Origin of the sequence: Nocardia sp. NBC_01499 (genome assembly GCF_045040275.1) — a bacterium.
In the GTDB taxonomy this organism is placed as follows: domain Bacteria; phylum Actinomycetota; class Actinomycetes; order Mycobacteriales; family Mycobacteriaceae; genus Nocardia.
This window is the reverse complement of sequence record NZ_CP109426.1, coordinates 2530718-2644120: the sequence shown is the minus strand read 5'-3', so window position 1 is coordinate 2644120 and position 113403 is coordinate 2530718. Positions and strand designations below refer to the sequence as shown.

Here is a 113403-nt window from a genome sequence, read left to right as displayed (position 1 = left end):
CTCGAAGCCGGGCGGTACCCGCGGTGCGTAAGGGCGTCGCGCGGAACGGTTACGGTTACCACGTGTTCTCGATTGCCGCCCTGGTCCCGTCGCCGCCGATCCTGGTGCCCGAGCTCTGCGGCGGTGCGACGGGCGCGATTCCGGGCCATCAGGGTGACCCGCGAGCGGAGCTCCGCGCGGCCGTCCTCGCGGCTGCGGAAGTGCTTGCGGCAGTGACAGACCACTGGACAGTTATCGGTACCGGTGCCGCCGACCAGGTGTTCGGTCCGGAGACGGTCGGTACGTTCCGCGGCTTCGGCGCGGACGTGCGGATCGCGCTTTCCGCGGCCGCGTCGGCCGAGCCGGATCCTCAGCATCCGCTGCCGGTGTTGATCGCCGGATGGTTGCGGGGGCGGGTGGCTCCGGCGGCGAGTGCCGAGGTTCGGCTCGTCGCTGCCGACACCCCGGTGGAGCGCTGTCTCGAACTCGGCGCGAAACTCCGTGCGGAATTGGACAATTCGGGCAAACGGCACGGTGTGCTCGTCGTCGCCGATGGTTGCGCGACGCTGTCGCTGAAGGCGCCCGGCTACCTCGATGAGCGGGCCGCCGCCGTGCAGGACGACCTCGATCGCGCGTTGACCGCGGGGGACCGGGCCGGGTTGCGCGCGCTGGATCCCGCACTGTGCGCGGAACTGGTGATGTCGGGCCGGGCCGCCTACCAGGTGCTGGCCGGGCTGTTCGACACTGATCCGATGGCCGAGACGCTGTATCACGACGCGCCGCTCGGTGTCGGCTATCACGTCGGCCTGTGGCGACCGGCGGGGGAATCGGCATGAGTGACATCACCCCGATCGCGGTCGTCGGTCCTACGGCCACCGGCAAATCGAACCTCGGCCTCGATCTAGCCGAACGGCTCGGCGGCGAGATCGTCAACATCGACGCGATGCAGCTCTACCGAGGCATGGATGTCGGCACCGCGAAACTCACTGTCGCCGAACGGCGTGACATTCCGCATCACCAACTCGATGTGCTCGACGTGACCGAAACCGCGACCGTCGCCGCCTATCAGGCCGCGGCGAGCGCGGACGTGGTCGCGATCATGGCGCGCGGGCGCGTTCCGGTGATCGTCGGCGGCTCGATGATGTATGTCCAAGCGCTGCTGGACAAGTGGGAGTTCCCGGCCACCGACCCGGCCGTGCGCGCCCGCTGGGAGGCCGTGCTCGCCGAGGGCGGAGTTGACGCGGTGCACGCCGCGCTGCGGGCAGCCGATCCCGCCGCGGCGGCCACCATCCTGCCCACCGACGGCCGCCGCATGGTGCGCGCGCTCGAGGTGGTCGAACTCACCGGCCGTCCGTTCGCCGCCTCGGCACCCGAGATCGGCACGCCGCGCTGGGGCACGGTGATCATCGGCGTCGACCGCGACACCGCCGAACTGGACGAGCGAATCGAACGCCGCACCGAGCTGATGTTCGCCGCCGGACTCGTCGAGGAGGTCCGCGCGCTGATCGACCAAGGCCTGCGCGACGGCGTCACCGCCCGGCGCGCCATCGGGTACGCACAAGTCCTGTCCTACCTTGACAACGAATACGACTTGAAGCACGCGCAAGAACGCACCCTGATCGGCACCCGGCGCTATGTTCGGCGACAGCGCTCGTGGTTCCGGCGCGACCAACGGGTGCACTGGGTGGACGGCGCCGCCCCCGATCTGGTGGCGACCGCGCTCGCCCTGCTCGACGAGAAAGAACGGACTCCGCAGTGACCCGACGTGTGAGCACCCGCAATGCCTCGGTCCAGGTGTGGCAGGCGTACCTGAACAACCGGACCAAACGTCACCGCGACGGGCGCTTCCTGGTGCAGGGCGTGCGCCCGATCACCCAGGCCGTCGCCAACGACTGGCCGCTGGAGACGCTGCTCTACCGCCTCGGCACCCCCGACCTGTCCAGCTGGGCGAGGGAGCTACTGGACACCAGCGACGTTCCGCAGGTCGGGCTGGTTCCGGAGTTGATGGCCGAGCTCGGCGAAAAGGTCGGCGGCATACCGGAATTGGTGGCCGTCGCGGTGTCGCGGCAGCAGGAACTCGACACCTTCGAACCTGGGGAGCCGGGGGAGGACGCGCCAGTGGTCGTGGTGTTCGACCGGCCGAACTCGCCGGGCAATCTCGGCACGCTGATTCGGTCGGCCGACGCGTTCGGTGCCAGCGGCGTGATCGTCACCGGACACGGTGCCGACCAGTACGACCCGCAGGCCGTTCGCGCGTCGACCGGCTCGTTGTTCGCGATGCCCGTGCTGCGTGCGGCCGGTGCCGCGCAGGTTCTCGAATTCCGGGACAGGCAGGTGCGGCGCGGCATCCCGACTCGGATCGTCGGCACCGACGAGGACGGTCCGCGCGCGGCCTACGACCACGACTTCACCGAGGCCACCATCCTCGTCGTCGGCAACGAGACCAGCGGGATGAGCGCCGCCTGGCAGGAGGCCTGCGACGACATGGTGCACATCCCGATGGGCGGCACCGCCAGCTCGCTCGGCGCGCCCTCGGCCGCCGCCGTCGCGCTCTACGAAATTTCCCGGCAGCGCCGGACGTTTGCCAAATGACGAGTAGTTAGGGAGAACACGCACGTGTCGGATATCGAGTTCACCAAGGGGCACGGCACCCAGAACGACTTCGTGGTGCTGCCGGACCTCGAGGTTCGCCTGGAACTGACCGCTGAGCGGATCAGCGCGCTGTGCGACCGCCAACGCGGCCTCGGGGCCGACGGTGTGTTGCGCGTGGCGCGCGCCGGTGCGCTGCTCGGTGCGGGTGTGCTCACCGAACTTCCCTCGGGTGTGCGCGATTCCGATTGGTTCATGGACTACCGCAACGCCGATGGCTCGATTGCCGAGATGTGCGGCAACGGGGTTCGCGTGTATGCCCACTACCTGGTGGCTTCCGGTCTGGAGACGGCGCGTGAGTTCGTCGTCGGCAGTCGGGCAGGTGGACGACCGGTCGTCGTGCATTCCGCCACCTCCGTCGACGGTGACGTGACCGTCGACATGGTCACGGTCGACATGGGCACCGTGCGCGAACTCGGCGAATCCACCGCGACCGTCGCGGGCTGGGCCTACCCCGGCATCGGCATCGACGTCGGCAACCCACACCTGGCCTGCGTCGACCCTGGCCTGTCCGCCGACGGCCTTGCCAAACTCGACCTCACCGTGCCCCCCGGTTACGACCCCGACCTGTTCCCGCACGGCGTCAACGTGGAAATCGTGACCGCGCTCGACGCCGACCGCTCCGTCGACATGCGCGTCTACGAACGCGGCGTCGGCGAAACCCGTTCCTGCGGAACGGGAACCGTAGCCGCGGCCGCCGCGGCCCTGGCCCGCGAGGGCTTCCAGATCGGCACCGACACCGGTGAGGTCCGCGTCCGCGTCCTCGGCGGCGAGGTCACCGTCGGCCTGGACAAGGGCACCGCCTGGCTGCGCGGGCCCTCGGTGCTGGTCGCCTCGGGGACCATCGCCCAGGGCTGGTGGCAGCACCTCGGACTCGCTTAGCGTCGGCTGCGCGCGATCTGGTCGTGGGGTTCGCCGGTTCTGGTCGCTCGGGCATATCGCCGTGGGCCGGTAGCGGGGTGCTCGCACCCGCTCTGTCCAGGCGCGCTTCCGCCGCGCGTCGGCCGGTGCGCGGTCCGGCGGCACCGCCTGGCTGAGCGGACTCGACAACCCCCAACACGCTGTGCTCAATATCCGAATGCGCCATGTCGGTGCATCGTGGGATCATGGATCTTGTATGACGAAATCTAAAGTTTATGAATTCACTCCGGCCGACGACTTCACCGAGACGGCCGATGACGACATCCAGCTCGACGCTGCCGCCGACGGCGCTCCCGCCGACGACGCGGTGACCGGCGATGTCGTCGCCGAGCACGCCGCGCGGATGAAGCGATCCGGCGGCTGGACCTCGGCCGAACCCACCGTCGGCGAGATGCAGCTCGACGAACGCACCTCGCTGCGTCGCGTCGCCGGGCTGTCCACCGAACTCACCGACATCACCGAGGTCGAGTACCGGCAGCTGCGCCTGGAACGGGTCGTGCTGGTCGGTGTGTGGACCGCGGGCAGCGCGGCGCAGGCCGACGCGAGCATGACCGAACTGGCCGCGCTCGCCGGGACCGCCGGTTCCGAGGTGCTCGAAGGGCTCATCCAGCGCAGGGACAAGCCGGACCCGGCCACCTACATCGGCTCCGGCAAGGCCGAAGAGCTGCGCGCCGTTGTCCTGGAAACCGGCGCCGACACCGTGATCTGCGACGGCGAGCTGACCCCGGCGCAGCTGACCGCGCTGGAGAAGGTCGTCAAGGTCAAGGTGATCGACCGGACCGCGCTGATCCTCGACATCTTCGCCCAGCACGCCACCTCCCGCGAGGGCAAGGCGCAGGTCGCGCTCGCTCAGATGGAATACATGCTGCCGCGACTGCGCGGCTGGGGTGAGTCCATGTCCCGGCAGGCCGGTGGTCGCGCGGGCAGCAACGGCGGTGTTGGTCTGCGTGGTCCCGGTGAGACGAAGATCGAAACCGATCGTCGGCGCATCCGCGAGCGAATGGCCAAGCTGCGCCGCGAGATCCGCGAGATGAAGACCGCGCGCGACACCATGCGGGCCCGCCGCAACTCCAGCGGCATCCCGTCCGTGGCGATCGTCGGCTACACCAACGCGGGCAAGTCCAGCCTGATGAACGCGCTGACCGGCGCCGGGCTGCTGGTGCAGGACGCGCTGTTCGCCACCCTCGACCCGACCACCCGTCGCGCCGATCTCGACGACGGCCGCGAGGTCGTATTCACCGACACCGTCGGTTTCGTCCGGCACCTGCCGACCCAGCTGGTCGAGGCGTTCCGGTCGACCCTGGAGGAAGTGACAGGCGCCGACCTGCTGCTGCACGTCGTCGACGGCTCCGATTCGCTGCCCGCCGAACAGATCAAGGCGGTCCGCGAGGTGATCACCGACGTGATCAAGGAACAGGGCACCCCGGCCCCGCCGGAACTGCTGGTGGTCAACAAGATCGACGCACTCGACCCGATGGCATTGACCCGTCTACGCGGCCAACTCCCCGACGCTGCCTTCGTCTCCGCCCGCGCCGGCCTCGGCATCGACGCCCTGCGCGACCGCCTCGCCGAGGTACTCGGAGGCCTGGACGTCGAAGTCAGCGTCTTGGTCCCCTACAGCCGCGGCGACCTCCTGGCCCGCATCCACGCCGACGGCCGCATCATCGACTCCACCCACGAGGAAGGCGGCACCCGAGTCCACGCCCGAGTCCCCCACTCCCTCGCCGCGGCCCTCTCCGAATACGCCCACGCAGGCGGCCCGGCCCTCGAGGCATAACCCCGAACGGGACATAAAGGCGTTCGGACTCGCACGTTCCCGCCCCCCATGTCCCGCTCGGCGGGCCGTCTGCCGCCTGATGGAGTAGCTGCTCTATCGAGCGGGACATGAGGGCGGGCTTACTCGCACTTTGCCGCCGCGATGTCCCGCTCGGCGAATCGTTTGGCGCCTAATGCAGTAGCTGCTCTATCGAGCGGGACATGAGGGCGGGCTCACTCGCACTTTCCCGCCGCGATGTCCCGGTCGGCGGACCGTTTGGCGCCTAATGCAGTAGCTGCTCTATCGAGCGGGACATGAGGGCGGGCTCACTCGCACTTTGCCGCCGCCATGTCCCGCTCGGCGGACCGTTTGGCGTTGCGGGTTGAGTCGGGGGGGAGCTTCGGCGGGCTGCGCCTTTCCCGCGCACGGTTTGTGCCGATGCGCATGCAACTGCTGGCTGTTCCATGTGCGGCGGGAGCAGTGGTGCGCGACGGGGTCAGCGTGTTCGACCGCGGCGCGAAGGTCTCGGTCCGGCGTTGCCGGTCTCGAGCTGTGCACGTTCGGCGGTAGGGTCGCGGATGTTTGTGCTGGCGCACATGAGTCGTGTTCGCGTGCACATCTTGTGCTGATACGCATGAAATCGCCAGCAAATCTGTGCGCGGGGCGAGGGGTGGTGCGCGGCAGGCAGGGGGGTGGTTTAGGTGGCAGGGGGAGAGGTCGGGCTCATAGCAGACCGGGTGGACTGTGTTGGGGCTCACATGTGATGCGGCACAGTGGATTTCGTTACGGTATTGTTCGGGGCGACATCAGGAGGGATGTATGTCGCACGACCGTTCGGGTTCGGCTGATTCTGCGGATAAGGCGTCCGGTGCGCTGTTGCTCGACAAAACGGGGCTCAGCGACGGTGCGCCGCTGTCGGTTTCGCTGACCGACAGCGACCTGCGGGTAATCGAGGCGCTGCTGTCGCCGTTGCGCGCGTGGACCAGTCCGCGGTTCTACGGACTCGACAACATCCCGACCGACGGTCCCGTCCTGCTCGTCGGCAACCACAACCTGATGGGCGGCATCGACGCCCCGCTGCTGCTGCCCGAGGTGCTGCGCCGCCGCGGTCGCCTCATCCGCGGCCTTGCGGAGCACGTGCTGATCGCCGTCCCGGGCGTGCGTCACTTCCTGCATCGCTACGGCGCGGTTCGCGGCACCCGCGGTAACTGCCTCGCCCTGCTGAAGCGCGGCGACGCCGTCATCGTGTTCCCCGGCGGCGGCCGGGAAGCGGTACGCCGCAAAAACGAGAAGTACGCCCTCAAATGGGAGGGCCGCACCGGCTTCGCCCGGATGGCGATCGAAGCGGGCGCGCCGATCGTGCCGGTCGCGATGATCGGCGTCGACGACGCCTACGACATCGTGATCGACGGCGACCACCCCCTGCTGCGCCCGCTGCGCTGGACGGTTGAAGCGCTCGGCATGAACCCCGAACTGACACCCCCACTGCTGCGCGGCCTAGGCCCAACCGTCCTCCCGCGCCCGGAGCGCTTCTACTTCTCGGTCGGCACACCGATCGATCCAGCCCCCTGGCGCGACGCCGACGACATCACAACGGCCGCAAAGGAATTGCGCGACGTAGTCCGCAAAGCACTGGAGGAGGAACTCAAATTCCTCTTCACCGAACGCGAACGCGACTCCGGCCGCACCCTACTCGGCCGCATGCGCGACTGGCTCCAGCGCTGACGTCCGCGCACTCCCTGTCGTCAGGGTGGTGACTTCCGGCGCGACCGGTCACAGCCGCGTGCCTGTTCCAGCGCTGACACTAATGCGTCCGCCCGTCGCGGTGTCGCCGAGCACGACTTGATCTCGGCCCCTCAGCGCGGACACCCGTGTGCTGTCTATCGCTCATGAACCGACTTCGACTCGGCCGCAGTCTGATTGGCCTCGCACGCGGCTGGCTCCGGCGCAGAAGTTGTGTCCGATCGCCGCGGAGCAGCGCCGGATGCGTGTGCGATGTCAGGCCGTATGCTGCGATGTCGAGCGAGTCGCCCGCAGTCTCCCTCACTCGTTGAGCGACTGCGGCGGACGTCTAATTCGGGTGCGGCGTCAGGTCATACACCGCGATATTGCCGACATGCGTTGCGGTGTAGTGGTGGCTCACCCAGTCGGCGATTTCCGGCTTTCCGGTTACCTGCCAAGGCTTTTCGGACGTCGATGGCGTGCTGGCGCCAGGCTGGCCGCCAACTTTCCATGACGCGGGTAACTGCATTTCTTGCACCAGATAGTAGGTCAATTGATGATCGGCCACGATGTGCTGGAACTCCTCTAGCGTTGGTACCGGGTCTTCTGCCGCGAACCCGCCGATGGCGATCACCGGGGTGCGGCTGGTCAATTCGAGTGCGGCGGCGATCGAACCCCGATCCACCGCGGCCGACCACTTCGTCGTTGCGCTCATCAGCATCGTGATGAGCTGCGGATTGGTGAATGCGCCACCATCGGCGAAGTTCTGCGTCTGACGATGGATGAGGGCCGCGATCCCGGTCTCGACGGGTTTGGCCGGTCCGACAACGGGACTGCGCCCGACATGAGCCTGCGGCAGGGTGGCCGCCGCATAGGCTGTCGACCCGCCGAGCCCGGCGAGCACCCCGACGACCACCAGAACCGTGGTCACCTTGGCCCGCAAGGTACGCCACCCGTCCGTAACCGGAATCGCGGTCACCAGCAGCCCAAGCGCGGCCACCACCGCAGGCACCACGATGGCCCACCGCAGCCACGGCAACCAGTCCGTATTACGTTGCAGCACAACAAAAGCCCACAAACCCATGGTCACAATGAGAACAGCGGCACCGAGTTTGCCGAACAGCTCATCCCGCCGCCGCCACAGCTCGTGCACCCCGACCGCGACCATCCCGGCCGCGGCGGGCGCGAGGGTCAGCGTGTAGTAGGAGTGCTCGATGGCCTTCATCGCACTGAAGGCGCCACCCATGGTGATCAGCCACAACCCGAAAATCAATGCGGCACCGCGTATTTGATCAGTGCGCGGCGCACTCCACCTGGACACCAGCACCACGACGAACGCCACAAGCGCGGCCGGAACCAGCCAGGAGATCTCGAACCCGCTCTCCCCGGCGAACAGTCGCCCGACGCCCGGCGAACCGAAATCGTTGAAGCTCTGCAGAAGTCCGGGCGGCGTCTGATAACCGGACGGCAATGCGATCTGCCCGGTCGCCGGAGTGTGGCCGAGGAATCGACCGAATCCGTTGTAGCCGAGCACCGAATCCATAAAGCTGTTGTCCGTCGAACCGGCCAGATATGGTCGCGACGAGTCGGGCCACAGAATGGTCAGCAGCACATACCAGCCAGCGGAGACAATCAACGCTGCAGCGGCACCGATCAAGTGCCACAACCGATTCCGCAACGTGGTCGGCGCGACGATGAGGTACGTGATGCCCAACGCGGGCAACACCATCAACCCTTCGAGCAACTTGGCCAAGAACGCGAACCCCAGCGCGACACCGGCCAGCATCAGCCAACGCCCATTCGCCCGCTCCAACGCCCTGATCGTGCAGTACCCGCCCGCGGTCATCAACAACACCAGCACCGCGTCCGGGTTGTTGAACCGAAACATCAACGCCACCACCGGAGTTACCGCCAACACCAGCCCGGCGAGCAGCCCGGCACCGCGGCTGCTCGTCGCCCGTGTCACCGCCGCATACGTCAACGCGACCGCGGCGACCGCCATCAACGCCTGCGGAATCAACATGCTCGCGCTACTGAACCCGAACAACTGCCCGGACAGCCCCATCACCCACTGCGACACCGGCGGCTTGTCGACCGTGATGAAGTTGCTCGGATCCAGCGACCCGAACAGCAACGCCTTCCAGTTTCGCGACCCTGCCCAGGTCGCGCCCGCGTAGAAGTTGTTGCCCATGCCGTTGACGGTGATGTGCCACAGATACGCGATCGCGGTACCGAGCAGCAGCACGGTCAATCCGAGACGTTCCACCGGACGTGCCGGTGGCAGGGCTGTCGGACTGGGGGTTGAGGCGACGGAACCGGTCGGAGCCGTCGCGATGAGGGTCGCCGCCATCGCCCAACGGTCGCATGCTGATGTTCACCAAAAGTTGGACAGCGGGTTAACACGGCGTCGGAATTCTGTGGTCGACGACACTACCGGTCGGCCTCGGTTTGCCGGGAATCTCGGTCTTCTTCCACGGTCTTCGCTACCACGCCTGGTTAACCAACGATTCCGCCCCAGAAGTGAACTGAGATTCTCGTTCCGGGTACCGTATTAGGCAATGACAGGTCGGTGTGGACCGGCCGGTGTGGTCACTAGGAGGTTGGTGTGGAGCGCACACTGTTCGAACCCGAGCATGATCTGTTCCGGGAGTCGTTCCGCAAGTTTCTCGATCAGCATGTCGCGCCGAACCACGCGAAGTGGGAAGAGCAGGGGATTGTCGACCGCGCGGTGTGGCTCGAGGCCGGCAAGCAGGGCTTCCTCGGTATGGCCATGCCGGAGGAGTACGGCGGCGGCGGGGTCAAGGATTTCCGCTACAACTCGATCGTTGCCGAGGAATCGGTGCGCGGCCAGTACTCCGGCCTCGGCTTCGCCCTGCACAACGACGTGATCGCGCCGTACCTGTCGGAGCTGGCCAACGAGGAGCAGAAGCAGCGCTGGCTGCCCGGTTTCTGTTCCGGCGAGATCATCACCGCGATCGCCATGACCGAGCCAGGCACCGGCTCCGACCTGCAGGGCATCAAGACCCGCGCGGTCCGCGACGGTGACGACTGGGTGCTCAACGGCGCCAAGACCTTCATCACCAACGGCATCAACGCCGATATCGTCATCGTGGTCGCGCAGACCGACCCCGAGAAGGGCGCGATGGGCTTCAGCCTGCTCGTCGTCGAGCGCGGCATGCCCGGCTTCGAGCGCGGCCGCAACCTGGACAAGCTCGGCCTCAAGGCGCAGGACACCGCCGAACTGAGCTTCACCGACGTCCGGGTGCCCGCCGCCAACCTGCTCGGACAGGAGGGTGCTGGCTTCATCCACCTGATGCAGAACCTGCCGCAGGAGCGCCTGTCCATCGCCGTGATGGCGGCCGCCGCCATGGAGGCGTGCCTGGACATGACCATTCAGTACGTCCGCGACCGCAAGGCGTTCGGCAAGCCGATCGGCACCTTCCAGAACACCCGCTTCGTCCTCGCCGAACTCGCCACCAAGACCACCGCCGTCCGCGTCCTCGTCGACCGTTTCATCGAGGATCTCAACCGGGGCAAGCTCTCCGTCGAGGACGCCGCCATGGCCAAGTGGTGGAGCACCGAGGAACAGGTCGACCTCATCGACCGCTGCCTCCAGCTACACGGCGGCTACGGCTACATGAAGGAATACCCGATCGCCAAGGCCTACATGGACGCCCGTGTCCAAACCATCTACGGCGGCACCACCGAGATCATGAAGGAAATCATCGGGCGTTCGCTGAAATTGTCCTGATACCAGGCGGTTTCGGCGCTGACTCGAGAGTTTGATTGAGGGTGGTACCTATCGAGGTGCCACCCTCTCGCCGGAAATGTTATGCCGCAGGGCAATTGGTTCCCGGATTCGCACCGGCGAGGTAGTCGGTCTGCGCGAAACACCGCAACGTTACGTCGGTCTCCGCGGTGTTCGGTTCCGATTTGTCGTTCGTGCCGAGTATGAGATCCTCCGGCCAGTATTGATCGTCCAACCACATGCTTGCCATACCCGGATACGCCGCGTCATCCGCGCTCTGCGGGTAGTCGAAGACGCCACGGCTTTCGCCGTCGATGAGAAATTCGACCGAGCGATCCGATTGCCGCACCGTGTATCGGTGATCCTGGGTGAGCAGCTTCTCATCCAGCCGAATCAGCTCGAGCTGTGTGGTGCCCGCCTTGCGGACTATCAGGAAGAATCCGTCGGGCACGGCCAGCGTGGTCGGGTCGAGAATCGGCCGGAGGGGGTCCGTAATCGGTGAAAACCTCTGACTGTGCTGGTACACGAACATGGCCAGGCTGACCTGCGCCGGGTCGCCGATGCGATTGAAGAGCCCGAACGCCATCGAGCCGTTGAGGTTGCTGAGGTCGGCTCCCTTGATCGTATAGCTCATCGCCTGTCCGGCCGTAAACGCTGGCATAGCAACGATCTCGGCGTACCGCCATTGCGCGCCGGTACCGCTGTCCGGCGTGTTATGGAAGGTCAAGCCGTCGGAATCCGAGGTGAGAGTGTCGGTGCCGTAATGGATGTTGCACCAGTTCTCGGGTTGGGGCGGAGCGAAGTTGTCGGCGAATGTCCTGGTCGGGCCGGCGCCCGTCGCATCATGTATCCCCGACGTATCCTTGCTGCCCGCGCAGGTCGGGATGCCCGCGATAGGACTCGGATCCACCTCGATCGCCGCCGCAGGCGCAGCGGTGAACGCGAATATGACGACGGCGACTATTCCAAGAAGACGTAGGAATCGCTGAATTACGCAACCCGCAAATAGGACACCGAAGCGATGATGAATACACATTTCGCCAATCTCCCTTGCTCGTTGAATAGACTCCGGCCGGGCTAGAAAACAGACGAACTTCGGACGCTGACTAAGCGCTTGCTTAGTAGCTGATCGCTTGCCCAGTCTGCATCGGCGAGGCATAACCGTCAAGGGTTCGGCGGTAGGTGAGGGAGTCGCGGGGGCTGAAGCCTGCCCGTTGATAGAGGCGATTCGCGGACTCGCGGGAAGGCCTCGACGTCAGGTCGACGGTGCGCGCTCCGACATTGCGGGCGAGGTCGACCGCGGCGCGGGTGAGTTCGAACGCTACGCCCTTGCCTCGGGCGGATTCGTTGACGACGACATCTTCGATCCGGGCTCGGATGCCGGTCGGGATCCGGTAGGTGATGAGGGTGAGCATGCCGACGACGCACGTGTCCGATGACGCGATGAGCAGCGTTGCGGAATCGGACGCGATGAGTTCGGCGAGTGCGTCGACGGTGAGCGGCGCGGCCGTCGTCGAGAGCTGTTGAACTAGCCCGGTCACCTCTTGTGCCAGGTCGGCCGAGGCGTGGAGCGCCGTTGAGATCCGGATATCACCCATCGGCTCAACGTAATCCACGGGCAGGCAACCCGAATGCGGTGGTCAGCTGAGGCGGTGTTTGGCGAGTAGGGCTGTGTCTTCGAGGATTTCGGCGGCGGGGCCGTTGGCGACTATGCGGCCCGCGTCGAGGATGACGACGCGGTCGCAGATGCGGTGGGCGTAGGGGAGGTCGTGGGTGACCATGAGGATGGTGGTGGGGAGGGCGGTCAGGACGTCGGCTAGTTCGCGGCGGGCTACGGGGTCGAGGTTGGCGGCCGGCTCGTCCAGGACCAGCACTTCTGGTTGGCAGGCCAGGACGGTGGCGAGGGCGGCGCGGCGGCGTTCGCCCACGGAGAGTTGGGTGGGGGAGCGGTCGGCTCGGTCGGACATGCCGACGGCGGCCAGGGCGTCGCGGACGTTTTCGGTGAGCTGGGCGCCGCGGATGCCGAAGTTGGCGGGGCCGAAGGCGACGTCTTGCTCGACGGTCGGCATGAACAGTTGGTCGTCGGGGTCTTGGAACACCAGGCCGACGCGCTGGCGGATGGCGCGAACGGTGGTGCGGTCCAACAGGATTCCGCCGATGCGTACCTCGCCGGATGCTGCGGTGAGCACGCCGTTCAGGTGCAGCATCAGGGTGGATTTACCGGCACCGTTGGGACCGAGGACGGCGACCCGTTCGCCGGGGGCGATGTCGAGATTCACACCGTGCAGCGCGCCGGTCCCGTCGGGATAGGCGAAGGTCAGGTCGACCAAACGTACTGCGGGCGTTGCCAGATCGGTCATCGGACCGCCCAAGCGCTCAGGCAGACACAGATCGCCGCGACGGCGGGCAGGCAGCCGAGTAGCCATTGCGCCCGTGTCGCCGGCTTGGTGCCGAAATCCGGTACGGCGCCGTCGAATCCGCGTGACAACATCGCCAGATGCACTCGCTCGCCTCGTTCGTAGGAACGCAGGAACAAGGTGCCCGCACCGCGCGCGGTCGCGCCTGCTTGACGCAGCGTCCGTGGATCGTCGCCGCGGGAGATCCGCGCCAGCCGCATCCGCGCCGCCTCCTCGAGCAGCACATCGACGTAACGCAGCATCAGCACGACAATGGTGACGATCATGCCTGGAACGCGCAGCCTGGTCAGTCCGCCGGGCAAGTCGCGCACGTTCGTGGTTGCCGCCAACGTCAGCGAAACACCCACGCCGATAGTCCCTTTCGCGATGATGCCCCACGCTGCGTACAGTCCGGCCGTCGACAGCGACATCCCGAGAAACGTCGTCCTCGGCTCACCCGCCGCGAACGGCAGCAGGACCGCGAGCACAACGAAGGGCAGTTCGATGAGCAGCCGCGGCGCGATCCAGCGCAACGGAATACCCGCCCACCACCACAGCGCGACCAAGCCGAGCGCGTAACAACCGAACGGCCAGAACAACTCTCGCGGCGTCGCCACGACCGCGAAGACCGTGAGCACCGCGCAGACGATCTTCACTTCGGCCGGAACCCGATGCGCCGGTGAACTTCCCGGCAGATACAGGCGGTGGCTGACAGCGGTCACTTACGTCGACTCCGACCTGGTAGCCGCACTGGTCTTGCGCCGTCCCGTCCGGATCAGGTTCACCACGGCGAACAGCACGGCGAACGCGGCGGCCACCCCGAGAATGCCTGCGAGGCCGGTCAGTTTGTCGTTGCCATCGATCCGATATCCCGCCAGCGGCGAGTTCGAGAGGTGATGCTCCCTGGCGTTCTTGGCGATACACTCGCCCTGTAGTTGTTCGGCGCCGTCGACTTGCACAACGGTGCACCCCCGCTGGGTGGTGGCGTCGAGCCCGTCCGGTTTCGAACTCGCCACGTAGGACAGCAATCCCGCGACGAGCACCGCCACCGCGGCGAACGCCAACAGGAATCCGGTCATCGAAAGCCGTGGCCGCAGCGGTGTCGCGGCAGTGCGCCGCTGACCGGTCACCCGTAACAGATAGACCAGATCGGGCCGGGCATTGACCACGGCGATGATCGTGATCGCGGTGATGATCCCTTCACCGACACCGATCAACGCGTGCGTGATCAGCATGTACCCCGCGACCGCTCCGACGGTCGAGCCCGCCGCACCGCCGATCGCGTACTCGATCACGAAACCCAATGAGGCGGCGACGGTTCCGACGAACGCCGCGACGAATCCGACGATTCCGATCCCCGCATCCGCTCGCCGCCGCGACAGCACCGGCAGCACGAGGCGGGCGACGGTATAGCCGACCGTGACGCCGATCAACGACATGTTCGTGATGTTCGTCCCGAGTGCGGTCAATCCACCATCGGCGAACAAAAGCGCCTGAACGACAAGCACAATCGCCACGCACAACGCCCCGACATACGGACCGACCAGGATCGCGGCCAGCGCACCGCCCAACAGGTGCCCGCTCACCCCCGGCATGATCGGAAAGTTCACCATCTGCACCGCGAAGATGAACGCGGCCACCAATCCCGCCATCGGCGCGGCCCGTTCGTCCAGCTCGGCGCGCGCCCGCCAGGCCGCGAAACCTAGGCCCGCGACCGCGATCACCGCGAAGATCACCGAGGTCGGCGCGTTGACGATGCCGTCGCTCATGTGCATGGACTGGGTGGTGCTCGAGCTCACCCCTGAAGACGATACGCGCGATATCTGTTCACGTGAACAGATGTACCTATGTTGTGGAGGACTGGTCGTATTCGCCAAGGACCGGCAGAGTAGGTGTGTGGCAGTAAGCATTCCGCTGGACCCCGATCACGCAGGCCGTGCCGCATCGGGTTTGGATATCGCCGGTATCGAGCATTGGGCCGGGCGTTTCGAGCTGCTGTCCGACGCCAACCGGCTTCGCCTCCTGGTATGTCTGCACCACGCACCCGATATCAGCGTCAGCGACCTCGCCGCCGCGGTCGGCATGTCGGGCACCGCCGTCTCGCACGCTTTGCGGCTGCTGCGTCATCAGGGCTGGGTCGCCAGCGCCAAACACGGCCGCATCGTCCGATACCGCCTCGCCGACGACACGATCCACGACCTGCTGCACTGGATCGGCGCCACCCACGCGGAGGAATCGATCGAACAGCAAGCGGTGAGCAGCAGCTGATCACCCGCGGTTTTCGAGCCGTCGTCGATTGCCGATCGGTGGCAGTGACGATTGAGTGAGGGCTGAGCGGCTACTCATCCAGAGACAGGTGTTATCCGGTACGCCTCCGTCACCACGGTCGACGACCAGACCGGGTAGTCAGTCAGCGACGAGGACGACCTCGTTGCCGGAGATTGCCCAGCTTCTTCCATCGCCGGTAGCGCCCCGCAGCCCGTCGAGGACCGCGGGGCCCGCCAGCACGCCGCACATCGGATCGGCCAGCGACGCGAACGCGAAAGTACGTCGCGCGGTCCAGTGGGTGGAGTGCACCAGCCGCCTACTCAGCTGCACGAAACCGTCGACCGCCGCGGCGATTACCCACACATCGGGAGCTCCGGCAGTGAGGCGTCGCGCCTGCCGCAGCCAGGAGGCGGCGTCCTCGGGCCAATCGACGACCGCCGACACGCGATGACCGCGCTCGCGCCACGCCGAGAAAAATGCGTCCGCAGCGGCGACGGAGTTCGCGTCTCGGCTGTGTCCGATGCTGACGGTCGTGCCGTTTTGATGTTGTTGCTGCAACATCACCAGCAGACGCTCGAGTTCGGCATCGGTGTGCGGTAGGGGAGCCGAACGAGGGGGATAGAGCCCTAGATTTCGCAGCCGCGGCGAGGGACGTCCGTCGCTGCGGTGCATCGGCTCAGCCGCCCGCCAAGTAGGGGCGGCGGAACGAGAAGCGTGGTTTCCGGACAACTTCCGCTGCATGCTCACGCCCGGAAGACGCCCACTGCACCGCATTCGTGAGAACGCCCAGGTAGACCCCATGCCGAGCGAACGTGCGTCGAGCAGGACATGACGCCCCTGGTCGGCCCCGCATACGTCGACCGGAACATGATGCCGCAAGTGGGTTCTGGCCGACCGAGCACACTTCGCGCGGAACATGACGCCGGAGGTGGAACCTCCGGCCGACCGAACGCGCGTCGAGCGGGACATGATGGAGTCGAGCGCCGACTAGACGCTCCGTCATGTCCCGCTCGACAACCACTCAGGCTGCCGGACCGAACCAGGTCGGCAGCGACTCGGCCAGCCCGTCGCCCTCGGGCTCCCCGCCGACCCACGCCGCGTAACCATCGGGCCGAACGAGGATCGCGGCAGGTACCGCGATGTCGCCAACGCCGGGAACAGCCCAGCGCTCAGCGCGACTGCGGGCGTCGACCACCTCGAGCCGATCGAGCCACCCTTGCGCCGACGAGACCTGATTTCCATTGAGCTGCAACAACATCGGACGACCCGAGCGCAGCAGTTCACAAACCCGCGTATCGCCCTCGGCAGTAATGAGATCCCCATCGGGCACCCGCCGTCCGGCCAGCGGATGATCCCCATTGGTGTCGTAGCGGATATCCAGTGCGGTGATCATCACCCCGAGCCGCTGCCGCACCACGTCCATGTCGATCAGATCGCCCATGATGTCGCGCAGCGCCTCGACGTGCGCGCCGGGCCGCTGCAGCGCGGTCTGTGCCCGGGTGTTGGTCAGCACGCGAGCGCCGACCGGATGCCGCTCGGACTCGTAGGTGTCGAGCAGGTCGTCGGACCCGTTGCCGCGCAACGTGATTGCCAGCTTCCAGCCGAGATTGACCGCGTCCTGGATGCCGAGGTTCTGCCCCTGACCGCCCGCCGGGTAGTGGATGTGCGCGGCATCTCCGGAGAGGAACACGCGCCCGTCGCGGTAGCGATCGGCCTGGCGCGCCGCGTTACCGTAGTGCGTCACCCAGCGCGGGCTGTGCATGCCGAAGTCGGTGCCGGCGATCTCGACGAAGTGCTTCCGGAAGTTCTCGAACGACAGCGTCGACCCGCGTGCCATGACGAGGTCGTGGCGCTGCACGACCAGGCGGTACCAGCCCGGCTCGAACGCACAGTGGAATTGGCGCTGCGCACGCTCGAGGACGCGGGCTTCACCCTCGCCGAGGCGGCGCGGGTCTCCCGATCCTGCTGCACTACACCGTCGGCTTCGTCATCGAGGAACAGGCGCGCGGCGGCGCGGAATACGAGAACAATCCCTATCGGCCGGAACAAATTGAAACGGTCATGGACAACATCAGATACCCGCTGACCACCACAATGGTCGACGACCTTTTCACTGCCGAGTTCGACTACGGCCTGCGCGTCATTCTCGCCGGAATCGCCGCTACCCGAACAGATCAAGCGATCTGATTCGCCACGACGGCGCCGCGCGCGGAGGTAGCCTCGATAGGGGTCCTACTCGATGATCCGAGAACCGCGATGCACGAAATGGCCATTACCCAGAGCGTCATCGACGCCGTGTGTGAGCATGCGGCGGGCCGGACCGTATACAGCGTGACCGTCGAGGTCGGCGCATTGTGTGCGGTGGTGCCCGACGCGATGCAATTCTGTTTCGAACTCGCCGCCGAGGGGACGGTCGCGGAAGGCGCGCGGCTTGTCATCCAGCAAATACTAGGCACCGCCGAGTGCCGGTCTTGTGGCGCCGAATTCGGTCTGGCCGATCCGATTGTGCTGTGTCGTTGCGGGAGCGCTGACGTCGAGATCCTTTCCGGACGCGACCTACGCATCCGGTCGATGGAAGTGAGCGAAGCATGTGCGCAACCTGTGGATGTGGCGACGACGCGGCAGCAGTGATCCGCGTCCCGCACGAACACCATCAGCACGGCGATCATGAGCACGACCACGAGCACGGCCATGATCATCACCACGATCACGAGCACGGCAACGGCGCCGACCACGTGCACCTGCCGCGCACCGAAACGGTGAGCCTGGAACTGAAGGTCCTGGCCAAGAATGACCAACTGGCGCAACGTAATCGGGAGTGGCTGGCCGAGCGGGACATCCTCGCGCTCAACATGATGAGCTCGCCGGGCGCCGGCAAGACCACGCTGCTCGAGCGGACCATCCGGGAACTCGGCGAGCTGCCGGTCGCGGTGATCGAGGGCGACCAGGCCACCCTGCTCGATGCCGAGCGCATCCAGGCGACCGGATGCAAGGTGGTGCAGATCAATACCGGCGCCGGTTGCCATCTGGATGCCGAAATGCTGCACCGCGCGCTGGAGGCCCTGGACCCCGCGGCGGGCACCTTGCTGTTCATCGAAAACGTCGGAAATCTGGTCTGCCCGGCACTGTTCGATCTCGGCGAGCGCAGCAAGGTCGTGGTTATCTCGGTGACCGAGGGCACCGACAAGCCGCTGAAGTACCCGCACATGTTCGCCGCCGCCGAGTTGGTGCTCATTAACAAGATCGATCTGCTGCCCTATGTCGACTTCGATCTGGACAAGTGCGGCGAGTTTGCCAGTGCGGTGAATCCCGGCGTTGAGATCCTCCCGCTCTCGGTAACCACAGGTGAGGGCGTGGATCGATGGTACTCGTGGCTTTTCGAGCAACGACGTCCTCAGAAATCGGCCGCCCTTGAGGATGCTGTCAAGCTGGGCTTAGACTAACGTGATCAGGATCACATTCGGATGATGTGTCTTCAAGCCCAGTGAGACCGCAAACCCGATGATCCGCTGTGGAAGGTGGCAGCTAGATGCCAACTCAGGAAGCAGTGCGAGCCGAAGAGACCCTGATCCACGTGCTGTGGATCAACGCCGGTCTAAGTTGCGACGGCGACTCGGTAGCGCTAACCGCCGCCACCCAGCCAAGTATCGAAGAGATCGCCTTGGGCGCCCTACCCGGGCTCCCCAAAATTGCGGTGCATTGGCCGCTGATCGATTTCGAGTGCGGCCCGAACGGTGGGGCCGACGACTTCCTGGAGTGGTTTTTCAAAGCCGATAGAGGCGAATTAGAACCCTTTGTGCTGGTCGTAGAGGGTTCGATACCTAATGAAAACCTTCATGATGAAGGTTATTGGTGTGGCTTCGGCAACAACCCCGCGACGGGCCAGCCGATGACAACCAGTGAGTGGCTGGACCGTTTGGCGCCGAAAGCGACCGCGATAGTCGCGGTCGGTACCTGCGCCACCTACGGCGGCATCCACGCGATGGCCGGTAACCCGACCGGTGCCATGGGTGTCCCCGATTACCTCGGTTGGGACTGGAAGAGCAAGGCGGGCATACCGATTGTCTGCGTGCCTGGCTGCCCGATTCAGCCGGACAACCTGTCGGAGACGCTCACCTACCTGCTCTACATGGCCACCGGTCAGGCGCCGATGATCCCGCTCGACGAGGCGTTGCGGCCCAAGTGGTTGTTCGGTGCGACCGTGCACGAAGGATGCGACCGCGCAGGCTATTACGAGCAGGGTGATTTCGCGACCGAATACGGCTCGCCGAAATGCATTGTCAAGCTGGGGTGTTGGGGCCCGGTCGTCAAATGCAATGTGCCCAAACGCGGTTGGATCAATGGCGTCGGTGGCTGCCCGAATGTGGGCGGCATCTGCATCGGCTGCACCATGCCCGGCTTCCCCGACAAGTTCATGCCGTTCATGGACGAACCACCCGGCGGGAAGCTCTCCTCCGCCGCATCAGGGCTCTACGGATCCATGATCCGCAGCCTCCGACACATCACCGGCCGCACGGTCGACAAAGAGCCGCGCTGGCGGCACAAGGGCGAGAAGCTGACAACTGGCGCGACTCGCACCTGGTAGGAGGATCTTCGATGACTGCCATCGTCCCCGAGCCGTCGCATAAGAAGATCGACCCCAACAGCCTCGTCGAGATGGCCTGGGATCCGATCACGCGCATAGTCGGCAGCCTGGGCATATACACCAAGATCGACTTCGAGAACCGGGAAGTTGTCGAGTGCCATAGCACTTCGTCCATCTTCCGCGGCTACTCGATCTTCATGAAGGGTAAGGATCCACGCGACGCGCACTTCATCACCAGCCGCATCTGCGGCATCTGCGGCGACAACCACGCGACGTGCTCCTGCTACTGCCAGAACATGGCGTACGGGGTGAAGCCGCCGAACCTCGGTGAGTGGATCGTCAACCTCGGTGAGGCCGCCGAGTACATGTTCGACCACAACATCTTCCAGGAGAACCTGGTCGGGGTCGACTTCTGCGAAAAGATGGTCGCCGAGACCAATCCCGGCGTGCTCGCCATGGCGGAGAAGACGCTCTCGCCGCATTCCAACGAGCACGGCTACCGGACCATCGCCGACATCATGCGGGCGCTCAACCCGTTCACCGGCGAGTTCTATCGGGAAGCCTTGCAGGTCAGCCGGTATACGCGCGAGATGTTCTGCCTGATGGAAGGCAGGCACGTGCATCCGTCGACGCTGTATCCCGGTGGCGTCGGCACCGTCGCGACCATTCAGCTGATGACCGACTACATGTCCAGGCTGATGCGCTACGTCGAGTTCATGAAGAAGGTCGTGCCGATGCACGACGACCTGTTCGACTTCTTCTACGAGGCGCTGCCCGGCTACGAACAGGTCGGCCTGCGCCGCACTCTGCTCGGCTGCTGGGGATCGTTCCAAGACCCTGAGGTGTGCAACTTCAACTACCAGGACATGGCCGAGTGGGGCCGCAAGATGTTCGTGACCCCTGGCGTCGTCGTGGACGGCAAACTGGTCACCACGTCGCTGGTCGATATCAACCTCGGCATCCGAATCCTTTTGGGCAGTTCGTATTACGACGACTGGACCGATCAGGAGATGTTCGTCAAGTCCGATCCGCTCGGCAATCCGGTGGACCGGCGCCACCCGTGGAACCAGCACACCAATCCACGGCCGCAGAAGCGCGACATGGACGACAAGTACAGCTGGGTCATGTCACCGCGCTGGTACGACGGCAAGGATCACCTCGCGCTCGACACCGGCGGCGGCCCGCTCGCCCGCCTGTGGTCGACGGCGCTGGCCAGGCTCGTCGACATCGGCTACGTGAAGTCGACCGGACACAGCGTGCAGATCAACCTGCCCAAGACCGCGCTGAAGGGCCCGGTCAGCTTCGAATGGCACGTTCCGGTGCACGGCAGCAACACGATCGAACGCAACCGGGCACGCACCTACTTCCAGGCCTACGCCGCCGCGTGCGCACTGCACTTCGCGGAGAAGGCACTGGAGGAGATCCGGGCGGGCCACACCAAGACCTGGGAGAAGTTCGAGGTGCCCGACGAGGGCATCGGCTGTGGCTTCACCGAGGCGGTGCGTGGCGTGCTCTCGCATCACATGGTGATCAGGGACGGCAAGATCGCGAACTACCACCCGTACCCGCCGACGCCGTGGAACGCGAATCCGCGTGACAGCTATGGCACGCCGGGCCCGTACGAAGACGCGGTGCAGGGCCAGCCGATCTTCGAGGAGAACGACCGCGAGCACTTCAAGGGCATCGACATCATGCGCACTGTGCGCAGCTTCGATCCCTGTCTGCCGTGCGGTGTGCACATGTATCTCGGCAACGGCAAGACGCTGGAGAAACTGCATTCACCGACACAAACGCTGACCGCGGAGTGAGGCCGGGTCGAGCGGAGGGTCGGAAGAAATGACAGTGGACGATCGCCCGGGAGACCAGCAAGACACAGCACTCGAGGACACCGCACTCGATGAGGAAACCCGTTGGCGCACAGCGGGTGAACGGATCGAGACCCTGCTGGACGCGAGTTCAGCAGGGGGTGCTATGGCTCGTGAGCGCGCCGAGAATCTGGTGCGTGAGGTCGCGGATCTCTATGGCGCGGGGTTGCAGCGCGTGCTGCGGCTGCTCGGCAACGACAACGACACGATCGATCGGCTCGCCCGCGACGACCTGGTGGCCAGCCTGCTGCTCGTGCACGGACTGCACCCGCACGACGTGCACACCAGGGTGCGGACGGCACTCGATACCGTGCGGCCCTATCTCGGGTCGCACGGTGGTGACGTCGCGCTGCTCGGCGTCGCCGATGGCGTGGTCCGGCTCGAGCTCTCGGGCAGCTGCAAGACCTGTCCGTCGTCGTCGGTGACCTTGGAACTGGCGGTCGAGGACGCGGTGCGTGCCGCCGCGCCCGAGATCGTGTCCATCGAGGTGGCCGAGGCACAGGCGGCGTCGGCGGGCATGATCTCGGCCGACTCGCTGTTCTCGCGGGTACACGCCAACGGTCAGCAGTCCGGCCAACCCGCCGGAAACTGGGTGGCGGTACCGGAACTCGCGGAGCTGAAGCCGGGCGAGGTGGGCGGTTTCGCGATCGCCGGGCTGGTGGTGCTGGCCTGCCGGGTCGGCGACAACCTGTTCGCCTATCGGGATCACTGCCCGGCCTGCGACAGCTCGCTGGCCGGTGCCGCGCTGCATCGGCGGGTCGGCTACCCCGTCGGCGACGCGGTGCTGCGCTGCCCGAACTGTCTCGCGCATTTCGATGCCGTGCGCGCCGGTGCGCGAGTAGACGGCGAGGGTCATCTCGAACCGCTGCCCGTGCTGGTGCGTTCCGGTGAACTGTCGGTGGCCGTGCCGGTGGGGGTGAGTGGGTGAGCTCTCCGTTTCGCGCCTTGCAGCGGATCACCGCCGACCGCCCGCCCGTGGTGCCGGTCGGCGAGCGGTGCGAGATGTGCGCCGAGCCGATCTCCGACGAGCACCAGCATGTGGTGAATGTCGAAGGCAGACAGCTGATGTGCACCTGCCGAGGGTGCTATCTGCTGTTCACCGACCAGGGTGCCCAGCTGCGCTACCGCGCGGTGCCGGACCGCTATTTGCACTTCCCTGATTTCACGATCAGTCAGGGGGAGTGGGACGCGCTGGACATCCCGGTGGGACTCGCCTTCTTCTTCCGCAACTCCGCCATGGACCGGACCGTCGCGTTTTATCCCGGACCGGCCGGTGCCACCGAATCCGAACTGCCGCTTGCCGAATGGCAGGCGGTGCTGGATCGGCATCCCGAATTGGGCGTGCTGGCAGCGGATGTCGAGGCCCTGCTCATCCGGGTTCCCGAACGCGGTACCGGCGAGGCCGTGTGCCTGCTGCTGCCGATCGACACCTGCTACGAGTTCGTCGGCCGAATGCGCACGCTCTGGCGCGGATTCGACGGCGGCCGGGACGTGCACGACTATCTCGACGAGTTCTTCACCGCCGTGTCCGCTCGTGCGAAACCGGCACGATCAGGCGGCGCGTGATGAGCCCGGTCAACTCGATGACCTTCGCGGTACTCGACGTGAAGCCCGAACCCTATGCTGTCGCACCGAATCTGACCGCGCGCATCGGCATCGCCTCGCTCGCCGACGAACCCGTGCACGCCATCGCGTTGCGCGCGCAGGTGCGGATAGAACCGCACCGCCGCCGCTACTCCGAGGAAGAGGGCGCTGGCCTGGCCGACCTGTTCGGCCCGAGGGAACGCTGGCGTGACACCCAGCGGACCTTTCTCTGGATGCACTGCGCCACCATGATTCGCGGATTCCACGGCGGGTCCGAGGTGGACCTGCCGATGCCGGTCACCTACGACTTCGAGGTGACGGGTTCCAAGTATCTGCACGCGCTGCGTGAGGGCACTGTTCCGTTGATCTTTCTGTTCAGCGGCACGGTATTTCTCAAGGGGACAATGGGTTTCGGGATTCAGCAGATTCCGTGGGACCGCGAGGACAAGTTCGACATGCCGGTCTCGGTCTGGCACGACGTGATGGCCGCGCACTACCCGAACTCCGGTTGGCTGCGCCTGAGCAGGGAGACCCTCGACGCCCTCGCCGCGTACAAGTCCGAACACGGCATGCTCGGCTTCGACGACGCGGTGACCCAGTTGCTGGCTCGCTGCCCCGAGCAGACCCCGTCGACCGGTGGCGAGGCACAGCCATGACCGCCGAGACCAGGGCCAGGGCGCGCGCCGTCGCCGACGCGGTGCTGTACGAGGGCTATCTGCTGTACCCGTATCGGGCGAGTTCCCGAAAGAACCAGTCGCGCTGGCAGTTCGGCGTGCTCGGTCCCGAGGGTGCCGCGCTGGCCGGGCTCGGTGAGGAATCGAGTCTGTCGGCGCAATGCCTGATCGACGAGACCGCCGACACGGCGATCACCCTGACCGTTCGGTTTCTGCAGTTGCAGCGCCGTGCGGTCGAGGACAAGGACGGCGCGCGGATCGCGGAACTCACCGTCGGTACGCGTTCCTGGATCACCTGGGACGAAGCCGTCGAGCGCGAATTCGTCTACGGCCCACTGTCACTCGCCGCGGGGACGTGGCCGCTGGTGGTTTCCGGTGGGACCGATGTCGAGGACATCGCCAATTCGACCGGCAAGGCCGCGGGCCGATTGGTGCGCACGCGTCTCGCGCTGGACGCCGAACTCGAGCTGTCCGTCGAGCGGGACGCGGGCTACGTCCGGCTCTCGGTGCTGGTCCGCAATATCGGCGCGGCCGCGACGGACCAGCGCGACGCCATCGCCCGCTCGTTGATCGGCGCGCACGTCATCGCCGAAGTTACCGACGGACAGTTCATTTCGTTGCTCGAACCGCCCGACGAAGCGGCCGATGCCGCCGCCCGCTGCGTACGGGACCGCTGTTTCCCGGTGCTCGCCGGACCGCCAGGGGACCAGAGCCTGCTGCTCATCTCGCCGATCATCCTCTACGACCACCCGGAGATCGCCGAGCAGAGCGACGGGCCGCTGTTCGACTCGACCGAGATCGACGAAATCCTCACGCTGCGGGTGATGACGATGACCGACGAGGAGAAGGCGCAGGCCCGCGCCACCGATCCGCGTGCGGCCCAGATCATCGACCGCTGCGACGCCATGACGCCGGAGTCGATGCAGCAGCTGCACGGCGTGCTGCGCGACCCGCATCTCGGTCAGCCGCAACTGATTCCGGAGATCCCCGAGGGGGTCGACTGGTGGGATCCGCTGGCCGACAACGCCGTTCAACCCGACTCCGACGCAGTATCGATCGCCGGGGTTCGGGTGCGCAAGGGCAGCAAGGTGCGGCTGCACCCCTCGCGCCGCGCCGATGCGCAGGACCTGTTCTTCGACGGCAAGGTCGCCCGCGTCACCTCGGTGCACGAAGACGTCGACGGCCATGCTCATGTCGGCGTCGTCATCGAGGACGATCCGGCGGCGGATCTGCACGAATGGTACGGCCGCTACCTGTATTTCGCGCCGGACGAGATCGAACCACTCACCAGCCCCGAGAAGTAGAAGGAAGGTCCGATATGGAGATCGTCGGAATTGTTGCGACGGCCGTTGTCGCGGTGATCGTCGTTGGTGCCGCGTATGTCGGTGTGCGATCGATACCGGATTTGCGGCGTTACTTGAAGATCCGTCACATGTAGCACTGAGGAGATGTCATGACCGACCCCGAGCAGCGCGACGAACCCCAGTCGGAACGGGGCGAGCCGGGCTCGCGAGACACCGGTGCCGATACGGCCGCAGCAGGGAGTGCGGATCGTCCGGCGGGCGATATCGGGCACGAGGAGACGACCTCGGCCGAGGGTACGCAGCCCGAGCGGACCGCTGAGTTCACCAATGAGACCGCTGGTTCCGATGCTGAGCCCGCGGTGCCGCCCTACGAGGGGCGCACAACGGAAGCGAACGACCCGAATGAGACGGCCACCGGCGAAGTCGGCGGCGCGGACGTCGGCGGGGCGACCGCGCCGACCGAGGATCAGGGGTGATCTGACGACGACAGTGCTGGTCGCCGGGATCGGCAACATCTTCCTCGGCGACGACGGATTCGGACCAGAGGTGGTGCGACGACTGCCGCACCACCCCGACCCCGCGGTGCGCGTGGTCGACTACGGCATCCGAGGCATGCACCTCGCCTACGACCTGCTCGACGGATGGGACGCACTGATCCTGATCGATGCGGTGCCGAATCATGGTGCGCCGGGCCGTGTTCGAGTCTTCCAAGCCGAACAGGGCAGCGATGGCGCCGCGAATCTCGATGCGCACGCGATGAACCCGGAAGCGGTATTCGCCAGCGTCCGCGCCCTCGGCGGCACCCTACCGCCGACCTACGTGATCGGCTGCCAGATCGAATCGGTGGACGAGCGGATGGGTCTATCCAAACCTGTTGCCGCCGCCGTAGATACGGCCGTAGCAGCGGTCGCCGAAGTTCTCGCGGACTTGTCGCCTATACCCGCAGCAGCTCGACAGGAGGAATGAGCGATGTGCCTTGGCATTCCCGGCCGGGTCGTCGAAATCCTCGACGGCTACCACAATCAGATCGCGCTGGTCGATGTCCAGGGCGAGAAGCGCAAGGTGAATATCGGTCTGCTGGAGGATGATCCGGCGCGGCCCGGCGACTGGGTGATCATCCACATGGGGTTCGTGGTGGAGAAGACCGACGAGGCGGGCGCGGCATCGGCGCTATCCGGACTGCGCATGCTCGGGAGCGGTGACGAACCATGACCGCGCACCGGTCGCGGCGCCGGGTGGTGGTGCGCGGCGTGGTGCAGGGGGTCGGCTTCCGGCCCTTCGTCTACACCACCGCCGCGGAATTGGCGCTGTCCGGCAGTGTGTCGAACGACAGCTCGGGCGTGATCGTCGAAATCGAAGGCGCGCCAGCCGATCTGGACGAATTCGTCCGACGCGTCCTGGACAATCCGCCGCCGCTCGCGGTGGTCGAATCCGTCGAGCAGCAGACCATCGCGCTGTGCGGCGGCACCGGCTTCCACATCGCCGACACCACCCGTGACGGTGGCGGACGCACTCTGGCCTCGCCAGACGTCGCGCTCTGCGCGGACTGCGCCAGCGAACTCGCCGACCCGGCGAACCGACGCCACCGCCACCCCTTCATCAACTGCACCAACTGCGGCCCGCGCTTCACCATCATCGCGAGCCTGCCCTACGACCGCGACCGCACCTCGATGGCCGACTTCCCGATGTGCGCCCGGTGCGCCCGCGAATACGCCGACCCCACCGATCGCCGCTTCCACGCCCAACCGATCGCCTGCCCCGACTGCGGACCAACCCTCGCCTACACGGGCCCGGGCGTCGGCGATCCACTCATCGCCGCCCGAAAGTTGTTGCGCGACGGCGGCATTCTCGCCGTCAAAGGCATCGGCGGCTACCACCTCGCCTGCGATGCCACCAACGAAGCCGCCGTCGCCGAACTACGCAAGCGAAAGCAGCGTGGCGACAAGCCTTTCGCGGTCATGGTCGCGAATGTGGACTCTGCACGCGCGATCGTCGAGGTCGACGCCACAGCTGCCGCACTGCTGACAAGCCCCGCGCGCCCGATAGTGCTACTTGCCCGCCGTGTCGCCGGAGCCGCGGGCGGCCCGCAGGCGGACTTGCCTGGACCGTCGGGCCCCGGATCCGCGCGGGCCGCTAGCCCGGCGCCGCCTGCCGAGTCAGCGTGGTCGCCGGAACAGGCCGAATCGGTTGTGCCCGTTGGCATCATCGAGGTCGACCAGCAGGGTCGTGTCCAGTCCGGCACCCGGATCGGCGTCGAGTCAGGTGCCAGTCCGGTGACCGATGGGCCTGAGACGATGGTGGGCCTCGAACGCGGCCACCACGGACCGCCCACGGTGCGTGCCGACATGGCACAGGCCGCGCAGACGGACGATGTGTCGCTCATCGAACGCGCGTGGCCCTCCGGAAGGGTGTTTCCGGCGGACTCGGTGGCTCCGCGCAATCCTGACTTGGGCGTCATGATCGCCTACGCGCCGCTGCATCTGCTGTTGTTCGGGCTGCCCGACGACCCGCCCGGACCGCAGGTGCTGGTTATGACGTCGGGCAACCTCGGCGGGGAGCCGATCTGCTACGACGACAACGACGCGCGTACTCGCCTCGCGGGTCTCGCGGATGGGTGGCTCTCGCACAATCGGCGCATCCTCGTGCCGTGCGATGACTCGGTGGTCCGTCTGGTCGACGGCATGGAACTGCCTGTGCGCCGCTCTCGTGGTTACGCGCCGCTGCCGCTGGCGTTGCCCATCCCGATGCCGCCGACGCTGGCAGTAGGTGCCGATCTGAAGAACACCTGCGCGGTGGCCGACGGACGATACGCGTGGCTCAGTCAGCACATCGGCGACATGGACGACCTCGCCACGCTTCGTGCCTTCGATGACGCCGAACATCACCTCGAGCAGCTCACCGGCGTGCAGCCGACCCAAATCGTCGCCGACGCGCACCCACGCTATCGGTCCACCGCGTGGGCGCAGCGCAACGCGGGTGACCGTCCGGTGCGCCTGGTGCAGCATCATCACGCGCACATCGCCTCGGTGATGGGGGAGCACGGATTGGGCGCGGCGGCAACGGTTCTCGGTATCGCGTTCGACGGCACCGGATTCGGTCCGGACGGCGCGGTGTGGGGCGGGGAGGTGCTCGCGGCCGGTTACAAGGGTTTCCGGCGACTGGCGCATCTGAAGTACGCGCCGTTGGCCGGCGGTGACGTGAGCGTGCACCGGCCGTACCGGATGGCGCTGGCCCACCTGTGGGCGGCGGGCATCGACTGGTCGGAGTCGATCCCGTCGGTGCACGCTTGCCCCGCCGACGAACGCGCCGTGCTGACACACCAATTCGAGACCGGCCTCGGCTGCGTGCCGACCTCCAGCATGGGCAGGTTGTTCGACGCCGTGTCGTCGCTGGCCGGCGTCCGGCACGTGGTGGACTACGAGGCGCAGGCGGCCATCGAACTGGAGGGGCTGGCCCGCGGCGTTACGGACTACGGGGTTGGGTACCGGTTCGCGGTGGAGGCCGAGCTAGCGGACGCAGTTCCCGCGCTGCGTGACTCGGTTGGATACCGGGTCGCGCCGGATGCCGAGCTAGCGGATGCAGCCCCCGCGCTGCGTGATTCGGCGGGGTGCCGGGTCGCGCCGGATGCCGAGCTACCGGATGCAGCTCCCGCGCTGCGTGATTCGGCTGGATACCGGGTCGCGCCGGATGCTGCGCCAGGGGATGCGGTCCCCGCGCTGCGTGATTCGGCTGGGTACCGGTTCGCGCTTGATACCGAGTCAACGGACGCAGCCCCCGCAGTAATCGATCCGGCCTCCGTCCTCGCCGCGGTGGTGGCGGATGTCGCGCACGGTGTTTCGCCCGCCGTGATCGGCGCGCGCTTCCATGACGCGGTGGCGCACTTGATTCTCGAACTGGCGGTGGCCTATTCGACCCCGTCGACCCCTGTCGCTCTGTCGGGCGGCGTTTTTCAGAATGCCCTCCTGCTGTCGCGCTCACGCGCCCTGTTGCAGGACAACGGTTTTCACGTCATTTCCCATCGCAGGTTGCCGCCCAACGACGGCGGACTCGCGTTCGGGCAACTACTCGCCGTCAGCGCGGGATGAGGAAAGGAGCGCGAGCATGTGCTTGGCAGTACCGGGAAGGGTGCTCAACCTGCAGGAGCGGGACGGCACCCTGATGTCCGTCGTCGACTTCGGCGGCGTGCACAAAGACGTGTGCCTGGAATACATTCCGGACGCCGCGATCGGCGACTACGTGGTTGTCCACGTCGGCTTCGCGATCCAGCGGCTGGATGAGGAATCCGCGCTCAAGACGCTGGCCGAGTTCGAGCGGCTCGGCGTGCTCAACGAGGAGTTCGGTGACGGCTTCGCCCTCGCGGCCAAGCAGGCCGGGCTCGCCGACCCAACGGCCGAATCAGCCCAATCGAAGACAGAGGTGACGCCATGAAGTATCTCGACGAGTTCAGCAGTCCGGAACTGGCCGCGAAGCTGCTCGACAAGATCCGCAGCGTGACCACCCAGCGCTGGGCCATCATGGAAGTCTGTGGCGGACAGACGCATTCGATCATCCGGCACGGCATCGATCAGCTGCTGCCGAACGAGATCGAGATGATCCACGGCCCTGGCTGCCCGGTGTGCGTCACCCCGCTCGAGGTGATCGACAAGGCATTGGCGATCGCCGCGCGCCCCGGCGTGATCTTCTGCTCGTTCGGCGACATGCTGCGCGTGCCGGGCAGCGAGAAGGACCTCTTCCACGTCAAGAGCGAGGGCGGCGACGTGCGCGTCGTCTATTCACCACTGGACGCGCTGAACATCGCGCGGGAGAACCCCGACCGTCAGGTGGTGTTCTTCGGCATCGGCTTCGAAACCACCGCCCCCGCCAACGCGATGACCGTGTATCAAGCGAAACGCCTTGGCATCAACAACTTCTCGCTGCTCGTCTCGCATGTGCTCGTCCCACCCGCCATCGCGGCCATCATGGAGTCGCCGAGCTGCCGGGTGCAGGCATTCCTCGCCGCCGGACACGTCTGCAGCGTGATGGGCACCGAGGAGTACCCGCCACTGGCCGCGAAATACAAAGTGCCGATGGTGGTTACCGGATTCGAGCCCCTCGATATTCTGGAAGGCATCCGCCGCACGGTGATTCAGCTGGAGGCGGGCAAATACGAACTGGAGAACGCCTATCCGCGCGCGGTGCAGGCGGCAGGCAACCCGGCCGCGCGGGCGATGCTGCGCGATGTCTTCGATGTCACCGACCGGGCCTGGCGCGGGATCGGCATGATCCCGCAGAGCGGATGGAAGCTGTCGGAGCGCTACCAGGACTACGACGCCGAGCTCCGGTATTCGGTGAGCGACATGCACACCGACGAATCGTCGATCTGCCGCTCCGGCGAGGTGCTGCAGGGCCTGATCAAACCGCACGAATGCGCCGCGTTCGGCAAGGAATGCACGCCGCGAAACCCGTTGGGCGCCACCATGGTTTCCTCCGAAGGCGCCTGCGCGGCCTATTACCTGTACCGTCGCCTCGACCTGCCAGCGGAGGTGGCTCATGCCTGACGAAACGGTCGTCGCGGGGGCGACCATCGACATGGAGAGCTGGGTCTGCCCGATGCCGCTGCGGGACTCACCCAACATCGTGATGGGCCACGGCGGTGGCGGCGCGATGTCCGGTGAGCTGATCGAGCACCTCTTCCTGCCCGCCTTCGGTGCGGCCGCCGACGCGGGGCTCGGCGATTCCGCAGTGGTCACCCTCGGCGGCGTCCGGCTGGCGTTCTCCACCGACTCGTTCGTGGTGAAGCCGCTGATGTTCCCCGGCGGTTCCATCGGCGATCTCGCGGTGAACGGGACGGTCAACGACCTCGCGATGTCGGGCGCGCGCCCGATGGTGTTGTCCACCGCGTTCATCCTGGAGGAGGGCACCGCGCTGGCCGAGATCGCCCAGATCGCCAAGGCGGTCGGGACGGCGGCGCTCGCGGCGGGCGTCACCCTGGTCACCGGCGACACCAAGGTGGTCGATTCCGGGCACGGCGACGGCATCTTCATCAACACCGCGGGCATCGGCATCGTCGACGACGGTGTCGACATCCGGCCGCAGCGAGCCCGGCCCGGTGATGTCGTGATCGTCAGTGGCGATATCGGAGTGCACGGCGTGGCGGTGATGAGCTGCCGTGAGGGCCTCGAATTCGGCACCACCGTGTGCAGCGACACCGCGCCGCTCAACGGACTGGTCGCCGCGATGCTGGCCACCGGCGCCGACCTGCACGTGCTGCGTGACCCTACCCGCGGTGGGGTGTCGGCCACGCTCAACGAGATCGCGCGGGCCGCGAAAGTCGGTGTGTCACTGGATGAACGGAAGCTGCCGGTGCCCGCCGCCGTGCGCGACGCGTGTGGTCTGCTCGGGCTCGACCCGATGTATGTCGCCAACGAGGGCAAGTTGGTCGCCTTCGTCGCGCCGGCGGAAGCGGACATGGTGCTTGCCGCGATGCACGAGCATCCGCTCGGCTCCCGCGCCGCGGCCATCGGCGTCTGCGTCGAAGAGCATCCGGGCATGGTGGTCGCGCGGACCGCGCTCGGCGGCACCCGCGTGGTCGATCTCCCGGCGGGGGAGCAGCTGCCCCGGATCTGTTGAGACGCTGGTCGTCAAGAAAGTGAGGAGTCCGCTATCTCGGAGATCATCAGCGGGACCGAGATCTTCGCCAGGTACGCGTACGCGCCGAATCGGCTCGGCTTCTGCGGACCGCCGGAAGCGGTCGCGCTCCGGGGCGGGTCCGAAGCCGACGTACGTGCGGTGGCCAGGCAGTTTTCCGGTGCGTGGCCCTACCTGCGGGTGATGGCCAGGCTGACCGGGATCGCCGACCCCTTGGATCACCGCCTCGTCGAATCGTATTGGCTCGGCGGTGGTATCGGCGCCGATCTCGATCCCGGTGCGTTCGCGGCCGAGTTGCTCGCTGTCATCGGGCCGTTAGCCGGACAGTACTGGACGCATCTGACCGCGGACCTCGCCATCGAGGCAGCCGCCAATCATTGTTTCCATGTGCTCGGCGTGTATCCGTGGACCCGGCTGCTCGGGAAAGGGAAGAGTAACCATCCGCTACAGGTCCTCGATGGCTGCCGCATCTCCTGGGGAACCGTAATCGATTGCGCGGGAACCAATATCACGCTGAGCCGCCGTGAACTGGCATGGGACGGTCGGGAACTGAGCCTGTCGGAACCCGCGCCGCAGCACGCGGAGATCTGGACCGACGGCTACTCAGCCGTCCCCGACGTGACACCCGGCGACCAGGTCGCCGTCCACTGGGGACGGCTGTGCGGACGTTTGGACGCCGGTCAAGTTCGAGATCTCGAGGTCAGCACCGTCCGCCAGTTACACGTCACCAACCAACGACTGGTCGTGCCGCACTGATTCTCGGCCCGCAGCACCGGAGTTGTTGAGCCGCCCCAGCCGAACGTGTGATGTGGTCGGCCAGAGCGGCGTCCACAGGCGCGAAGTCACGGTTGGTCACCATGACTGACATAGCGTCTTCCGTCCAGCGCCCGATCCCGCCATGCGCTCGAAATACCTACCAGGCCAATAAGATCCGCATTTCTACGGCTGGTAGAAGCGGCGCGAATCCAAGAATGGGTGCAGCTATTCCAGCAACGCCCCGTTCAAGATCATGGGGAACTGGTGGCGGCCCCTTCTCGAACAATGCCGCCACCAGTTCCCCATGATCTTGAACGCGCCCCCGAAACGCACCACCAACCCCATACGCCCCACCCCGTCGAGATTCGCACCCTGACCCCGGATCCGCACCCACTGCGGGCCCCTGGAGACAGTGCGGATCCCGAGTCGGGGTGCGTCTGCCTCCGACAACGCCCCCGTTCAAGATCAACAGGACCAGTTGCACCACGAACGGGACATGACGGCGGCCCCACTCGCACTTTCCCGCCACCATGTCCCGCTCGCCGTCACCCCCGCCCTCGTACGGGACATGAGGGCGGCCCCACTCGCGCACTTTCCCGCCGCCATGTCCCGTTGGATCGCGGTCGCCGCCCGGCGCACCACCAACTACACGGGCCTCACCTCGGCTGTTACCAACGGCCGGTTGCGTCAAAACGCTTTGGGCAAGGGCGCGGCACGTCTGGTGCCGACTAGCTGCGCCACATTTCGGGCTCCGGCTGTCAGCGCTGGGGATCTGCACACCTTCTTGCCCCAGGCGCTCAGAGTGGGTGCAGATCCCGAGAGCGGGTGTAGATCCTGGACTAGGTGTACTGACCCGAGAGGTTGGTGACGCGGCTGGCTGGTGGGTGGCCTGCGAGTGCGGTGTGGCCGCGGTGGTGATTGTAGGTGTGGAGCCAGGTGGTGAAGGCCGTGCATCGTTCGGTGTCGCTGCGGTAGAGCCGGGCGTAGGCCCACTCGTCGGTGAGGGTGCGGTGGAAACGTTCGACCTTGCCGTTGGTTTGTGGCCGGTAGGGGCGGGTGCGTTTGTGGATGACCGGTCCGAGCGCTTCGGCGAAGGTGCGGGATCGGTAGCAGGAACCGTTGTAGGTCAACACTTTTCGTATGGTGATGCCTTGTGCGGTGAACCAGGCGTTGGCGCGGACCCAGAACGCGGCGGCGGTGTCTTTTCGTTCGTCAGCGAGGAATTCGGTGTAGGCAAGCCGGGAATGATCGTCCAGCGCGGTGTGCAGATAGTGATAGCCGTGCATCGGGTTGCCGTGGGCGTTGTTGACTCCGGTTGGCTTGTGCGCCTGAGAATTTCGGTTGCCGCTCGTTCGACCGAGTTTGCGCCAGCCACCGCCGTCGGGGATTTTACCGAGCTTTTTGACATCGATATGGATCAGATCACCGGGGGCATCGTGTTCGTAACGACGCACCGGCTCGCTGGTGGCGCGGTCGAGCCAACGCAACCGTGCCAGTCGGTAGCGGGTCAGGACCCGGTGCACGGTCGAGGGGTGCAGGCCGAGCAGGTAGGCGATGCGGGCCGGTCCCCATCGGCGCAGGACACGAACTTTGATGATGCGACGCTCGGTGCGTGTCGGTGTCCGGCGTGGACTGTGGTGCGGACGTGAGGACCGATCGGTCATACCCGCGGCCCCCAGCACGCGATAACGTCCCGCCCAGCGTGTTGCTGTCGTGACCGAGACCTGGAACCGTTCGGCCGCGCGCCGCAACGGCCAGCGGTCATCGACGACACAACGAGCAAGACGCAACCGACCCAACTCCGAGAGCGGGGCATTACGGTGAGACACGAAGACCTCCGATTGGTGAATGCGTTCCTAGACAGCTCGCATCTCACTCGGAGGTCTTCGCCATGTCAGCTCGCCACGCCGTCACCAACGTCCGTGGTCAGTACAACTAGGTCAGCGACGTTTGGTGATGTGGGTGCCTTGGCCGGGGCGCCATACTTCGACGACCAGTAGTTGCTGTTCTTGGTCGACGCTGGTGAGGACGGCTTGGGTGAGGTCTAGGCGGAAGGTGTGGGCTTCGCCGGCGGGTTCGGCACCGGCTGCGGCCCGGGTAGCGGGGTCGGTGAGTTCGATGGCGGTGCCGGATACTTTGGCGTCGCCGTCGGCGGGGTGGGCGTGGATTGCGCAGCGGCCGTCGCGTTGGAGGTCGCGGGCCTTCTGTGCGCCGGGCATGGAGCCGAAGGTCAGGTCTGGGTCGTGGAAGGCTACTTCGGATCCGCTCACTCGGGGGGCGCCGTCGCGCCGAATCGTTGCCAGCACATGACTCTCGTGTAGCTGGAAACGTCGCTTCACCTCCGCTGCCAGCTCCGGAGCCTCGTTCTCGAAATCACGCCAGGTAGCCATGTTTCCACCATCCCACCAGCCACCGACACATTTCGGGGTCGGGCGACCCTTCAAGATCAACGGCACATGGCGGCGGCATTTCGCGAGTGGTGCACGCCGTCATGTGCCGTTGATCATGCGGAAGTCGATCTGCTGATCAGTGCGTCGGCGTCGTCAGGTCGTAGATCGCGACGTTGCCGATGTGGACCGAACTGTAGTGCGCCGCAACCCAATCCGCGATCTCCTTGTTGCCGGAGGGGCGCCACATGCCGTTGCTGGTCTGCGGCTGACCCGGCTGCGTGAGGACGCCCGGTTGGTCGGCGACCTTCCAGGAGTCGGGCAACTTCACCTCTTGCGCAAGGTAATACGTCACCTGGTGGGTGCTGACGAGGTGCTGGAAGTCGGGCAGGGTCGGCACCGGGTCGTCGGAGGTGAAGCCGCCGATGGCGATCACCGGGGTGCGGCTGTCCAGCTCCAGGCTGGCGGCGGTGGAGGATCGATCGACCGCCGCCGACCACGTGGTGGTGGTGTTGCGCAGCATCGCGGCGACTTGCGGTTCGGTCGAGCCGTCGAGGAATGCCATGACGACGCGGCGGATTTGATTTGCGGGGCCGGGCGTTTCGGGCTTGGCGGGGCCGACGGAGGGGCCGCCGCCGGTGTGTTCCTGCGGCAGGGTAACCGCCGCGTAGGCGGTCGTTCCGCCCAGCCCGGCCAGCAGGCCCGCGATCACCAGTACCGAGGTGGCCCGGGTACGCAGTCGGCCCGAGACGGCGGGGAAGGCGGTGGCGAGCAACCCGAGTGTGGCGAGCACCGAAACCGTGAGGAGGGTCCAGCGCAGCCACGGCAGCCACTCGGCATTGCGATTCAGCAGCACGAAGGCCCATCCGCCGGTCGCGATAATCAATGCGGCAGCACCGATTCGGCCGAACACCTCATCGCGGCGCCGCCACGCTTCGTGCACGCCCAGGGCGAACATCCCTGCCACCGCCGGTCCGATAGCGAGCGTGTAGTAGGCGTGCATGCCGCCCTTCATGGTGGTGAACGCGATGCCGTCGATCACCATCCACAGCCCGAAAACCAATGCGGCACCACGGAATTGATCGGTGCGCGGCGCGCGCCAGCGCGACACCAACACCACGGCGAAGGCAAGCAGCGCCGCGGGCAGCAGCCAGGAGATCTCGAATCCGATCTCACCGGTGAACAGCTTCCAGTGGCCCGATCCGCCGAAGCCACCGAAACCGCCGCCACCACCCCAGATGTTGCGTGGCATCTCGTAGCCGGGTGGCAGCTCGAAGCGGTTGCCGCCGCCCCGATGGTTCTGGCCGAGGAATCGCGCGAATCCGTTGTAGCCGAGCACCAGATCCATGAAGGTGTTGTTCGTCGATCCGGCCAGGTAGGGGCGTTCGGAGGCGGGCCACAGGATGGTGAGCAGCACGTACCAGCCGGACGACACGATCAACGCGGCGGCGGCACCGGTCAAGTGCCACAACCGTTTCCGCAATGTGGTCGGTGCGACGATGAGGTAGGCGATGCCGAGCGCGGGCAGCACCATCAGTCCTTCGAGCATCTTGGCCAGGAACGCGAATCCGAGGGCGACACCGGCCAACATCAGCCAGCGCGGACTCGCGTTGCGCAGTGACCTGATGGTGCAGTAGGCACCCGCGGTCATGAGCAGCACCATGACGGCGTCGGGGTTGTTGAACCGGAACATCAACGCCACCACGGGGGTAACCGCCAGCGCCGCCCCGGCGAGTAGTCCGGCGCCGCGGCTGTCGGTCGCGCGGGTGACCGCGGCGTACGTCAACGCGACCGCGGCGACCGCCATCAGTGCCTGGGGGATCAGCATGCTCGCGCTGCTGAACCCGAACACCTGACCGGACAGTCCCATCACCCACTGGGAGACCGGTGGTTTGTCGACGGTGATGAAGTTGCCGGGGTCGAGGGATCCGAACAGCAGTGCTTTCCAGTCGCGCGAGCCCGCCCAGGCGGCGGCAGAGTAGAAGTTGTTGCCCATGCCGTTGACGGTTATGTGCCATAGGTACGCGACGGCCGTGCCGATCAAGAGCGTGGCCAGTCCCGCTCGTTCCCAGCGGCGGGCGGGTGGTAAGCCCTCCCGCGCTGAGGCGTCGGCGGTGTCGGTCACATCGGGCAGGGCCGGTTCGGCGCTGATCGTGGTCACCGCAGGAGCATGCCCGGCAGACCGGTGAAGGCGCTGAGCGCTCGCTGGCAATGTGCTGTGAACGCCCGCTACCACCGGGAATAACCCTCGGCGTGTCGTTGAATCATCCCAGGCGGAACGAACGGCCGCACGGATCACCGTGCGGCCGTTCGCGTATCGACCTCGGCGGCTAGGCCCCGTGTCGAAGTCCGCACCCGGATGCATCCGGCCGGACTTCGACAGGGCCTAGATCTTGCGGATTACCGTGACGACCTTGCCGAGTACCTGTGCGTCATTACCGGGGATCGGCTCGAACACCGGGTTGTGCGGCATCAGCCAGACATCCTTGCCGGTGCGCTTGAACGTCTTCACGGTGGCTTCGCCGTCGATCATGGCGGCGACGATGTCACCGTTGTCGGCGACGTTCTGCTGCCGGACCACCACCCAGTCGCCGTCGCAGATCGCCGCGTCGATCATCGACTGCCCGACGACCTTCAGCAAGAACAGCGATCCCTCGCCGACCAGTTCGCGCGGCAGCGGGAACACGTCCTCGACCGCCTGCTCGGCCAGTATCGGGCCACCGGCGGCGATTCGGCCGAGCACCGGCACGAACGTCGGCGTCGGCCTGCTCGGATCGGCTGCGCCGCTCTCGGATTCGTCGACCGTGGCGGCATGCAGGCTGGTGACCGCGCGTCCCACCTCGTCGAGGCCGCGGACGTCAACGGCGCGTGGACGATTCGGGTCGCGACGGAGAAAGCCCTTGCGCTCCAACGCGCGCAGCTGATGAGCCACCGAGGAGGTGGACGTCAGCCCGACGGCGTCGCCGATCTCCCTGATGCTCGGCGGGTAGCCGCGCTCGCTCACCGAGGACCGGATCACGTCCAGCACTTTGCGCTGACGCACGGTGAGATCCGCCCCGGTAACCGCCGTGTCGGCGCCGCCTTCGCTCTCTACGCCCGTGTCGTCTGTGTGCCTCACCGCAACCGCCCTTCCTTGCTGTGTCCGGGCTGATCCGTTGCCCGGCATATCTGTGCATGGCCTGTCCTGAATTTCGTCTTTCGAATCTAGTCCGGTCGAGCCGATGTTTCAAACATCTGTTCGAGGAGTGTCGGGCGTTTCCTGCTGACATTGTCGGTGGCACGTGGTAGAAATCGAACATCAGTTCTTCGAACACCTGAGCGAACAATGCATCGAAAAGCGGCACTGAACAGCGGTCCCGAAGAGTCCCACCGGTCCGCACAGCTCGAACGACCCAGCTCGAACACAGACGGAGCACCCACCACGGAGGTTTGTCCGATGAGCACTGCGATCAGCGATATCAACACCGAGATCGGCGCGCCAAGCATGGCCCTCGTTCCGCGTGTCGACGAGGTTCGTGACATCGATACCCGCGCGGCCGACCCGCGCGACATCGACTCGGCCGAGGTGGATCTCGCCTTCGAGACCGTCCCGCGCGTCCATCGGGGCACCCTCCGCACACGGACTCTGGATTCGACGCATCGATCCACCGTCGACCGGCGCCCGCGCGGCGCGCGGCCCGGCGGGGTCGTCGTATACGACCGTGGCACACGAACTTCGACCGTCCGGCGGCCCAGCGGCACCCATCCCGGCGAGCTGGTCGAGCAGGCGCAGGTCGGTTTCGCCGTCCTCGCGGTAGCCGCCCTACTGAGTGCGTTCGTGGTGGTCGCGCTCATCACCCTCGCGCACCTGCGCGCGGGGGACTGGGGTGGCGACACCACGTCGACCACGGTGCCCGCAGTGGTCGATGGACAGTCGGTGCCCGTCGACCTCGTCCCCGGAAGTGTGCTGCCGCACAGTGTTACCGCGCCCCGCTGACCGAGGATCGGCGAGCCCGGCAACCGGCCACTCGGGCGCTTGGCTGCGAGTGGTGGACCGGCGTCGCCCAAATGGAAACTGGCCGCACCGGTTACGCATCGCTCTCGGCGCTGACTTGTGCCATGCGTTCAGAAGTGGCCGGATTTGTTGATCAGGGGGTCGGGCATGTTGCTAGGGTGCTGAAAACGTGATCTGGCAAAGGTCTTTGCCAGACGCGGCCCTGGTCAACGAACGAGTTCGGGATCTAGTAATGACGCATCTCGCTATCGCCGGACGCTCCAGCCGGTTTCTCGCCCGAGTCGTCGGGCTTGCCCTGTGCCTGGTCTTCGGGTTCGGTTCGATCCCGGCTGTTCAGGCGGCGCCCGCCTACGCGGAGTATCTGGACCTACCTGCCGTCAACGGGGACGGCGCGGGTGGGGGCGGGTTGAATCCGGCTCTCCCGCTGGACGAATCGGCGCTGTCCGCGGCGCTCGACGAAGCGCGTACCGACGGTGTGTCGCCGCGGCGGTACGCGACGTTGCTGCATCAGTACTGGCTGGTTGTCGCGACCCGCAACGCCGATATCGATCTCGCGGCCTGGGATCCGGCGCGCGGGGTGCAGGCCAACCAGCGCACCTTCAGCCAGGTGTATGTCAACTACCTGCGGCTGACCACTCAGCACCCGGAGTTCTACTGGGCCGGGCTGGCCGGCATCGCGGGCGGCTCGTTCGCCTCCGGCTACTTCGACATGAGCGATGTCGGCGTGGTGCTCGACGTGCCCGGCATCCATCAACTCGGCGACGCCGTGGCCGACCTGTTGCGCGGCACCCCACCGGAATTGGTGCGCGAACTGCCCGCCGACATTCGCCTGCTGGGCGAGGAGGGCTCGCGGCTCAGCGCCGAGGACGTCGCCTGGTACCAGACCCGGCTGATGATCATGCAGAAGCACATCTTCACCGACCTCGTCCCGATGCACGAAGCGTATGTCGCGCTGGGGATGCGTGGCATCGATGAGATGTACGACGCGGGGGTGATCGACGCCGGCATCCACACCGCGTGGCAGTCCATCGCCTCCGGCACCCGCGACGGCAATATCGACGCGCTGATCCGGATGACCGACCGCGAACAGAACCGGGTGATCGCCGACCAGTGGGACGCGACCTCGGCCGGGCGCGCACCGATCGGCCGCGTCCTCACCTATGTGAGCACCATCGCGGGCAAACCCGCCGTGCCCGGTGTCCGCGCCCCCGGCGTGTTCGCACCGGCCATCGTCCGCGCGGACATCGGCGGCCACACCCTGGCCCTGCGCACCCCGCTGCCCGCCTTCAACTGGGCCGACCGCGACACCCGCTGGACCTACATCACCGGCGATCTAGTCCCGCGCCACATCGACATGGAGTCGAACCCCACGCTCGCCCCCGCTGTGCTCGGCGAGTCGTTCTGGAACAAGCTCGCCCGCGGGCGTCTTGTCTCGCGCCTTCCCGAGCTGATCGCCGATCTCACTGCGGAGTGGCAGGTCGTCGAATAGCCGCTGAGTCGACCGTGACATCCGCTGGAACGATCTCACCGGCGATTGTGTCCCGCGCTACATCGCCATGGCGCTTGATCCCGCACTTGCTCCCGCTGTGCTCGGCGAGTCGTTGTGGAACAAGGTCACCCACGGGTGTCTCGCGCCTGCCTGAGCTGATTCGCCGACCTCAGTGCGGAGTGTCAGGGCGTCGAATAGCCTCCGCAGATGCCGGAGTCGAGGGAGATATGAGCGTGGAGGGATGGGCGATCGTGGGGGCAATGCGGGTGGGTAAAGGGTGAGTGGGACAACCTGAGTACCCGGACAGGTATCCTCGAAGTGCTATGCAGGTATTCCGCATATCGCCTGAGGATTACCTGGTGCCGGGGTCTAGGCCCCTGGACACGTGCTCGCCGGGACGGTCACCCAGATCGGTTGCCGGGCCGGCCGCGAGCGCGCGCATCGACGAAGGATCTCTCGGATGCATTGCCCGTACTGCCGACACCCCGACTCACGGGTGGTGGACTCGCGCGAGGCCGACGAAGGCGCGGCCATCCGCCGCCGCCGCGCGTGCCCGCACTGTGGGCGGCGGTTCAGCACGGTAGAAACCGCGATCCTGTCCGTGGTCAAACGCAGCGGCGTCACCGAGCCGTTCAGCAGGGAGAAGGTCATCCGCGGTGTCCGCCGCGCCTGCCAGGGTCGTGAGGTCGACGACGACGCACTGAACCTGCTCGCACAGAAGGTAGAAGACGCTGTGCGCGCCAAGGGTTCTCCCGAGGTGCCGAGCCACGAGGTCGGCCTCGCGATCCTCGGCCCGCTTCGTGATCTGGACGAGGTCGCCTACCTGCGCTTCGCGTCTGTCTATCGCTCCTTCACCTCCGCCGCCGACTTCGAACGCGAAATCCAGGAGATGCGCTCCGCCCGCGAGGCGGCGGCCGTCGCGGCTGAATAGCGGCTGCCTCGCTAGGCCCTGTGTCGAAGTCCCATCCGGCGCCTCCGTCCGGACTTCGACACAGGGCCTAGCGACGGATGGCGGCTATCGCGCGTTCGATGCGTTTGGCGGATACCGGGTATGAAGTGCCGAGTTTTTGGGCGAACAGGCTGATGCGGAACTCTTCGATCATCCACCAGATCTCGGTGACGGCCGGTGCGTTGCGGCGGTTCTCCGGGAGGGAGTTGAGCAGCCGGTCGTAGGCGGTGAGGGCGCGGTCCAGTTCGATCATGCCCTGACGGTCGCGGACCGCAGAGGCGGGCAAGGCCTCGAGGCGGACGACGGCGGCTTGGAGATAGCGGGGGAGTTCGCGTAGGCGGGTGCTGCCCCATTCGGAGACGAAGCCGGGGAAGACGAGGTTGTCGAGTTGGTCGCGGACGTCGTCGGCGATGTCGCGTTCGGAGGTTTCCGCCAGCGCTGCCGAAACGCGGTGTGCCTCGGCCAGAATCGGTACCACCAGGCGGACCAGTTGGACTACCGCGGAGACGAAGTCGGGGCGGATCTTGGCGACCAGCGCCGTGAAGTCGTCCGGGTTGTGCACCGGACCGCCCGCGGCGGCGATGAGTTCGTCGGCGGCCGCGGCGCGGCAATCCTCGATCAGTGCGTCCAGTGAACCGTATGGATTCTGGCTCAGCGCAAGGCGATCCGTGGGACGCAGGCTCGAGGTGACGGTGCGGACCGAGGTCGGCAGCGCGTTCAGGACGAGCGTGCGGGTGCCCGCGCGCATCGCGGTGGCTTGTGCGGCAGGGGAACTCAGCACCCGGACCGCCACACCGTCACCCTCGGGGACCAGGGCGGGATAACCGGTGACGGTCTGCCCGGCGACCTCGCGGCGGACCGTCGGCTCCACCGTGCCGAGCGATTCCGACGTCCACGCCGCGGCGGGTGCGCGTTCCGAGCCCGCCGTCGCGCGGGCGACTGAGGCGGCAACCTGTTCGGCCAGCTGGCTTTTCAGTGCGGGCAGACTCTTGCCGCGCGCCAGCACACGACCGTCGGTGTCGACGGCCGCGAAGGTCATTCGCAGATGGTCCGGCAGTGCGGCGGTGTCCAGGTCGGTCGGGTCGATCGTGATCGAACCCAGCCGCGACAGTTCCCGCGCCAACCCGATGCGCAACGGTTCCGCGCGCGGGGTGAGCGCGGCCAGTGCTGCCGCCGCGAAGTCCGGCGCCGGAACGACGCTGCGCCGCAATGCCTTCGGCAGCGTCTTGATCAGTGCTGCGGCCAGCTCGTCGCGCATCCCCGGCACCAGCCAGTCGAAGCCGACGGCACGCACATGGGCCAGCTGCTCGACCGGAATGCGAACGGTGACACCGTCTTCCTCGTTGCCCGGTTCGAACTGGTAGGTGAGCGGGAAGCTGAGCTCGCCCTGCCGCCATGCGTCGGGGAAGGCGGCCGGATCCAGTGCCGCCGTGCCCGCGTTGACGACGGTCGAGGTCGAGAAGTCCAGCAGTGCGGGGTCTTTGCGGCGCGCGGACTTCCACCAGCTGTCGAAGTGCCGCACGGACACGATGTCGGCGGGCAGGCGCTTGTCGTAGAACTCGAACAGCACCTCGTCGTCGACCAGGATGTCGCGGCGGCGGGCGCGGTGCTCCAGATCGGCGACGTCGTCGATCAATTCGCGGTTACGGTGGAAGAAGTCGTGGCGGGTCTGCCATTCGCCCTGCACCAGTGCGTGTCTGATGAACAGTTCCCGCGACAGCTCCGGATCGATCCGGCCGTAGTCCACCTGCCTGCCGGTCACCAACGGGATGCCGTAGAGGGTGACGCGCTCGTAGGCGCTGGCCGCGCCGCGCTTGGCCGACCAATGCGGTTCGGAGTAGGTGCGTTTCACCAGATCGCCCGCGAGCCGCTCGGCCCACTCCGGCTCCACCTTGGCCGCCATCCGGCCCCACAGCCGCGACGTCTCGACCAGCTCCGCGGCCATCACCCAGCGCGGCGGCTTCTTCGCCAGCGAGGAGCCGGGGAAGATCATGAACTTCGCGTTGCGCGCGCCGAGGAATTCCCGAGACTCCGCCTCGCGCAGCCCGATATGAGACAGCATGCCCGCTAGCAAGGCTTGATGGATGCCGGTGGAATCCCAAGGCATGTCATCGGATTCGAGCGACGAGCTGTCGACTGCCTGTGGTGCATCGCCACGAGCGCGCTTCGAGCCAGCCCGGCCACCACGAGATGTGTTGGCCGCGGACTCGGTGCGTTCGCTGGTCTGTCGGCTTCCGGCGGATTGCACGGTCGCCTTGTCGCCTGAACGTCCACGGCGCGAACCACTCTCGGTGCTCTGCCCCGAGCCGGGCCGTTCGCCCGATGTGTCATCGCCGCCTTGGCCGCGCGATCGCCTTTCGCGCGAATCACCCTTGGCGCCCGCTGGCGAGTTGGACTGTTCGTTTGGCACACCGTCGCCTTGACTGTGGGATTGTCCGTGGCGCGAACCGCTCTCAGAGTTCTCGCCGGAGGCGGCGAGCTGCTCGCCCGATGTCCTATCGCCGCCTTGCCTGCGCGAGCGCCTGCCGCGCGAACCGTTTTCGATGCCCTCTGGCGAATTGGACGGCCCGCCGGGGGACTGCTCGCCGCGCGAATCACCTCTGGTGCCTTCCGGTGAGCCGTCCCCACCTCGGGATCGTCCACGGCGCGAACCACGGCCGGTCTTGCCCGACGCGGGAGTTGAGTCGCCTGCTTCCTCGGGACGGTCCGATGCGTCCGCCGACCACCCGAGTCCCCTCGTGATGGTGCGCAACTGCCCGTGCAGGTCCTGCCACTCCCTGATCCGCAGGTAGTGCAGGAACTCCTCTCGGCACATTCGCCGGAACTGATTGGACGACAACGACTTTCGCTGCTCGGTCAGGTAATCCCACAGCCTGAGGTAGGCCAGGAAATCTGATCCTTCGACGATGAACCGTGCGTGCTTGGTGTCGGCGGACTGCTGGTGGTCGGCGGGTCGTTCGCGGACGTCCTGAATCGACAGTGCCGCAACGATGATCAGCACCTCGGCCAGGCATCCGCTGCTGTGCGCCTCCACCAGCATCCGCGCCATCCGCGGATCGACCGGAAGCTGCGCCATGTCGCGCCCGATCGGGGTGAGGGTCAGTCCGGCATCGGATTCGGTGTCGCTGCCCGTCCGTCGTCCGAGCGCGCCGAGTTCCTCGAGCAACGCGATGCCGTCTCGGATCGCCCGCTTGTCCGGCGCCTCCACGAACGGGAAGTTCTCGATATCGCCGAGCCCGAGCGCGGTCATCTGCAGGATGACGGCGGCAAGATTGGTGCGCAGGATCTCCGGTTCGGTGAACGCGGGCCTGGACTCGAAGTCGTCTTCGGCGTACAGCCGGATGCAGATGCCGTCGGCGACGCGACCGCAGCGACCGGCGCGCTGCCTGGCGGAAGCCTGGGACACGGGTTCGATCGGCAGCCGCTGCACCTTGGTGCGCATCGAATAGCGCGAAATGCGCGCTGTCCCAGGGTCGACCACGTACCGGATGCCGGGCACGGTCAGCGAGGTCTCCGCGACATTGGTGGCCAGCACCACCCGACGGCCAGGATGCGGCGCGAACACCCGGTGCTGTTCGGCGGTGGACAGGCGCGCGTACAGCGGCAGGATCTCGGTGCGCGGCAGCCTCAGATCGCGCAAAGCGTCGGCGGTGTCGCGGATTTCGCGTTCGCCGGACAGGAACACCAGCACATCACCGTCGCCCTCGGCGAACAGCTCGGCGACCGCGTCGCCGATGGCGTCCACCGGGTCGCGATCGACCACCCGGGTGTCCTCGTCGTCTTCGTCGTCGGCGCCGGGCAGTTCCAGCGACAGCGGCCGATAGCGCAGCTCCACCGGATAGGACCGGCCGGACACCTCGACAATCGGTGCGGGAGTGCCGTTTTCGTCCGCGAAGTGCCGGGCGAACAGTTCCGGGTCGATGGTCGCCGAGGTGATGATGATCTTCAGGTCGGGTCGGCGCGGCAGCAGCTGTTTGAGGTAGCCGAGCAGGAAGTCGATATTGAGGCTGCGTTCGTGCGCCTCGTCGATGATGATCGTGTCGTAGCGGCGCAGCAGCCGGTCGCGCTGGATCTCGGCGAGCAGGATGCCATCGGTCATCAGCTTGATCAGGGTGCGATCGGAGGCGTGATCGGTGAAGCGGACCGTGTAGCCGACGACGTCGCCCAGTTCGGTGCCGAGTTCTTCGGCGATGCGCTCGGCGACGGTGCGCGCGGCCAGCCTGCGCGGCTGGGTGTGGCCGATGGTGCCGCGGATGCCTCGGCCGAGTTCCAGGCAGATCTTCGGAATCTGGGTGGTCTTGCCGGAACCGGTCTCACCGGCCACGATCACCACCTGATTGGCGGCGATGGCGGCGGCGATGTCGTCGCGGCGCTGGGTGACCGGCAACTGCTCGGGGTAGCGGATCTCGGGTACGGCGGCTCGGCGCGCGTCGATGCGGAGCTCGGCCGCGGCGATCTCGGCCTCGACCTTGCCGAGGTCGGCACCGCGCGCCCGGTCGAGCTGGCGGCGCAGCCGGTATTCGTCGCGGAGGGAGAGATTCGCCAGGCGGGTGCGGAGCTCGCGGGGTCCGGTGTCAGCTGTCCTGGTCATTGCAGTCACAAGCGTAGCGAAGGGCGGCAACTGGTATTTCCGTCAGGCGGCACGACGGGGTTGCCGACAGTGTGCGGACTGTCCGGATTTACCGGGTCGACGGCTGTTGATATGCGAGGATCGGGCGATGGACGCCGATTCGGGCACGGCTTGGGTGTATCGCGGTCTACGGATCGCCTTCGGTGTGCTCGGCATTCTCGCGCTGGTGTGGATCCCGCTGCGCGAGATGCACGCGGCGGCGTTCTCCACGGGAAACTACTTCAGCTACTTCACCATTCAATCGAATGTGCTCGGCGTGCTGGTGCTGCTGATCGGCGGACTGTGGGATCCGCACAGCCATCGCTGGGAGGTGCTGCGCGGCGCGAGCGCGCTGTATCTGCTCATCACCGGCGTGGTCTACGCGGTGCTGCTGGCCAATATCGACGTGATGCTCACCGATCGCTGGATCAACGACATCTTGCATCGGGTGCTGCCGATCGTGATGGTCGCGGACTGGGTGCTCATTCCGGCCCGCCAGCGTGTCAGCCTCTCGCCGCGCCTGGTCGGCCTGTGGCTGATCTATCCGCTGATCTACGGCATCTACACCCTGATCCGCGGCCCGATCGTCGACTGGTATCCGTATCCCTTCCTGGACCCGCGGCAGCAGGGTTACGTTTCGCTGGCGATCGGCCTGATCGTCCTCAGCGGTGTTTTCACCCTCCTGGCTGTCGCCATCGCGGCCGTCGGCGGCCTGGCCCGGCGCCGAACACCATGAGCGAAATGCTCGTTACGACCATGTCCCGTCCGGTACTAGCGCAGACGTGTCGATGGCCATACACCTGCCGTGGCGCGGTGGTGTTCGGCCTGGTGTAGCGCGTTTTGTGGTTGTTGGTGAGTATGTAAGCCGTCGGCGCGATTCGGAGGCCGACACCTTCCTCCGGTAAAGGTGGACACATGAACTCGCTATGGCATGGATTTGCCGACATGGGTGCGGTCGAGCGGGACGGCGCGTTCGTCGTCGCCCGTGGCGAGGGCGCCTACATCTACGACACCGCGGACAACCGCTACCTGGACGCGACGGCCGGGCTCTGGTTCACCAACGTCGGCCACGGCCGCGGCGAGATCGCCGACGCGGTCGCCGCGCAGCTGCGCCAGATCGCGCACTACTCCAACTTCGGCGACTTCGCCGAACCGGCCACCCAGGAACTCGCCGAGCGGCTGTCCGCGCTCGCGCCGGTGCCGGGCAGCAAGATCTTCTTCACCTCCGGCGGCTCGGACTCGGTGGACACCGCGGCCAAGCTGGCCCGCCGCTACTGGCACGAGCTCGGCCGACCGGACAAGTCGATCGTGGTCGGGCGGCAGAAGGCCTACCACGGCATGCACGTCGCGGGTACCGCGCTGGCGGGCATCCCGGTCAACCGCGAGGGCTACGGCGAGCTGATGGCCGACGCGCGCACCATCGAATGGGACGACCCCAAGTCGCTGCTCGCGTTGATCGAGGAGATCGGCGCCGAACGCATCGCCGCGTTCTTCTGCGAACCCATCATCGGCGCCGGCGGCATCTACCTGCCGCCGGACGGCTACCTCGCCGAGGTGCGCCGCATCTGCCGGGACAACGACATCCTGTTCGTCGCCGACGAGGTCGTCACCGGCTTCGGCCGGATCGGCGGCTCCTGGTTCGCCTCGTCCCGCTTCGATCTGCAGCCGGATCTCATGACCACCGCCAAGGGTCTGACCTCCGGTTACGTCCCGATGGGCGCCGTCTTCATCGCGCCGCACATCGCCGAACCGTTCTTCGCGGGCGGCGTCTGGTGGCGGCATGGCTACACCTATGGCGGGCATGCGGGTGCCGCTGCGGCCGCGCTGGCCAACCTCGACATCGTCGAGCGCGAGAACCTCCTCGACGAGGCGGCCAGGCTGGAAGCCACGCTGCACGCGAAGCTCGCTCCGTTGGCCGAGCATCCCCGGGTCGCCGAGGTGCGCAGTGGGCTCGGCGCCGTCGCCGCCATTCAGCTCGTCGATCCCGCCGAGGGTCTTCCGCTGGTGAAAACCCTGCGAGCGCACGGTATTTCGGGCCGTGCGGCAGGTCAGGGTGCCATGCAGATCTCGCCGTCGTTCGTGATGACCGACGATCAGGTCGACGAGATGGTCGAAGGCTTCACGCGCGCTCTCGGTTGATCTGCGTTGTTCAGAGTGTGCGCGTCATGAAGTGGCTGTACGGATCGAGCTGGTAGTCGCCGAAGGGGCCACAGAACTCGAAACCGTGCGCGGCGTAGAGCTTTTGGGCCGGGACGAAGAACTCGGGGGTGCCCGTCTCCAGGCTCACCCGCCGGTAGCCGCGGGCGGTGGCTTCGGCGAGCAGGTGGCGCAACAGGATCGAGGCGACGCCGCGGCGTTTGTGCGTCGCGGCGGTGCGCATCGACTTGATCTCCGCGTGCTCGTCGTCGAGGTGCTTGAGCGCGGCGCAGCCCGCGAGGGTGTCGCCGTCCCAACCGCTCCAGAAGGTGATCTCCGGACGGCGCAGCGCGTCGATGTCGAGGGCGAACACGCTCTCGGCGGGGGACTGTGCGGCCATATCGGTCAGGTGCTCGGTGAGCAGGGCGGCGATCTCCGGTCCGGCGAGGTCGTTGGCGACGATGCGCAGTTCGAGCATTGAGCTGGCGGTCCCCGCGATAGCAGACTGGTCGGTGTTGCTAGACATTCGTCCATCATGCAGTGCGGCGCAGAGGACATGCAGTGTGGCGCAGAGTGCCGATCCCTCGACGGACGTCGATCGAACAGGCTTTACTGAGAGGGCACTCGCCCGCACTTGCTCGGCGGACAGCTTTGTCCAGCCAGGGGGTCTGAATCATGAAGCTTGCCAAGGTCGCAACGCTCGCGACGGGCGTTGCTCGCCGCGCCGTCGATGAAACCTACTACGCAACACTGGCGGTTCGCGCCGGTCTGGTGACCCCGGAACGACCCGACCGACTGGCCCAGATCGGCGCGGCGGTCGTGCGGTCCGGCATGCTCGGTGCTCTCCCCACGGTCGCCGCGCTGCGCTATCGGGACCGCGCGGCGCTCATCGACGAATTGGGCACGGTCACCTTCCGCGAACTCGACCAGCGCACCAGCGCGCTGGCCAATGCCTGGCGGGCTCGCGGGCTGCGCGACGGCGAGGGCGTGGCGATCCTCGTGCGCAACCACCGAGGCTTCCACTATGCGGTGTTGGCCGCGGCCAAGTGCGGTGCCCGAATCGTGTTGCTCAACACCGACTTCGCGGGCCCGCAGCTGCGCGAGGTGGTCGCCAGGGAGGGCGCGGATCTGCTGGTCTTCGATGAGGAGTACACGGAGATCCTCGGCGATCTCACCCCGCCGCGCGGCCGCTACCGCGCCTGGGCCGAGCAGCCCGGCGTCGACACCCTGGACAATCTGATCGCGGGCGCGGCCCGCTCCGCGCCCCGGCGCCCCACCACCACCGCGAAGGTCATCCTGCTGACCAGTGGAACGACCGGCACGCCGAAGGGCGCGCCGCGCGGCGAACCGACCTCGCTGGCTCCGCTGGGCGCGATCCTCGACAAGGTGCCGTTCCGGGCGCGCGAGATCACCGAATGCCCGGCGCCGCTGTTCCATACGCTCGGCTTCGCGCACGCTTTCTTCGCGCTCGGCTTCGGTTCGACGCTGGTGATCCGCCGCCGCTTCGATCCGCAGGCCGTGCTGGACAGCCTGCACCGCAATCGGGTCACCGCCATGATCGCGGTGCCGGTGATGTTGCGGCGGCTGGTCGACCTCGGCCCGGAAGCCCGTGCGGGACACGACTTCTCCGCGCTGCGGATCATCTTCGTCGCCGGATCGCAGCTCGGTGCCGAGCTGTGTACCAGGGTGACCGAGGCGTTCGGGCCGGTGGTCTACAACCTGTACGGCTCCACCGAGGTGGCCTCCGCAACCATCGCCACCCCCGCTGACCTGGCGGTCGAGCCCGGTTGCGTGGGCGGTCCGGTGCCGAGTTCGACGGTGAAGATCCTCGACGAGGACGGTGCGGAGTTGCCCGCGGGGCAGACCGGTCGCATCTTCGTCGGCAACAGCTACCAGTTCGAGGGCTACACCGGTGGCGGCGACAAGGCGCGCATCGGCAACCTGATGTCCACCGGTGATGTCGGCCACTTCGACAGTGCCGGAAGGCTTTTCATCGACGGCCGAGACGACGACATGATCGTCTCCGGCGGCGAGAACGTCTTTCCAGGCGAGATCGAGGAACTGCTTTCCGCGCACCCCGCCGTCGAGGAGGTGAGCGCCTTCGGCGTCGACGACGACCGGTACGGGCAACGGCTGCGCGCGGTGATCGTTGTGCGCGAAGGACATTCGCTCGCCGAGGACGAGGTGCGCGAGCATGTCAAGGCGCATCTGGCCCGCTTCAAGGTGCCGCGTGATGTCCTGTTCATCGATGAACTGCCGCGCAACCCGACCGGGAAGGTGCTCAAACGCGTGCTGCGCGAACTCTGATCGGCCTCAGCGGGCCTGCCCGTCGCGCGTGAACGCGCGGCGCAGGATCCCGCCCGGTGGCCGCAGCGCGGCACGCAGGCCGTTCGACGGTGGCACGCTGATCAGGCCGCCGCGCCGGTGCACGACGCAGTCGACCACGGCATCGGCGACGGCTTCCGGATCCGCGACCGACCCCGAGGACACGGTGCTGACGGTGACGCCCTGGTCCGAGAGTTCCTGATCGAGCGCCGCGCCGAGGCCGACAACGCCGTGCTTGGTCGCGCAGTACACGGCGACGCCGAGCGCCGCGGTCACCCCGGCCGCCGTGCCGATGTTGACGATCTGGCCGTGTCCCTGGCTGACGAATCGTTCTGCGGCGAGCCGGGTTCCGATGATCACCGCGCGCAGGTTGATATCGATCTGCAGGTCCGACTCGGCCTCCGATTCCGCGAGGAACGGGCCGGACGGCATGACGTCGGCGGCGTTCACCACGACGTCGAGGCCGCCGAGCCTGCGTTCGGCGAAGGTGAGGAAGCTGCCGAATCGGGCGCTGTCGGTGACGTCGAGGGGCAGCCCGAGCACGGTGCCGCCGTGGGTTCTGGCGAGTTGGTCGGCGACCGCGCGTACCGCCCCCACATCCACGTCGCCGATGACGATATCGGCACCCTCCGCCAGGAATGCCAACGCGGTCTCACGCCCGATGCCGTGCGCGCCCCCGGTGATCGCGATTCGTTTGCCAGCGAGTGTCTTCCGAGACATATGTTTTCGCCTGCCTTAGTCTCTCTTAAACGCTAGATTGTCGCTAAGCACCTCTCCATGCGATATCGGGTCAGCACCTTGCGCAAACCGGCCAGGGAACGGCGTCGGCTCGCTCTCCATGCGGACTTCGGCCGAGAAAGTTGCGCAGAACGGCCACGTCGAACCGGTCGGACGGTTTTATTTCCCGGTCCGAACCCCCTTGGGAGAGCGGAACATACGATCTCCGGCCAAAAACCTTGCGCATATCGGCCACGGCAGGCAACGATGGACTCGTGGCCTCATGGGAGTGGCGGCGTTCGGTGACACACGCGGTGATCCTCGTCGAGCTCGGGGAAGATCACGGTCTCACGCAGTACCAGTGCCTGCGCGGCACAGACCTGGATCCGCGCGTGCTGAAGACGCCCGGTGCGGAGATCACCGCCGCGCAGGAACTCGGCGTGGTCCGCAACATCGTCACCCTGCTCGGGGACAAGCCCGGCCTCGGCCTCGAAGCGGGCACCCGCACCCACATCACCACCCTCGGCGTGTTCGCCTTGGCGGTGCTCAGCAGTCCGACGATGCGGCAGGCCATCGACGTGGCCATGCGGTACTTCAGCCTGATGACCTCGTTCTCCCGTGCCTGGCATGTCTACCGCGGCGAGGAGATCTGGCTCTACGGCGACGACCGCGAACTGCCCGCGGAACTGCGCGGCTTCCTGGCCGAACGCGATGTGTCCGCGCTGCTGACCAACTGGTTTCTGGTGTTCGGCGTGCCGCCGCCGGTGCTGCGCGTCGAGGTCGCGGGCGGACTGCGGGCACGGCTCGCGCCGATCTTCGACCAATTCGAGATCCCGAGCAGCGACTCCGCGGAATTGCAGACCGCGGTCTTCGACGCCACCGGCATCGATGAACCGATGCCGCAGGCAAGCCCGCTCACCGCGCAGCTGTTCGAGGAACAATGCGACGACCTGCTGCAGCGCCGCGGCCTACGGCAGGGCGTGGCCGGTTCGGTGCGGTCGATGCTGATGCATCAGATGAACGGCAGGCTCAGTCAGGAAGACGTCGCCGCCGGGCTGCACATGAGTCTGCGCACCATGCGTCGCCGGTTGGCCGAGGAAGGCATGTCCTACCGCCAGCTTTGCGCCGAAACGTTCGGCACCCTCGCCGAGGAACTGCTCTCCACCGGGCTGACCGTCGAGGACGTCGCCTACCGGATGGGATACTCGGGCGCGCCAAGCTTTTCGAACGCGTTCAAGCAGTGGCGCGGGGTATCGCCGGGCCGATTCGCCCGCTCGACGGTCGATCGATACCGGCAGTCCGTGCCGCACTGAGATCGCCACCGCCCGCGAAAAGGGCACCCTGAGCAGCGCCGGGTGCGAGCATGGAAGGGCAGGTCCACGGTCGCCGCGACGAGAGGTGGTGGGACGTGGCGCAGTTCGTGCAGGAGTACGCCGCATTGCGGTGGTCGGTGGTTGCGGCGTTTCTGATCGCGGCGGCGATCGTGCTCGGCCGGTTGGCCACGCCCGCTCGACTTGTCGAAAGCGGTGAGTCCCCGGGTCTCGTGGTGGCGGAACCTGACTGGCGGCAAGGAGATTCGAGCCCCGGGTATCACGAATCCGACGCCGCTCACCTGATCATGTGTCTGGTGATGCTCGCGATGCTGGTATTCCCGGCGGCCGCGAGCCCGTCCGCCGTGCGCGGCGTGCTCACGGCCATGACGGTGGTCTTCGCGGCTTTGCTGGTGAGTCGGATCGTGGAGTGGCGCAGCGCGCCTCGCGAGACGCCGGTGGAACGGCTCGTGCCGCTGGGCTACCACACGGTAACCGCCGCGGCCATGCTGTACGCGATGTCCGGACACGCCATGTCGGGACACGCCGGTGGGCCCGCCACGATTCCGGCGCTCGGCCTCGCCGCGCTGTTCGCCGCTGACGCGTTGCTCGTCGCGCTCTCGTTCGGCCGCCCACTCGTCGACACGCCGGGCTACCTGGGTGTTCTGCTGCGCTCCTGTGGGTGTGTCGCGGCGCTGACCGGCCCGAGGCAGCGGGCGGCGATGGTGCCGCACGTGGTGATGGATCTCGGTACCGCCTACATGCTGATTGCGGCAGTTTCGAGTTGACCGGCGCCGCAGACCAATCCGCGCGGTAGTGCATACCGAACCCCTGTCATGCAGGCAGGGATTCGGCCATGAGGGAGCACGGTTTCGCGTCAGCCCATCGGTCCGGCGATCCAGCGCTGGATACCGAGGGGGAGGACGTCGACTCGTTAGCCGTATGCCCGATGCCGAGCGGGCTCGACCGACAGCGGTCGCAGCTGGCCAGCCGCCGACTTTCGACACTGCTCGCGGCGACCGGCACGCGAGACCGCGCCGCGTTCACCGAGTTCTACCGGCTCACCAGCTCGCGGGTCTTCGGGCTCGCCGTGCGCATCCTGCGCAGCCACGCCGCCGCCGAGGAGGTCACCCAGGAGGTATATCTCCAAGTGTGGTCGTCGGCCGATCGTTACGACCCGGCACTGGCCAGCCCGGTCGGCTGGCTCATGATGCTCGCGCACCGCCGCGCGGTCGACCGGGTGCGCGCGGAAGCCGCCGCCGCGGTGCGGGACCTGACCTACGCCTACTCGCACGCGGGCCGCGATCACGACGTCGTCGCCGAATCGGTGACGCAGCGGATGGAGGAACAGGCGGTCCTCGGCTGCCTGGACGCGCTCACCGCGACGCAGCGCGAGGCGATCTCGCTCGCCTACTACACCGGACGGACGTACCGTGAAGTCGCGGACCACCTATCGGTGCCGCTGCCCACCATCAAGACCCGCATTCGCGATGGCCTGAAGAGACTGGAGAAATGCTTGTCCGTAGAAGGCGCCGATGGCTGACACCGCTCCGCGGCCCGACGCGGAACTGCTCGACCTGGCATACCTGTGCGCCTTGGACGCCGTCCCTGAGATCGAACGCCGCCATATCGAGCAGCGCCTGGCGAAGGCCGATCCGGCTGTGCGGCAAGAATTCTCGGACACGGTGGCGCGACTGCACGAGGTGATGGCGCGGGTCGCCTCGCTCGACGCGCAGGAGCCGCCGCCGGAGCTGGAGGCACGGATTCTGGCGGCACTGCCCGATGCCGAACGTCCGTCCGTCTGGCAGCGCCGGATGCGATGGGTGGTGCCGGTGGCCGCCGCAGCCTGCCTGGTGATCGGCGGCAGCGTGGTCGCCGACCGCATCGGTACCCCGCCACCCGCCGTGCCCGGCGCGGAACAGGTGCACCGCCAACCGGATGCGCGCACCCTGACCGAACCGGTCACCGGCGGTGGCACTGCGGTAGTGGAGGTCTCGCCGCAGCAGCGACTCGCGGTGCTCGCGTTCGACGGAGTGGCCGAGCCGCCGTCCGGGCGGGTGTATCAGGTATGGCTGGTGCCCTCCGGTACGGAGTCGAAGCCGCGGTCGGCGGGGGTGCTCGACGAATTGCCCTCGGCGTCAAGACCATTCGTGACCGCGTTCGACGCGGGGGAGAAGTTGGCGGTCAGCGTTGAACCGCCTGGCGGATCTCCGGCCCCGACAACGACTCCGATCACCGGAGTGACGTTGCCCTGAGCGTGCTGGCTCCGACGGTGAGGGCTGTGCATTCGACTGTGCCGCAAGGTCTTCGGGGCGCGGCGTGGCCGGGGTGCAATCGGGCTGCGGTGGTGGACTCGACTGTGCGTCAGGGCGTTCGGTTACACCGCAAGCGCTACGGGCCGCCACGTGTCGGCCATGCTCCGGCCCGTCAGTGCGCGGCTACGGCGCCGCGGGCACGGTGTTCGCAAGGGCGCAGCGCTCGGGTGCGGTCCCGTTTGGGCGCAGCCAGCTCTGCGTGGCAGAGCGGGGATCGGCGTGCTGCACTTGCCCCGGCTCCGGAGGGTGGTCAGACCTTGAATCGCAACGGGTTTGGTTGCACCGCGCAGGCTGACCTTGCGCGTCAACAGCTCACATCGCCAGTGGCCGATCGGCGACCAGGCGACCGTCGGTCGGGCGCTTGCGGTGGGGTCAGATCTCGACGGATTGGTCGGCTACTACGCGGCCGCCGAGGCGGACCCAGCCGTCGGAGTCCCAGGAGGTGAAGATCTGGGAGCCTTTGCCCTGGGTGATGACCAAGCCTCGGCGGAGCAGGGCGGTGATGGCCACGGCGGCGGCGCCGGTGGCCTCGTCTTCGGCGATGCCCAAGGTGGGGGCGAACATTCGGGAGCGGAGCGCGCCGCGGTTCTCGTCGGTCCAGGCCCAGAAGTAGTGGGGGCCGCCGGTGAAGTCGTCGGGGCGCAGGTTCGCCAACTCGTCGAGGTCGGCGAGTTGGTGGAAGGTGAAGTCGGGGGCCCATTCGCCGCGTGCGGTGATCCAGGTGAGGCCCTCGGTCAGCTCGACCGCCACCGGGCCCGCGGGGACGTTCAGCCGCCGCACCGGCTTGCCCTGCTCGGCGAACCACCAGGCGGTGCCGACCGAAGGGTGTCCGGCGAACGGCAGCTCGACGGCCGGGGTGTAGATCCGCACGCGCGAGACTTCGTCGATCGGCTCCTCGACCACGACGGTCTCGCTGTATCCCGCCTTCGCCGCGAGCGCCTGCCGCTCGGTTTCGGCCACGTCCACGGCCCGCGCGATCCCCAGTTCATTGCCGAACCGCCCGGCGGCATCGGTGAACACTCGCACCACGTCAACCTGTGTGCCCATGGTCGCCGAGCCTACTAGCCAGCACCGACGCCGAGCTGTCGCGTGGACCACAGCTGGCCTCGATCGGAGCTATTGTCGCTGGTCGGCAAGGTACGAAAGAGGCCGCCGACGGTCCGTTGGACGGACTCGTCGGCGGCCTCGAATCGAACGCGCTAGACCGAAGCCGCGGCAAGCGTTTCGGTCGACTGCACAGCTTGGCCGACACCGGCGATGATCGCGGCCGCGCGCAGCGACTCGAAGATCACCTCGCGAGACACGCCCGCTTCACGCAGCGTGTGCTCGTGCGCCTCCAGGCAATGCCCACAGCCGTTGATCGAGGAGACCGCGAACGACCACAGCTCGAAATCGGCCTTGTCGACCCCCGGGGTACCGATGATCTGCATGCGCAGACCGGCCCGCAGGTCGTCGTAGCGCCCGCCGAGGAACGCCTTGCCCCGGTAGAACACATTGTTCATGCCCATGATCGAGGCGGCGCCGAGCGCGGCGTTGTAGGCCTGCTCGGACAGCACGTCGGCGGCTTCCTCGGCGATCTCGCGCAGCGTTGTCGCCGACCGGGTCGCGGCCGCCGACGCGAGCAGGGTGCCCCACAGCTGCTGTTCGTTCAGCACGGTGGTGCGCGCGAGCGATGACAGATTGAGCTTGAGGTCCTTGGCGTACTCGGGGAGGGAGTTCTTCAGGTTCTCAACGCTCATTCTTTGTATCCTCGGGTCATCCCCGCAGGTGCGGGGAACGGTGAATTCGGGTCGATCATCTAGTGGCGCAGTGCTTCTGCGGTCAGACGCTCGCGGCGAGCAGTTCGCCCGCGTTGATGGTCGGATCGCCCTTCTTCCAGTTGCAGGCGCACAGCTCGTCGGACTGCAGCGCGTCGAGCACCCGCAGCACCTCGTCGACGTTGCGGCCGACCGAACCCGCGGTGACCGAGACGAACTGGACCTCGTTGTTCGGGTCGACGATGAAGGTCGCGCGGTCGGCGACACCGTCGGCGTTGAGAACGCCGGCGGCGGCGGCCAATTCGCGCTTGAGGTCGGAAAGGATCGGGAACGGAAGGGTCTTCAGATCCTCGTGCTGGGCGCGCCATTGGAAGTGCACGAACTCGTTGTCGACCGAGGCGCCGAGCACCTGCGCGTCGCGGTCCGCGAATTCCTCGTTGAGCTTGCCGAACGCGGCGATCTCCGTCGGGCACACGAAGGTGAAGTCCTTCGGCCAGAAGAAGACGATCCGCCACTTGCCCGCGTGATCGTCACTGGTGATCGTGGTGAAGTAGTCGTCAGGCTGCTGAGCGTCGACCTTCGACAGATCACCACCGATGACAGCGGTGAGGTTGTATGCCGGGAATTGGTCGCCGATGGTCAGCAAGGCCATGCCTAATCTCCTCGTTCTGTGATGGGTTTGCTAGCACTGTGCAGAAAAGCAGAAAAGCTCACTTGCGATCTTGCCGTAAGGGCTGCTGAAAGGTAAAGGTGATCAGTCGCACTACACTGATAGCCGTGACCGATCAGACTTATCAGCCGACCCTGTCACAGCTGCGTGCGTTCGTTGCGGTCGCGGAATACCGCCACTTCGGCACTGCCGCAGCGCGGCTCAGTGTGAGCCAACCCACGCTATCGCAGGCGCTCGCAGCACTTGAACACGGGCTCGGGCTGCAACTGATCGAGCGCAGTACGCGCAGGGTGCTCGTCACCGCCGCGGGGATGCGGTTGCTGCCGAAGGCGATGGCGACGCTCGAGGCGGCGGACCGTTTCGTGGCGTCGGCGACCGGTGACGGTCTCGGCGGCACGCTGCGGATGGGCATCATCCCGACGGTTGCTCCGTATGTGCTGCCAGGTCTTCTTCCGGAGTTACACAAGAAGTTACCTGCCCTGCACCCGCAGGTGATCGAGGATCAGACCGCGCGGCTGTTGGATGGGCTGCGCACCGGTGTGCTCGATGTCGCGCTGCTCGCGTTGCCGACCGACCTGCCCGGCTTGGTCGAGATTCCGCTCTACACCGAGGAATTCGTGCTGGTGACGCCGCGCGGCCACGAGCTGGCCGGCCGCACCGACCTCGCGCCGTCGGTTCTCGACTCGCTGCCCTTGCTGCTGCTCGACGAGGGGCATTGCCTGCGTGATCAAACCCTGGACCTGTGCCGCTCCGCCGAGATCCACCCGGCCGGGGTCGGCGACACCCGCGCCGCCTCGTTGGCGACCGTAGTGCAGTGTGTCGCAGGCGGTCTCGGCGTTACCCTCATTCCGGAGATGGCCGTGGCCTCGGAGACTGCTCGCGGCACCCTCGATACCGCCCACTTCGCCAGCCCTGCCCCGGGCCGCACTATCGGCCTCGCGTACCGGACCTCCACTGCCCGTGCGGAGGACTACGAGTACCTCGCCGCGATCATCCGTACCAAGCGTCCGGAGTAGGACGGAAGAGGTTCGGCGCCAGGCGGTTTCGGTGCGGCGACGATGCCCCGCCTGGGAGGTCGTGACTCGAACGAGCATCGGTGCGGTGGCAGGTGTGCAGAGAACCGCGCCGGGAGCGGGTTGACGAGCATTGGTGCGATGCGTGGCGAACTGTGGCCGGGTTCGCGCTGATAATGGACTATCCGAGGTGATCCCGGCTTGAACGAATTCGGGTGTCCGGTGGAAGAGTGTGCGAGACCGTCCTGTGCGCGAGCGCCGCGAAGTGTGCAGGGTAGTGGATGCGAGAGGGCATGCGGATGGACTTGTCGGCGTCGAGCGCCGGGCGATGGGATGAGATTGCGGCCCAGGCTCATTCGTTGTTCGTCTACGGAACACTGCAGTTCCCGGCAGTACTCGAGGTCCTGATCGACCGCGTACCGCAGCGAGAGACCGCCACCGCCCCGGGCTGGCGAGTAGCGGCTCTACCTGGCCGCGTGTACCCGGGGCTCGTTCCGCACCCGAACGGCTTGGCTCACGGCACCGTGCTCAAAGGCCTCACCGCGCCGGAGTGGACGATCCTCGACGCCTTCGAAGACGACGAATACGACCTCCGCACAATCCAATTGAGCAACTCCTCAGGCACGGCCTGGACCTACGTGTGGACCGCCCCTGCGGCACAGGATGATTGGCACCCCGATCGCTTCACCACCGACCACCTCCCGCACTTTGTCACCCACTCCGCCCAATGGCGGCGAGAGTTGTAACGGCGGGATTCATGCCGGGGTGTCCCGGACGAACTGTGCGAAGACGCCCAGGTCCAGTGTCTCGCCTGCCTCAGTCGCTATAACTCCTCGACGAATCTGGTCGACCAAAAGCTGGCGCGCTGCCGTCGCCTGCCGCAACCGCTTCCATCTGCCCTACCACCTGCCGTCATTGCGTGTGATGCGTCGTCGGTCCATATCAGGCCGCGCCAATCATTGTGGGTCGGGCCGAGTCTGAGCAATGCCTTGAGGAAAGCTGACGGTGACGCTCCCTGCGTGACTCTGACGTCGATTCCCAGTGAGTTTGTTTGATCCAGTGTGAGGGGGAACTGACGGCGGCGGGCTCTCGAACTTTGCCGCCACCAGTTCCCCGTGATCATTCGTCCAGCTCTGAGGGGCGACGATCGGTCGAGTTGGAGTTTGTAGACGACCGGTCGTATATTGAGGGCATGGCGCGACCGCGACGGAGTGGGGACACTCGGCAGCTTCTGGTGGAGGAGGGGGCTGCTGGGTTTTTGGCGAATGGGTATCACGGGACCGGGATCAAGCAGGTCCTGGACAAGGTGGGGGTGCCTAAGGGGTCGTTCTATAACTACTTCGATAGCAAGGAGAGTTTTGGGCGGGCGGTGATCGAGCATCATTCGCTGTGTGTGCAGCGGAATTTGAGTGAGGCGTTCGGGGCGGCGGCGGATCCGGTGAGTGGGTTGCGGGCGTTCTTCGGGCGGTTGATGGATGAGTTCGTCGAGGCGGAGTTCACCGGCGGGTGCTTGATCGCGAATCTAGGTGGGGAGCTGGAAGGTAGTGAGCTGCTTCGGGAGTCGTTGTCGAGTGCGTGGGGGGCTTGGCGTGATCGGGTCGCCGAGCAACTGCGGGAAGCGCAGGGGTTGGGGATGATTCGCGCTGATATCGACGCGACCGACCTGGCTGATCTGCTGTTGGAATCGTGGGAGGGGGCGGTGATCAGGATGAAGATCGACCGGACGTTGGCGCCGCTGAACAAGTGTTTGGACCGTCTGCTGGGGGACTACTTCCGGCCCTGACCTAGGGCTTTCTAATTGGGTCGTCTTGCATGCCCATTCCAAGACGACCGGTCGTATCAATGCTGAGAAGGAGAGAACATATGACGAAGACGGTGATCGTGACGGGATCCTCCAGCGGGATCGGGCGCGATATCGCCCGCGCCTTCGTGGCGCGCGGAGACAACGTGGTGCTCAACGGCCGCGACTCCGGCAAGCTCGCCGACGTGGCCACGGAACTCGGCGCGCCCGAGCGAGTCGCCACCTTCGCGGGTGATATCGGCTCTCCCACAACGGGTTCGGAGCTGGTGCGGGTGGCGGTCGAGCGGTTCGGTGGTGTCGATGTGCTGGTGAACAACGCCGGCATCTTCGGAGCCAAGCCGTTCGTGGACGTCACCGAGGAGGATCTCGACGGCTACTTGAACGGCAACCTGAAGGGCACCTACTTCACCACCCAAGCCGTGGTGCGGCAGCTGAAGCAGCAGGGGAGCGGCGGCAGCATCGTGAACATCGGCACGGTGCTGATCAACCATGCACTGGCGGGGCTGCCTGCCTCTGCGGCCCTGGTCAGCAAGGGGGGCGTGCACGCGCTGACCACGAGCCTCGCTGCGGAACTCGCGGCCGACGGGATCAGGGTCAATGCGGTGGCGCCCGGCATCATCCGGACTCCACTGTTCGGTGACGGTGACGAAACCGCTTCCGGCCGACTGGCTTTGCTGAACCGGATCGGCGAGGTGTCCGAAACCACTGCCGCGGTGCTGTATCTCGCGGACGCGGAGTTCACCACCGGCCACATCTTCCCCGTCGACGGCGGATTCATCGCGGGGCGGGCGGCCTGATGCCCTACGTCAACATCAAGGTCACCGACGAGGGCGTCACGCGAGAACAGAAGGCGCGGTTGATCAAAGGCGTCACCGACCTACTCCAAGGCGTCCTCGGCAAGGACCCGGCAACCACGTACGTCGTCATCGACGAGGTCGACCTCGCCAACTGGGGCGTCGGTGGCCTGAACGTCGAGGACTACCGCAACCGCTCTTAGGTCGAACGACACGGGCTCCCAAGCGAAATCACTGGGGAGCCCGTGCCGTTCGAGTGGCTTATACGCGCAGGGCGTACGGTTCGATCGCGCCGCGCACGAGCGCTCGTGCGTCGACGGTTTCCGGGCGGTAGGGCAGGGTGACCAAACGGTCGGTCATGTCCTGTACCGGGTCGGCGAGCTGTTCGTTGAGCCCGAACAGGAACGTCCATTCGTGCTCGTCGCTGCCGTACTGCACCACGGTGCCGAACTGCTCATGGAAGCGGTTCCAGGAGCGCTTCAGCGTTTCGTTGCGCCACATGGTCGCGCAGCCGGCCTGCGCGCTCAGCACGCCGCCGGGGGCGAGCAGGGCCCGACATCGGGACAGGAATTCCGACTCGTAGAGGCGGTTGTGCTGCGCGTCCTCGACCCGCTCGTCGGGCAGGTCGATCACGATGACGTCGTAGCGGGTGCCCGCCTCGGCGGCCTTGGCCAGGAAGTCCCAGCCGTCGGCGTAGTGCACCTTGACCGGGCCTTCGCCCTTGACGGCGGCGGCCAGCTCGTCGCTGGTGTAGCCGTAGGGCAGGTGCTCGGCGCACAACTCGACCTCGAGCTGGTCGATGTCGACGTGGTCGACCAGCGTCGCGCCGGCGGCGACCGACATCTGGCTGGCCACGCCCTCACCGGAACCGATGATGAGCACCTTGTCCAGCTTCTCGGCCAGCGCGAAGGCGGGGACCATCATCGCCTCGTGGTAGGTCACCTGGGAGAACTCCGTGGATTGGCGATCGTCGTCGGAGAACAGGCTGATGCCCTGCTCGGTGCGCGCGATCACCATGTGCTGGAACGGAGTATTGGTGTCAACGATGACCTCGTGCAGGTCCCAGATGCGGGTCAGGCCCGCGCCCACTGGCTCCTCGATCCGCTGCGAGCCATGCCCGCGGCGGATGACCTGCATTCGAACATCCTTGGGAGACAACTTATCTCGCAGGAGTTCGACGGCTTTCGACGCGCCTGCGCCGATACTGCCGCAGGTGAAGACGTCGACAAAGATGTCGCCGGACTCCGGATAAGTGTGAATCGAGGCGTGAGACTCCGACAACAGCGCGAGGACAGTCACCCCCTGCGGATCGAACTTCTTGTGTACGACATCGCAGATGGTGACGCCCGCCGCTATCAAAGACTCACGCAACGCCGATTCGAGTCGTTCGAGGTCATCGCAAAGGGTCGCGTCGACACCACCGAACTCGGCCAGCACGTGCCAGCCGGTGAAATCCGCCGTCATGGGCAAACTCACTCTCGCTCAGCGCCCGAGACATGAACGGTCAAGGGCGGAAAACCATTGAAGGACACCGACGAATAGCTCGCGGTATAGGCGCCGGTGTCGAGGATCTGGATGCGATCACCGGCTCGCAACGTGGTCGGTAGGAGGACACGCGTGCGTTGATACAGTACATCGTCTCCGTCGCAGGTCGGACCGGCCACCACTGCCTCATCGACAGGGTCACCGTCCCGATCCGTGACGAATCGATAGGCGATGTACTCGTTCTCAGTCTCGGCCATTCCGTTGTAGCGGCCGATGTCGAGATACACCCAGCGCCGGGCGTCCGGCGCGATGCGCACGCCGACAACTTCGGCGTGGATGATGCCCGCGGAACCGACCAGCGCGCGGCCGGGTTCGACCACCAATCCGGCGGTTTCGGGCAGGAATTCGGCCGCGGCGGCGTTGACCACCGCCGCGATCTCGGCGAGGGCCGGCGCGGGGTCGGCGTACGCGATCGGCAGGCCGCCACCGATATTCACGGATTGGACGTGAATGTCCTTGTCGGCCAATGCTTCCGCGATGCGACCCGCCTGCTCGACGCCGATCCGCCAGGCATCGGGATCGAGCTGCTGCGACCCGACGTGGAAGTACGGCCCCGCCACGATCAACCCGAGATCTCGAGCCCGCACCAGCAGCCGGAACGCCTCACCCGGCGTGCAGCCGAACTTGGTGCCGAACGGGGTGCGCGACTCGGGAGCCGAAGCGAGGAAACGGCATTCGACCTCCGAACCCGGCGCGTGCTCCACGATGCGCAGCAGATCGTCCTCGGTGTCGAAGGCGAACCGGCGCACACCGAGCGCGTACGCGCGGGCGATGTCGGCGGCTTTCTTGATCGGGTTGCCGTAGCAGAGCGTGTCGGGTTCGACACCGAGCGCGAGGCACAGCTCGATCTCGCCGATGCTGGCGACATCGAACTCGGCGCCTTCCTCGTCGAGTGCTCGGATGATCTCCGGCACCGGACTTGCCTTGACCGCGAAGCGAATCCTTGCCGCGGGCATGGCGGCATGGAGCGCGTGGAAGTTCGCACGCGCCCGCTCGGGATAGATGACAAGAAACGGTGATTCGGGCATAGTTGATCTTTCGCTTGGCAGCAGCGGAGAGAGTAGCAGCGGCCCCTACCCAGAAACGAATCCGTCAAACCACGTGTCCGTGGCACCTCAGCGAAGCACCCGTTAACGGGCGTGGGATAGCCGCTGACCTGTATGGATTCTGTAGTGATTCGGGTGGGCCCGGCGGTGCGGTCAGCCTGCGGACACCGTGATTTCGTCGAAGACGACCTCACCGGCGGCATCGGACTCGGCCAGATCCACTACGCCGACGATCGACCAGCCATGGTCGCCCGCCGGGTCGTCGAGGACCTGACGCACCTGCCAGAAACCGGGTCTTCGTTCGATCTGGAACAGTTGCGGTCCGCGCGCGTCCTGGCCGATGCCGATGCGCTCGTATTCGTCGAAATACGGGGCCAGTTCGGTTTCCCAGTCCGGCCCGGTACCCATATCGGCCAGCACATCCCAGCGTCGCAGCGAGGCCAGCTCGACCCGGCGGAACATGGTGTTGCGGATCATCACCCGGAACGCGCGCTCGTTGGCGGAGATGGGGCGCACCGTCTCGGCGCCGAAGGCCAGCTGGTCGGCGTCGATCTCCGCGCCGGGGTTGGTGAGCTGCTCCCATTCGTCGAGCAGGCTCGAGTCGACCTGGCGGACCAGCTCGCCGAGCCACTCGGTGATGTCGTCGAGTTCCTCGGTGCGCGCGGCGTCGGGCACGGTGCGGCGCAGCGCGCGGTAGGCGTCGGCGAGATAGCGCAGCACCACGCCCTCGGAGCGGGCCAGCTCGTAGAACGAGATCAGCTCGGCGAAGGTCATCGACCGGTCGATCATGTCGCGCACCACCGACTTGGGCGACGGCGCGAATTCCGACACCCACGGGTGCCCGGCACGGTAGGTCTCGAAGGCGGGCTCGATCAGCTCGGCCAGGGGTTTGGGCCAGGTGACCTCTTCGAGCAGTTCCATCCGCTCGTCGTACTCGATGCCGTCGGCCTTCATCTCGTTGATCGCCACACCGCGCGCCTTGTGCTGCTGAGCCATCAGCAGCTGGCGCGGATCCTCCAGGGTCGATTCGATGAGGGACACCACATCGAGGGTATAGCCAGGCGCGTCTTTGTCGAGTAGGTCGAAGGCGGCCAGTGCGAACGGCGACAGCGGCTGGTCGAGGGCGAAGTCGCGTTGCAGGTCGACAGTGAGGCGGGCGCGGCGGCCCTGCGCGTCGGGTTCGTCGAGCTGCTGGACCACTCCGGCGTCGCGCAGCGCGCGGTAGAGGCGGATGGCGCGCAGGATGTGTTTGCGCTGGGCCGGGCGTGGCTCGTGGTTGTCCTCGAGCAGATGGCGCATGGCGTCGAAACAGTTGCCTGGACGCGCGATCACGTTGAGCAGCATGGCGTTCGTCACGCTGAAGCGCGACACCATCGGCTCCGGCTGGGCGGCGACGAGCCGGTCGAAGGTTTCCTCGCTCCACGACACGAAACCCTCGGGTGGCTTGCGGCGCACCACCTTTCGCTGCTTCTTCGGGTCGTCGCCCGCCTTGGCAAGCAGGCGCGTGTTCTCCACTTCGTGCTCGGGTGCTTGGACGACGATGGTGCCCATGGTGTCGTAGCCCGCGCGTCCCGCGCGGCCCGAGATCTGGTGGAACTCACGGGCTTTCAGCCTGCGGGTGCGCACGCCGTCGTACTTGGTCAGGCCGGTGAGCAGCACGGTGCGGATGGGGACGTTGATGCCGACGCCGAGGGTGTCGGTGCCGCAGACCACCTTCAGCAGGCCCTCTTGAGCGAGGCGTTCGACCAGGCGGCGGTACTTCGGCAGCATGCCTGCGTGGTGCACGCCGATGCCGTGCCGGATCAGCCGGGACAGCGTTTTGCCGAATCCCGAGGCGAAGCGGAATTCGCCCAATGCCGTGGCTATCGCGTCCTTTTCGGCGCGAGTGGCGAAGTTCACGCTGGTCAGCGCCTGGGCGCGTTCGAGGGCCGCGGCCTGGGTGAAGTGCACCACATAGACCGGTGCCTGGTGGGTAGTGACGAGTTCTTCCAGGGTTTCGGTAATGGGGGTGCGCGCGTAGGAGAAGGTCAGCGGCACCGGGCGTTCGGTGCCAGCGACGATCGCCGAGGGGCGGCCGGTGCGGCGCCGCATGTCCTCGGCGAAGAAGTCGACCTCACCGAGGGTGGCGGACATGAGCAGGAACTGGGCGCTGGGCAGTTCCAGCAGCGGTACCTGCCAGGCCCAGCCGCGGTCGGGGTCGGAGTAGAAGTGGAATTCGTCCATCACGACCTGGCCGACGTCGGCGGCCGAGCCCTCGCGCAAGGCCAGGTTGGCGAGGATTTCGGCGGTGGCGCAGATGATCGGGGCGTCCGCGTTGACGGCGGCGTCGCCGGTCACCATGCCGACGCGGTCGGCGCCGAACACCTCGCACAGGGCGAAGAACTTCTCGCTGACCAACGCTTTGATGGGCGCGGTGTAGTAGGTGCGTTTGCCCTGGGCGAGTGCGATGAGGTGGGCGCCGACCGCGACGAGGGACTTACCGGAACCGGTTGGCGTGGCGAGGATGACGTTGGATCCGGACGCCAATTCCAGCAGCGCCTCGTCCTGCGCCGGATACAGCGGGGTGCCTTGCTCGGCCGCCCACGCCCCGAAGGACTCGTAGAGGGCGTCGGCGTCGGTTCCCGGTATCTCCAGCAGTTCGGTCAGATCCACTCCGAACACCCTACGGGCTGGCGCCCGCAGGGTTGTTACCGCTGCTCGCCCGTCTCGCCCGGCTCTTGGCCGGTCTCGCCCTCGTAGCCGCCCTGCTCGGCAAGGAAGCGTTCGAATTCGGCGCCGAGCTCGTCGCCGCTCGGTAGTTCGCCGTCACCGACGAGCAGGCTCGACTGGCGTTCCTGGGCGCTGACGAAGCTGTCGTACTGGCGTTCCAACGCGTGCACGACGGTCTCCACCTCGGAGTTTCCGGCGATGTGCTCGTTGACCTGTTCGCGCACCCGCGCGGCCGCCTCGCCGAGCGCGGCGAGAGGGATCTCCAGGCCCGCGTTGTCGGCGACGTTCTCCAGCAGGGTCTGCGCGGCCTCGGGGTACGCGGTCTGTGCCAGGTAGTGCGGCACGTGCACCGAGAAGCCGACCGACTCCTGACCGTGTTGGGCCATCCGGTATTCCAGCAGCGACGACGCGCTGCCCGGCACCTGGAGTTCGCCGGGCCAGCGCTGATGCTCGGCGATGAGGTCGCGGTCGGAGGAATGCGCCGTCACGCCCAACGGGCGGGTGTGCGGGATCGCCATCGGGATGGCGCTGAGGCCGATGCTGCGGCGCACGCCGAGCTGTTCGGCGAGCAGGCGCACCGCGGTGGTGAACTTCTCCCAGCGCAGGTCCGGTTCGATGCCGGCGAGCAGCAGGAACGGGGTGCCCGCCGTGTCGCGTAGCGCCCAGAGGTTGAGCTCGGGCTCGGCGTACTCGGAGAAGTGATCGGTCTTGAACGTCATGAGTGGGCGGCGCGAGCGATAGTCCAGCAGCTCGTCGACATCGAACGAGGCGACCAGTTCGCTTTCCAGGCTCTCGCGCAGGTGCGTCGTGGCCAGCCGCACCGCATGCCCGGCATCGGTGAAGCCCTCCAGTCCGTGCACCAGGACCGGACCCGCGCCGTCGTCGGACGACAGCTGTGGAGCGGGAAACTCCAGTTCGTACATTCGCGACTCGTGGTCCATCGCGTGCTCCTTCCTGCGCGGTTCCCCCGACACGGGTGTTGCTTTGTCATCGACACCGAAGTCGTTCGAGACGAGCAGCGTCCGAGATGGGAACCAATGTCCATTGTCCCCCATGCCAGTGACAGCCACCGCGCACGGCCGGACACCGACCCATACGACGAGCCAACAGCGTCGGCACCCCGCGCATTCCCGGTACGGCGGCGTGGCATCGCGGGCGGGCACCGGGAGTTTGGCACAGTGGGGTGGGTGACTGTGGCGGATTCGGCGCGCAAAGGGGTGCTCTTCGCCATGCCCGCGGCGTGTGCGGTGCTGCTCGCCGGGTGCGTGTCGACCGTGGGCGGGCATCCGGTCGCGGGAGAGCAGACGGCGGTGACGCGGCACATCGAGGGTGCGTTGTCGGCGTTGCTTGTGGAGCCCTCGCAGTTTCCGGCTCAGTATCCGGCGGTGGTCTTGCCGCCCGAAGCGGCGTCTCAGGCGGCCGGGGACTTGACCGGGGTCGGGCGGGGCGCACGAGTGCAGCCACAGAGCTGTGTGCCGCCGCCGCAGCAGTTCGGGGCGGACAAGACGGCGATCGCGGTCGGTACCGATGACGCGACGCGGGGGACCATCACGGTGGAATTGACGCGCACCGAACAGCCGCTCGCGGCGCTGCGCGGCCAGCTGAAGCAGTGTGGGTCGGTGCGGGTGAGCCGGGGCGCTGTGCTGACGACGGTGACGACCGAGCTCGATCCGGCGCCGCCGATCGACGCGGACGATACGTTGGCGTTGCGGCGGACCGTGACGCCGGACGTGGGTGGGGCGGGGTTGACGCAAACGATGCGGACGTTGGCCGGGCAGGTGGGCGATGTGCGAATCACTGTGACATATATGTCTTTTTCCGATGCCGAGCCGGATATGACGGCGGTGGACGGGCTGTTCACGACGGCCGTGCAGCGGGTCGAGAAGGGGTAGGGCCGGGCACCGTAACAGGTCGCACCGACAACCGAGCGTCAGCGAGGGCCTGCCGCGGCCAGTTTGTCCACAGGGCAGGAGAATTCCCCAGGGCGGCTGAATCGCCAGGTCAGCGTGGAAGGCGCGGCGGTAGCGGCGGGCAGTCTCGACGCCATGACCACTCCCGCGAACCCTCACTCCACCGGTCGTGTTGACGCACAGGCCGATTCCGATCCTGCTGGCGACGACCACGTCGCACAGGACGAACTGTTCTGTTCTCGACCGTCAGTGCTCAGCGGTAAATCCCCTTCCCGCGCGCCGGTGAGCCTCGCCGCGGCCATGCGATCGTGTGAGTTCCTCCGGAACGGTGATCGCGCGCGGATCGACGGCACAGCGGGGCTGGAAGACGCTGTGCGGTCAGAAGATCGGACGCTGCCGGGCGATATGGACAGGTCTGCCGACGCAGTGCGGCTGGACGGCATTGGGCAACTTGGCGATACGGTGCAATCGGACGGCGCGGCGCGGCCCAACTATCCTGCGCGGCAGGACGGCACGGCGCGATCAGACGCCGCGACGCGGCTGGACGGCACGGCGCGGCTGGGTGACACGGCGCGGTCAGACGCCGCGGCGCGGCTGGACGGCTCGGCGCGGCTGGGTGACACGGCGCGGCCAGATGACGCGACGCGGCTGGACGGCACGGTTTCGCTGGGTGATGCGACGCCGCTGGACGACGCGACGCCGCTGGGTGACATAGCGCGGTCAGACGCCGCAGCGCGGCTGGGTGATAAGGCGCAGTCGGCCAGTGCCTGGCGGCCCAACCCCACCGCGCGGCTGGAAGGCACGGCTCCGCTGGGTGATGCGCCGGGGCTGGACGACGCAGCGCCGCTGGACGATACGACGCAGCCGACGGACACAGCGTTGTCCGAAGACATGGTCCGGGCGGGCGACGCGGTGCGCCTCGATGACACCGTTTGGCGCTGCGACATAATCGCAAATGCTGACTCCGACCAGTCCGGCGCGGCTGCGTTCAGTGACGACGGCGAGCGAGTCGGCGATTCGGCGAGTGCCGGTTTCAACGACGTGGCCGGTGAGTTCAGTGTCGCCGACCACGGGCGTGTAGTTGTCTGCGCGGATCAGGCGCCGCCGTTCGATGCGGATGCGCCTGATTGTGCTGTGTGCGTGGATGAACCGGGGGAGGTGATCGCGGCGGTGCCCGCGATGATCGGGTTCCCGCCGGAGCGGTCGCTGGTTGTGTTGGTGTTGCGGTCCGCGCCCGGGCGGGGCGACGGGGCGATCATCGATGCGGTGGTGCGGTTCGATCTTGATCAGGACGGTGGACGGCGCAAGCTGCGGGCCGGGATGGTGGCGCAGTGCGTGCTGCAGATCTGCGCGCATGACGACGTGGCCGAGGTGCTCGTTGTCGTGGTCGACGAGCGGGCCGTTGAACCGGCTCGGCGCGGCTCGGAGGTCGGGGAACGGTGCGGCACCGGGCGTTTCGAGGTGCTGATCGACTCGCTGGGACGACGGCTCGCCGTGCACGATATCGCGCTGGCCGGGGCGTGGGCGACGCGTGCGATCGAGCCACAGGGGAACTGGTGGAGTTTGTTCGGCCCGGATCGGCGTGGCGTGCTGCCGGATCCGGCCACCTCGGTGGTGGCGCTGTCGCATGTGCTCGACGGCAGGCAGATTCGCGGCTCCCGCGCGGAGCTGACGGCGCTGGTCGCGGTGGACGCCGAGGTGCGGGATCAGGTGGCGGCAGTACTGGACAGCGCGGTGTCGGTCGCCCGTGATCGTTATGCGCGGGCGGTGCGGCGCGGTGATCCGAGCGACTACAGCAGGCAGGCACTCGACTATGTGCTGTGGCAGATCTCGAACACCGAATCCGGTGTACAGCTCATGGTTCCCGAGCTCGCGGAACTCGCTGCCGCACTGCGTGACCGGGCCGTGCGCGACACCATGTTCGCCCTCGCCGTCGGCGATCACGCCGTCGCCGCCGAAGGACTGTGGGCCGCCCTCACTCGCGCCTTGACCGGCCGCGATCGAGCCGAGGCCGCGGCGCTGCTCGGCTATAGCGCCTACGTCCGCGGCGACGGACCGCTCGCTGGCATCGCACTCGAAGCGGCCTTGGATTCCGACCCAGACCATCCGCTGGCGACGCTGCTGGAGACGTCGTTGATGATCGGCATGCGCCCCGAACAACTGCGCCGCCTGGCCCGCAGCGGCTACGACACCGCCGCGGACCTCGGCATAGACCTGGGCTCTCCCACACCGTGAAGTGGGTTGCAGTGCCGCCCTCCCACGGTCACCGTGCCGTGGACATAGGGTGTCGTATTGGGTGGCCTGGTGCGGCGGGCGGAAGGTTCACCGCAATCGTGTTGCGCACCAGCAAGGTCGGGCAGGCGCGCCAAAGCTACCTCTGCTGGCCGGGCCTGCCCGCGGTCCAGCGAGGGCAGGCCCGGTCGGCAACCAATCCTGTGGGCGGGGCGGCACGGCGGATGGGAGGCGTGTCGCCCCGGTCAGCAGACGTGGAACCTCAGCGGGCGCTGTGGGCGCGCTGGCCTAGGGACTGGAGGAAATCCCAGGCGTCGGAGACGATTTCGTCTAGGTCGTTGTGTTCCGGGTGCCAGCCGAGGTCGGCGATGGCGCGTTCGCTGGAGGCGATGAGGGTGGCCGGGTCGCCGGGGCGGCGGGGGGCGTCCTGGGCGGCGATGGGGAGGCCGGTGACGCGTTCGCAGGCCGAGATCACTTGCCGGACCGAGAATCCGGTGCCGCTGCCGAGGTTGTAGACGCGGTGCGTGCCCGGCTCGGAGGTGGCCAGGGCCAGCAGGTGGGCCTGGGCGAGGTCGCGGATGTGGATGTAGTCGCGGACCGCGGTGCCGTCCGGAGTCGGCCAGTCGGTGCCGAACACCGAGATCGCCTTGCGGTGTCCGAGCGCGACCTGCAGCACGAGCGGGATGAGATGTGTTTCCACCACCCGGTTTTCGCCGAGGCCGCCGTAGGCCCCCGCGACGTTGAAGTAGCGCAGGCTGGTCGCCGCCAGCCCGTGCGCGATCGAGTAGGAGGTGATGGCGTGATCGATGGCGAGTTTCGAGGCACCGTACGGGTTGGTCGGCCGGGTCGGCGCGTCCTCGGTGATCGGCACCTGTTCCGGTTCGCCGTAGACGGCGGCGGTGGAGGAGAACACCAGTCGTGGCGTGCCCGCGTTGCGCATCGCCTCGAGCAGTTCGAAGGTCTTCACCACGTTGCCGTGCCAGTACTTCTCCGGCTGCTGCACCGACTCGCCGACCAGCGACTGCGCCGCGAAATGCAGGACACCGTCGAAGGATTCGGCCGCCAACAGCGCGGTCGCGGCCTGCGCGATGTCGCCCTCGACGAAGCGGGCGGCGGACGGGACGCCGTCCGCGTTGCCGGTGGACAGGTCGTCGACGACGACTACCTCATGCCCTTCTTCGAGCAGTACTTGAGCGCACACACCGCCGACGTACCCGGCACCACCTGTGACCAGAAGTTTCACGCGTCAGACCAGCTTCACCTGGACGGCGTGGGCCATTTCGTCGGACAGCTCGAAGCCGCCGTGGCCCGGCACGGTGATGACTACCGCGCCCGGCTTGTTCTCGACCGTCACGCGCGCGTCGGGCACCACGCCCGCTTCCCGCAGTTGACCGATGACATCGGGGTCGGTCTGGATGTGCTCGGCCAGCCTGCGCACGACGACGGCGTGCACCTGGCCGTGTGGCAGATCCGACAGCCGGACCAGGGTCTCCTCGGCGGAGGCCAATGGCACGATGCCCAACTCGTCCAGGCCGGGGATCGGGTTGCCGTAGGGGGAGGTGGTCGGGTGGTTGAGCACCTCGACCAAACGCCGCTCGACGTCCTCGCTCATCACGTGTTCCCAGCGGCAGGCCTCGGCGTGCACGTTCTCCCAGTCGAGCCCGATGATGTCGACGAGCAGTCGTTCGGCGAGGCGGTGCTTGCGCATCACCGCGACCGCCATGCCGCGGCCCTTCTCGGTCAGCTCGAGATGCCGGTCTCCGGCGACCAGCAGCAGACCGTCGCGCTCCATCCGCGCGACAGTTTGGCTCACCGTCGGTCCACTCTGCTCGAGGCGCTCGGCGATGCGAGCGCGCAGGGGCACCACGCCCTCCTCCTCGAGGTCGTAGATGGTACGGAGATACATCTCCGTGGTGTCGACCAGATCTTTCACCTGTTACCCCTTCGTCGGCACGAATTCTACCTACGCACACCGACACGGCCGTGCGCCGGACGGTGTCGCGCCGCGCAGCACGCGGCAATGCGGGATTCCTGTCGGCGCACGGCTTGCCGCCGCGATCGCACTTATCTGTATTTCTACTGCATAGCAACGTTCGACAGGGTCCTTACCTTCCCGCGTAGCGTTGCGACCATGGCCACTGCACCGCGCAGCGAACACCCGGCGCCACCCGGCGAACAGCGCACCCGGGGAACCGTCGTCTGGACCGACCGGTTTCTCGACTACGCCTGGACCCCGGAGCATCCGATGAAACCGGCGCGCCTGAAGTTCACCATGGCGCTGGCCGAAAGTCTCGGATTACTCGACGGTGTCGAGCTATTGGCGCCCGCCGCAGCGGATCGAGCCGATCTGCTGCGCATCCACACCGCGGACTACATCGACGCGGTCGAGCACGCCAAGACACCGGCCGGATCGCCGCAGGCGCCGCCGTACGGCCTGGGGTCGCCGGACAATCCGGTGTTTCCCGGTATGCATCAGGCGGCCTCGGTGATCGTCGGCGGCACGCTGGCCGCGGCACGGGAGATCGCCGAGGGCAGGACACGGCGGGCGGTGAGCATCGGCGGTGGCATGCATCACGCGATGCCGGACTCCGCGTCCGGGTTCTGTATCTACAACGATGCGGCCGTGGCCATCTCCTGGCTGTTGGACAACGGCTTCGACCGCATCGCCTATCTCGACGTCGACGTACACCACGGTGACGGGGTGCAGCGCGCGTTCTATGCCGACCCGAGGGTGCTCACCGTCTCGCTGCACCAGCATCCGGCGACGCTCTGGCCGAACACCGGCTGGCCGGAAGAGACAGGTATGGGCGCCGCCGAGGGCACCGCGATCAATCTGCCCATGCTGCCCGGCACCCGAGACGCGCAGTGGCTGCGCGGTTTTCACGCGGTGGTGCCCGGCGCGGTCGCGGCGTTCCGGCCGCAGATCGTGGTCAGCCAGTGCGGGGTGGATACCCATCGCGAGGATCCGCTGGCGGATTTGGCGCTCACGGTGGACGGCCAGCGTGCCGCCTTCCGCGCCATGCGCGACCTGGCCGATGAGCATGCGGAGGGCCGCTGGCTCGCGGTCGGCGGCGGCGGATACGGGCTGGTCCGGGTGGTGCCGCGGGCCTGGACGCACCTGCTTGCCACCGCGCTAAACCGCACCATCGCGCCGGAGACCGCGATCCCGCAGGAATGGATCGATCAGGTCCGCGCGGCGGCGCCGCAGGTGGATCCGCCGCGCACCATGGGTGACGGCGGCGACATCGCCTACCGCCCGTGGGATGGCCCCGGCGGCACGGGGGAGACTGGGGACCCGCGCGTCGACCGCGCCCAACACGCCATCGACACAGCCGTGCTTGCCACCCGCCGAGCGACTTTCGGATTGCTCGGCCTGGACCCGGAGGACCCTCGTGACTGACCCCGTAGACACTCCGGACACCCCCGCGGTTCCGCCTCCGCCGCCGCAGCACTGGTTCGCCGACGTGCTCGCCTCCGACGGCGGCGTGGTTCGGCTGCGGCCGATCACGCCGGACGACGCGGACTCGCTACAGGAGTTCCACGCGGCGCTGTCCGACCGGACCAGATATCTGCGCTATTTCGGCCCGTACCCGCGGATTTCGCCGAAGGACCTGTACCGGACCACGCACGTCGACTATCACGATCGGGTCGGTCTAGTGCTGGTGCTGGGTACCGCGATCGTCGCGGTGGGTCGCTACGAGTCGCTCGACCGGGTCGGGCGGCGGTCCGCGGAGGTCGCGTTCGTGGTGGCCGACGGGCATCAGGGGCGCGGGCTCGGCTCGATCCTGTTGGAGCACTTGGCCGGTGCCGCCGCCGAGAACAAGATAGAGACCTTCGTCGCCGAGGTGCTCGCCGAGAACACCACCATGGTGACCGTCTTCCGGGACGCGGGCTATCAGGTGGAGCGCAGCAGGGACGGGTCGGTGCTGCACCTGGAATTCGCTATCGACCCGACCGAAGCGCTGCTCTCCGTGCGGGATTCACGTGAGCGGGCCTCCGAGGCGCGCAGTGTTGGCAATCTGCTCACGCCGCGGTCGGTGGCGGTAATCGGTGCGACACCGAGCGCGGGCCGAGTCGGCGGTGCGGTGTTGAACAACCTGCTGTCCGGGGTGTTCCAGGGGCCGGTGTTCCCGGTGAATCCGAACCGGCGCTCGGTGCGCGGGGTACGTGCCTACGCGACGGTGCGGGAGATCCCGGACGAGGTCGACCTCGCGGTGGTGGCGGTGCCGCCGGAGGCGATCGGCTCGGTGCTGGACGACTGTATGGCCAAGGGCGTCAAGGGACTTGTCGTGCTCACCGCGGGGTTCGACACGACCGGCGTCGGGGGCAGCGCGGCCGAACGTGAGTTGGTCGCGGCCGCACGGGGGCACGGGATGCGGGTGGTCGGGCCGAGCGCGCTCGGCGTCGCGAATACCGATCCGGCGGTGGCGCTCAACGCGACGTTGGCGTCGGTGCTGCCCGGTCGAGGACGGATCGGGTTCTTCTGTCAGTCCGGGCCGTTGGGCGCGGCCATCCTCGGGGAGGCCGCGGCGCGGAATCTGGGACTGTCGACGTTCGTGTCGGCGGGTGACCGCGCCGACGTGTCCGGCAACGACCTGCTCCAATACTGGGACACCGACCCGGACACCGACGTCGTGCTGCTCTATCTGGAGAGCTTCGGTAATCCGCGTAAGTTCTCCAGGATCGCGCGCCGGGTGGCCAGGACCAAGCCGATCGTCGCGGTGAGCAGCGGGCGCCACGCGGCCCAACCGGCGGGCGATATGGACCGCTCGATCGTGCGAGACCTGTTCGCGCAGGCGGGAATTGTGCAGGTCGACTCGATCTCGGAGTTGTTCGACTGTGCCGCGTTGCTCGGCTATCAGCCGCTGCCCGCGGGTTCCCGGTTGGCGGTTGTCGGCAACAGTGCGGCGCTGAACTGGCTGGCTGTCGATGCCGCGCAGAGCGAGGGACTCGACGTCGGCGACCCGGTGAATCTGGGACCGCAGGCGACCCCCGGTGCTTACCTCGATGCCACGGTGGCGGCGCTGCGTTCGGACGACATCGACTCGGTGCTGGTGGTTTTCGCGCCGCCGGTGCCGGTGCCGGTGCCGATGGCGGGCTTCGCCGACGCCATTCGCGCCGCCGCGGCGGCCGTCCCCGATGCGAGCAAGCCGATCCTGACCACTTTCGTTGCCGAACAAGGCATTCCGAATCTGCTGTCGGTCCGCGGCGCGGGCGCGACGGCAGTGCGCGGGTCGATTCCCTCGTATCCCGATCCGGAGCGGGCGGCGCGTGCGCTGGCCCGGGTTCGTCGGTATGCGGAGTGGCGGACCAGGCCGGTGTCGCAGGTGTTGCGCCCCAACGGGATCGAGACCGAACGCGCGAAGCGGTTGGTGGCGCAGTGGATGGCCGAGTCGGGCGGACGTCGGCTCACCGATCTGGAAACCGTCGAACTACTCGACTGCTATGGCATTTCGGTGGTGGAGTTCCGTGAGGTGCGCAACGCCGACGAGGCGGTCGCGGCGGCCGAGGAACTTGGCTACCCCGTGGCGGCGAAGGCAACCGGCGAAATGTGGCGTCGCAGACCGGATCTCACCGGTGTCCGCCTCGACCTGTGGCGCCCAGAAGCGGTGCGTCAGGGGTACGCGGATCTGGCCGAGCTGTGCGGCGATCCGGTCCTGCACATCCAGAAGATGGCGACCAAGGGTGTCGGCTGTGTCCTGCGCGTCCAGGACGACCCCTCGTTCGGCTCGGTCATCGAATTCGGCCTCTCCGGCCTGATCATCGAACTCCTCGGCGACCGCGCCTACCGAGCCCTACCGCTCACCGCCGACGAGGCAACCGCCCTCATCGACGCCCCCCGCGCCGCCCCACTCCTCTCCGGCACCCCAGCCAGCCCGCGCGTAGACAAAGCGGCCCTAGCCGAACTGGCCCAACGCATCTCAGCCCTCTTCGACGACCTACCAGAAATGCGCGAACTCGCCTTCGACCCAGTACTAGCCTCCACCAACTCCGCCGAGATCCTCTACGCCCGCGGACGAATCGGCCCCGAACCAAGCCGCTTCGACACCGGCCCACGTCGACTCGGCTGACCTGCCGGGGTTGCGCGTGCTCGCGTTCGTCACCGTGCTCGCGACCCATTAGCTGGGCGGCGATCCTGTTTGCCCGCGCACGCGGGCTGGTGTTGCCTCGGCTCCGAATCGAGCCGCTTCGACACCGGCTCGTGTCGCCTCGGGTGACCTGCCGGGGTTGCGCGTGCTCGCGTTCGTCACCGTGCTCGCGACCCATTAGCTGGGCGGCGATCCTGTTTGCCCGCGCACGCGGGCTGGTGTTGCCTCGGCTCCGAATCGAGCCGCTTCGACACCGGCCCACGTCGCCTCGGGTGACCTGCCGAGGTTGCGCGTGCTCGGGTTCGACTCGTGCTCATGACTTACCAGCTCGGCGGAATCCTGTATGCCCGTGGATGAATCGGCTGGCTCTGAATCGAGTCGCTTCGACTTCGGTCCGCGTCGATCCGGCTGGTGGTCGGCACGTTCATGATCAACGGGACATGATGGCGGGCTTACTCGCACTCTGACGCCACCATGTCCCGTCGATCATGAAAACCACCGTTCGACATCGGTATATGTGTCGAGATACGGCGAAAATCTCGACTACCTCTGATGCCGGTCCGCGTCGGTTTGGCTGAGTGGTCGTCCGGCACCCTCGGGGGTGGTCTGGATGACGGTCGGTCAGCCGTCGACAGCTCAGTCGGTGTCGACGCGCATCGCACGAGTTCGCGGCGACCGCTGTCGGCTGAGGTTCCCTGTGCTGAACGCGCGCGGTGGGGTGAAGGGAAGTCGACCACGGGGATTGTTGACGTCTCACGGAGCCGTCAGGGCCTTGCGCGGTGTGCGTGACATTCGCTGGGGCGGTCGATTTCGAAAGAATTCACGCCGACCGGTTCGCGGATCCCGGAGGGGGCGGGGATGCGCGGCACCGGTCGACGCTGGCAGGTGACCCCGAGGGTCACCAGGTCGCACGCCGGACCGGTGTGGCCCGGCGTCATGTCGCGTGCCGGAGTGATCCGGCAACGTGTTTTGGGTCAGCTGGCGTGGGTCAGCTGGCGTAGGCGCGGAGACGGTCGGCCCGCTCGCCCTTGCGCAGCTTCGCCATGACTTCGCGCTCGATCTGACGGACGCGCTCGCGGGAGAGCCCGAAGAGCTTTCCGATCTGGTCGAGGGTGCGCGGCTGGCCGTCGTCGAGGCCGAAGCGCAGGCGGATGACCTGCTGCTCACGCTCGTCGAGGGTGGCGAGGACGCTGCGGACGTCGTGGTGCAGCAGTCCGGCGATCACCGCGGACTCGGCCGAGGTGGCCTCGGAGTCTTCGATGAAGTCGCCGAGCGGGGCCTCTTCGTCGTTGCCGACCGGCATGTCCAGGCTTACCGGGTCGCGGCTGTGATCGAGCAGATCGGAAATCTTCTCGACCGGGATGCCGGACTCGTTGGCCAGTTCCGCGTCGGTGGCTTCGCGACCGAGCTGCTGGTGCAGTTCACGCTTGATCCGCGCCAGCTTGTTCACCTGTTCGACCAGGTGGACTGGCAGCCGGATGGTGCGGCTCTGATCGGCCATGCCACGGGTGATGGCCTGACGGATCCACCAGGTGGCATAGGTGGAGAACTTGAATCCCTTGGCGTAGTCGAACTTCTCCATAGCGCGAATCAGACCCAGGTTGCCTTCCTGGATGAGATCGAGCAGCGGCATGCCGCGGCCGGTGTAGCGCTTGGCGAGCGAGACAACGAGGCGGAGGTTGGCTTCCAGCAGGTGCGACCGCGCGGCTTGACCCTCGCGGACGATTTGCGCCAGATCGCGCTTGCGGGTGGCCGACAAGCGTTTGCCGGTCTCCAACAGGTTCTGGGCGTAGAGGCCCGCCTCGATACGCTTGGCCAGCTCGACCTCGTCGGCGGCCGTGAGCAGTGCGGTACGGCCGATCCCGTTCAGGTACACGCGTACCAGGTCGGCTGCGGGGCTCTGGGCGTCGAGGTCCTGATCGCTGATGCGCACACGAGTGGTGGCGGGGCTTGTCATGACTTGCCTCCTGTCGGTGGTGTCTCACTCCGAACAACGGACCCGACAGAGAGAAAGTTCCCCGTCTCGGCTCAGATAAACCGCTCTGACGTGCGGTTTTCGTCACTCTCGTCTGAGAAGTTCCTGAGAAGGTCTCAGCCGTGGAACGCGCCTGTTGTCCGGTGCCTGCACCGACCTACCCGCGATTGCCGGAATTACACGGGCCGTACCAGTCCGTGGCGGACCAATCCGGCCACCACGGACAACGCGTCGGCCGCGAACTCCGTGGTCACCTCGTCAGATCCGTGGGCAACCGCCAGCAGTTCGATCAACTCGTATAACGGGAGGCCATCCGCGCGCATTCCCGCGAGCAGGGAGATGGTTGTCTCGTCCACCTCGTGCTGCCAGCGGGGTCCGTCGCCCCGGTGCACGCGCGCCACCTGCGGTGCCCAGCCGTCCGGGCCCGGCAGCGCGACGCGTTCCAGCGCGGTCGCCGGGTCAACCACGAAACGTGAAGTCCAGGCGAGTTTTTCGTCGCCCGCGACGGCGCGCAGCCAGGCCGACCGCTCGAAATAGCGGGTGGCCTCGTCGCCGAGCGGGTCATCGAAGCCGTGGGTGAGGTCCTCGGCGAGCAGTTCGGTCGGGCCGTCGATATCGCGCAGATAGACGAAGCCGAAACCGATGCCCTCGACATCGGCCGCAGTGAACGCGTCCAGCCACTGTTCGGCGCGCGCCTGGGCGTCGGGGTCGCGCGGGTCGAGACCGGCATCGCGCAGCCAGGTGCCGACATAGAGGGCGGGGTCGGCGACATCGCGCTGCACTACCCAGGCGTCGACGCCGTGCGTGGGCAGCCACGAGGACACCCGCTGACGCCAGTCCTCGCCGTCGACATGCACCCAGGCCGCCAGCATCGCGGCGGTGCCGCCGGGGGCGAGCAGGTCCGCGGCCTGTCCGATCACCAATTCGCTGGCACCGTCGAGGGCGAGCCCGGAATCGCGGTAGGTGTGCTCGATCCTGGCCGGGCCGACGACGAACGGCGGATTCGCCACCACCTGATCGAAGCGGCGCCCCGCGACCGGTTCGAACCAGGAGCCTTCGAGCAGTTCGATATCGAGTCCGTTGAGCGCGGCGGTCGCTTCGGCGAGCCACAGTGCGCGCGAGTTCACGTCGGTTGCGGTGACGTGGTTCGCGTACGAGGCGGCGTGGACGGCTTGCACACCACAGCCGGTGCCGAGGTCGAGCACGCTGCCGACCTTGCGGGTCGGTGTGGCACGCAGCAGGGAGAGGGAGGCGTGGCCGACACCGAGCACGTGTTCCTCGGTGAGGGTGCGCCGGTACATCGAATCATCGAGGTCGGACAGGATCCAACGGGTGCCAGCTCCGGCGTCCAGCGGACGAAGGTCGAGGGCCGCACGGATCGAGTCGCCATCCCGGACGAGCAGCCCCGCCGCCACAGCGCGCTCGATATCTACCGGTACCAGCGCGGCCGCGACATCCCGCTCGGGCAGCGAATCCCCGAGCAGTAGCAGCCGAATCAGCGTGCCCAGTTCCCCCGCGTCGCGCGCGGCCCGCCGCACCGGCACCGGCTCGGACCGTCCCAGGGCCGCGTGCACGTCCTCACCGAGCACCTCTAGCAGCGTGTCGGCGTCATAACGAACACGAGCCAGCGCCGTCCGCAAATCCGGGCACAGCGCCGTAAGAGATCCGGTAGTCGTCGATCGGTTCGCAGCCACCCCGATACTCTGCCACCACCCAATACCCCCACCCCCGCCACCCTGACCACGGAATCCGCACCGACCTTAGGCCCTATTCCGAGTGCGGATCCCGAGTCCAAGTGCGACTCCCAAGAATCACCGCTAGACGCCCACCACCCGCCACCCTGACAGCAGAATCCGCACCGACTCTCTGAATCCGCACCGACTTTAGGGCCTTATTCCGGGTGCGGATCCCGAGTCCGGGTGCGGTTGCCGAGGGTCACTCTTCGAGACGTCATTGCCGTCATTCTGGCAGCGGGATCTGCACCGGCTTTCTGAATCTGCACCGGCTTTGGGGGCCTGTGGGGCGGATTCAGAGTCCGGGTGCGGATCCCACCGCTCGAGACGCCACCACAGCCAGATGACCACCTCGGGAACGTGACATCGCGCACCTGACGTGCGCCTAAAGCCGGGTACGGCACGCGACGCGCCCACACTACTCACAGGAATACCTGGGTGGGTCTTCAGCTTTCGCTAGACGGGTCACGTTGGGGAGTCTTTAGTTGTACTCACCAGGTAGGTACACAGTCCCAGGGAATGACCGAGTAGTGCTGAGCGCGTCGAGTGCCGTACCCGGCTTTCTCTGCCGCAACCCGGGAGGGGCAACGCCTAAGTTCCAGCGCGCGGACTGGCTGTGGTCCCGTTGACTGATCTTCCAGGAGCGAGGCGAGTCAAATGGCTGCTGTTGAAGATCTTTTAGCGACCATATGACTCGCCTCGATGGTCAGACCCCGTTGGGGTCGCGGGCGGTGATGCAGTAGACGGCGTCTGCCGGGTCGTTCATCACGATCCAGTGGTCGTGGCGTTCTATCACTGTGGCGCCGAGGGATTCGTGCCAGTTGGCGGTGGCCTCGATGTCGGAGGAGGACAGGTCGACGTGGGCGCTGGTGGGGCGGTCTTCGTCGAGGCGCTGGAGCAGCAGCTGGATGGGGAGTGCTGCGTCGGCGCTCAGCAGGGCGAATTCCGATCGCCTGCCTTGCTGGAAGTTCCAGCCGGTCAACGACTTCCAGAAGTCGGTCTCGGTGGCGTGGTCGGCGGGGCCGATGTCGAGGCACACCTGGTCGAGGCGGCTGAGGGTGCCGTCGGGGGCCGTCGTCGCGGGGGCGGGGGTGCTTTTCGCGCGGCCACTCGGTGTGAGACAGAAGGTTTGGCCGCCGGGGGAGCGCAGGACGGCGTAGCTGGGATGGTTGGCGACCAGGTCGGCGTCGAGGTCGAGCGCGGTGCGCACGGCGGTCGGGATGTGGTCGACGTCGAGGTCGAGATGGACGCCGCCGAGACCGGTGACCGCCTGCATCTTCACGCCCGCGGCGGCGAAGAGCGCGGGATCGGGTAGCAGCGTGAGGAATTCGTCGTGCTCACCCCGGCGCGCGGAGAGTTCGGTGCCGGTGATCGTTGACCAGAACTTGGCGCAGTCGTCGAATCGCTGTGCGGGGCGGTCCAGGAAAGCCCAGATCCACCGAATCATGTTCACTCCTGTCTTGTTTCCCGAGACACCATAGGGAAAGCCACGCGCGGTGTCGAGCACAATGGCGTGTCGCCCGCACTGGCACGATTTTGGTGTTTTGTGGCATTCCGGCCACTCGTTGGGTGGGTGGTTTTCCGGCACGCTCAGCGGGTGACCGAACTGCAGACGCCGCCGACCGCACCGTTGCCCGACACCGTCGCAAGGCGCCTGCATCCCGCGTGGACCGTCGCCGGTGTCGGTTTCATCGCGCTGCTCGGTGCCGCCGCGTTCCGTTCGGTGCCCAGCGTGCTGATGGATCCGCTGCACGAGGAGTTCGGTTGGTCGCACGGCACGATCGGCGCGGCGGTATCGCTGAATCTGCTGTTGTACGGGCTGATTTCGCCGTTCGCCGCGGCGCTGATGGACCGGTTCGGCATCCGCAAGGTGGTGTCGTGCGCGCTGCTGCTCGTGGCCGCGGGTGCCGGGCTCACCGTGTTCATGACCCAGCCGTGGCAGTTGATGCTGACCTGGGGTCTGCTGGTCGGCGTCGGAGTGGGATCGATGTCGATGCCGTTCGTGGCGACCATCACCGGGCGCTGGTTCGTGCGGCAGCGCGGGCTGGTCACCGGGGTGCTCACGGCCGCGGGGGCGACCGGTCAGCTGGTGTTCCTGCCGCTGGTGTCGATGCTGGCGCACGAGCACGGGTGGCGGCTGCCGTCACTGATCGTCGCCGGGGCGGCGCTGGTTGTTGTGCCGTTGGTGCTGTTGTTCATCCGGGATTTCCCGAGTGATGTCGGCGTCACCGCGTACGGCGCGGAGCCGGGCAGTGTGGTCGGTGTCCGAACGACCGCGGCCGTCGGTGGCCTGCGCGCGCTCACCGTCCTGGGCAGGATCGCGCGCACGCCCGGATTCTGGTTGCTGGCAGGCGGATTCGCGGTGTGTGGCGCGTCGACCAACGGTCTGGTCGGCACCCATTTCGTCAGTGCCGCGCATGACCACGGCATGCCGCCGACCGCCGCCGCGAGCCTGCTCGCCGTCGTCGGCATCTTCGATGTGGCGGGCACCATCGCGTCGGGTTGGCTGACCGACCGCATCGACCCGCGCTATCTACTCGTCGGCTACTACACCCTGCGCGGCCTGTCGCTGCTGATCCTGCCGTCGCTGCTCGGCCCGAACACCCAGCCGAGCCTGTGGGTCTTCATCATCTTCTACGGCCTGGACTGGGTAGCCACCGTCCCACCCACCGTCGTGCTCTGCCGCGAACTCTTCGGCAACGACGGCCCCGTCGCCTTCGGCTGGGTCTTCGCCTCCCACCAGATCGGCTCCGCCATCGCCGCCACCGGCGCTGGCATCATCCGAGACATCCAAGGCAGCTACGACACGGCCTGGTACCTGGCCGGCGGCCTGTGCGCCACGGCAGCGGTGATGTCGGCGGTCGTCCGCCGCAAAGCCTGACGCGGAACAAGACACCCAATCCGTCACCCGCCCCATGTCGCGCTCGCGACCGACGCCGCACACGAACGGGACATGACGGCGGGTCTACTCGGCCGATACCGCCGCCATGTCCCGTTGGCCGCTGACTCTGTTCGCGGGTGGGACGCGGCGGGTGTCGGCGCTGTTCAACCGGCGGCGTGTGCGTGGGGTGCCGGGTGGTCGCGGCGGGCCGCGGCAAGCAGCAGGCCAGCTGCGATCAAGAGGATGGGGAGGGGCGAGGGCCCTCCGACGACGAAGCCGATCATGACCCAAGCCGTGAGTGTCCACGCGATGAACTGGGGCGGCACGATGTTGCGACGGCCCAGCCACAGCACGATGAGTCCGACCAGGAGCAGTAGCGGGCCGAAGCTGTATCCGGAATACCAGAATGCGGCGGTGGCGTGGCTCATTTCGAGCGGATCCCCCTGCCCCCACAGCTCCCCGCTGAACCACGCGCCCGCGTGGCTTGGGGCTGTCTCCACCAGGCTGCCCAGTAGGTGCCCGAATCCGCACAACACGATAAGCCAGCCTGCCCACTTGATCATCCGAGGTCTCCGATCCCGCCGCGAGGCGTTCGACGCGTTATACGATGGCGTATAAGTCGAGGTTAGACCTGTTATACGGCACCGTACAACGTAGCTGGCGAATGAGGTGGATCACAGGATGGGTGCGTTGCGCACACCGCGTGAAACGTGGATCGAGGAAGGCTTGCGCGCGCTGGCAGCGGGCGGCGTAGACGCCGTGCGCGTCGAGACCCTGGCCAAGGCGCTCGGCGTGACCAAGGGCGGGTTCTACGGCTACTTCGCCGACCGCGACACGCTTCTGACGGAGATGCTGGACGCTTGGGAGCGAGACAGTGTCGATGACGTCTTCGATCAGATCGAGCACGAGGGCGGCGACGCGCTCGACAAGGCCAGGCTCGCCGGGCGGCTCACCTTCGCCAGCGACCGCCTGCCCCTCGACTTGGCCATCCGCGACTGGGCCCGCCGTGACCAGGCCGTCGCCGACCGCCTGCGCCATGTCGACAACCGGCGCATGCAGCTACTACGCGACGCGATCAGCACTTTCTGCGCCGACCCAGACGAGGTCGAGGCCCGCAGCTTCCTCGCCTTCTGCATGGCCATCGGCAATCATTTCCTTGCCGCCGACCATCCCGGTCACACCCGCGAGCAAGTCATGGCCCGCGCCAGCGGTCTGCTACTCAACCGTTCCACCTGGTAACCCGCCGCAAAGCCTGACGGATCGTCAGCTGTCGATGGCGTTGTGGGGGCGCGCTTCGATGGCGGCGCGGCGCTCGTCCCAGCGGCTCGGTTCGTCTTTGCGGCGGGGTGGGCGGTCGTTGGCGATGAGGACGGCGATCCAGGGGAGGGGGATGGAGACGGCGATGATGAGGATTGCCAGCAGGGCACTGTGGAAGGTGCTGTAGGCGATGGCGGCCAGGATCAGGCAGGGGATGCGGAACGCCATGATGATGGTGTACCTGCGGACGCGGGAGCGGTGCTGATCTTCGAGCGAGGGTTGGGCCTCGGTGATCAGGACGGGATGGTCGTCGTCGGTGCCGGGGAAGTATCCGGCGGAGCCTGAGGAAGCTGGCGGCATCGTCACGTCCGGGCGCTCGCCACGGCCGATGTCGTCGGCGTTGGGAGAGTCGCCGTGCTGCTGCATAACGTCGAGTCTTCCACTGTCGGAGCCCCAGCGCACACAGCGTGGTCAGCCGGACACCGGACCGTGATCAGTCACCGCTTCAGGTAATGCGGCATCATGGAATCCGTGAGCACCGACACCATGGTTCGCCCCGATTCGACCACCGACGAGTCGACGAGCGACGACACCCCCAAGTTCTTCCACTACGTCAAGAAGGACCGGATCGCGGAGAGCGCCGTCATGGGCACCCATGTCGTCGCGCTGTGCGGCGAGGTCTTTCCGGTGACGCGGTCGGCCAAGCCCGGTTCGCCGGTCTGCCCGGACTGCAAGAAGGTCTACGACGGGCTGAAAAAGGGCGACTGAGGCTGCTGCGGCGTCTGCGAGGGCGCCGCGCTCGACTTATCGGGTGCGTCGACAGTTGACGACGGAGACTGCTCCGTCGTCTCGGTGGTGTCTGTCGTCGAATCGTCCTCGTCCGACGAATCCCCGGTCAGCTGGTTGGTGATCCACTCCTTCACCTGCTCCATCCTGGTCGCCCGCGCGGGCCAGAACTCCTGCACGGCGGCGTTGAATTCCGCGCCGAGGATCACCGCGAACCCCAGAAAGTACGTGAACAGCAGGAACGCGATCGGCGTCGCCAACGCGCCGTAACTCACACCGGTCTTCGTGACCCACGCCAGATACCGTCGCAGCACCTCGCTCGCTGTGATGAAGAAGACGGCCGCGACCAGCGCCCCGCCGAACAATCGGTGCCAGGGCAGCGAGGTGTGCAGCGCCAGCTTGTACAGCGTGGTCAACACGATGATCAGCAGCAACCCGACACCGGGGTAGTAGAAGAAATCCAGGAGTTCCAGCCCGGTCTCGCGCCACGGCGCGGGCAGCACCCGCCCGATCAAGGTCGGCCCGAGCGCCACCAGCGGCAGGATGAACACCGAGGCCACCAGGAACGCCACATACAGCAGCAGCGCGAAGATGCGCTGCCACACCGGATGTCGCAGGTCCTGCTGATCGTGCGCCTCGACGATGGAGTCGACGAAGGTCGCCATCGCCGACGACCCGGCCCACAGCGACAGCACGAAACCCACCGAAACGACCGCGCCGCGCCCCTTTCCGAGCACATCCTTGACGGTCGGCTCGATCAGATCCGACACCACACTCGCGCTGAACAGATCCCGGCTGAACGAGATGATCTTGGATTCCACGATCTGCACGGTGTCCGGCCCGAACCAGGTGCCGACATAACCGAGGCTGCCGAGCACCCCGAGCAGCAGCGGCGCCAGCGACAGCGTCTGCCAGAACGCCGCGGCTGCGGACTTGGCGAAGATCGAGTCGTTCCAGGCTTTCACCGCGACCCGCACCACGAGTTTGCTGGTGTTTCTGCGGGCGCGCCGCAGCCGGATGGTCACACGCTGACCGACGGTGAGTTCACGTGCGGCGATTCCACCGCTGAGCGACGGTATATCGGTCCGCAGCGGCTCGCTCGGCATGGCGTTTTCCTCGGTCATCGTGCCTACAGCATCGCGCACGAGGCGTCCCCGCACCGGACTCCGGGGGCGACGTGTCGTCGGGCAATCGGTGAACTTCGGCGTGTCGGTAGTTGAACATGTGATGCCCATCGCGCATGCCGCGTCGGTTTAGCAACACGCCGTGCCGGGCCAGTAGGGTCGAGTGCGTGACTGGGTCGGGTGGCGCCGCTGTGGCGGGAAAAGCGGAGACACCGGGCGATTCGGCGAGACCCGACGCGTCGGGGACGCCGAACAGCTCCGGTACATCGGGCAGCGGATCGCTGCGTGCCTGGCAGCGCCGGGCCTTGACCAAGTATCTGTCGTCCAAGCCACGTGACTTTCTCGCGGTGGCCACGCCGGGCGCCGGTAAGACCACGTTCGCGCTGCGCGTGGCCGCCGAACTGCTCGCCGATCGCACCGTCGACCAGATCACCGTCGTCGCGCCCACCGAGCACCTCAAGCATCAGTGGGCGCACTCCGCGGCCCGCGTGGGGATTCAGCTGGATTCGCGGTTCTCCAACGCGACCGGCGGCACGTCCGGCGACTATCACGGTGTCGTCGTCACCTACGCCCAGGTCGCCTCGCACCCGTCCCGGCATCGGGTGCGCACCGAAAACCGCAGGACCCTGGTCATTCTCGACGAGATCCACCACGCGGGCGACGCGAAGAGCTGGGGTGAGGCGACCGCCGAGGCGTTCGGCGACGCGACCCGCCGCCTCGCGCTGACCGGAACCCCGTTCCGCAGCGACGACAGTCAGATCCCGTTCATCACCTACGAACCCGATGAGTCGGGTTTCCCACGCTCGCGCGCCGACCACGCCTACGGCTACTCCGAGGCCCTCGCCGACGGCGTGGTCCGGCCGGTGGTGTTCCTCGCCTACTCCGGCGAGGCGCACTGGCGTGACAGCGCGGGCGACGAGCACACCGCCCGCCTCGGCGAACCGCTCAACCCCGAGCAGACCGCCCGCGCCTGGCGTACCGCGCTCGACCCGGCGGGCGACTGGATCTCCGCCGTGCTGCGCGCCGCGGACATGCGGCTGCGCCAGTTGCGCAGCACGGGCATGCCCGACGCGGGCGGCCTGGTGATCGCGACCGACCAGGACCGCGCCCGCGACTACGCCGAACTGCTGGAACACATTTCGGGCACCAAGCCCGCGCTGGTGCTGTCCGACGAACCGACCTCCTCGGACCGGATCGAGCAGTTCGGCGCGAGCACCGAACCGTGGATGGTCGCGGTGCGCATGGTGTCCGAGGGCGTCGACGTGCCGCGCCTCGCGGTCGGCGTATACGCGACAAGCGCCTCGACGCCGCTGTACTTCGCGCAGGCCATCGGCCGGTTCGTGCGTGCCCGCAAGCCCGGCGAGACCGCGAGCGTGTTCCTGCCCTCGGTGCCGGTGCTGCTCGATCTGGCCGCGCAGCTGGAATTGCAACGCGACCACGTCATCGGCAAGCCGCACCGGGAGAAGGACGGCCTCGATGACGAGCTGCTGATCGACGCGAACAAGCAGCAGGACGAGCCAGGCGAGGAGGAGAAGTCCTTCGTCGCGCTCGCCGCCGACGCCGAGCTCGATCAGGTGATCTACGACGGATCCTCCTTCGGCACCGCCACTTTCGCGGGCAGCGACGAGGAGGCCGACTACCTCGGCATCCCCGGTCTGCTCGACGCCGACCAGATGCGGGCCTTGCTCCGCGAGCGGCAGTCCAAGCAGATCGCCGACCGTGGTGAATCGGCCGCCGATCCCGGACCGCAGGTCGCGAGCGCGGCCGAAAGGGTCGCTACCGCTGACCGATTGGGTGAGTTGCGGCGCGAACTCAACAGCTTGGTCGCCATGCATCACCACCGCACCAACAAGCCGCACGGCGTGATCCATGGTGAGCTTCGTCGCGAATGTGGTGGGCCGCCAACGGCGTTGGCGTCGGCGGATCAGTTGGTGGAGCGCATCGCGGCGCTGCGTCGCATGTAAGCGCGGGGTCGCATGTAAGCGCGGGGTCGCATGTAAGCACCGCGTCGCATGTAAGCAGCGGGCCGGATGTAGATCGCGGCGGCAAGGTCGCCCAGCACTGTGGATCGCGAACCCTCCGCCCGTTCTCGGATCGGCACACTTCGCGCTGGCAATGCGCTGCCTCGAGGTCCCAGGCTGTCCTGCCGGGCGCAGATCAGGCCGTCGCGGGCCAGGCCGCCATTGCGCAGTCGATCGACTGCGTCAAGTCCGCCAGCGACGCCCCGTCTCGGGCTTGGATCGACAGGCCGTACAGCACCGTGGTAAGGCGGCGACGTAGGCGCTGGGGGTGGCGTAGCCGACTCGGCCTGCGATGCGGGCTATCGGGAGGCCTGCTGCGAGCGGCGGTAGGGAGGCGGTGAGGCGGATTTGGGTTCGCCACTGGCCGAAGGTGATTCCCGTTTCGGCGAGGAACAGGCGGGCCAGGGTGCGTGGGCTGGTGGCGACGGCGGTCGCGAATTCGGCGAGGGTGCGGTTGTCGGCGGGGTCGGCGGTCAGGATGTCGGCTACCTGTTCGGCGCGGGGGTCGGTGGGCGGGTGGGCGCCGATGGGGATGACGTGGACCGGTTCGATGAGGTCGAAGACGACGGCTTCCGCGCGTTCGCGGCTGGCGGCGTCGGTGCCGGGGGCGCCGAGATGGTCGAACAGTTCGTGCAGCAGCCGGGTGACGCGCATCATCGTCGGCGCGGTGAAGGCGACGGGGCAGCGCTCGGGTTCGACGTAGATGCCGCGCATTTCGGCACCGTCGGCCGAACCGGTCCGGTGCCGGGTGCCGCCGGGGATCCACAGCGCCCGCGTCGGCGGCAGCACCCAGCGGTTCTCACCGACCTCGACGGCGATGACTCCCCGTGCGGCCCAAGCGATCTGGTGCTGCGGATGCTCATGGGTATCGAACCAGTACCCGGCGGGCAGCACCCCGGCGCCGAGCACCATCGCGGTCGCACCGGGCGGGGCGGGGTGTACCGAGTGATGACCGTTTCGCGACACAATGTGTCACCGTAGCTCGTCGCGGTCACGGCCGCCTGCTCCTAGCGTCATGGGCATGGCGATGAACATCTTCCACCGACTCTGCTGCCGCTCATCGATGTGGGAACGGACCAGTGCGACACAGATCGTGCCGTGGGCGCTGTCCGATCTCGACCTCGGCGGCTCCGCCCTCGAGATCGGCCCCGGCTACGGCGCGAACGTGCGCGCGCTGCTCGACCGAACGACCACACTCACCGGCGTCGAGATCGACCCCGACCTGGCCGCCCGACTGCGCACCCGGCACGGCTCGATCATGACGGTGGTGCAGGGCGACGGCACCGACATGCCTTTCTCACTAGGCGAATTCGACTCGGTGGTGTGTTTCACGATGCTGCACCACGTGCCGACGCCCGGTCAGCAGGACGCGCTGTTCGCCGAGGCGCTGCGCGTGCTGCGCCCCGGCGGCGTCTTCGCGGGCAGCGACGGCCTCGACAGCCGCATGTTCCGCCTGATGCACATCGGCGACACCTGCGTCCCCGTGCCGCCCGAGCATGCGGTCGATCGCCTCACTCGCGTCGGCTTTACCGACGTCGAAATAGAAACCGGCGCAAGCAGTTTCCGCTTCCGCGCGCGCCGGCCGGACTGAGTCGCGGTTGGACTTCGCACAGGTGCTTGTTTGCTCGCACACCCCTCGGAGTGCTGGCGGGTGTGGGAAGGAGCGGACTGCTGTGCGAAGCCCAACCGGGTGTGCGGGGTTGGTGGTGCCGAATCAGACCGGTGCTGGGGCTTCGAAGTAGTTCGCTGGATCGAATCTGTTGATCGGCACCCAACGCGGCACTTCCACGGGGGTGGGCGAATCATCCTGCGCGGCTTGGAAATAGCCCTGCACCTCCAGGGCGAGGCGAGGATTCTCGTCCACCCGTCGGGCCATGTCGTAGAACGCGGCCAGCACGTGCAGACAGCGCGCCACGCGCGCCTTGCACGAGCAGTCGGTACCGGCGAGCACCGGCGCGAGGGTGAGGTCGGCCGCGAGCACCGCTCGGTGCATCTCATCGGTGAGGACGGTCGTATCCGGAATGACCTCGCCGATCGCGGTGATCGCGGCGCGGGGCAGCGGCGCCACCTCCAGGTGGATCACCGACGCCTCACTGCCGCGGTGGATGGTGGCGCGCACGATGCGACCGTCGACGGTAGCCTGCACGCCGTCGTTGCGGGCGATGCTGCGGGCCCGGGGGAGTAGGGGCTCGGGGCGGGTCTGGCGGATCGGTTCGGCGAGCCGAACCCAGTCCATGCCCCATTTGGTGTAGCCGAATTCGTTGTCCGCCATCAGTTCTCCCTCTTGCGACGCAGGATTTCGACGAGTTGGTCGTCGTCGAGGCGGGCCAGTGCGGCGATGCCCGCCGAGTCGCCGAGGTCGGAGAGCGCGGATTTGCGGTCGTGCATGCGCGCGATGTGCTCTTCGACGGAGGTGGTCGAGGTGAGCGTGGTGACGGTGACCGTGCGGGTTTGGCCGATCCGGTGCACCCGGTCCGAGGCCTGCGCCTCGACCGCGGGGTTCCACCAGCGGTCGAAGTGGATGACGTCGGCAGCGCGGGTCAGCGTGAGGCCGGTGCCTGCGGCGCGCAGGCTGAGCACGAGCACGGGCGGTCCGTCCTCGGCCTGGAATCCGGACACGATGGCGGCGCGTTCGGCCTGGTTCAGCCCGCCGTGGAAGAACGGCGCGGCAACCCCGAACTGCTCGGCGAGATGCCGGACCAGCAGTTCACCGGTCTGCCGATACTGGGTGAAAATCAGTGTCGGGGCGTTCATTTCGAGGTTATTGGCCAGGATGTCGGTGCACAGGTCCAGCTTGCCGGAGCGTCCGGCCAGCTCGGTGAGCTCGCCGGTGACCAGGCCGGGATGGTTGCAGACCTGTTTGAGCGCGGTCAGTGCCGCGAGCACCCGGCTCTGGCGTTCGATACCGGCACCGAATCCACCGTCGATGGCCTGAATGAGCAGCTTGTCGTAGAGGTCTTCCTGTTCGCCGGTGAGGTCGCACAGCAGGTCGGTGTGGATTTTCGCGGGCAGCGACGCGGCGACCTGCGCCTTCTTGCGGGCGAGCACGACGGGTTCGATGGCGTCCTGCAACCGCGCCGCCGCGGCCGCGGAGCCCTCCTGGATCGGCCGGACGAACCGCCGCCGGAACTGCGTCTTGTGCCCGAACAGCTTGGGCGTCACCAAGTTCAGCAGCGCCCACAACTCCTCGAGATGGTTCTCCACCGGCGTGCCGGTCAACGCGACGCGCACCTCGGCGTCGAGCGCCCGCGCGGCCTTGGCGAGCTGGGTGCTCGGATTCTTCAACGCCTGCGCCTCGTCGAAAACCGCCGTCGCCCACCGCTGCTCGCTCAACGACTGCCCGTGTAATCGCACCGTGGGATACCCGGCGACGACGACAGTCCCTGCCCCGGCGTTGATTTCACCGCCGCGCCACACCACCACGCGCAGTCCTGGCGCGAACCGATCGATCTCGTGCGCCCAGTTGCCGACCAGCGAGGTCGGACAGACCACGAGCTGCGGCCCGTCGGGTGCGCGCCCGAGCAGAAAGCCGATGGTCTGCACCGTCTTTCCGAGCCCCATCTCGTCGGCGAGCACGGCCCCGCCGTGTGCCGCGATGGTTTCCCGCAGCCAGCTGACCCCGCGCACCTGGTACGGCCGCAGATCGGCCTTCAGCGCCGAACTCAATTCCGTTGCCACCGACTGGGTCTCGCGCAGCACCCGGACCGCGCGTTCGGCGGACACGATCGAGGTGCCCGCCGCGTTGGGGACCGCGTGCGCCGCGATCGGCAGCTGGTCGAGCGGATCCGCTTGCGGGGCAGCCGAGTCCGCGCGCAGCGTTGTCTGCCAGCTGTGCACCGATGCCCCGGCGTCGGCGAGAACTAGCGCGGCGAAAGCGGTGGGATCGATCAACGCGCAGTCGATCTGGGCGACCTCGATCGCCCCGTCGAACCCGGTCGGCACGGCAAGGGACAGGGTCTCCCGATCGCCGAGCTCGGCGGGTGCGGGCCCGGTGGCCTCTCCAGTCCACGTCCATAACGCGAACACGTGCCGGTCGGGCAGATAAGTGGCCTGTGTGCTGGGCAGAGCGAACCCCTCCATCGGCGTATGGTGTACGAAGTATCTGAATAACGTACAGAGTACCGAGTTTGTTCCAGGAGTCCCGTGCCCGACGAATCCGCCGCTGAACAGGCGAAACAACTGGTGAGCCTGCTGTGGCGGCACGAACTCCCGCCGCGGCAGGGCGGCCGAGGACCGAAGCCGACGGTCAGCGTGGACGCGGTGGTCGATGCCGCGGTGGCGCTCGCGGATCGGGACGGCTACGCGAAGGTGTCCATTCGCGCGGTGGCGGCCGAGCTTGGCTTGCGCCCGATGGGCCTGTACACCTACGTCCCGAGCAAGGACGCGCTGACCGTGCTGATGGTCGATGCCGTCGCCGACGAGGACACGCCGATCCCGCCGCGGCTGCCGGTCCGCGCACGGATGGCCGCCATTGCCCGCCAGACGCGCGCTGAGCTGATCGCCCATCCGTGGCTGCTGGAAGTGTCGCCGTGGCGGCTGGAGATCGGCCCCGGCCGAACGCGCCGCTACGAACGGCAGCTCGCGGCCATCGACGGCATCGGCCTCTCGGATCTCGAGATGGATCGGGTGATCGCCGTTTTGTCCGAATTCGCCACCGGCAACGCGCGTGTCGCGGTGGGCGCGCGGCGCGACGCGCAGGTGATGACCGATGCGCACTGGTGGGAGGTGCACGGCCCCTTGCTCGCTCAGGCCATGCCGTCCAGTCTGTTTCCGCTGTCCGCTCGGGTCGGTACGGCGGTCGGCGAGCTGTATCAGGCCCCCGCTGACCCGGATGGCGCCTTCGACTACGGCCTGGAACGCCTGCTCGACGGGATTCTCGGCGACCGGAAAGCCCCCGAACACACCAACAGCGGGCGATCCGAGGATCGCCCGCTGCGGTAAACGGTTTTCTGTTGTCGGATGTTGTTATCTCAGGACGCGAGGAGTTGGTCAGATCACGGGAGCGGATTCCGTGTCGATCACGGCTTCCAGCTCACGCAGTCGATCCATGTGTTCGTTCGCGTGGTGCTGGCAGAAGAGCAACTCGCCACCTGCGGGCAGAACGGCGCGCACTCGTGCTGCCGCCCCGCAGCGGTCGCAACGATCGACCGCGGTCAGTGGGGTGCTAGTCAGGGTTCCTGGCATGACTCCTCCGTCCTGGCTCCCGGTTTCACAGACCGTTCGCCTGGTGTGGGGCCCGTGGTCACTCCGCGGGCTCGCAACCGCTACTTCCCAGCAGTGGTATGACTACTCTGTCAGACGTTCGGGACGGGGGCTTTGTTCCCGTGAGTGATTCTGTGTGTTTTCGATAACACGACCAGGGATTTCGCTACTGGCGAACATTCCAGGTCACGCTACGAACTACGTTTGGTCACCACCTCGAACAGGCCGATCCAGTTGTCTACCGGGAGATTACCCGTGACCCATGACACTCACACGCTTGTTCACCTATGCACTTTGGGTGAGTGGCTTTCCGCTCGGCAAACGGGCGAGTATCGCGCGCCGTCGCTGGACGAGGTGGGGTTCATCCATCTGTCCGCCCCGCAGCAGGCGCATCTGCCCGCCAACCGGCTCTTCGCCGGGCGCCGCGACCTGGTGCTGCTCCGGCTCGATCCGGCCCGTTTGGGCGCGCCGGTGAAGTGGGAGCCCGGCGTGCCGACCGATCCGGCGTCGATGCTGTTCCCGCACCTGTACGGGCCGCTGCCGACCGGAGCGGTGATCGCCGTGGAGGAGTTCCAGCCCGGTCCGGACGGCGTGTTCGCGCCACTGGCCAAGTGAGGCTAGCGGTCGCGGACTGAGCTAGCGGTCGCGGACCTCGCGCGCCACGATGGCCGCCTGAACCCGCGACCGCACACCGAGTTTCGTCAGCACCCGGGACACATGGGTCTTCACCGTCGTCTCGCCGATGAACAGGCGACCGGCGATCTGCGCGTTGGACAACCCGTCACCGAGGCAGTCGAGCACCTCGCGTTCGCGCTCGGTGAGATCGCCGAACCCGCTCGGTTCCGGTTCCGCCGCATCGGTATTGGTCGAGGCGAACGCGGTGATCACGGCCCGCGTCACCTCGGGGGCGAGCACGCCGTCGCCCGCCGCCACCGTGCGGACGGCGTCGATGAGCGACTGTCCCGACGCGGACTTCAGCACGAAACCCGACGCGCCAGCCCGCAATGTCCGGAAGACGTACTCGTCCAGATCGAACGTCGTCAGGATCAGCACCTTGGCCAGCCCGTCGGCGGTGACCCGCTCGGTCGCGGTGATCCCGTCGACGCCGGGCATCCGCACATCCATCAGCACCACGTGTGGCCGCAGCGCCTTGGCCTGCGCGACCGCGACATCGCCGTCGGCCGCCTCGCCGATCACCTCGATATCGTCCTCGGCGTCGAGGATCATCCGCAGGCCGGCGCGAATCGCGGCGTGGTCGTCGGCGATCAGCACCCGGATCATGCCGGGCTCGCGGCGGCCAGCGGCAGGTGCGCGAGCACTTCCCACCGACCGGAATCCGGTCCAGCGGTGAAGTTTCCGCCGAGGGCGGCGGTGCGCTCGCGCATGTTGATCAGACCGCGGTGCGGATCGCCGTTCTCGGTGCGCCGCGCGGCGATCGCCGCCAGCGGGTTGCGCACCACCAGCCGTAACTCCCCGTCCCGCGCGCCGACCTCGATGTCGACCTCTTGTCCCGGTGCGTGTTTCATGGCGTTGGTCAATGCCTCCTGAACGATGCGGTACGCGGCCTGATCGACCGCGCTCGGCAGTTCGGTGCCGTCGAGGGTTGCCCGCACCCGCACGGTGATCCCGGCCGCGCGGGCGGCATCGACGAGGCTGGGCAGCTGCGCGAGCCTGCGCGGCGCGGCCACCTCGTCCATGGTGTCGCCGTCGCTGCGCAGCAGTCCGATCATGGTGCGCATCTCCTGCAACGCGCTGACACTGTTGGTCCGGATCGAGCGCATGATCCCGGTGACCGCCGGGTCGGCGTCCTTGCGGGCCAGCACGCCGAGCGCGGCCTCGGACTGGATCGCGATGGCCGAGAGGTGCCCGGCGATCACGTCGTGCAGGTCACGCGCCATGGTGGTGCGTTCGTCGGCGATGGCGGCGCGCCGGTCGAGCTCGGCGACCAGGGTCAGCGCCTGCGCGCGGGCACGTTCGGTGCCCGCGATCTCCTTGTGCGTGCGGACCGAATTGGCCCACCACAGCGGTGTGGCGATGAAGGCGACCACGACGACCAGGGCGATCGAGACCGCGCGCAGATCGCCGGTGCGGACCAGCGTCACGATCACGATCAACCCCGAGAACACCGACCAGACCGCCATTGTGATCCGCGACGCCCGCTGCGCCGAATACAGCACGGCCGCGTAGACCAGGTCGCCGTACAGGATCCACACCGGCACGGTCGGGCCGAAGTACATGTCGATCGCCAGCGGCACCAGTCCGGCGAGCATGGCCAGCAGCGGCATACGTCGGCGGCACATCGTCAACAGACACAGCGGGGCGTACACCGCGAGCCGCGTCGGCAGCGACACGTCCGTCCCGCTGCCGATCAGGGCGTACAGATTCGAGACGTAGAGTCCCGCGCCCGCGGCGAACGCGAGCAACGCGCCCAGCGCGTCACGCGCCGTCTCGGGAATCTGCGACCACTGCCTCACATCTCCATCTCAGCACAGCCCTGACCAGGCGCCATCGGCCGAAGTGATGACCGCACCGCCGAGTGAATCGGACATCGGTCTAACCTGGAGCCCGTGAATGTCGACGTGACTGCGCTACCCGGAATTGGAGTCCGGAAAGACTTCGAGGTGCGCTCCGGCCGCCGGATCGGCGTGGTCTCGCACCGCGACGGTGACATCGACCTCATCGTTTCCAAGACCGACGACCCCGACGCCTGCGCCGCGCAGATCCCGCTGAGCACCGACGAGGCGGCCGTGCTCGCCAACCTGCTCGGCGCGCCGCAGCTGGTCGCGAAGCTGAACGACGAACACAGCGACCTGCCCGGCATCACCACCAGGCAGCTGCCGATCGCCGACGAATCCCCGTACGAGGGACGCACTCTCGGCGAGACCGCGATGCGCACCCGCACCAAGGTGTCTATCGTCGCGGTCATGCGCGCCGGGCAGTTGCATCCCTCACCGGGACCGGATTTCACCTTCACCTCAGGCGATATGCTCGTCGTCGTCGGTACCCCGGACGGCTTGGACGCCGCCGCGAAGATCCTCACGCACGGCTGAGACCAGTGACTGGAACCGCGCTCGCCCTGGTCGAGCTCGGAGCGATTCTGTTTGTCCTCGGCTCGTTCGGGCGCTTGGCTGGTCGCTTCGGGATGTCTCCCATTCCGCTCTACCTGATCGGCGGTCTCGCCTTCGGCCAGGGCGGCTTCATCCAACTCAGCGCCGCCAACGAATTCGGCCACATAGCAGGCGAAATCGGTGTGGTGCTGCTGTTGCTGCTGCTCGGCCTGGAGTACACCGCGCCGGAACTGATGACCGGCCTGCGCCGATCCTGGCCCGCCGGTCTGCTCGACATCGTGGCGAACGCGACACCCGGTGTGATCGTCGCGCTGATCCTCGGCTGGGGCGCGGTCGGCGCGGTCACCATGGGCGGGGTCACCTACATCTCGTCCTCGGGCATCGTCGCGAAGGTGCTCAACGACCTCGGGCGACTCGGTAACCGCGAGACACCGGTGATCCTGTCGATCCTGGTGTTCGAGGATCTGGCGATGGCGGTGTACCTGCCGATCCTGACCACCATCCTGGCCGGGCTCAGCTTCGCCAGCGGCGCGAAATCCCTTGCCATCGCGCTCACCGCGATCACCGTCGTGCTCGTGGTCGCGCTGCGCTACGGCCGATACGTCTCGGCGATCGTGGACAGCTCGGACAACGAGGTGTTCCTGCTGAAGCTGCTCGGCGCTGCGCTGCTGGTGGCCGGTGTCGCCTCCGCGCTGAACGTGTCCGCGGCGGTCGGGGCGTTCCTGCTCGGCATCGCCATCTCCGGCTCCACCGCGCACGAGGCCGCGAAACTCCTGGAACCACTGCGGGATCTGTTCGCGGCGATCTTCTTCGTCGCCTTCGGACTCACCACCGACCCGAGGGCGATTCCGCCGGTGCTCGGCTGGGCGGTGGCGCTGGCGGTGGTCACCATGCTGACCAAGATGGGCACCGGTTGGTGGGCGGCGAGCAGGCAGGGCATCCGGCCGATGGGGCGGGCGCGGGCGGGCGCGGCACTGGTCGCGCGCGGCGAATTCTCCATCGTCATCGCGGGATTGGCGGTCACCATGGGCGGTGTCGACGGTCAGCTGGCCGCGCTCGCCTCGGCCTACGTGCTGCTGATGGCGGTCCTCGGTCCGATCGCGGCGCGCGTCGTCGAGCCGGTGGTCGGGTTGGTGCAGCGCCGAGTGAAGCCCGCCGCCGTCACTCCGTGACCAGTACCGCGGGTTCCTGTTTCGCGGCGGTCCGCTTCTCGAGCCAGCGTCCGATGGCGGTCGCGATCGCGCCGACCGACAGGCCGATCGCGCACGCGCACAGGTGGCCGTAGTCGGTGAACGTCGGGCCGATCCACAGCGCCGCGACCAGCGTCACGATCAACGTGCCCGCCCACAGCAACCGGACGAGCCCACGGAACCGGAACGCCATCGCGGCAAGCACCGCCGAAAAGCCATAGCTGGTGCCGACATCCGCGGCGACGGCCACCACCCGCGGGATGACGTGATGATCGATGGCGTGCGAGATGCCGGTGACGGTGAGCAGCGTCGCCCCGATGTGCCCGGTGGCGAACAGGATGATCCAGCGGGTGGTGCCGAGCCAGCGTTCCGCGTAGGCCATCACGATCAGGAACCCCGCGATGGTCGACCACGGGAACCCGCCGTCGGTCCAGAACGCGGACGCGACGAGCACCTGCACCGGGTTGTGCCGCATGTTGTAGAGGTTGGTCGACGCGGAGAAGATCAGCCTGCGCTCCACCGAGTCGCCGACGCCGCGCAACGTCCACCAGGTGACGAACAGGGTGAACGCGTAGGCGGTGCTGGCCGGGGCCGCGCCGAGATGCTCGCGGATCGCCGGTAGCACGCGATGCGGCAGCCCGGGACGGCGCAGCCAGTCCCACACGATGCGTGCTTCGGTTCGGAGATCGATCGTCTGAGTCCAGGGTGACCGAAACCGGACCGGGGCGGAGGCAACCACCCGCCAAGTGTGCCGTGTCTTGCTGAGAGCGCCAGCACGACCCGCCCGGGGTGTGCGCGGTGTCACCGACGGCGACACCGCGTCCGTAACGTCGGGTCACACCCGGGCAACAAACGCTCCCAAGAATTGGGCCACCGACCAAACGGTATGTGGACGAGGAGTGCGTAGCGCCTATGACGATCGAGGACGTGCAGGTGACCGGCTCCGCCGGGAATGTCGGCAACGCCGCCGGGGCGGATTATCTGGCCAAGCGGACATTGCGCTCGGGCTCGGCGGGCTGGGTGCTGCTGGCCGGTCTCGGCGTCAGCTACGTGATCTCCGGCGACTACGCGGGCTGGAACAGCGGCATCGCCCACGGCGGCTTCGGCGGCCTGCTCATCGCGACCGTGCTGATCGCGAGCATGTACCTGGCGATGGTCCTCGGCATGGCCGAGTTGTCAGCGGCGCTGCCCGCGGCGGGCGGCGGCTACACCTTCGCCAGGCGCGCGCTCGGTCCGTGGGGCGGATTCGCCACGGGCACAGCGGTATTGCTCGAGTACGCGATCGCGCCCGCAGCCATCGCCACCTTCATCGGCGGCTATGTCGAATCGCTGAACCTGTTCGGCATCACCGACGGCTGGTGGGTGTACCTGGCGGTGTACGCGCTGTTCATCGGGGTGCATCTGACCGGGGCGGGGGAGGCGCTCAAGGCGATGTTCGTGATCACCGCGATCGCGCTGGTCGGCCTGGCGGTCTTCGCGGTGTCGGCATGGGGCCTGTTCGACGCGGGCAACCTGACCGATATCCCCGCGGACCCGAATGCCGTTGGTAGCTCGTCGTTCCTGCCGTTCGGCGTGTTCGGGATCTGGGCCGCGGTGCCGTTCGCGATCTGGTTCTTCCTCGCCGTGGAGGGTGTGCCGCTTGCCGCGGAGGAGGCGCGGGAACCGGAGAAGAACGTGCCGAAGGGAATCATCAGCGCGATGCTCGTGCTGATCGTCACCGGCGCGGCCGTACTGTTCCTCGCCACCGGAGCGCTTGGCGCGCACGCCATTTCGATCTCGGGCAATCCGCTGGTCGAGGCGCTCGGTGCCGGCGGCGCCGCGAAACTGGTGAACTACATCGGCCTTGCCGGACTGGTCGCCAGCTTCTTCTCCATCGTTTACGCCTACTCCCGGCAGACTTTCGCGCTGTCGCGGGCGGGTTATCTGCCGACGAGCCTGTCGGTGACCAACGCGCGCAAGGCGCCGGTGCTCGCGCTGATCGTGCCCGGCGTCGTCGGTTTCGCGCTGTCGCTGACCGGCAAGGGCGCGATGCTGCTGAACATGGCCGTATTCGGCGCGGCGCTCAGCTACGTGCTGATGATGGTCAGCCACATCGTGCTCCGCGTCCGCGAACCGAACATGCCGCGCCCATACCGCACGCCCGGCGGCATCGCCACCACCGCGTTCGCGCTCGTGATCGCCTGTGCCGCGGTGATTGCCACGTTCCTGGTCGACCCGGCGGCGGCGACCTGGACGCTGGTCGCGTTCTGCGCCTTCATGGCCTACTTCGGCCTGTACAGCAGGCAGCGACTGGTGGCCAACTCGCCGGACGAGGAATTCGCGATGCTCGCCGAGGCCGAGGAGGAGCTGGAATGACCTGCTACACACAGCGACTCGGCGGAACCACCTATCAGTTCGACGGCCTGGTCGAGCTGCTCGCCAAGGCGACCCCGCTGCGCAGCGGCGACGAACTGGCAGGCTGCGCGGCGGATTCGGACGCCGAGCGGGCCGCCGCCCAGTGGGCCCTGGCGGAGGTGCCGCTGACCCGGTTCCTCGACGAGCCGGTGGTGCCGTACGAGACCGACGAGGTCACCCGGCTGATCATCGACACGCACGATCGTGCTGCGTTCCAACCGATTTCGCAGCTCACCGTCGGCGGGTTGCGAGACTGGCTGCTCGCCGTCGCGGCGGGTGCCGGTGCCGCGGCGATCCTGCGCGCGGTGTCGCCGGGCCTCACCCCGGAGATGGTGGCCGCGGTCAGCAAGATCATGCGCAATCAGGATCTGATCGCGGTCGCCCGCGCCGCCGTGGTCACCGCCGGTTTCCGCACCACCATCGGCCTGCCAGGCACGCTGGCCACCCGGTTGCAGCCCAACCATCCCACCGACGACCCGCGCGGTATCGCCGCCGCGACGCTCGACGGGCTGCTGCTCGGCTGTGGTGACGCGGTGATCGGGATCAATCCGGCCACCGACTCGCCGCAGGCGACCGCCGACCTGCTGAGCCTGCTCGACGAGGTGCGGGTGCGCTTCGACATCCCCACCCAATCGTGTGTCCTCTCGCACGTGACAACGACCATCGGCTTGATCGAGGCGGGTGCCCCGGTCGATCTGGTGTTCCAGTCGATCGCGGGCACCGAGGGCGCCAATACCGGGTTCGGCGTGAACATCTCGCTGCTGCGCGAGGGCAACGAGGCGGGCCGGTCGCTGCGTCGCGGCACCGTCGGCGACAACGTCATGTACCTGGAGACCGGTCAGGGCTCGGCGCTGTCGGCGGGGGCGCACGTCGGTACCGGCGGCAAGCCGGTCGACCAGCAGACCCTGGAGGCGCGCGCCTACGCGGTGGCACGCGATCTGGACCCGTTGCTGGTCAACACCGTCGTCGGCTTCATCGGCCCGGAGTATCTCTACGACGGCAAACAGATCATCCGCGCCGGACTGGAAGACCATTTCTGCGGCAAGCTGCTCGGCCTCCCGATGGGCGTCGACGTCTGCTACACCAACCACGCCGAGGCCGACCAGGACGACATGGACACGCTGCTGACCCTGTTGGGCGCGGCGAGCTGTGCCTTCGTCATCGCGGTCCCCGGTGCCGACGACGTCATGCTCGGCTACCAGAGCCTCAGTTTCCATGACGCCCTCTACGCCCGGCGCGTGCTGAACCTGCGTCCCACACCGGAATTCGAGTCGTGGCTGTCCGGGCTCGGCATGATCGATGCGGCGGGCCGGGTGCTTCCGGTGGAACCCCTCGCATCGCCGCTACGCACATTGGCGGGTGCCTGATGAAGCGGCGGAACTCGACAACGAGGCTGGAAGTTGTTGCGTCGCAGGACGAACGAGGCACCGAGCCGGGACCCGACGCGTCTCGATCGGAAAGTGCTGCGGCACACCAGTTCTGGCAGGAACTCCGGCGCAGCACCCAGTCCAGGATCGGCTTGGGCCGGACCGGCGACGCGCTGCCCACCGCGCGGGTGCTGGAATTCCGTGCGGCACACTCGGCGGCGCGCGACGCGGTGCACATGCCGTTGGACGTACCCGCGCTGCGGGAGCGGCTCGCCGTGCTCGGTGTCGGCGACCCCGTGCACGTGCCGAGCCGGGCGAGCGACCGCGCGGAATATCTGCGCCGACCCGATCTCGGCCGGTTGCCCGCCGAATCTTCGGATCGCGCAGCCGGATCCGCGCTGTCCGTGGTACCGCACAGCGGCGCCGAGATCGGCTTCGTGCTGGCGGACGGACTGTCACCGCGCGCACTCACCGACCACGGCCCCGCGACCCTGGCCGCGTTGATCGCCGAACTCGCACCGCGCTACTCGATCGCCGCCCCGGTGATCGCCACGCAGGCCAGAGTCGCGCTCGGCGATCACATCGCCGCGGCGCTGGGCGTGGCGACCGTCGTGGTGTTGATCGGCGAGCGCCCCGGCCTGTCGGTGGCCGACAGTCTCGGCATCTACCTCACTCACCTGCCCCACCCCGGTCGCACCGACGCCGACCGCAACTGCATATCCAATATCCATCCACCGGAAGGCCTCGGCTATGCGCAGGCGGCAAAGGTGGTGGCCGGCTTGGTGGCCGGCGCGCGCATCCTCGGCCGTTCCGGTGTCGACCTCAAGGACACCTCACGCGCCGACGCCATCGCCTCCGGTCCGGTCGTCGCGATAGAGAACTGAGTCGGCGGCGCGGTATGCTGCGGCGGTCGAAAAGGACCTGGGTCGGCAATGGTAAGCCCGGCCTCCTCTGACGAGGCTCCGTGTCGCCACCCCGGTGGCGAACCCGCGACAAGCAATCGGCGAGACCGCCGAGGGCTTGACGCGCGCCTGTGGTTCGAACTGCCCTGCCCGGTCAGGTCTTCGGCTGTCTTCGCCTCGTCACAGTAGAGGAGAGACAATGCCTATCATCCGTGTCGACGCGTCGGTCGTGACGCAGATCAACGTGTTCACCGTGCCGCCGGAAAACCAGCAGCCGTTGATCGATTACCTGGCCGAGGCCGCCAGGGTGGCCAGCGAGGTGCCCGGTTGGTTGTCGGCCAGCCTGCATCGCAGTCTGGATGGCACCAGGGTGGTCAATTACGCCCAGAGCGCCGATCTCGGCGCCGCACAGCGAGTGTTCGAGCATCTCGCCGCGGCCGGGCTCATCGAGGGCAACAAGGCGTTCGGGCAGGCTGACCCCGGCCTGTACGAAGTGCTGTTCACCCTCGATCGGGGCAGCGTGTAGTACGACGCCCGCATCCGTTGAACGCCGAATGACAAGCGGCACAACGCGGATGCGGGCCTACGCCCGCATCGTCACAGCCCGTGGCTGCGTGAGGCCTTCATGGCGGCGTCGGCGCGGGCGGCGGCGTCCTTCGCGCGGGCGGCCGCCTGTTTGACCAGTTTCTGTTCCGAATCGGTGACCGCGACCTCGGTGACGCCAGGGGTCGGGGCCGGCGCGGCCTGGGCGCGGACGACAAAGCCGACCACCGCCAGCACGGCGGTGACTGCGACGGCGACGAACAGGGAACGCAAAACACGCATTTGCCCTCCAAGAATGATCAGGGGTGGAGCCGGACCAAGCGAGAGACACGAGACGATGTGACAGCCACAATAGCGGTATGCGCGCAGGCCAGTTGCCCGGCCCCGCCGGAGATCGACCTGGGCAAGTGTCCTGGAACGACAAAGCCCGCATCCGCCGAACCGCTGAAAAGGGCAGCGGCGCAACGAATGCGGGCGTCGAAACGAAGCGACCTAATCCAGGTAGTCGCGTAGAACCTGCGAGCGGCTCGGGTGGCGCAGCTTGCTCATGGTCTTGGACTCGATCTGCCGGATGCGCTCACGGGTGACCCCGTACACCTGGCCGATCTCGTCGAGGGTGCGCGGCTGGCCGTCGGTGAGGCCGAAGCGCAGCCGGACCACGCCCGCCTCGCGCTCGGACAGCGTCTCCAGCACCGACTGCAGCTGATCCTGCAGCAGCGTGAAGCTCACCGCGTCCACGGCGACAACGGCTTCGGAGTCCTCGATGAAGTCACCGAGCTGGCTGTCGCCCTCGTCGCCGATGGTCTGGTCCAGCGAGATGGGCTCACGCGCGTACTGCTGGATTTCCAGCACCTTCTCCGGCGTGATGTCCATTTCCTTGGCGAGCTCCTCCGGGGTGGGCTCGCGGCCCAGATCCTGGAGCAGTTCGCGCTGGATGCGGCCGAGCTTGTTGATGACCTCGACCATGTGCACCGGGATACGGATGGTGCGGGCCTGGTCGGCCATGGCGCGGGTGATGGCCTGCCGGATCCACCAGGTGGCGTAGGTGGAGAACTTGTAGCCCTTGGTGTAGTCGAACTTCTCGACGGCGCGGATCAGACCCAGGTTGCCCTCCTGGATCAGATCGAGGAACGCCATGCCACGGCCGGTGTAGCGCTTGGCCAGCGAGACGACCAGTCGCAGGTTGGCTTCCAGCAGGTGGTTCTTGGCGCGGTTGCCGTCGCGGACGATCCAGGTGTAGTCGCGACGCATCGCGACCGGCAGCTTCTCGCCCTGCTCGGTGAACTCGCGCACCTTCTCCGCCGCGTAGAGACCGGCCTCGATCCGCTTGGCGAGTTCGACCTCCTCTTCGGCGTTGAGGAGCGCGACCTTGCCGATCTGCTTGAGGTAGGCACGCACCGAGTCGGCCGACGCGGTGAGCTCCGCGTCCTTGCGGGCCTGCCGTAGCGCCTCGGATTCCTCTTCGTCCCAGACGAAGTCGCCCGATGCCTTGTCGGCGGCGGTCGGCTCGACCTCCTCCTCGGCGGCCTCGGCGACCTCCTCGACGACCAGGTCCTCGGCCTCTTCGGTCAGGTCGTCCTCGGAGACCTCGAGATCGCCGAGATCGGCGACGTCGAGCGAATCCTCGTCGCCTGCGTCATCGGGGCCTGGCTCGCCGTCTGGTCCCACCTTCTTGGTGGCAGCCTTCTTGGCGGGTGCCTTGGCACCGGCCTTCTTCGCAGGCGCCTTCTTGGCGGCGGCCTTCTTGGCCGGGGCCTTCTTCGCGGCAGCCGCCTTACGAACCGGCCGGGCTTCGGTTACATCTGCGGAATCGGCCTCGGCCGAATCGGCGGTCTGACGGGTATTCGTGGCTACCACGTACGCCCTTTCGTGACGGTCTCGTGCGGCGTCACGCCAGAGTGGGTCTTCCGGCGGAGCGGTCTGTCGGGTTTCACCGGTGAAAGCCGGTCGGGTTTCGCCGGCTCAGCACCGGGCACGTTCCATTGTAACGATCTAACCAGGGTACCTATGGCCACCATGCATGAGGCGGCGCTTCGCAAGCTCGGCTTCGCCATTTGTCAGCAACGGTAAAGGCCTTCGTTCGCTGCGCTACACCCACGGTATACCGCGCGATGGTACGGCGTCGGATGGTTGCCGCACCCGATTCACGGCGCGATGCCTGCGTCGATCGCCATCGCAGCGCCGACGATGCCCGCGGTGTTCTTCAGATGCGCGGGAATCACCTGAGTTCGGTTGGTGAGCAACGGAATCCACTGATCGGAGTCGCGGCTGATACCGCCGCCCGCGACGAACACCTTCGGCCAGAAAAGGTTCTCGAGACCGATCAGCACGGTGCTCACCTCGGCGGCCCACTGCTCGAAGCTGAGCCCGTCGCGGTCCTTGATCGAGGCGGCGGCGCGATGTTCGGTCTCCATGCCGCCGACCTCGAGATGACCGAGTTCGCTGTTGGCCACCAGGGTGCCCTGGTACAGCAGGGCCGAGCCGATGCCGGTGCCGAAGGTCAGCAGCAGCACGAGCCCGTCGAAATCCTTTGCCGCGCCGTAGCGATCCTCGGCCAGGCCCGCCGCGTCCGCGTCGTTGAGCACGGTCACCTCGCGGCCGTCCAGGGTGTTGGCGAACAGCGCGCGTGCGTCGGTGCCGACCCAGGCCTTGTCGATGTTGGCGGCGGTGCGTGCGACGCCGTCGAGTACCACCGACGGCAGGGTGATGCCGACCGGTCCGTCCCAATCGGCTTGTGCGACCAGCTTTGCCACCGCGTCGGCGACGGCCTGCGGTGTCGACGGATGCGGTGTCGCGATCTTGATCCGTTCGTGGACCAGCTCACCGGTCGCCAGATCCACCGCGCCACCCTTGACGCCGCTGCCGCCGATATCGATGCCGAATGCGTGCCCCCGAGCGGACATGACTTAGCCCTCGTTCCTGTGCTGGCCGGTGTGGAGCACAACACCGATGCACAAGGCTTCACCCCGGCCGCGAGCGGCGATGCGGTGGTGTGCCCGACGACGGCGTTGTGTCGTGCACGACAAGAGTAATGCGCGATCGATGCTGCGCGTTCCGGAGGATCTGTGATGCGATGGGGAGCGTGCCGGAAACCTCATCGCCCGTGTCCGACTACACCTCCGAGATCATCGTCGCCCGCGGCGACGAGGCTGAACTGCGCAGAGTCGCCGTCGACCTCGCCGAAACCGCCGCGGCGCACGTTCGTGCCCGCCGCCCCGAGGTCTTCGGTCAGGCCGGTGGACCCGCCGAAGACGCGGTGCAATCCAAGAGCCATCCGACCGACCCGGTGACCATCGTTGACACCGAAACCGAGGAACTCATCCGCGGCCTGCTCGCCGAGCAGCGCCCCGGCGACCCCATCCTCGGCGAGGAGGGCGGCGGCAGCCTCGCCGACTCCGCCGCCGACATCGTGCACTGGGTAGTAGACCCAATCGACGGCACGGTCAACTTCCTGTATGGCATCCCCGGCTACGCGGTCTCGGTGGCGGCGATGCGCGGCGGCCGACCGGTCGCCGGCGCGGTGGTCGATGTCGCCAGGCGCGCCACCTACAGCGCCGGGCTCGGGCTCGGCGCGATCCGGGTCGACGCCGAGGGCGCGGTGGAGCACCTGAGCTGCACGCCGGTCGAGACGCTCTCGATGTCGTTGGTGGCCACCGGTTTTGCCTATGGCAAGCATCGGCGGACGAGGCAAGCTCAGTTGATCGCCGAGGTGCTGCCGCAGGTGCGTGACATTCGTCGCTTCGGCGCGGGCGCACTCGACCTGTGCCACGTCGCGGCCGGCCGGGTGGACGCCTACTTCGAGCACGGCCTCAACGCCTGGGACTGGGGCGCTGGCGCGCTGATCGCGGCCGAGGCCGGTGCCAGGCTCACGCTGCCGCCAGCCACCGCACCGGGCGAGGCAGGCGACCTGGTGATCGCCGCGGCACCCGGCATCGCCGACGAGTTGTTCGCCCTGCTGGACCGAGTCGGTGCCACAGAGCCGATCCCGGACCGCTGACCTACACAGGCTGCAACCCATGTGCCTACGAAATCACTGATTTCGTAGGCACATGGGTAACTCGCCGGGTACGGGCTGACGCTGCCGACGACTTAACCGTCGGCCGCCAACGTCACAGGTGTGGCACCTAGGTCTGGCCTGAATACGCGGAGAGGCGGATCAGCAGTGGGCTTGCCGTGCGGCCTCTAGGAGCTTGATGTCGATCGAGGTGCTGCCGCCGGGCGCCGGGTTCTTCAGCGACCGCAACACCTCCTCGGCGTCGTTGCTGGGGCGGATGTCGCGGAACAGCGAGCCGAGCACCATGTCGACGGTGTCGTCGGAGCGCTGATCCTCGATCAGCTCGGCGCACGGGACGACCAGCTGGACCGATGCGGCGGCCGGTCGGCCGTTCACACCGAACCGGATTTGGCCGGTGCATTCGAGATCACCGTTGACGTATACCGAATCGTTGCCGTATTGCGTCCCCGGCGCACTCGCGAACCCGAGGTCGCCGAACTGCGCCGCGACGTGCGCGGCCTGGCCACGCTGGTTGTTCGCGTTGAGCACGCGCACTTTGCTCGCCGCCAGCGGCGCGGGTTCCACGTCCTGCAGGCGGCTCGCGCCGACCCGCTGACCAAGCGTCGCCGCTGGTTGTGCGCCAGGATCGGTGGCCGGGCTCGGCGAGTTGCAGGCCATCGCGCTCGTGTCGTGCTCGGTCGTCGTCAACGCCTTGACCCACACAATCGTGCAGATCAGCGTGACAATGCCGAGCATGATGAGCCATGGCTGCGGGCGCCGTCGGAGGAAGGGCCTGCCCTGGGAATCCACGGGGCGGCCTTCGGTGATCAGTGAAACCACCAGCACACTCTACGAAAAGGTGGTGGCAAACGGGGACGGCAGGCCGACGAAGTCCGCCGGAGTGGGTGAATACCGCGGACGGCAGGCCGACGGAGTCGGTCGGGGTTGGCGAACACAGCGGACGGCAGGCCGGACGGAGCCGGTCGCGGTGGGTCAAAACGTTGCACAAGGTGTCCTGAGTTCGACGGACGGTGTCGATTACCCGTCAGTTTCGAATCGTCTGTGTTTTGATTGCGACTTTTGTGCCGGGGTCCGCTATTGTCTGGCGGCCCAGATCGAATCGCCGGTGCTGAAATTGGTGGTCGGTCGCGGGAACAAGTAGGGCATGTCCTGCGTTTACCGAGCGCTATCCGGAGTGGATCAGCCCGATCCGACCTGATGGGTGACCGGTGTACGTGTGACGTGCACCACCGGCGGGACGGCGCGAGTCACGGCGGTTCCAGCAGGAATCGGTGTGAGCGAGCCGGTCCGGGATATATGAAGTAAGGACGAGGGGAAGACGACATGGCAACCGACTATGACGCACCGAGGCGCACCGAAACCGACGACGTGTCGGAAGATTCGCTGGAGGAGCTGAAGGCTCGTCGTAACGAGGCACAGTCCGCCGTCGTGGATATCGACGAATCCGATACCGCGGAGTCGTTCGAGCTTCCCGGCGCGGACCTGTCCGAAGAAGTGCTGAGCGTTCGGGTGATCCCGAAGCAGGCCGACGAGTTCACCTGTTCCAGCTGCTTCCTCGTGCACCACCGGAGCAGGCTGGCCAGCGAGAAGGGCGGTCAGCTGATCTGCATGGACTGCGCGGCGTGAGCTAGTTCCACGGTGATCAGCCCGCGCTGGGCAGGCCCAGCGCGGCAAGGACCCGTTCGGGTCGGCGCGTACTGACCAGCCAGTACGGCGTCGGATCGTCCGGGTCGTCGAGTACGAGCAACACCATCGGTCCGATCCACGGCCGATGTTGCACATAGGCGGCGGGGTCGAGCTGGCGACCCAGCGCCGCACTCTTCGCCGTGCGGGCGACGACGGCCGCACGGGCGACGAAATTCACCGGCAGGTGGGCGCGGTCGGCACGGAGTTCCAGCGTGCCCGACGCGTCCGCCGTGACCTCGATGCGGTGACGGCTCAGCCACACCAGCACCCACACCGGTAGCGGAAACAGCAGCACATAGGGCAGCCAGGCACGCAATCCCGGTGCGCCCATGTGGATTTCGGCGGCGAGCAACCCGGTGATGGCGAAGGCTACCGGCCACCACCACAGCGGCACCCACAGGCGCTCGCGGTACGGCTGCTGGCTCTGCTGGTTCTCGTCCATCTTCACGGGGTTGGGCTGGTCCGACACGACTCAACACTAATTCACGATGGTGACTGGTCAACGCGTAGGCTCGACCAACGTGAGGGAGCGAAGCGAGCGAACCATGGACACAGCAGCCACGCTCATGACGGAGCCGAGCGCCAGCGAGGCGGAGTCATGAGCGCACTTTCACCCATACCATTGCTGCGGCTGGATCCCGGCATCCCCATGCCCGCGCGCGCCCATCATGGCGACGCCGGCGTGGACCTGTGCACCACGGAAGACGTCATCCTCGAACCGGGGGAGCGGGTGCTGGTCGGCACCGGCGTCGCGGTCGCGCTACCGGTCGGCACGGTCGGCCTGATCCATCCCCGATCGGGACTGGCGGCCAAGACCGGACTTTCAGTAGTGAACACCCCCGGCACGGTCGATGCCGGATACCGGGGCGAGATCAAGGTGTGCCTGATCAATCACGACCCGCGCACGCCCATCGAGCTGCGCCGGGGTGACCGGATCGCGCAGCTGCTGGTGCAGCGGGTCGAACTCGTCGACTTCCTGGAGGTCGACACGCTGGACGAGACCGCGCGCGGTGCGGGCGGTTACGGCTCCAGCGGCGGTCACGCGAGTCTGAGCGGTGCGGGCCAGGCCGTCGGCAAGGAGGCGTGATGGGCATATTCGGCAAGAAGAAGAGATCCGACGACGAGTACGACGACGTCGATGACTACGACGAGGTCGACGAATTCGACGACAACGAAGACGAGTACGACACCGACCAGCACCCGGTGGTCGCGGGGAACTACCGCGACGCCGGTGCGGCGAACTCGGGTCCGTACGACTTCACCGAGGTATCGGACCTGCTCGAGAACGTCACCGATCAGCGCCTCGATCTCGGCTCGGTGATCCTGCCGGTGCCGCAGGGCGGCCAGCTGCAGGTCGAGATGACCCCGGACGGCACGCCGCAGGCCGTGCACCTGGCCACTGAGCACGGCAGGCTCACCGTCGCGGCGTACGCGGCACCGAAGTCGGCGGGCCAATGGCGCACGGTGGCCGCCGATCTCGCCGATTCGCTGCGCAACGACGGCGCGCGGGTCGCGGTGGAGACCGGCCCGTGGGGTCGCGAGCTGCTCGCCATCACCGAGGGCGCGGATCTGCGGTTCATCGGTGTGGACGGTCCGCGCTGGATGGTCCGGCTGGTCGCGGCGGGTCCGTCGGGCGCGTCGAACGACGGCAGTCCGCTGGTCGCGGCGGCCCGAGCGATCCTGCGCGAGACCGTGATTCGCCGCGGCGACGATCCGTTGCCGGTGCGTGAGCCACTACCGGTGGTGTTGCCGCAGGAACTGGCCGAACAGCTGGCCGCGGCGCACCAGGCGCAAGCCGACGCTCAGCAACAGCAGGTCGCGGCGCAGGCCGCGGCCGCGCAGGCGGGCCCACAGGGTGTGCCGCCGCGGATGCCGGAGGGGCCGCGACGCGGTGCCGACGGTTCCGCCATGCAGCAGCTGGGTCTGAACTAACCACTGGGCTGAACTAACCACTGGGCTGAACTGACCAACAGCCGGGTCTGACCTGACCGGCAGCTCGATCTGAACCAGCTCGGCTGTGCGTCAGCGATCAACTCAGCTGTGCGTCAGTAGTCAGCGCGGCAAATCCCGTGTGCCCGAGGATCGCCGGATCCGCGCCGAGTTCGGCGAGTGTGATCCGGCGAATCGCGGACCGCGGGATGAGCGCGGCCCATTCTTCGGCGATCGCTAACGGATGCACCGGATCGTCGACGGCCGTCACAACGGCGACGGGTGTCTCGATGGTGCCGAGCCGCTCGGCGCCCGGCCACTTGTAATCGGCCGCTTCCTCCAGTGCCGCAGGCAGATTCGGCCATTGCGACCGCCACGACTGGGTGAGCGCGTCGGCCAGCCAGCGTGGACTGCTCGCGCGCATCCGCTCGACCACCGCGGCCAACCCGTCGGCCCGCAACTGCGCCGCGGTCGCCGACGCGCTCAGCGCGGCGGGGCAGGCGGTGGTGTCGGGCCCGGTCCACCCGGGCAACGCCGCGACTACGCCGACCGTCAGGTCCGGATGCTCGGCCGCCCACTCGATCGCGACCGCCGCGCCCAACGAGATTCCCGCCACAACAATCGGTCCCGCCACGGCCGCCGCATCGAGCGCGGCCCGGTAACTCGCGACCACCGCGCTCGGATCGGGCTGCACCGCGACCACGTCGAGACGGCGCGCGGTGCAGGCGGGTTCGAAGGCGCGCCTGGCGAAATCCGCGTCGGATCCGGTGCCGGGCAGTGCGACGACGACGTGGGCGGGCGACACGGAGTGTGGGGAGTCGAACACCGTGCCGAGCGTAGCGGGGGTGTGCTGGTGCATCTACAGTGGCGGGTGTACGTCCACCGCCGGTCGTGCTGAGAATCCACGATGGTGTGCGATCCACACTGTCTGCTCTATGCAGGAGAGCGTGCGAAATGTCATCCGCTGCCTCAGGGTATTTTCGACGTCTGGGCCGCAGACTGACCGAGGATCTCGACCAGTTGGACGCCGAGGAGCTTGCCGAGAAATCGGAGGCTTCGGGAGCGTGCCGTGCGTCGGAGTGTCGCCGCGGCGACGAGGCGACGATGCTCGGTAAGCTGCGCAGTGTCGAAGCGTGTCCGAAGTCCGCGGGCGCTACTGTGCAAGCGGAGTTCTTCGACGGAACCGACGCCATCACCCTGGTGTGGATCGGCCGTCGGCGCATCCCCGGTATCGAACCGGGGCGGCGTATCTTGGTTCGCGGCCGCGTCGGCGATCGAGACGGCCGCAAGGTGATCTACAACCCCTACTACGAACTGCGCGGGAACAGCTGACGTATGCCATCGAGCAACGACAACGCCCCCTCGGGCGAACACACCCCCTCGACCGAACAGATCGAGCCCGACGTGGCTCTCGACCCTGACGAGGAGGCGGCCGAGCAGACGTTGCTCGAGCAGCTCGGCGGTTTCAGCGGCCTGATCTATTCCACCGTTCCCGTTGTCGTCTTCGTCCCGGTGAACAGTTTGGCCGGGCTGACCGCGGCGATCTGGTCCGCCCTCGGCGTCGCCGCGCTCATCCTGGTCTGGCGCCTGATCCGGCGCAGCCCCATCCAGCCCGCCATCTCCGGCTTCCTCGGCGTCGGCATCTGCGCGTTCATCGCCTACCGGATGGGTGAGGCCAAGGGCTTCTTCCTGTTCGGCATCTACACGAGCCTGGTGTACGCGGGCGTATTCCTGATCTCGATGCTGGTGCGCTGGCCCCTGGTCGGCGTCATCTGGGGCGTGCTGAACGGGCACGGCACCGACTGGCGCAGCGATCCGCGCGTGCAGCGCCTGTACTACGTCGCGACCTCCACCTGGGTGCTGGTGTTCGGCGCCCGCTACCTGGTGCAGTCACAGCTCTACGACACCGACCGCACCGGCTGGCTGGCGTTCACCCGCATCGCCATGGGCTGGCCGCTCACCGCGGTCGCGCTGGCGGTCACGGTCTGGGCAGTGCGTCGCGCGGGGCATATGCCCACCAAGACCGCGGTGGCCGAGCCCGCATAGGGCGTTAACCCCGCGGTCCTCGGCCGCGAAAACCCTCTGGGGTGGGGTAAGTCCCACCGCCGAGGTGGGGGGTTACCCACCCTGGGGTGCCTGGAGGGAAGCCCGAGTTCATCAGACGATCAGTTGCGTACAGAAAACAACGCACGATCGTAGGAAAGGACTCGGACGTGGCTACCGAGCACAACACCGCAGCATTGTCGAAGAACCACAATCCGGCCCTGTCGGAGAGCCGCCGGGTCGGGGCCGAACTGGACAAGTTGATCGGCCCCGCGGCAGCGGGTGACCGCGCCGCCATCACCGAGATCGTGCGCATCGTCCATCCGCTGGTCCGCCGGTATTGCGGTGCCCGCCTTGGCAATACGGCGCACCTGCAGGTCACCGCCGACGACGTGGTTCAGGAGATCCTGATCGCCACGGTCAACGCCATCCCGCGCTACCGCGATCAGGGCAAGTCGTTCCTCGCCTTCGTCTACGGCATCGCCTCGAACAAGGTCGCCGACGCGTTCCGGCGCTCCCAGCAGCACCCCACCTACCCGATGGCCGAGATGCCGGACGCGCCCTCGACCGAGGCCGGGCCCGAGGAATGGGCGCTCGCCTCCGAACGACGCGCGGCCACCAAGGAACTCATGAAGATCCTGGCGCCGGCGCATCGC

At 67.3% G+C, this 113403-nt stretch carries 108 protein-coding genes and 1 pseudogene (1 of these 109 running past the window's edge); 65 read left to right on the top strand and 44 right to left on the bottom strand.

Going from position 1 to position 113403, the window contains the following annotated elements:
• Positions 1-62: 62 nt before the first annotated feature.
• The 6 genes from OG203_RS12040 to OG203_RS12015 all read left to right on the top strand — a co-directional run bounded on the left by OG203_RS12040 (position 63) and on the right by OG203_RS12015 (position 7030).
• Entirely contained in the window at positions 63-815 is a 753-nt protein-coding gene (locus OG203_RS12040; RefSeq protein WP_405165740.1) for a hypothetical protein, read from the top strand.
• The gene (gene miaA / locus OG203_RS12035) at positions 812-1738 is read left to right on the top strand and encodes a tRNA (adenosine(37)-N6)-dimethylallyltransferase MiaA (protein ID WP_405165739.1); all 927 of its coding nucleotides are present in this window, start codon (positions 812-814) and stop codon (positions 1736-1738) included. The genes OG203_RS12040 and miaA overlap by 4 nt, the downstream gene beginning before the upstream one ends.
• On the top strand, positions 1735-2571 hold the full coding sequence (locus OG203_RS12030; protein ID WP_405165738.1) for a TrmH family RNA methyltransferase: 837 nt from the start codon (positions 1735-1737) through the stop codon (positions 2569-2571). The genes miaA and OG203_RS12030 overlap by 4 nt, the downstream gene beginning before the upstream one ends.
• Positions 2572-2604: 33 nt before the next feature.
• Positions 2605-3510 carry a diaminopimelate epimerase gene (dapF, locus tag OG203_RS12025; protein ID WP_405167847.1) on the top strand — a complete coding sequence of 302 codons (906 nt, stop codon included), beginning with the start codon at positions 2605-2607 and terminating at the stop codon, positions 3508-3510.
• A 382-nt stretch (positions 3511-3892) separates the two neighbouring features.
• On the top strand, positions 3893-5326 hold the full coding sequence (gene hflX / locus OG203_RS12020) for a GTPase HflX (protein ID WP_405167846.1): 1434 nt from the start codon (positions 3893-3895) through the stop codon (positions 5324-5326).
• Between the two features lie 798 nt (positions 5327-6124).
• Positions 6125-7030 carry a lysophospholipid acyltransferase family protein gene (locus tag OG203_RS12015; protein ID WP_405165737.1) on the top strand — a complete coding sequence of 302 codons (906 nt, stop codon included), beginning with the start codon at positions 6125-6127 and terminating at the stop codon, positions 7028-7030.
• A 346-nt stretch (positions 7031-7376) separates the two neighbouring features.
• Here OG203_RS12015 and OG203_RS12010 read toward each other — a convergent pair whose 3' ends face one another.
• Positions 7377-9377, bottom strand: a complete 2001-nt coding sequence (locus tag OG203_RS12010) for an ArnT family glycosyltransferase (RefSeq protein ID WP_405165736.1) — start codon at positions 9375-9377, stop codon at positions 7377-7379.
• A gap of 255 nt (positions 9378-9632) precedes the next feature.
• Between OG203_RS12010 and OG203_RS12005 the strand changes: the two genes are divergently transcribed.
• The gene (locus tag OG203_RS12005) at positions 9633-10778 is read left to right on the top strand and encodes an acyl-CoA dehydrogenase family protein (RefSeq protein WP_405165735.1); all 1146 of its coding nucleotides are present in this window, start codon (positions 9633-9635) and stop codon (positions 10776-10778) included.
• 79 nt (positions 10779-10857) lie between these two features.
• Here OG203_RS12005 and OG203_RS12000 read toward each other — a convergent pair whose 3' ends face one another.
• From OG203_RS12000 to OG203_RS11975, 6 genes and pseudogenes are all read right to left on the bottom strand, one after another.
• On the bottom strand, positions 10858-11685 hold the full coding sequence (locus tag OG203_RS12000) for a hypothetical protein (RefSeq protein ID WP_405165734.1): 828 nt from the start codon (positions 11683-11685) through the stop codon (positions 10858-10860).
• 208 nt (positions 11686-11893) lie between these two features.
• Positions 11894-12373: a GNAT family N-acetyltransferase gene (locus OG203_RS11995; RefSeq protein ID WP_405165733.1), complete on the bottom strand. Its 480-nt coding sequence runs from the start codon at positions 12371-12373 to the stop codon at positions 11894-11896.
• 42 nt (positions 12374-12415) lie between these two features.
• Positions 12416-13135 (bottom strand): energy-coupling factor ABC transporter ATP-binding protein, encoded by a 720-nt coding sequence (locus OG203_RS11990; protein ID WP_405165732.1) that lies wholly within the window; start codon positions 13133-13135, stop codon positions 12416-12418.
• Positions 13132-13893: a cobalt ECF transporter T component CbiQ gene (cbiQ, locus tag OG203_RS11985; RefSeq protein WP_405165731.1), complete on the bottom strand. Its 762-nt coding sequence runs from the start codon at positions 13891-13893 to the stop codon at positions 13132-13134. The genes OG203_RS11990 and cbiQ overlap by 4 nt, the downstream gene beginning before the upstream one ends.
• Positions 13894-14250: a PDGLE domain-containing protein gene (locus OG203_RS11980; protein ID WP_405167845.1), complete on the bottom strand. Its 357-nt coding sequence runs from the start codon at positions 14248-14250 to the stop codon at positions 13894-13896.
• A 33-nt stretch (positions 14251-14283) separates the two neighbouring features.
• Positions 14284-14946: pseudogene (locus OG203_RS11975) on the bottom strand (energy-coupling factor ABC transporter permease); the annotation flags it as partial.
• Between the two features lie 139 nt (positions 14947-15085).
• Between OG203_RS11975 and OG203_RS11970 the strand changes: the two are divergent.
• On the top strand, positions 15086-15439 hold the full coding sequence (locus OG203_RS11970; protein WP_405167844.1) for an ArsR/SmtB family transcription factor: 354 nt from the start codon (positions 15086-15088) through the stop codon (positions 15437-15439).
• A gap of 138 nt (positions 15440-15577) precedes the next feature.
• On the opposite strand, the gene OG203_RS11965 is transcribed toward OG203_RS11970, so the two are convergent.
• Together OG203_RS11965 and OG203_RS11960 are read right to left on the bottom strand one after the other, a co-directional pair.
• Positions 15578-16003, bottom strand: a complete 426-nt coding sequence (locus OG203_RS11965; RefSeq protein ID WP_405165730.1) for a hypothetical protein — start codon at positions 16001-16003, stop codon at positions 15578-15580.
• A gap of 457 nt (positions 16004-16460) precedes the next feature.
• Positions 16461-17297, bottom strand: coding sequence for an FAD-dependent monooxygenase (locus tag OG203_RS11960; protein WP_405165729.1), 837 nt, complete (start codon positions 17295-17297; stop codon positions 16461-16463).
• Positions 17298-17335: 38 nt separating this feature from the next.
• On the opposite strand from OG203_RS11960, the gene OG203_RS11955 reads away from it, so the two are divergent.
• The 18 genes from OG203_RS11955 to OG203_RS11870 all read left to right on the top strand — a co-directional run bounded on the left by OG203_RS11955 (position 17336) and on the right by OG203_RS11870 (position 32834).
• Entirely contained in the window at positions 17336-17626 is a 291-nt protein-coding gene (locus OG203_RS11955; protein ID WP_405167843.1) for a TetR/AcrR family transcriptional regulator C-terminal domain-containing protein, read from the top strand.
• Between the two features lie 69 nt (positions 17627-17695).
• The gene (locus OG203_RS11950) at positions 17696-18070 is read left to right on the top strand and encodes a hydrogenase maturation nickel metallochaperone HypA (protein ID WP_405165728.1); all 375 of its coding nucleotides are present in this window, start codon (positions 17696-17698) and stop codon (positions 18068-18070) included.
• Complete coding sequence (gene hypB / locus OG203_RS11945; protein WP_405165727.1) at positions 18028-18882, top strand: hydrogenase nickel incorporation protein HypB; 855 nt, start codon at positions 18028-18030, stop codon at positions 18880-18882. Before OG203_RS11950 ends, hypB begins: the two co-directional genes overlap by 43 nt.
• 86 nt (positions 18883-18968) lie before the next feature.
• Entirely contained in the window at positions 18969-20024 is a 1056-nt protein-coding gene (locus OG203_RS11940; RefSeq protein ID WP_379283782.1) for a hydrogenase expression protein HypE, read from the top strand.
• Positions 20025-20035: 11 nt separating this feature from the next.
• Positions 20036-21832: a nickel-dependent hydrogenase large subunit gene (locus OG203_RS11935; RefSeq protein WP_405165726.1), complete on the top strand. Its 1797-nt coding sequence runs from the start codon at positions 20036-20038 to the stop codon at positions 21830-21832.
• A 28-nt stretch (positions 21833-21860) separates the two neighbouring features.
• Positions 21861-22817 (top strand): NifU family protein, encoded by a 957-nt coding sequence (locus OG203_RS11930; protein WP_405165725.1) that lies wholly within the window; start codon positions 21861-21863, stop codon positions 22815-22817.
• On the top strand, positions 22814-23455 hold the full coding sequence (locus tag OG203_RS11925; protein WP_405165724.1) for a DUF5947 family protein: 642 nt from the start codon (positions 22814-22816) through the stop codon (positions 23453-23455). The genes OG203_RS11930 and OG203_RS11925 overlap by 4 nt, the downstream gene beginning before the upstream one ends.
• Entirely contained in the window at positions 23455-24129 is a 675-nt protein-coding gene (locus OG203_RS11920) for a DUF6084 family protein (protein WP_405165723.1), read from the top strand. Before OG203_RS11925 ends, OG203_RS11920 begins: the two co-directional genes overlap by 1 nt.
• The gene (locus OG203_RS11915; protein ID WP_405165722.1) at positions 24126-25451 is read left to right on the top strand and encodes a hypothetical protein; all 1326 of its coding nucleotides are present in this window, start codon (positions 24126-24128) and stop codon (positions 25449-25451) included. Before OG203_RS11920 ends, OG203_RS11915 begins: the two co-directional genes overlap by 4 nt.
• Positions 25385-25585: a DUF6893 family small protein gene (locus OG203_RS11910; protein WP_405165721.1), complete on the top strand. Its 201-nt coding sequence runs from the start codon at positions 25385-25387 to the stop codon at positions 25583-25585. The genes OG203_RS11915 and OG203_RS11910 overlap by 67 nt, the downstream gene beginning before the upstream one ends.
• A gap of 15 nt (positions 25586-25600) precedes the next feature.
• Positions 25601-25927 carry a hypothetical protein gene (locus OG203_RS11905; protein WP_405165720.1) on the top strand — a complete coding sequence of 109 codons (327 nt, stop codon included), beginning with the start codon at positions 25601-25603 and terminating at the stop codon, positions 25925-25927.
• 1 nt (position 25928) lies between these two features.
• On the top strand, positions 25929-26417 hold the full coding sequence (locus tag OG203_RS11900; RefSeq protein ID WP_405167842.1) for a hydrogenase maturation protease: 489 nt from the start codon (positions 25929-25931) through the stop codon (positions 26415-26417).
• Positions 26418-26420: 3 nt separating this feature from the next.
• Entirely contained in the window at positions 26421-26663 is a 243-nt protein-coding gene (locus OG203_RS11895; protein WP_405165719.1) for a HypC/HybG/HupF family hydrogenase formation chaperone, read from the top strand.
• The gene (locus tag OG203_RS11890) at positions 26660-29536 is read left to right on the top strand and encodes a Sua5/YciO/YrdC/YwlC family protein (RefSeq protein ID WP_405165718.1); all 2877 of its coding nucleotides are present in this window, start codon (positions 26660-26662) and stop codon (positions 29534-29536) included. The genes OG203_RS11895 and OG203_RS11890 overlap by 4 nt, the downstream gene beginning before the upstream one ends.
• Before the next feature lie 16 nt (positions 29537-29552).
• Positions 29553-29879 (top strand): HypC/HybG/HupF family hydrogenase formation chaperone, encoded by a 327-nt coding sequence (locus OG203_RS11885; protein ID WP_405165717.1) that lies wholly within the window; start codon positions 29553-29555, stop codon positions 29877-29879.
• Positions 29876-30988, top strand: coding sequence for a hydrogenase formation protein HypD (gene hypD, locus OG203_RS11880; RefSeq protein WP_405165716.1), 1113 nt, complete (start codon positions 29876-29878; stop codon positions 30986-30988). The genes OG203_RS11885 and hypD overlap by 4 nt, the downstream gene beginning before the upstream one ends.
• Positions 30981-32060, top strand: coding sequence for a hydrogenase expression/formation protein HypE (gene hypE, locus OG203_RS11875; RefSeq protein ID WP_405165715.1), 1080 nt, complete (start codon positions 30981-30983; stop codon positions 32058-32060). Before hypD ends, hypE begins: the two co-directional genes overlap by 8 nt.
• Positions 32061-32120: 60 nt before the next feature.
• Entirely contained in the window at positions 32121-32834 is a 714-nt protein-coding gene (locus tag OG203_RS11870; RefSeq protein ID WP_405167841.1) for a DUF6390 family protein, read from the top strand.
• 839 nt (positions 32835-33673) lie between these two features.
• On the opposite strand, the gene OG203_RS11865 is transcribed toward OG203_RS11870, so the two are convergent.
• From OG203_RS11865 to lexA, 4 genes are all read right to left on the bottom strand, one after another.
• Positions 33674-34663, bottom strand: a complete 990-nt coding sequence (locus tag OG203_RS11865) for an IS481 family transposase (protein ID WP_405165714.1) — start codon at positions 34661-34663, stop codon at positions 33674-33676.
• A gap of 111 nt (positions 34664-34774) precedes the next feature.
• On the bottom strand, positions 34775-35224 hold the full coding sequence (locus OG203_RS11860) for a pyridoxamine 5'-phosphate oxidase family protein (RefSeq protein ID WP_405165713.1): 450 nt from the start codon (positions 35222-35224) through the stop codon (positions 34775-34777).
• Between the two features lie 136 nt (positions 35225-35360).
• A complete protein-coding gene (locus OG203_RS11855) occupies positions 35361-37382 on the bottom strand; it encodes a glycosyltransferase family 39 protein (RefSeq protein ID WP_405165712.1) in 2022 nt (673 codons plus the stop codon).
• A gap of 225 nt (positions 37383-37607) precedes the next feature.
• Complete coding sequence (lexA, locus tag OG203_RS11850; RefSeq protein WP_405165711.1) at positions 37608-38339, bottom strand: transcriptional repressor LexA; 732 nt, start codon at positions 38337-38339, stop codon at positions 37608-37610.
• A 318-nt stretch (positions 38340-38657) separates the two neighbouring features.
• On the opposite strand from lexA, the gene OG203_RS11845 reads away from it, so the two are divergent.
• The 3 genes from OG203_RS11845 to nrdR all read left to right on the top strand — a co-directional run bounded on the left by OG203_RS11845 (position 38658) and on the right by nrdR (position 41635).
• Entirely contained in the window at positions 38658-39197 is a 540-nt protein-coding gene (locus OG203_RS11845) for a hypothetical protein (protein ID WP_405165710.1), read from the top strand.
• 250 nt (positions 39198-39447) lie between these two features.
• Positions 39448-40704 (top strand): hypothetical protein, encoded by a 1257-nt coding sequence (locus tag OG203_RS11840; RefSeq protein WP_405165709.1) that lies wholly within the window; start codon positions 39448-39450, stop codon positions 40702-40704.
• Between the two features lie 460 nt (positions 40705-41164).
• A complete protein-coding gene (nrdR, locus tag OG203_RS11835) occupies positions 41165-41635 on the top strand; it encodes a transcriptional regulator NrdR (RefSeq protein WP_405165708.1) in 471 nt (156 codons plus the stop codon).
• Positions 41636-41702: 67 nt separating this feature from the next.
• Here nrdR and hrpA read toward each other — a convergent pair whose 3' ends face one another.
• Positions 41703-46244: an ATP-dependent RNA helicase HrpA gene (gene hrpA / locus OG203_RS11830; protein ID WP_405165707.1), complete on the bottom strand. Its 4542-nt coding sequence runs from the start codon at positions 46242-46244 to the stop codon at positions 41703-41705.
• Positions 46245-46371: 127 nt separating this feature from the next.
• On the opposite strand from hrpA, the gene OG203_RS11825 reads away from it, so the two are divergent.
• Both OG203_RS11825 and OG203_RS11820 read left to right on the top strand, forming a co-directional pair.
• A complete protein-coding gene (locus OG203_RS11825) occupies positions 46372-46998 on the top strand; it encodes a Pr6Pr family membrane protein (RefSeq protein ID WP_405165706.1) in 627 nt (208 codons plus the stop codon).
• Between the two features lie 179 nt (positions 46999-47177).
• Positions 47178-48401, top strand: coding sequence for an aspartate aminotransferase family protein (locus OG203_RS11820; protein ID WP_405165705.1), 1224 nt, complete (start codon positions 47178-47180; stop codon positions 48399-48401).
• Positions 48402-48411: 10 nt separating this feature from the next.
• Here OG203_RS11820 and OG203_RS11815 read toward each other — a convergent pair whose 3' ends face one another.
• On the bottom strand, positions 48412-48924 hold the full coding sequence (locus tag OG203_RS11815; protein ID WP_405165704.1) for a GNAT family N-acetyltransferase: 513 nt from the start codon (positions 48922-48924) through the stop codon (positions 48412-48414).
• A 149-nt stretch (positions 48925-49073) separates the two neighbouring features.
• Here OG203_RS11815 and OG203_RS11810 point away from each other — a divergent pair, with 149 nt between their 5' ends.
• Positions 49074-50705: an acyl-CoA synthetase gene (locus OG203_RS11810; RefSeq protein WP_405165703.1), complete on the top strand. Its 1632-nt coding sequence runs from the start codon at positions 49074-49076 to the stop codon at positions 50703-50705.
• Between the two features lie 6 nt (positions 50706-50711).
• On the opposite strand, the gene OG203_RS11805 is transcribed toward OG203_RS11810, so the two are convergent.
• Entirely contained in the window at positions 50712-51443 is a 732-nt protein-coding gene (locus OG203_RS11805; RefSeq protein WP_405165702.1) for an SDR family NAD(P)-dependent oxidoreductase, read from the bottom strand.
• 272 nt (positions 51444-51715) lie between these two features.
• Here OG203_RS11805 and OG203_RS11800 point away from each other — a divergent pair, with 272 nt between their 5' ends.
• From OG203_RS11800 to OG203_RS11785, 4 genes are all read left to right on the top strand, one after another.
• Positions 51716-52753, top strand: coding sequence for an AraC family transcriptional regulator ligand-binding domain-containing protein (locus OG203_RS11800; protein WP_405165701.1), 1038 nt, complete (start codon positions 51716-51718; stop codon positions 52751-52753).
• Positions 52754-52803: 50 nt separating this feature from the next.
• The gene (locus OG203_RS11795) at positions 52804-53538 is read left to right on the top strand and encodes a DUF5134 domain-containing protein (RefSeq protein WP_405165700.1); all 735 of its coding nucleotides are present in this window, start codon (positions 52804-52806) and stop codon (positions 53536-53538) included.
• A gap of 161 nt (positions 53539-53699) precedes the next feature.
• Positions 53700-54293 carry an ECF RNA polymerase sigma factor SigK gene (sigK, locus tag OG203_RS11790; RefSeq protein ID WP_405167840.1) on the top strand — a complete coding sequence of 198 codons (594 nt, stop codon included), beginning with the start codon at positions 53700-53702 and terminating at the stop codon, positions 54291-54293.
• Entirely contained in the window at positions 54286-55005 is a 720-nt protein-coding gene (locus OG203_RS11785) for an anti-sigma factor domain-containing protein (protein WP_405165699.1), read from the top strand. Before sigK ends, OG203_RS11785 begins: the two co-directional genes overlap by 8 nt.
• Positions 55006-55437: 432 nt before the next feature.
• Here the strand turns inward: OG203_RS11785 and OG203_RS11780 are convergent, their stop codons facing one another.
• From OG203_RS11780 to OG203_RS11770, 3 genes are all read right to left on the bottom strand, one after another.
• A complete protein-coding gene (locus OG203_RS11780) occupies positions 55438-56112 on the bottom strand; it encodes a PhzF family phenazine biosynthesis protein (protein WP_405165698.1) in 675 nt (224 codons plus the stop codon).
• Positions 56113-56264: 152 nt separating this feature from the next.
• Entirely contained in the window at positions 56265-56804 is a 540-nt protein-coding gene (locus OG203_RS11775; RefSeq protein WP_405165697.1) for a carboxymuconolactone decarboxylase family protein, read from the bottom strand.
• Between the two features lie 82 nt (positions 56805-56886).
• A complete protein-coding gene (locus OG203_RS11770) occupies positions 56887-57474 on the bottom strand; it encodes a peroxiredoxin (RefSeq protein WP_405165696.1) in 588 nt (195 codons plus the stop codon).
• A gap of 125 nt (positions 57475-57599) precedes the next feature.
• On the opposite strand from OG203_RS11770, the gene OG203_RS11765 reads away from it, so the two are divergent.
• The 5 genes from OG203_RS11765 to OG203_RS11745 all read left to right on the top strand — a co-directional run bounded on the left by OG203_RS11765 (position 57600) and on the right by OG203_RS11745 (position 61303).
• Positions 57600-58508, top strand: coding sequence for a hydrogen peroxide-inducible genes activator (locus OG203_RS11765; protein WP_405165695.1), 909 nt, complete (start codon positions 57600-57602; stop codon positions 58506-58508).
• 278 nt (positions 58509-58786) lie between these two features.
• Positions 58787-59251, top strand: a complete 465-nt coding sequence (locus tag OG203_RS11760; protein ID WP_405165694.1) for a gamma-glutamylcyclotransferase family protein — start codon at positions 58787-58789, stop codon at positions 59249-59251.
• A gap of 446 nt (positions 59252-59697) precedes the next feature.
• Positions 59698-60288 carry a TetR family transcriptional regulator C-terminal domain-containing protein gene (locus tag OG203_RS11755; protein ID WP_405165693.1) on the top strand — a complete coding sequence of 197 codons (591 nt, stop codon included), beginning with the start codon at positions 59698-59700 and terminating at the stop codon, positions 60286-60288.
• Positions 60289-60368: 80 nt separating this feature from the next.
• A complete protein-coding gene (locus OG203_RS11750) occupies positions 60369-61103 on the top strand; it encodes an SDR family NAD(P)-dependent oxidoreductase (RefSeq protein ID WP_405165692.1) in 735 nt (244 codons plus the stop codon).
• Positions 61103-61303, top strand: a complete 201-nt coding sequence (locus OG203_RS11745) for a 4-oxalocrotonate tautomerase family protein (RefSeq protein ID WP_405165691.1) — start codon at positions 61103-61105, stop codon at positions 61301-61303. The genes OG203_RS11750 and OG203_RS11745 overlap by 1 nt, the downstream gene beginning before the upstream one ends.
• Before the next feature lie 58 nt (positions 61304-61361).
• Here the strand turns inward: OG203_RS11745 and speD are convergent, their stop codons facing one another.
• The 4 genes from speD to OG203_RS11725 all read right to left on the bottom strand — a co-directional run bounded on the left by speD (position 61362) and on the right by OG203_RS11725 (position 67341).
• Positions 61362-62564 carry an adenosylmethionine decarboxylase gene (gene speD, locus OG203_RS11740; RefSeq protein WP_405165690.1) on the bottom strand — a complete coding sequence of 401 codons (1203 nt, stop codon included), beginning with the start codon at positions 62562-62564 and terminating at the stop codon, positions 61362-61364.
• 8 nt (positions 62565-62572) lie between these two features.
• Positions 62573-63673, bottom strand: coding sequence for a type III PLP-dependent enzyme (locus OG203_RS11735; RefSeq protein ID WP_405165689.1), 1101 nt, complete (start codon positions 63671-63673; stop codon positions 62573-62575).
• A gap of 171 nt (positions 63674-63844) precedes the next feature.
• Positions 63845-66343, bottom strand: coding sequence for a DEAD/DEAH box helicase (locus tag OG203_RS11730; protein WP_405165688.1), 2499 nt, complete (start codon positions 66341-66343; stop codon positions 63845-63847).
• A gap of 35 nt (positions 66344-66378) precedes the next feature.
• Positions 66379-67341, bottom strand: a complete 963-nt coding sequence (locus tag OG203_RS11725; protein ID WP_405165687.1) for a PAC2 family protein — start codon at positions 67339-67341, stop codon at positions 66379-66381.
• Between the two features lie 246 nt (positions 67342-67587).
• Between OG203_RS11725 and OG203_RS11720 the strand changes: the two genes are divergently transcribed.
• Entirely contained in the window at positions 67588-68292 is a 705-nt protein-coding gene (locus OG203_RS11720; protein ID WP_405165686.1) for a DUF5642 family protein, read from the top strand.
• Positions 68293-68445: 153 nt separating this feature from the next.
• Entirely contained in the window at positions 68446-70545 is a 2100-nt protein-coding gene (locus OG203_RS11715; RefSeq protein ID WP_405165685.1) for a DUF4192 domain-containing protein, read from the top strand.
• 259 nt (positions 70546-70804) lie between these two features.
• Here OG203_RS11715 and galE read toward each other — a convergent pair whose 3' ends face one another.
• Together galE and OG203_RS11705 are read right to left on the bottom strand one after the other, a co-directional pair.
• Positions 70805-71785, bottom strand: coding sequence for a UDP-glucose 4-epimerase GalE (gene galE, locus OG203_RS11710; RefSeq protein ID WP_405165684.1), 981 nt, complete (start codon positions 71783-71785; stop codon positions 70805-70807).
• 3 nt (positions 71786-71788) lie between these two features.
• Positions 71789-72475 (bottom strand): iron dependent repressor, metal binding and dimerization domain protein, encoded by a 687-nt coding sequence (locus OG203_RS11705; RefSeq protein WP_405165683.1) that lies wholly within the window; start codon positions 72473-72475, stop codon positions 71789-71791.
• 198 nt (positions 72476-72673) lie between these two features.
• Here OG203_RS11705 and OG203_RS11700 point away from each other — a divergent pair, with 198 nt between their 5' ends.
• Both OG203_RS11700 and OG203_RS11695 read left to right on the top strand, forming a co-directional pair.
• Positions 72674-73942, top strand: coding sequence for an acetoin utilization protein AcuC (locus tag OG203_RS11700; RefSeq protein WP_405165682.1), 1269 nt, complete (start codon positions 72674-72676; stop codon positions 73940-73942).
• Entirely contained in the window at positions 73935-76613 is a 2679-nt protein-coding gene (locus OG203_RS11695) for a GNAT family N-acetyltransferase (RefSeq protein ID WP_405165681.1), read from the top strand. Before OG203_RS11700 ends, OG203_RS11695 begins: the two co-directional genes overlap by 8 nt.
• Positions 76614-77619: 1006 nt before the next feature.
• On the opposite strand, the gene OG203_RS11690 is transcribed toward OG203_RS11695, so the two are convergent.
• The 3 genes from OG203_RS11690 to OG203_RS11680 form a co-directional block, all read right to left on the bottom strand.
• Entirely contained in the window at positions 77620-78588 is a 969-nt protein-coding gene (locus OG203_RS11690; RefSeq protein ID WP_357378948.1) for a sigma-70 family RNA polymerase sigma factor, read from the bottom strand.
• Between the two features lie 194 nt (positions 78589-78782).
• The gene (locus OG203_RS11685; RefSeq protein WP_405165680.1) at positions 78783-80300 is read right to left on the bottom strand and encodes a methyltransferase; all 1518 of its coding nucleotides are present in this window, start codon (positions 80298-80300) and stop codon (positions 78783-78785) included.
• Between the two features lie 745 nt (positions 80301-81045).
• Complete coding sequence (locus OG203_RS11680) at positions 81046-81786, bottom strand: VOC family protein (protein WP_405165679.1); 741 nt, start codon at positions 81784-81786, stop codon at positions 81046-81048.
• Between the two features lie 150 nt (positions 81787-81936).
• Between OG203_RS11680 and OG203_RS11675 the strand changes: the two genes are divergently transcribed.
• Positions 81937-83220: an MFS transporter gene (locus OG203_RS11675; RefSeq protein WP_405165678.1), complete on the top strand. Its 1284-nt coding sequence runs from the start codon at positions 81937-81939 to the stop codon at positions 83218-83220.
• A 164-nt stretch (positions 83221-83384) separates the two neighbouring features.
• Here the strand turns inward: OG203_RS11675 and OG203_RS11670 are convergent, their stop codons facing one another.
• Positions 83385-83783 carry a DUF6463 family protein gene (locus OG203_RS11670; protein ID WP_405165677.1) on the bottom strand — a complete coding sequence of 133 codons (399 nt, stop codon included), beginning with the start codon at positions 83781-83783 and terminating at the stop codon, positions 83385-83387.
• Between the two features lie 118 nt (positions 83784-83901).
• Between OG203_RS11670 and OG203_RS11665 the strand changes: the two genes are divergently transcribed.
• Positions 83902-84459, top strand: coding sequence for a TetR/AcrR family transcriptional regulator (locus OG203_RS11665; protein WP_405165676.1), 558 nt, complete (start codon positions 83902-83904; stop codon positions 84457-84459).
• 24 nt (positions 84460-84483) lie between these two features.
• Here the strand turns inward: OG203_RS11665 and OG203_RS11660 are convergent, their stop codons facing one another.
• A complete protein-coding gene (locus OG203_RS11660) occupies positions 84484-84837 on the bottom strand; it encodes a DUF3099 domain-containing protein (RefSeq protein ID WP_405167839.1) in 354 nt (117 codons plus the stop codon).
• Positions 84838-84999: 162 nt separating this feature from the next.
• Between OG203_RS11660 and OG203_RS11655 the strand changes: the two genes are divergently transcribed.
• Positions 85000-85245, top strand: a complete 246-nt coding sequence (locus OG203_RS11655; RefSeq protein WP_405165675.1) for a DUF3039 domain-containing protein — start codon at positions 85000-85002, stop codon at positions 85243-85245.
• Here OG203_RS11655 and OG203_RS11650 read toward each other — a convergent pair.
• Positions 85218-86387, bottom strand: coding sequence for a YihY/virulence factor BrkB family protein (locus tag OG203_RS11650; protein WP_405167838.1), 1170 nt, complete (start codon positions 86385-86387; stop codon positions 85218-85220). The two genes, OG203_RS11655 and OG203_RS11650, sit on opposite strands and share 28 nt — an antisense overlap.
• 281 nt (positions 86388-86668) lie before the next feature.
• Between OG203_RS11650 and OG203_RS11645 the strand changes: the two genes are divergently transcribed.
• Positions 86669-88351 (top strand): DEAD/DEAH box helicase, encoded by a 1683-nt coding sequence (locus OG203_RS11645; protein WP_405167837.1) that lies wholly within the window; start codon positions 86669-86671, stop codon positions 88349-88351.
• A gap of 240 nt (positions 88352-88591) precedes the next feature.
• On the opposite strand, the gene OG203_RS11640 is transcribed toward OG203_RS11645, so the two are convergent.
• Positions 88592-89374 (bottom strand): helix-turn-helix domain-containing protein, encoded by a 783-nt coding sequence (locus OG203_RS11640; protein WP_405165674.1) that lies wholly within the window; start codon positions 89372-89374, stop codon positions 88592-88594.
• 55 nt (positions 89375-89429) lie between these two features.
• On the opposite strand from OG203_RS11640, the gene OG203_RS11635 reads away from it, so the two are divergent.
• Entirely contained in the window at positions 89430-89999 is a 570-nt protein-coding gene (locus OG203_RS11635) for a class I SAM-dependent methyltransferase (protein ID WP_405165673.1), read from the top strand.
• Between the two features lie 123 nt (positions 90000-90122).
• Here the strand turns inward: OG203_RS11635 and OG203_RS11630 are convergent, their stop codons facing one another.
• Both OG203_RS11630 and OG203_RS11625 read right to left on the bottom strand, forming a co-directional pair.
• A complete protein-coding gene (locus OG203_RS11630; protein ID WP_405165672.1) occupies positions 90123-90680 on the bottom strand; it encodes a hypothetical protein in 558 nt (185 codons plus the stop codon).
• Complete coding sequence (locus OG203_RS11625; RefSeq protein ID WP_405165671.1) at positions 90680-92488, bottom strand: DEAD/DEAH box helicase; 1809 nt, start codon at positions 92486-92488, stop codon at positions 90680-90682. Before OG203_RS11625 ends, OG203_RS11630 begins: the two co-directional genes overlap by 1 nt.
• Positions 92489-92551: 63 nt before the next feature.
• Here OG203_RS11625 and OG203_RS11620 point away from each other — a divergent pair, with 63 nt between their 5' ends.
• Positions 92552-93349: a TetR/AcrR family transcriptional regulator gene (locus OG203_RS11620; protein WP_405165670.1), complete on the top strand. Its 798-nt coding sequence runs from the start codon at positions 92552-92554 to the stop codon at positions 93347-93349.
• Between the two features lie 48 nt (positions 93350-93397).
• On the opposite strand, the gene OG203_RS11615 is transcribed toward OG203_RS11620, so the two are convergent.
• Positions 93398-93592, bottom strand: a complete 195-nt coding sequence (locus OG203_RS11615) for a hypothetical protein (protein ID WP_405165669.1) — start codon at positions 93590-93592, stop codon at positions 93398-93400.
• A gap of 273 nt (positions 93593-93865) precedes the next feature.
• Here OG203_RS11615 and OG203_RS11610 point away from each other — a divergent pair, with 273 nt between their 5' ends.
• Positions 93866-94225, top strand: coding sequence for a DUF952 domain-containing protein (locus OG203_RS11610; RefSeq protein WP_405165668.1), 360 nt, complete (start codon positions 93866-93868; stop codon positions 94223-94225).
• A 21-nt stretch (positions 94226-94246) separates the two neighbouring features.
• On the opposite strand, the gene OG203_RS11605 is transcribed toward OG203_RS11610, so the two are convergent.
• Both OG203_RS11605 and OG203_RS11600 read right to left on the bottom strand, forming a co-directional pair.
• Positions 94247-94891: a response regulator gene (locus tag OG203_RS11605; RefSeq protein ID WP_405167836.1), complete on the bottom strand. Its 645-nt coding sequence runs from the start codon at positions 94889-94891 to the stop codon at positions 94247-94249.
• Positions 94888-96084 carry a sensor histidine kinase gene (locus OG203_RS11600; protein ID WP_405165667.1) on the bottom strand — a complete coding sequence of 399 codons (1197 nt, stop codon included), beginning with the start codon at positions 96082-96084 and terminating at the stop codon, positions 94888-94890. The genes OG203_RS11605 and OG203_RS11600 overlap by 4 nt, the downstream gene beginning before the upstream one ends.
• A 93-nt stretch (positions 96085-96177) precedes the next feature.
• On the opposite strand from OG203_RS11600, the gene OG203_RS11595 reads away from it, so the two are divergent.
• The gene (locus OG203_RS11595; RefSeq protein ID WP_405165666.1) at positions 96178-96660 is read left to right on the top strand and encodes a cation:proton antiporter regulatory subunit; all 483 of its coding nucleotides are present in this window, start codon (positions 96178-96180) and stop codon (positions 96658-96660) included.
• Positions 96661-96665: 5 nt separating this feature from the next.
• Entirely contained in the window at positions 96666-97850 is a 1185-nt protein-coding gene (locus OG203_RS11590; RefSeq protein ID WP_405165665.1) for a cation:proton antiporter, read from the top strand.
• Here the strand turns inward: OG203_RS11590 and OG203_RS11585 are convergent.
• Positions 97840-98607, bottom strand: a complete 768-nt coding sequence (locus OG203_RS11585; RefSeq protein WP_405165664.1) for a rhomboid-like protein — start codon at positions 98605-98607, stop codon at positions 97840-97842. The genes OG203_RS11590 and OG203_RS11585 overlap by 11 nt on opposite strands.
• A 173-nt stretch (positions 98608-98780) precedes the next feature.
• Here OG203_RS11585 and eat point away from each other — a divergent pair, with 173 nt between their 5' ends.
• The 4 genes from eat (at position 98781) to OG203_RS11565 (ending at position 103057) form a co-directional block, all read left to right on the top strand.
• On the top strand, positions 98781-100223 hold the full coding sequence (gene eat, locus OG203_RS11580) for an ethanolamine permease (protein WP_405165663.1): 1443 nt from the start codon (positions 98781-98783) through the stop codon (positions 100221-100223).
• Positions 100220-101629: an ethanolamine ammonia-lyase subunit EutB gene (locus tag OG203_RS11575; RefSeq protein ID WP_405165662.1), complete on the top strand. Its 1410-nt coding sequence runs from the start codon at positions 100220-100222 to the stop codon at positions 101627-101629. The genes eat and OG203_RS11575 overlap by 4 nt, the downstream gene beginning before the upstream one ends.
• Entirely contained in the window at positions 101629-102513 is an 885-nt protein-coding gene (gene eutC / locus OG203_RS11570) for an ethanolamine ammonia-lyase subunit EutC (RefSeq protein ID WP_405165661.1), read from the top strand. Before OG203_RS11575 ends, eutC begins: the two co-directional genes overlap by 1 nt.
• Positions 102514-102730: 217 nt before the next feature.
• Positions 102731-103057 carry an antibiotic biosynthesis monooxygenase family protein gene (locus OG203_RS11565; protein ID WP_405165660.1) on the top strand — a complete coding sequence of 109 codons (327 nt, stop codon included), beginning with the start codon at positions 102731-102733 and terminating at the stop codon, positions 103055-103057.
• A gap of 71 nt (positions 103058-103128) precedes the next feature.
• Here OG203_RS11565 and OG203_RS11560 read toward each other — a convergent pair whose 3' ends face one another.
• The 3 genes from OG203_RS11560 to ppgK all read right to left on the bottom strand — a co-directional run bounded on the left by OG203_RS11560 (position 103129) and on the right by ppgK (position 105977).
• Entirely contained in the window at positions 103129-103356 is a 228-nt protein-coding gene (locus tag OG203_RS11560; protein WP_405165659.1) for a hypothetical protein, read from the bottom strand.
• A gap of 210 nt (positions 103357-103566) precedes the next feature.
• Positions 103567-104931 (bottom strand): RNA polymerase sigma factor, encoded by a 1365-nt coding sequence (locus OG203_RS11555; RefSeq protein ID WP_405165658.1) that lies wholly within the window; start codon positions 104929-104931, stop codon positions 103567-103569.
• 287 nt (positions 104932-105218) lie between these two features.
• The gene (gene ppgK / locus OG203_RS11550; protein ID WP_405165657.1) at positions 105219-105977 is read right to left on the bottom strand and encodes a polyphosphate--glucose phosphotransferase; all 759 of its coding nucleotides are present in this window, start codon (positions 105975-105977) and stop codon (positions 105219-105221) included.
• Positions 105978-106147: 170 nt separating this feature from the next.
• Here ppgK and OG203_RS11545 point away from each other — a divergent pair, with 170 nt between their 5' ends.
• Positions 106148-107071 (top strand): inositol monophosphatase family protein, encoded by a 924-nt coding sequence (locus OG203_RS11545; protein WP_405165656.1) that lies wholly within the window; start codon positions 106148-106150, stop codon positions 107069-107071.
• A 159-nt stretch (positions 107072-107230) separates the two neighbouring features.
• On the opposite strand, the gene cei is transcribed toward OG203_RS11545, so the two are convergent.
• Positions 107231-107908: an envelope integrity protein Cei gene (cei, locus tag OG203_RS11540; RefSeq protein WP_405165655.1), complete on the bottom strand. Its 678-nt coding sequence runs from the start codon at positions 107906-107908 to the stop codon at positions 107231-107233.
• A gap of 504 nt (positions 107909-108412) precedes the next feature.
• Between cei and OG203_RS11535 the strand changes: the two genes are divergently transcribed.
• Positions 108413-108715, top strand: coding sequence for a DUF4193 domain-containing protein (locus tag OG203_RS11535; protein ID WP_107658115.1), 303 nt, complete (start codon positions 108413-108415; stop codon positions 108713-108715).
• A gap of 16 nt (positions 108716-108731) precedes the next feature.
• Here the strand turns inward: OG203_RS11535 and OG203_RS11530 are convergent, their stop codons facing one another.
• Positions 108732-109217: a DUF3093 domain-containing protein gene (locus OG203_RS11530; protein ID WP_405167835.1), complete on the bottom strand. Its 486-nt coding sequence runs from the start codon at positions 109215-109217 to the stop codon at positions 108732-108734.
• A gap of 156 nt (positions 109218-109373) precedes the next feature.
• Between OG203_RS11530 and dut the strand changes: the two genes are divergently transcribed.
• Both dut and OG203_RS11520 read left to right on the top strand, forming a co-directional pair.
• Positions 109374-109862 carry a dUTP diphosphatase gene (gene dut / locus OG203_RS11525; protein ID WP_405165654.1) on the top strand — a complete coding sequence of 163 codons (489 nt, stop codon included), beginning with the start codon at positions 109374-109376 and terminating at the stop codon, positions 109860-109862.
• A 5-nt stretch (positions 109863-109867) separates the two neighbouring features.
• Complete coding sequence (locus OG203_RS11520; protein ID WP_405167834.1) at positions 109868-110707, top strand: DUF3710 domain-containing protein; 840 nt, start codon at positions 109868-109870, stop codon at positions 110705-110707.
• Between the two features lie 97 nt (positions 110708-110804).
• On the opposite strand, the gene OG203_RS11515 is transcribed toward OG203_RS11520, so the two are convergent.
• Positions 110805-111530, bottom strand: coding sequence for an alpha/beta fold hydrolase (locus OG203_RS11515; protein ID WP_405165653.1), 726 nt, complete (start codon positions 111528-111530; stop codon positions 110805-110807).
• Between the two features lie 128 nt (positions 111531-111658).
• Here OG203_RS11515 and OG203_RS11510 point away from each other — a divergent pair, with 128 nt between their 5' ends.
• The 3 genes from OG203_RS11510 to OG203_RS11500 form a co-directional block, all read left to right on the top strand.
• Entirely contained in the window at positions 111659-112036 is a 378-nt protein-coding gene (locus OG203_RS11510; protein ID WP_405165652.1) for an OB-fold nucleic acid binding domain-containing protein, read from the top strand.
• 3 nt (positions 112037-112039) lie between these two features.
• The gene (locus OG203_RS11505; protein ID WP_405165651.1) at positions 112040-112750 is read left to right on the top strand and encodes a DUF3159 domain-containing protein; all 711 of its coding nucleotides are present in this window, start codon (positions 112040-112042) and stop codon (positions 112748-112750) included.
• 167 nt (positions 112751-112917) lie between these two features.
• A protein-coding gene (locus OG203_RS11500; protein ID WP_405165650.1) for a sigma-70 family RNA polymerase sigma factor crosses the window boundary here: on the top strand, positions 112918-113403 show its 5' portion. Its footprint extends 141 nt past the window's final position; 486 of the gene's 627 nt are visible here — the first part of the coding sequence; it begins with the start codon at positions 112918-112920; its stop codon lies off the right edge, out of view.

What these genes read in the sequence shown, in the direction of transcription:
- miaA (WP_405165739.1), top strand. Translation starts at nt 812, where the DNA reads ATGAGTGACATCACCCCGATCGCGGTCGTCGGTCCTACGGCCACCGGC.
- hflX (WP_405167846.1), top strand. Translation starts at nt 3,893, where the DNA reads ATGAAGCGATCCGGCGGCTGGACCTCGGCCGAACCCACCGTCGGCGAG.
- OG203_RS12015 (WP_405165737.1), top strand. Translation starts at nt 6,125, where the DNA reads ATGTCGCACGACCGTTCGGGTTCGGCTGATTCTGCGGATAAGGCGTCC.
- OG203_RS12010 (WP_405165736.1), bottom strand. Translation starts at nt 9,377, where the DNA reads ATGGCGGCGACCCTCATCGCGACGGCTCCGACCGGTTCCGTCGCCTCA.
- OG203_RS11995 (WP_405165733.1), bottom strand. Translation starts at nt 12,373, where the DNA reads ATGGGTGATATCCGGATCTCAACGGCGCTCCACGCCTCGGCCGACCTG.
- OG203_RS11990 (WP_405165732.1), bottom strand. Translation starts at nt 13,135, where the DNA reads ATGACCGATCTGGCAACGCCCGCAGTACGTTTGGTCGACCTGACCTTC.
- OG203_RS11980 (WP_405167845.1), bottom strand. Translation starts at nt 14,250, where the DNA reads ATGACCGGATTCCTGTTGGCGTTCGCCGCGGTGGCGGTGCTCGTCGCG.
- OG203_RS11950 (WP_405165728.1), top strand. Translation starts at nt 17,696, where the DNA reads ATGCACGAAATGGCCATTACCCAGAGCGTCATCGACGCCGTGTGTGAG.
- hypB (WP_405165727.1), top strand. Translation starts at nt 18,028, where the DNA reads ATGTGCGCAACCTGTGGATGTGGCGACGACGCGGCAGCAGTGATCCGC.
- OG203_RS11940 (WP_379283782.1), top strand. Translation starts at nt 18,969, where the DNA reads ATGCCAACTCAGGAAGCAGTGCGAGCCGAAGAGACCCTGATCCACGTG.
- OG203_RS11935 (WP_405165726.1), top strand. Translation starts at nt 20,036, where the DNA reads ATGACTGCCATCGTCCCCGAGCCGTCGCATAAGAAGATCGACCCCAAC.
- OG203_RS11930 (WP_405165725.1), top strand. Translation starts at nt 21,861, where the DNA reads ATGACAGTGGACGATCGCCCGGGAGACCAGCAAGACACAGCACTCGAG.
- OG203_RS11920 (WP_405165723.1), top strand. Translation starts at nt 23,455, where the DNA reads ATGAGCCCGGTCAACTCGATGACCTTCGCGGTACTCGACGTGAAGCCC.
- OG203_RS11915 (WP_405165722.1), top strand. Translation starts at nt 24,126, where the DNA reads ATGACCGCCGAGACCAGGGCCAGGGCGCGCGCCGTCGCCGACGCGGTG.
- OG203_RS11910 (WP_405165721.1), top strand. Translation starts at nt 25,385, where the DNA reads ATGGTACGGCCGCTACCTGTATTTCGCGCCGGACGAGATCGAACCACT.
- OG203_RS11905 (WP_405165720.1), top strand. Translation starts at nt 25,601, where the DNA reads ATGACCGACCCCGAGCAGCGCGACGAACCCCAGTCGGAACGGGGCGAG.
- OG203_RS11895 (WP_405165719.1), top strand. Translation starts at nt 26,421, where the DNA reads ATGTGCCTTGGCATTCCCGGCCGGGTCGTCGAAATCCTCGACGGCTAC.
- OG203_RS11890 (WP_405165718.1), top strand. Translation starts at nt 26,660, where the DNA reads ATGACCGCGCACCGGTCGCGGCGCCGGGTGGTGGTGCGCGGCGTGGTG.
- OG203_RS11885 (WP_405165717.1), top strand. Translation starts at nt 29,553, where the DNA reads ATGTGCTTGGCAGTACCGGGAAGGGTGCTCAACCTGCAGGAGCGGGAC.
- hypD (WP_405165716.1), top strand. Translation starts at nt 29,876, where the DNA reads ATGAAGTATCTCGACGAGTTCAGCAGTCCGGAACTGGCCGCGAAGCTG.
- hypE (WP_405165715.1), top strand. Translation starts at nt 30,981, where the DNA reads ATGCCTGACGAAACGGTCGTCGCGGGGGCGACCATCGACATGGAGAGC.
- OG203_RS11860 (WP_405165713.1), bottom strand. Translation starts at nt 35,224, where the DNA reads ATGGCTACCTGGCGTGATTTCGAGAACGAGGCTCCGGAGCTGGCAGCG.
- OG203_RS11845 (WP_405165710.1), top strand. Translation starts at nt 38,658, where the DNA reads ATGAGCACTGCGATCAGCGATATCAACACCGAGATCGGCGCGCCAAGC.
- OG203_RS11840 (WP_405165709.1), top strand. Translation starts at nt 39,448, where the DNA reads ATGACGCATCTCGCTATCGCCGGACGCTCCAGCCGGTTTCTCGCCCGA.
- nrdR (WP_405165708.1), top strand. Translation starts at nt 41,165, where the DNA reads ATGCATTGCCCGTACTGCCGACACCCCGACTCACGGGTGGTGGACTCG.
- hrpA (WP_405165707.1), bottom strand. Translation starts at nt 46,244, where the DNA reads ATGACCAGGACAGCTGACACCGGACCCCGCGAGCTCCGCACCCGCCTG.
- OG203_RS11825 (WP_405165706.1), top strand. Translation starts at nt 46,372, where the DNA reads ATGGACGCCGATTCGGGCACGGCTTGGGTGTATCGCGGTCTACGGATC.
- OG203_RS11820 (WP_405165705.1), top strand. Translation starts at nt 47,178, where the DNA reads ATGAACTCGCTATGGCATGGATTTGCCGACATGGGTGCGGTCGAGCGG.
- OG203_RS11815 (WP_405165704.1), bottom strand. Translation starts at nt 48,924, where the DNA reads ATGTCTAGCAACACCGACCAGTCTGCTATCGCGGGGACCGCCAGCTCA.
- OG203_RS11810 (WP_405165703.1), top strand. Translation starts at nt 49,074, where the DNA reads ATGAAGCTTGCCAAGGTCGCAACGCTCGCGACGGGCGTTGCTCGCCGC.
- OG203_RS11805 (WP_405165702.1), bottom strand. Translation starts at nt 51,443, where the DNA reads ATGTCTCGGAAGACACTCGCTGGCAAACGAATCGCGATCACCGGGGGC.
- OG203_RS11795 (WP_405165700.1), top strand. Translation starts at nt 52,804, where the DNA reads ATGGAAGGGCAGGTCCACGGTCGCCGCGACGAGAGGTGGTGGGACGTG.
- sigK (WP_405167840.1), top strand. Translation starts at nt 53,700, where the DNA reads ATGCCGAGCGGGCTCGACCGACAGCGGTCGCAGCTGGCCAGCCGCCGA.
- OG203_RS11785 (WP_405165699.1), top strand. Translation starts at nt 54,286, where the DNA reads ATGGCTGACACCGCTCCGCGGCCCGACGCGGAACTGCTCGACCTGGCA.
- OG203_RS11780 (WP_405165698.1), bottom strand. Translation starts at nt 56,112, where the DNA reads ATGGGCACACAGGTTGACGTGGTGCGAGTGTTCACCGATGCCGCCGGG.
- OG203_RS11775 (WP_405165697.1), bottom strand. Translation starts at nt 56,804, where the DNA reads ATGAGCGTTGAGAACCTGAAGAACTCCCTCCCCGAGTACGCCAAGGAC.
- OG203_RS11770 (WP_405165696.1), bottom strand. Translation starts at nt 57,474, where the DNA reads ATGGCCTTGCTGACCATCGGCGACCAATTCCCGGCATACAACCTCACC.
- OG203_RS11760 (WP_405165694.1), top strand. Translation starts at nt 58,787, where the DNA reads ATGCGAGAGGGCATGCGGATGGACTTGTCGGCGTCGAGCGCCGGGCGA.
- OG203_RS11755 (WP_405165693.1), top strand. Translation starts at nt 59,698, where the DNA reads ATGGCGCGACCGCGACGGAGTGGGGACACTCGGCAGCTTCTGGTGGAG.
- OG203_RS11750 (WP_405165692.1), top strand. Translation starts at nt 60,369, where the DNA reads ATGACGAAGACGGTGATCGTGACGGGATCCTCCAGCGGGATCGGGCGC.
- OG203_RS11745 (WP_405165691.1), top strand. Translation starts at nt 61,103, where the DNA reads ATGCCCTACGTCAACATCAAGGTCACCGACGAGGGCGTCACGCGAGAA.
- speD (WP_405165690.1), bottom strand. Translation starts at nt 62,564, where the DNA reads ATGACGGCGGATTTCACCGGCTGGCACGTGCTGGCCGAGTTCGGTGGT.
- OG203_RS11735 (WP_405165689.1), bottom strand. Translation starts at nt 63,673, where the DNA reads ATGCCCGAATCACCGTTTCTTGTCATCTATCCCGAGCGGGCGCGTGCG.
- OG203_RS11725 (WP_405165687.1), bottom strand. Translation starts at nt 67,341, where the DNA reads ATGGACCACGAGTCGCGAATGTACGAACTGGAGTTTCCCGCTCCACAG.
- OG203_RS11715 (WP_405165685.1), top strand. Translation starts at nt 68,446, where the DNA reads ATGACCACTCCCGCGAACCCTCACTCCACCGGTCGTGTTGACGCACAG.
- OG203_RS11700 (WP_405165682.1), top strand. Translation starts at nt 72,674, where the DNA reads ATGGCCACTGCACCGCGCAGCGAACACCCGGCGCCACCCGGCGAACAG.
- OG203_RS11690 (WP_357378948.1), bottom strand. Translation starts at nt 78,588, where the DNA reads ATGACAAGCCCCGCCACCACTCGTGTGCGCATCAGCGATCAGGACCTC.
- OG203_RS11680 (WP_405165679.1), bottom strand. Translation starts at nt 81,786, where the DNA reads ATGATTCGGTGGATCTGGGCTTTCCTGGACCGCCCCGCACAGCGATTC.
- OG203_RS11670 (WP_405165677.1), bottom strand. Translation starts at nt 83,783, where the DNA reads ATGATCAAGTGGGCAGGCTGGCTTATCGTGTTGTGCGGATTCGGGCAC.
- OG203_RS11665 (WP_405165676.1), top strand. Translation starts at nt 83,902, where the DNA reads ATGGGTGCGTTGCGCACACCGCGTGAAACGTGGATCGAGGAAGGCTTG.
- OG203_RS11660 (WP_405167839.1), bottom strand. Translation starts at nt 84,837, where the DNA reads ATGCCGCCAGCTTCCTCAGGCTCCGCCGGATACTTCCCCGGCACCGAC.
- OG203_RS11655 (WP_405165675.1), top strand. Translation starts at nt 85,000, where the DNA reads ATGGAATCCGTGAGCACCGACACCATGGTTCGCCCCGATTCGACCACC.
- OG203_RS11650 (WP_405167838.1), bottom strand. Translation starts at nt 86,387, where the DNA reads ATGACCGAGGAAAACGCCATGCCGAGCGAGCCGCTGCGGACCGATATA.
- OG203_RS11635 (WP_405165673.1), top strand. Translation starts at nt 89,430, where the DNA reads ATGGCGATGAACATCTTCCACCGACTCTGCTGCCGCTCATCGATGTGG.
- OG203_RS11630 (WP_405165672.1), bottom strand. Translation starts at nt 90,680, where the DNA reads ATGGCGGACAACGAATTCGGCTACACCAAATGGGGCATGGACTGGGTT.
- OG203_RS11625 (WP_405165671.1), bottom strand. Translation starts at nt 92,488, where the DNA reads ATGGAGGGGTTCGCTCTGCCCAGCACACAGGCCACTTATCTGCCCGAC.
- OG203_RS11615 (WP_405165669.1), bottom strand. Translation starts at nt 93,592, where the DNA reads ATGCCAGGAACCCTGACTAGCACCCCACTGACCGCGGTCGATCGTTGC.
- OG203_RS11605 (WP_405167836.1), bottom strand. Translation starts at nt 94,891, where the DNA reads ATGATCCGGGTGCTGATCGCCGACGACCACGCCGCGATTCGCGCCGGC.
- eat (WP_405165663.1), top strand. Translation starts at nt 98,781, where the DNA reads ATGACGATCGAGGACGTGCAGGTGACCGGCTCCGCCGGGAATGTCGGC.
- OG203_RS11575 (WP_405165662.1), top strand. Translation starts at nt 100,220, where the DNA reads ATGACCTGCTACACACAGCGACTCGGCGGAACCACCTATCAGTTCGAC.
- eutC (WP_405165661.1), top strand. Translation starts at nt 101,629, where the DNA reads ATGAAGCGGCGGAACTCGACAACGAGGCTGGAAGTTGTTGCGTCGCAG.
- OG203_RS11565 (WP_405165660.1), top strand. Translation starts at nt 102,731, where the DNA reads ATGCCTATCATCCGTGTCGACGCGTCGGTCGTGACGCAGATCAACGTG.
- OG203_RS11560 (WP_405165659.1), bottom strand. Translation starts at nt 103,356, where the DNA reads ATGCGTGTTTTGCGTTCCCTGTTCGTCGCCGTCGCAGTCACCGCCGTG.
- ppgK (WP_405165657.1), bottom strand. Translation starts at nt 105,977, where the DNA reads ATGTCCGCTCGGGGGCACGCATTCGGCATCGATATCGGCGGCAGCGGC.
- OG203_RS11545 (WP_405165656.1), top strand. Translation starts at nt 106,148, where the DNA reads ATGGGGAGCGTGCCGGAAACCTCATCGCCCGTGTCCGACTACACCTCC.
- OG203_RS11535 (WP_107658115.1), top strand. Translation starts at nt 108,413, where the DNA reads ATGGCAACCGACTATGACGCACCGAGGCGCACCGAAACCGACGACGTG.
- OG203_RS11530 (WP_405167835.1), bottom strand. Translation starts at nt 109,217, where the DNA reads ATGGACGAGAACCAGCAGAGCCAGCAGCCGTACCGCGAGCGCCTGTGG.
- dut (WP_405165654.1), top strand. Translation starts at nt 109,374, where the DNA reads ATGAGCGCACTTTCACCCATACCATTGCTGCGGCTGGATCCCGGCATC.
- OG203_RS11510 (WP_405165652.1), top strand. Translation starts at nt 111,659, where the DNA reads ATGTCATCCGCTGCCTCAGGGTATTTTCGACGTCTGGGCCGCAGACTG.
- OG203_RS11505 (WP_405165651.1), top strand. Translation starts at nt 112,040, where the DNA reads ATGCCATCGAGCAACGACAACGCCCCCTCGGGCGAACACACCCCCTCG.